This is a genomic window from Gammaproteobacteria bacterium (genome assembly GCA_029881255.1).
GTDB lineage: Bacteria > Pseudomonadota > Gammaproteobacteria > S012-40 > S012-40 > JAOUMY01.
On record JAOUMY010000002.1, the window covers coordinates 1 to 115,343 of the forward strand.

Annotated in this window: 83 protein-coding genes (1 of these 83 running past the window's edge); 46 read left to right on the forward strand and 37 right to left on the reverse strand. The window is 46.5% G+C overall.

Annotated elements, in window-relative coordinates:
* The first annotated feature begins 222 nt into the window (after positions 1-222).
* A complete protein-coding gene (locus tag OEZ43_05350) occupies positions 223-528 on the forward strand; it encodes a hypothetical protein (protein ID MDH5544996.1) in 306 nt (101 codons plus the stop codon).
* A gap of 100 nt (positions 529-628) precedes the next feature.
* On the opposite strand, the gene OEZ43_05355 is transcribed toward OEZ43_05350, so the two are convergent.
* The gene (locus OEZ43_05355) at positions 629-3,874 is read right to left on the reverse strand and encodes a hypothetical protein (protein ID MDH5544997.1); all 3,246 of its coding nucleotides are present in this window, start codon (positions 3,872-3,874) and stop codon (positions 629-631) included.
* 887 nt (positions 3,875-4,761) lie between these two features.
* Here OEZ43_05355 and OEZ43_05360 point away from each other — a divergent pair.
* Positions 4,762-5,085: a hypothetical protein gene (locus tag OEZ43_05360; GenBank protein MDH5544998.1), complete on the forward strand. Its 324-nt coding sequence runs from the start codon at positions 4,762-4,764 to the stop codon at positions 5,083-5,085.
* A 332-nt stretch (positions 5,086-5,417) separates the two neighbouring features.
* On the opposite strand, the gene OEZ43_05365 is transcribed toward OEZ43_05360, so the two are convergent.
* The 3 genes from OEZ43_05365 to OEZ43_05375 all read right to left on the reverse strand — a co-directional run bounded on the left by OEZ43_05365 (position 5,418) and on the right by OEZ43_05375 (position 10,247).
* Positions 5,418-8,576, reverse strand: a complete 3,159-nt coding sequence (locus OEZ43_05365; protein MDH5544999.1) for a VCBS repeat-containing protein — start codon at positions 8,574-8,576, stop codon at positions 5,418-5,420.
* A gap of 428 nt (positions 8,577-9,004) precedes the next feature.
* Positions 9,005-9,604 carry a glutathione S-transferase family protein gene (locus OEZ43_05370; GenBank protein ID MDH5545000.1) on the reverse strand — a complete coding sequence of 200 codons (600 nt, stop codon included), beginning with the start codon at positions 9,602-9,604 and terminating at the stop codon, positions 9,005-9,007.
* Between the two features lie 52 nt (positions 9,605-9,656).
* Positions 9,657-10,247, reverse strand: a complete 591-nt coding sequence (locus OEZ43_05375; GenBank protein ID MDH5545001.1) for an N-acetylmuramoyl-L-alanine amidase — start codon at positions 10,245-10,247, stop codon at positions 9,657-9,659.
* Between the two features lie 166 nt (positions 10,248-10,413).
* Here OEZ43_05375 and OEZ43_05380 point away from each other — a divergent pair, with 166 nt between their 5' ends.
* Together OEZ43_05380 and arr are read left to right on the forward strand one after the other, a co-directional pair.
* Entirely contained in the window at positions 10,414-10,977 is a 564-nt protein-coding gene (locus tag OEZ43_05380) for a hypothetical protein (protein ID MDH5545002.1), read from the forward strand.
* A gap of 60 nt (positions 10,978-11,037) precedes the next feature.
* The gene (gene arr / locus OEZ43_05385; protein ID MDH5545003.1) at positions 11,038-11,781 is read left to right on the forward strand and encodes an NAD(+)--rifampin ADP-ribosyltransferase; all 744 of its coding nucleotides are present in this window, start codon (positions 11,038-11,040) and stop codon (positions 11,779-11,781) included.
* A 183-nt stretch (positions 11,782-11,964) separates the two neighbouring features.
* Here the strand turns inward: arr and OEZ43_05390 are convergent, their stop codons facing one another.
* The 4 genes from OEZ43_05390 to OEZ43_05405 form a co-directional block, all read right to left on the reverse strand.
* Positions 11,965-12,654 (reverse strand): TPM domain-containing protein, encoded by a 690-nt coding sequence (locus tag OEZ43_05390; GenBank protein ID MDH5545004.1) that lies wholly within the window; start codon positions 12,652-12,654, stop codon positions 11,965-11,967.
* Complete coding sequence (locus OEZ43_05395) at positions 12,590-13,450, reverse strand: TPM domain-containing protein (protein MDH5545005.1); 861 nt, start codon at positions 13,448-13,450, stop codon at positions 12,590-12,592. The genes OEZ43_05390 and OEZ43_05395 overlap by 65 nt, the downstream gene beginning before the upstream one ends.
* A 1-nt stretch (position 13,451) precedes the next feature.
* Positions 13,452-14,036 carry a LemA family protein gene (locus OEZ43_05400; GenBank protein ID MDH5545006.1) on the reverse strand — a complete coding sequence of 195 codons (585 nt, stop codon included), beginning with the start codon at positions 14,034-14,036 and terminating at the stop codon, positions 13,452-13,454.
* A 182-nt stretch (positions 14,037-14,218) separates the two neighbouring features.
* Positions 14,219-15,172 (reverse strand): MBL fold metallo-hydrolase, encoded by a 954-nt coding sequence (locus OEZ43_05405; protein MDH5545007.1) that lies wholly within the window; start codon positions 15,170-15,172, stop codon positions 14,219-14,221.
* Between the two features lie 86 nt (positions 15,173-15,258).
* On the opposite strand from OEZ43_05405, the gene OEZ43_05410 reads away from it, so the two are divergent.
* Positions 15,259-15,567, forward strand: a complete 309-nt coding sequence (locus tag OEZ43_05410) for a chromate resistance protein (protein MDH5545008.1) — start codon at positions 15,259-15,261, stop codon at positions 15,565-15,567.
* 679 nt (positions 15,568-16,246) lie between these two features.
* On the opposite strand, the gene OEZ43_05415 is transcribed toward OEZ43_05410, so the two are convergent.
* Positions 16,247-17,101: an rRNA methyltransferase gene (locus tag OEZ43_05415; protein ID MDH5545009.1), complete on the reverse strand. Its 855-nt coding sequence runs from the start codon at positions 17,099-17,101 to the stop codon at positions 16,247-16,249.
* Between the two features lie 72 nt (positions 17,102-17,173).
* Between OEZ43_05415 and OEZ43_05420 the strand changes: the two genes are divergently transcribed.
* Positions 17,174-17,722 (forward strand): hypothetical protein, encoded by a 549-nt coding sequence (locus OEZ43_05420; protein MDH5545010.1) that lies wholly within the window; start codon positions 17,174-17,176, stop codon positions 17,720-17,722.
* A 252-nt stretch (positions 17,723-17,974) separates the two neighbouring features.
* Here the strand turns inward: OEZ43_05420 and OEZ43_05425 are convergent, their stop codons facing one another.
* Positions 17,975-20,416 (reverse strand): FAD-binding oxidoreductase, encoded by a 2,442-nt coding sequence (locus OEZ43_05425; protein ID MDH5545011.1) that lies wholly within the window; start codon positions 20,414-20,416, stop codon positions 17,975-17,977.
* Between the two features lie 75 nt (positions 20,417-20,491).
* Here OEZ43_05425 and OEZ43_05430 point away from each other — a divergent pair, with 75 nt between their 5' ends.
* The 5 genes from OEZ43_05430 (at position 20,492) to OEZ43_05450 (ending at position 28,190) form a co-directional block, all read left to right on the forward strand.
* A complete protein-coding gene (locus OEZ43_05430) occupies positions 20,492-21,460 on the forward strand; it encodes a class I SAM-dependent methyltransferase (GenBank protein MDH5545012.1) in 969 nt (322 codons plus the stop codon).
* A 287-nt stretch (positions 21,461-21,747) separates the two neighbouring features.
* Positions 21,748-21,984, forward strand: a complete 237-nt coding sequence (locus OEZ43_05435) for a hypothetical protein (GenBank protein ID MDH5545013.1) — start codon at positions 21,748-21,750, stop codon at positions 21,982-21,984.
* 260 nt (positions 21,985-22,244) lie between these two features.
* Complete coding sequence (locus OEZ43_05440; GenBank protein MDH5545014.1) at positions 22,245-22,916, forward strand: hypothetical protein; 672 nt, start codon at positions 22,245-22,247, stop codon at positions 22,914-22,916.
* A 588-nt stretch (positions 22,917-23,504) separates the two neighbouring features.
* On the forward strand, positions 23,505-26,348 hold the full coding sequence (locus OEZ43_05445) for an Ig-like domain-containing protein (GenBank protein ID MDH5545015.1): 2,844 nt from the start codon (positions 23,505-23,507) through the stop codon (positions 26,346-26,348).
* Positions 26,349-27,080: 732 nt separating this feature from the next.
* Entirely contained in the window at positions 27,081-28,190 is a 1,110-nt protein-coding gene (locus OEZ43_05450) for a tetratricopeptide repeat protein (protein MDH5545016.1), read from the forward strand.
* A 351-nt stretch (positions 28,191-28,541) separates the two neighbouring features.
* Here the strand turns inward: OEZ43_05450 and OEZ43_05455 are convergent, their stop codons facing one another.
* On the reverse strand, positions 28,542-29,345 hold the full coding sequence (locus OEZ43_05455; protein ID MDH5545017.1) for an alpha/beta hydrolase: 804 nt from the start codon (positions 29,343-29,345) through the stop codon (positions 28,542-28,544).
* Positions 29,346-29,799: 454 nt separating this feature from the next.
* Between OEZ43_05455 and OEZ43_05460 the strand changes: the two genes are divergently transcribed.
* The 5 genes from OEZ43_05460 (at position 29,800) to OEZ43_05480 (ending at position 36,145) form a co-directional block, all read left to right on the forward strand.
* A complete protein-coding gene (locus OEZ43_05460; GenBank protein ID MDH5545018.1) occupies positions 29,800-30,417 on the forward strand; it encodes a hypothetical protein in 618 nt (205 codons plus the stop codon).
* Positions 30,418-30,809: 392 nt separating this feature from the next.
* Positions 30,810-32,399, forward strand: a complete 1,590-nt coding sequence (locus tag OEZ43_05465; GenBank protein MDH5545019.1) for a right-handed parallel beta-helix repeat-containing protein — start codon at positions 30,810-30,812, stop codon at positions 32,397-32,399.
* Positions 32,400-32,453: 54 nt separating this feature from the next.
* Positions 32,454-34,403, forward strand: a complete 1,950-nt coding sequence (locus OEZ43_05470) for a glycosyltransferase family 4 protein (protein ID MDH5545020.1) — start codon at positions 32,454-32,456, stop codon at positions 34,401-34,403.
* Complete coding sequence (locus OEZ43_05475) at positions 34,342-35,511, forward strand: DegT/DnrJ/EryC1/StrS family aminotransferase (protein MDH5545021.1); 1,170 nt, start codon at positions 34,342-34,344, stop codon at positions 35,509-35,511. The genes OEZ43_05470 and OEZ43_05475 overlap by 62 nt, the downstream gene beginning before the upstream one ends.
* The gene (locus tag OEZ43_05480) at positions 35,504-36,145 is read left to right on the forward strand and encodes an acetyltransferase (GenBank protein ID MDH5545022.1); all 642 of its coding nucleotides are present in this window, start codon (positions 35,504-35,506) and stop codon (positions 36,143-36,145) included. The genes OEZ43_05475 and OEZ43_05480 overlap by 8 nt, the downstream gene beginning before the upstream one ends.
* Here OEZ43_05480 and OEZ43_05485 read toward each other — a convergent pair.
* Entirely contained in the window at positions 36,135-36,875 is a 741-nt protein-coding gene (locus OEZ43_05485; GenBank protein MDH5545023.1) for a hypothetical protein, read from the reverse strand. The two genes, OEZ43_05480 and OEZ43_05485, sit on opposite strands and share 11 nt — an antisense overlap.
* A gap of 556 nt (positions 36,876-37,431) precedes the next feature.
* Here OEZ43_05485 and OEZ43_05490 point away from each other — a divergent pair.
* The 3 genes from OEZ43_05490 (at position 37,432) to OEZ43_05500 (ending at position 40,954) form a co-directional block, all read left to right on the forward strand.
* A complete protein-coding gene (locus OEZ43_05490) occupies positions 37,432-37,656 on the forward strand; it encodes a glycosyltransferase family 2 protein (protein MDH5545024.1) in 225 nt (74 codons plus the stop codon).
* A gap of 78 nt (positions 37,657-37,734) precedes the next feature.
* Positions 37,735-38,385 (forward strand): hypothetical protein, encoded by a 651-nt coding sequence (locus OEZ43_05495; GenBank protein ID MDH5545025.1) that lies wholly within the window; start codon positions 37,735-37,737, stop codon positions 38,383-38,385.
* Between the two features lie 595 nt (positions 38,386-38,980).
* Positions 38,981-40,954, forward strand: a complete 1,974-nt coding sequence (locus tag OEZ43_05500) for an acyltransferase (GenBank protein ID MDH5545026.1) — start codon at positions 38,981-38,983, stop codon at positions 40,952-40,954.
* A 311-nt stretch (positions 40,955-41,265) separates the two neighbouring features.
* Here OEZ43_05500 and OEZ43_05505 read toward each other — a convergent pair whose 3' ends face one another.
* Positions 41,266-42,696 (reverse strand): hypothetical protein, encoded by a 1,431-nt coding sequence (locus OEZ43_05505; GenBank protein MDH5545027.1) that lies wholly within the window; start codon positions 42,694-42,696, stop codon positions 41,266-41,268.
* Positions 42,697-43,433: 737 nt separating this feature from the next.
* On the opposite strand from OEZ43_05505, the gene OEZ43_05510 reads away from it, so the two are divergent.
* The 8 genes from OEZ43_05510 to OEZ43_05545 all read left to right on the forward strand — a co-directional run bounded on the left by OEZ43_05510 (position 43,434) and on the right by OEZ43_05545 (position 50,872).
* Positions 43,434-43,895: an acyl-CoA thioesterase gene (locus OEZ43_05510; GenBank protein MDH5545028.1), complete on the forward strand. Its 462-nt coding sequence runs from the start codon at positions 43,434-43,436 to the stop codon at positions 43,893-43,895.
* Positions 43,896-44,103: 208 nt separating this feature from the next.
* Positions 44,104-45,174: a fatty acid desaturase gene (locus tag OEZ43_05515; GenBank protein MDH5545029.1), complete on the forward strand. Its 1,071-nt coding sequence runs from the start codon at positions 44,104-44,106 to the stop codon at positions 45,172-45,174.
* An 18-nt stretch (positions 45,175-45,192) separates the two neighbouring features.
* Complete coding sequence (locus OEZ43_05520; protein ID MDH5545030.1) at positions 45,193-45,945, forward strand: hypothetical protein; 753 nt, start codon at positions 45,193-45,195, stop codon at positions 45,943-45,945.
* A gap of 12 nt (positions 45,946-45,957) precedes the next feature.
* Positions 45,958-47,034, forward strand: a complete 1,077-nt coding sequence (locus OEZ43_05525; protein ID MDH5545031.1) for an acyl-CoA desaturase — start codon at positions 45,958-45,960, stop codon at positions 47,032-47,034.
* Positions 47,028-48,092, forward strand: coding sequence for an alpha/beta hydrolase family protein (locus OEZ43_05530; protein ID MDH5545032.1), 1,065 nt, complete (start codon positions 47,028-47,030; stop codon positions 48,090-48,092). Before OEZ43_05525 ends, OEZ43_05530 begins: the two co-directional genes overlap by 7 nt.
* Before the next feature lie 161 nt (positions 48,093-48,253).
* Entirely contained in the window at positions 48,254-49,414 is a 1,161-nt protein-coding gene (locus tag OEZ43_05535; protein MDH5545033.1) for a hypothetical protein, read from the forward strand.
* Positions 49,407-50,084, forward strand: coding sequence for a hypothetical protein (locus tag OEZ43_05540; protein ID MDH5545034.1), 678 nt, complete (start codon positions 49,407-49,409; stop codon positions 50,082-50,084). The genes OEZ43_05535 and OEZ43_05540 overlap by 8 nt, the downstream gene beginning before the upstream one ends.
* The gene (locus OEZ43_05545; protein ID MDH5545035.1) at positions 50,081-50,872 is read left to right on the forward strand and encodes an SDR family oxidoreductase; all 792 of its coding nucleotides are present in this window, start codon (positions 50,081-50,083) and stop codon (positions 50,870-50,872) included. The genes OEZ43_05540 and OEZ43_05545 overlap by 4 nt, the downstream gene beginning before the upstream one ends.
* A gap of 117 nt (positions 50,873-50,989) precedes the next feature.
* On the opposite strand, the gene OEZ43_05550 is transcribed toward OEZ43_05545, so the two are convergent.
* Entirely contained in the window at positions 50,990-52,699 is a 1,710-nt protein-coding gene (locus tag OEZ43_05550) for a SulP family inorganic anion transporter (protein ID MDH5545036.1), read from the reverse strand.
* Positions 52,700-53,127: 428 nt separating this feature from the next.
* Between OEZ43_05550 and mqo the strand changes: the two genes are divergently transcribed.
* Positions 53,128-54,558 carry a malate dehydrogenase (quinone) gene (mqo, locus tag OEZ43_05555; protein MDH5545037.1) on the forward strand — a complete coding sequence of 477 codons (1,431 nt, stop codon included), beginning with the start codon at positions 53,128-53,130 and terminating at the stop codon, positions 54,556-54,558.
* Positions 54,559-54,587: 29 nt separating this feature from the next.
* Here mqo and OEZ43_05560 read toward each other — a convergent pair whose 3' ends face one another.
* From OEZ43_05560 to rlmM, 4 genes are all read right to left on the reverse strand, one after another.
* Positions 54,588-57,614, reverse strand: coding sequence for a hypothetical protein (locus OEZ43_05560; protein ID MDH5545038.1), 3,027 nt, complete (start codon positions 57,612-57,614; stop codon positions 54,588-54,590).
* Between the two features lie 124 nt (positions 57,615-57,738).
* Complete coding sequence (locus OEZ43_05565) at positions 57,739-58,218, reverse strand: hypothetical protein (GenBank protein ID MDH5545039.1); 480 nt, start codon at positions 58,216-58,218, stop codon at positions 57,739-57,741.
* 157 nt (positions 58,219-58,375) lie between these two features.
* Positions 58,376-58,591 carry a hypothetical protein gene (locus tag OEZ43_05570; GenBank protein MDH5545040.1) on the reverse strand — a complete coding sequence of 72 codons (216 nt, stop codon included), beginning with the start codon at positions 58,589-58,591 and terminating at the stop codon, positions 58,376-58,378.
* 409 nt (positions 58,592-59,000) lie between these two features.
* Positions 59,001-60,068: a 23S rRNA (cytidine(2498)-2'-O)-methyltransferase RlmM gene (gene rlmM / locus OEZ43_05575; GenBank protein ID MDH5545041.1), complete on the reverse strand. Its 1,068-nt coding sequence runs from the start codon at positions 60,066-60,068 to the stop codon at positions 59,001-59,003.
* 455 nt (positions 60,069-60,523) lie between these two features.
* Here rlmM and OEZ43_05580 point away from each other — a divergent pair, with 455 nt between their 5' ends.
* Positions 60,524-61,159 carry a DUF502 domain-containing protein gene (locus tag OEZ43_05580; protein MDH5545042.1) on the forward strand — a complete coding sequence of 212 codons (636 nt, stop codon included), beginning with the start codon at positions 60,524-60,526 and terminating at the stop codon, positions 61,157-61,159.
* 6 nt (positions 61,160-61,165) lie between these two features.
* Here OEZ43_05580 and OEZ43_05585 read toward each other — a convergent pair whose 3' ends face one another.
* Complete coding sequence (locus OEZ43_05585) at positions 61,166-61,909, reverse strand: TerC family protein (protein MDH5545043.1); 744 nt, start codon at positions 61,907-61,909, stop codon at positions 61,166-61,168.
* Between the two features lie 372 nt (positions 61,910-62,281).
* Between OEZ43_05585 and OEZ43_05590 the strand changes: the two genes are divergently transcribed.
* Positions 62,282-62,827 carry a hypothetical protein gene (locus OEZ43_05590; GenBank protein ID MDH5545044.1) on the forward strand — a complete coding sequence of 182 codons (546 nt, stop codon included), beginning with the start codon at positions 62,282-62,284 and terminating at the stop codon, positions 62,825-62,827.
* Between the two features lie 70 nt (positions 62,828-62,897).
* On the opposite strand, the gene OEZ43_05595 is transcribed toward OEZ43_05590, so the two are convergent.
* Positions 62,898-63,536 carry a hypothetical protein gene (locus OEZ43_05595; protein MDH5545045.1) on the reverse strand — a complete coding sequence of 213 codons (639 nt, stop codon included), beginning with the start codon at positions 63,534-63,536 and terminating at the stop codon, positions 62,898-62,900.
* A 15-nt stretch (positions 63,537-63,551) separates the two neighbouring features.
* Positions 63,552-64,301 carry a DUF2974 domain-containing protein gene (locus OEZ43_05600; GenBank protein ID MDH5545046.1) on the reverse strand — a complete coding sequence of 250 codons (750 nt, stop codon included), beginning with the start codon at positions 64,299-64,301 and terminating at the stop codon, positions 63,552-63,554.
* Positions 64,302-65,073: 772 nt separating this feature from the next.
* Here OEZ43_05600 and OEZ43_05605 point away from each other — a divergent pair.
* The gene (locus OEZ43_05605; GenBank protein MDH5545047.1) at positions 65,074-65,958 is read left to right on the forward strand and encodes an FkbM family methyltransferase; all 885 of its coding nucleotides are present in this window, start codon (positions 65,074-65,076) and stop codon (positions 65,956-65,958) included.
* Positions 65,959-66,215: 257 nt separating this feature from the next.
* On the opposite strand, the gene OEZ43_05610 is transcribed toward OEZ43_05605, so the two are convergent.
* Entirely contained in the window at positions 66,216-66,656 is a 441-nt protein-coding gene (locus OEZ43_05610) for a host attachment protein (protein ID MDH5545048.1), read from the reverse strand.
* Positions 66,657-66,846: 190 nt separating this feature from the next.
* Complete coding sequence (locus tag OEZ43_05615; GenBank protein ID MDH5545049.1) at positions 66,847-68,514, reverse strand: hypothetical protein; 1,668 nt, start codon at positions 68,512-68,514, stop codon at positions 66,847-66,849.
* A 663-nt stretch (positions 68,515-69,177) separates the two neighbouring features.
* On the opposite strand from OEZ43_05615, the gene OEZ43_05620 reads away from it, so the two are divergent.
* A complete protein-coding gene (locus OEZ43_05620) occupies positions 69,178-71,469 on the forward strand; it encodes a PAS domain-containing protein (protein MDH5545050.1) in 2,292 nt (763 codons plus the stop codon).
* Between the two features lie 48 nt (positions 71,470-71,517).
* Here the strand turns inward: OEZ43_05620 and OEZ43_05625 are convergent, their stop codons facing one another.
* Both OEZ43_05625 and OEZ43_05630 read right to left on the reverse strand, forming a co-directional pair.
* Positions 71,518-73,044 (reverse strand): ATP-binding protein, encoded by a 1,527-nt coding sequence (locus OEZ43_05625; GenBank protein ID MDH5545051.1) that lies wholly within the window; start codon positions 73,042-73,044, stop codon positions 71,518-71,520.
* The gene (locus tag OEZ43_05630) at positions 73,041-73,871 is read right to left on the reverse strand and encodes a phosphate/phosphite/phosphonate ABC transporter substrate-binding protein (protein MDH5545052.1); all 831 of its coding nucleotides are present in this window, start codon (positions 73,869-73,871) and stop codon (positions 73,041-73,043) included. Before OEZ43_05630 ends, OEZ43_05625 begins: the two co-directional genes overlap by 4 nt.
* A gap of 867 nt (positions 73,872-74,738) precedes the next feature.
* Here OEZ43_05630 and OEZ43_05635 point away from each other — a divergent pair.
* The 4 genes from OEZ43_05635 to OEZ43_05650 all read left to right on the forward strand — a co-directional run bounded on the left by OEZ43_05635 (position 74,739) and on the right by OEZ43_05650 (position 81,237).
* Complete coding sequence (locus OEZ43_05635) at positions 74,739-75,704, forward strand: caspase family protein (GenBank protein ID MDH5545053.1); 966 nt, start codon at positions 74,739-74,741, stop codon at positions 75,702-75,704.
* 4 nt (positions 75,705-75,708) lie between these two features.
* Positions 75,709-76,386, forward strand: coding sequence for a hypothetical protein (locus OEZ43_05640; protein ID MDH5545054.1), 678 nt, complete (start codon positions 75,709-75,711; stop codon positions 76,384-76,386).
* Positions 76,387-76,498: 112 nt separating this feature from the next.
* Entirely contained in the window at positions 76,499-80,632 is a 4,134-nt protein-coding gene (locus OEZ43_05645) for a DUF1566 domain-containing protein (GenBank protein ID MDH5545055.1), read from the forward strand.
* A 26-nt stretch (positions 80,633-80,658) separates the two neighbouring features.
* Positions 80,659-81,237 carry a DUF1566 domain-containing protein gene (locus OEZ43_05650; GenBank protein ID MDH5545056.1) on the forward strand — a complete coding sequence of 193 codons (579 nt, stop codon included), beginning with the start codon at positions 80,659-80,661 and terminating at the stop codon, positions 81,235-81,237.
* A 229-nt stretch (positions 81,238-81,466) separates the two neighbouring features.
* Here OEZ43_05650 and OEZ43_05655 read toward each other — a convergent pair whose 3' ends face one another.
* A complete protein-coding gene (locus tag OEZ43_05655) occupies positions 81,467-82,567 on the reverse strand; it encodes a hypothetical protein (GenBank protein MDH5545057.1) in 1,101 nt (366 codons plus the stop codon).
* A 943-nt stretch (positions 82,568-83,510) separates the two neighbouring features.
* Between OEZ43_05655 and OEZ43_05660 the strand changes: the two genes are divergently transcribed.
* Together OEZ43_05660 and OEZ43_05665 are read left to right on the forward strand one after the other, a co-directional pair.
* On the forward strand, positions 83,511-89,984 hold the full coding sequence (locus tag OEZ43_05660; GenBank protein MDH5545058.1) for a PKD domain-containing protein: 6,474 nt from the start codon (positions 83,511-83,513) through the stop codon (positions 89,982-89,984).
* 143 nt (positions 89,985-90,127) lie between these two features.
* Positions 90,128-91,828: a flagellinolysin gene (locus OEZ43_05665; GenBank protein ID MDH5545059.1), complete on the forward strand. Its 1,701-nt coding sequence runs from the start codon at positions 90,128-90,130 to the stop codon at positions 91,826-91,828.
* A 90-nt stretch (positions 91,829-91,918) separates the two neighbouring features.
* Here OEZ43_05665 and OEZ43_05670 read toward each other — a convergent pair whose 3' ends face one another.
* Positions 91,919-93,247: a DUF3943 domain-containing protein gene (locus OEZ43_05670; GenBank protein ID MDH5545060.1), complete on the reverse strand. Its 1,329-nt coding sequence runs from the start codon at positions 93,245-93,247 to the stop codon at positions 91,919-91,921.
* A 413-nt stretch (positions 93,248-93,660) separates the two neighbouring features.
* On the opposite strand from OEZ43_05670, the gene OEZ43_05675 reads away from it, so the two are divergent.
* Positions 93,661-94,767: a hypothetical protein gene (locus OEZ43_05675; GenBank protein ID MDH5545061.1), complete on the forward strand. Its 1,107-nt coding sequence runs from the start codon at positions 93,661-93,663 to the stop codon at positions 94,765-94,767.
* Between the two features lie 96 nt (positions 94,768-94,863).
* On the opposite strand, the gene OEZ43_05680 is transcribed toward OEZ43_05675, so the two are convergent.
* From OEZ43_05680 to OEZ43_05690, 3 genes are read right to left on the reverse strand one after another with little or no spacing between them, the layout of a single operon-like run.
* Complete coding sequence (locus tag OEZ43_05680; protein ID MDH5545062.1) at positions 94,864-96,783, reverse strand: M48 family metallopeptidase; 1,920 nt, start codon at positions 96,781-96,783, stop codon at positions 94,864-94,866.
* An 18-nt stretch (positions 96,784-96,801) separates the two neighbouring features.
* Positions 96,802-97,398, reverse strand: a complete 597-nt coding sequence (locus OEZ43_05685) for a LemA family protein (protein ID MDH5545063.1) — start codon at positions 97,396-97,398, stop codon at positions 96,802-96,804.
* Positions 97,399-97,421: 23 nt separating this feature from the next.
* Positions 97,422-97,697 carry a hypothetical protein gene (locus OEZ43_05690; GenBank protein MDH5545064.1) on the reverse strand — a complete coding sequence of 92 codons (276 nt, stop codon included), beginning with the start codon at positions 97,695-97,697 and terminating at the stop codon, positions 97,422-97,424.
* Between the two features lie 493 nt (positions 97,698-98,190).
* On the opposite strand from OEZ43_05690, the gene OEZ43_05695 reads away from it, so the two are divergent.
* From OEZ43_05695 to OEZ43_05705, 3 genes are all read left to right on the forward strand, one after another.
* Positions 98,191-98,418, forward strand: a complete 228-nt coding sequence (locus tag OEZ43_05695; protein MDH5545065.1) for a hypothetical protein — start codon at positions 98,191-98,193, stop codon at positions 98,416-98,418.
* Between the two features lie 233 nt (positions 98,419-98,651).
* Positions 98,652-99,038, forward strand: coding sequence for a hypothetical protein (locus OEZ43_05700; GenBank protein MDH5545066.1), 387 nt, complete (start codon positions 98,652-98,654; stop codon positions 99,036-99,038).
* 599 nt (positions 99,039-99,637) lie between these two features.
* Positions 99,638-102,850: a hypothetical protein gene (locus tag OEZ43_05705; protein MDH5545067.1), complete on the forward strand. Its 3,213-nt coding sequence runs from the start codon at positions 99,638-99,640 to the stop codon at positions 102,848-102,850.
* Positions 102,851-102,887: 37 nt separating this feature from the next.
* On the opposite strand, the gene OEZ43_05710 is transcribed toward OEZ43_05705, so the two are convergent.
* From OEZ43_05710 to OEZ43_05735, 6 genes are all read right to left on the reverse strand, one after another.
* A complete protein-coding gene (locus OEZ43_05710; protein ID MDH5545068.1) occupies positions 102,888-103,562 on the reverse strand; it encodes a hypothetical protein in 675 nt (224 codons plus the stop codon).
* 72 nt (positions 103,563-103,634) lie between these two features.
* Entirely contained in the window at positions 103,635-104,120 is a 486-nt protein-coding gene (locus OEZ43_05715; protein MDH5545069.1) for a hypothetical protein, read from the reverse strand.
* Between the two features lie 312 nt (positions 104,121-104,432).
* The gene (locus OEZ43_05720) at positions 104,433-108,692 is read right to left on the reverse strand and encodes a hypothetical protein (GenBank protein ID MDH5545070.1); all 4,260 of its coding nucleotides are present in this window, start codon (positions 108,690-108,692) and stop codon (positions 104,433-104,435) included.
* Positions 108,693-108,873: 181 nt separating this feature from the next.
* Positions 108,874-109,287, reverse strand: a complete 414-nt coding sequence (locus tag OEZ43_05725) for an ATP-binding protein (protein ID MDH5545071.1) — start codon at positions 109,285-109,287, stop codon at positions 108,874-108,876.
* A 14-nt stretch (positions 109,288-109,301) separates the two neighbouring features.
* Positions 109,302-109,655, reverse strand: a complete 354-nt coding sequence (locus tag OEZ43_05730) for an STAS domain-containing protein (protein MDH5545072.1) — start codon at positions 109,653-109,655, stop codon at positions 109,302-109,304.
* A gap of 30 nt (positions 109,656-109,685) precedes the next feature.
* Positions 109,686-110,933 carry a SpoIIE family protein phosphatase gene (locus tag OEZ43_05735; protein MDH5545073.1) on the reverse strand — a complete coding sequence of 416 codons (1,248 nt, stop codon included), beginning with the start codon at positions 110,931-110,933 and terminating at the stop codon, positions 109,686-109,688.
* Between the two features lie 350 nt (positions 110,934-111,283).
* Between OEZ43_05735 and OEZ43_05740 the strand changes: the two genes are divergently transcribed.
* The 4 genes from OEZ43_05740 to OEZ43_05755 are packed head-to-tail and all read left to right on the forward strand — an operon-like array spanning position 111,284 to position 114,615.
* Positions 111,284-112,582 carry a hypothetical protein gene (locus tag OEZ43_05740; protein MDH5545074.1) on the forward strand — a complete coding sequence of 433 codons (1,299 nt, stop codon included), beginning with the start codon at positions 111,284-111,286 and terminating at the stop codon, positions 112,580-112,582.
* Between the two features lie 16 nt (positions 112,583-112,598).
* Positions 112,599-112,985 carry a hypothetical protein gene (locus OEZ43_05745; protein ID MDH5545075.1) on the forward strand — a complete coding sequence of 129 codons (387 nt, stop codon included), beginning with the start codon at positions 112,599-112,601 and terminating at the stop codon, positions 112,983-112,985.
* Positions 112,978-114,084, forward strand: a complete 1,107-nt coding sequence (locus tag OEZ43_05750; protein ID MDH5545076.1) for a hypothetical protein — start codon at positions 112,978-112,980, stop codon at positions 114,082-114,084. The genes OEZ43_05745 and OEZ43_05750 overlap by 8 nt, the downstream gene beginning before the upstream one ends.
* A 24-nt stretch (positions 114,085-114,108) precedes the next feature.
* A complete protein-coding gene (locus OEZ43_05755; protein ID MDH5545077.1) occupies positions 114,109-114,615 on the forward strand; it encodes a hypothetical protein in 507 nt (168 codons plus the stop codon).
* Between the two features lie 130 nt (positions 114,616-114,745).
* On the opposite strand, the gene OEZ43_05760 is transcribed toward OEZ43_05755, so the two are convergent.
* Positions 114,746-115,343, reverse strand: the 3' portion of a protein-coding gene (locus OEZ43_05760) for a chitobiase/beta-hexosaminidase C-terminal domain-containing protein (GenBank protein MDH5545078.1). 2,873 nt of this gene lie beyond the right edge of the window; the window shows 598 of its 3,471 coding nt (coding positions 2,874-3,471); its start codon lies beyond the right edge, outside the window; it ends in the stop codon at positions 114,746-114,748.

Genomic DNA, 115,343 nt, shown 5'->3' on the forward strand with positions numbered 1-115,343 from the left:
GAAAGTGCTGCGAAAGTTTATCAAGTTGACCGACCAAGCCTTTCAATGTCGGACGGCATTCGAACGCAACGACTTCTCCGGTCTGCTTGTTCATCGCCGATCCATGAAACTGTGTGTCATCGACATCGAGCCCAACGTGGATTATAGTGTTTTTCATAGACGCCTCCTTTCATTAATCTATTGATTTCAGTGGTGTAGATTACCACTTTGAGGTATCCATCTGTGATGGTAGCCCTCGTTTCGTTTGAAGGGGGGCGTCTATATCTTCTATTCCTTCGTTTTCTCATTAAACAGGCGAATGTAAGAGTTGATATGACATCTCAACTATTAGATCTGGAACTGAAGAGCAACGCTACTGAATTAAGCAGCCATCACCTGGTTGAGGCGTTCCTTGCCGCACACTATGCCCAAAAGGAACGTATCGAAATCGAATTCAATTATCAAAACATCTATCTCAACTATTTCGATCTTTTTGATCAAATATATGACGAGCCAGATGGACAACCAGAAATTCTCATACAGTTGTAGTTTTCGAACCGGGTTTATTGCTTGTCTGGTTTTGTTTTCAGCCGATTTAAAAAAATGGGAGGCGGTTAGGCCTCCCATATCAAAGCGCTAGCCAATTGTACTACTGTTCGCAGTTGGGATTGCCTACTGCTGTCTCAAACAAGTCGACTCTAGGCAGATCTGACCAAAAGTTTTTATAGGTAATCACAGCATTGGGCATAATTTTCGGGTGTCCGCAAACCGTATACTCTGAACCAGTGAGTTGATTGTAAGTTTCTGGAAAGCCACGTGCTATGTGGCAGGTGCGGCAAGTCGTTCCATATACTTCATCGTATATCTGAGTTTCGAACGCGACATTGCCGCCGGCAAGCCAGTTTGCTGGAACTGCAGGTTGTACCGGGACAGTGCTTGCACCCGGGAACCACTTGTTGATTAAGTCCTCAATCTTGTTTCCAGGGTTAATATCGGCAACTTCCGAGTTCAGTGTATGGAACGCTGAAAACTCAGCCGGGCTCAAGGTTGTCACACCACTGGCGTCCGGAGCGATTCCGTAGTCCCAACTACGATTGTTTGAATAGCGGAACGATGGTAAATCAAATTCACGGAATTTTGCACCGACTACCTGATTGCTTCCATCGAGCACCGAACTGTCGCTACCATGGCATATCATGCACAAGTGCGGGAGTGGTTTAGGACCAAGACCATCAAGGTCGGCAAAACTAATCCGCGTGGATGCACTCACCCCGCCTCCATAGGCATAAAAACTTACAGCATTATTTCCAAGTAAGGAATGATATTCCATTGTCACTGTTGCGCCTTGAGTCGCCGGATTTTGGGAAACAGCATCGTTAGCATTCGCTGGATTTTGATCAGGCAAACCATAGTTGGTGACGTAACACGCATAGTCGGTTGCGTTACCTAAACAATGCATATCACGTCCGAAGCCGAGATCGTTGTGATTCATATAACTTGCCCGTGTTCCGCCTGACCCATCGGCACCGAAACCGTTCTCTGTCCACCAGTCGCCAAGCGTCAACTTGTTATTGCCTGGATCAATTGCCGCATAGTAGTCAGCAGCTGTCTGAACCGGATTTTCTGGTAGGTATTGGCCATATGGACCGGTTAAAAAAGCAGGACGACCGGTGCTGTCGATGTCGCCATAGTAGGGCAAGTCAACGGGGTCGGCTTCCAAAACGATTGGGTCGCCGCACTCGGTGTACGGATAGTCAGGCCATAAATCCACGCCAGTCATTTTAGGGCGCAAGTCAGTTTGAATTATGTCATCAAGGAGAACAACCAGGTTTCCACTTGGTAAGGTCCCACGCAACTCCAGACGTAATGTATTTCCCGCAGGCGGATTAGAATACGGAATGCGATAAAAGGCATGATATTGGTCACCGTCAAGTGCCGTTTCCTTCACTTGCGACGAGGTAGAACCACCTTCGGTGACATAGGCGCGCAATACGAGGTTCGACCAGGAACTCAGTGATGACCCCAGCTCGAGTCGGACACATGTAGCAACATTCGGGTCGTTACCCGCGACGTCCATATTGATTGTGGAGAAGTGCTTAGTGGTACCTTCGTATACGTATTGGGTTCCAGTATATTGTAATTTTGCTTCGCCTTCCTCCAGCCACAAGCCAGTCTTCTCTTCATAACTCCACATTGGGATAGTCGGCTTTGCTTCGGCAAGTTGATCGTTTGAAACGGGCACATCGAGTAATGCTTCCATGCCGTGTTTCAGATTTATTGGATTACCAAAGACATCTCTAAAAGTGGCATATAGCGCGCCGAAACTGACAAGTTCCATATCATCGCCGTTGGCATCAATGGCTCGGTAGTCCCCTGGTAAGGTACGTCGTGCAGGGTTCAAGGTCGCCATCGAGAGTGATATAGGACCTTTTGCGGGTGACTGGTCTGCGTAAACCAGGGATTTTGCAGGTAGTCGAAGACGAGCGGCACGACGCTCGCATTTCCTATCTGGCGTCGCTGTCTTGCCGTCTGGGTTTTTAATTTGCACGTCACCAATACCACAAGGGCCACTACTGCTGACATCTACAACATCAATTGGCAATTCCGGGTCGTGTTGAGTAACTTGCGCTCGAATCAATTCATAGGTATTGCCACGGCTGGATTTGTCCAGCACTCGGGAATAGGTCGCATAGTTAAAGTGATTGATGTTTAGCGAATAACGTTGGTCACGCGGCGATTCAGGTACCTTAAGATCAAACCAACCTTGGCCATCTGTCATCGTTTTTACGCCGGCAACATCTACAATTGCGTCGGCAACCGGTTGACGGGTGACTTCGTCGATCGCAATGCCGGAAAAAAGTACGATCGGTGGTCCTACAGTCAGGTTCAAGCGATCCAGTGCATAGCCACCTTTGCCGTCACTAGCCATCACATAGATCTGGCGCATGCCTCCATCTGACGGAAGCGTCCAATCTTGCGATTTCGAATTCAGATTTGGGACCTTGCCAGATCCATCAATTACTTTCCAGGTGTACGTGAGTGTATCGCCATCCTTATCACTGGCGCTAAAAGATGAATTGACCAGCGTGCCAGGATCAGCACGTACTATACCCTTACCTCCCAAGTCGAAGGCTGCGAAAGCGACAGCACCAGGAACATGATTGTTGAGAGGCAAGTCTGCGTGTGAAACACCAACTGAATATGTCAACCGTGTTGAATAGCGTGTTTTTTCACAGCTCGAACGAAGTCGATATTTGTCGCCAGAGGGTAGTCCGATTGCGAATTCACCGGCGACATTCGCTTTCACGCTTGCACCGCTGACGATCTTATTCGCGGAATCTATGAGTTCAATCGAAGTGGACAAATTGACTCCGAAGAAGGGTTCATGTAACCAGCACGGACGACCTTCCTGCAGTAAGCTGAGACCGTATACATAGTTGCTGGTACTCGGAGCGACTAACACGCGTTGCATGTAAACCGTATTCGCCCCTACGCTAATAGAAGATTTACATCCCTGAGTGAGATTCTTGACTTCCCAACACAGTTGATAGTCACCTTGCTTCGGCGCGGTGAGATCGAATCGTCCATCTAGCTGAGTCAGACCGCTATCGACGGTGACATTACTACTGTTAACTAAATACACCTTGGCCTCGGGCAATCGAATTTCTGTCAGGGTAGATTGCTTGTCACTCCTGTTGTACAGAATAAGCGTGCCATTTACGGGTACGGGAACTGCGATCGGTTTGATTATGAAACTACTCAAGGGGTTGCTTACGACAAGTTTACTTATGCTTGGCGAAATCAGTACTTCCGCTTTTGCAATCGAGACAATGGCAAAAACAACAAGTAGCAGAAAATAAATGGGATGATGAAATATAAATCGTCTTGCAGCCATACGGATTTCTCCTTTATTGAAAAACTCTGAGTGAGTGTAATGGGCTCACAACCAGAATAGGTTGTCAGTGAACATCTGTATTACAAACGAGTAGCTATTTATCAACATCAAGAAATGCTGATGTTTGATAAACTAATGTCGATACTATTTGCGGAAAAAAAGAGGGGTTTGAATTTTTATTTTCAAACAAGATTATAGTTGCTATCAGATAATTATCTGGTTTATGAAAAATCATTTTGTAACTCCTTTTACAAAATAGATATTGGCTATTATTTTTTTAAAGTGCGTATATTGGTAGATAAATAATATTTTTATCTTGTTGACTAAATTCTCATATAGAACTTGTTTGGTAAATAACCCATTGTAGCTATTTTTGATTTATATTTAGTTGTTTTTATGAAAGAATAGAAAGAAAAAATTCTTGTACAATAGCAATTAAAATAGAAAAGTTTTGTGACATTTATAACAAATAATATTATATGAATTTTATGCTAATTCCCAACGTGGAAAATTGGATTCAACGAAAAATGCAGGGGTTTTTCCTACGGATGCCTGGGTTTTAGGTCATGAATCCTGGTTTTCGCGATGCATTTGTGAGTCGCGAAAGCCAGCGATTTTGAAAGATAGATTCGCCACGTTACGTAAAACACGTTTATACTTCTCATCCCTGTATGTCTAAGCGGATTGTCTGTGGTCACTCACAAGGAGAGTTATATGCGAAATGAGTTATCTTGCTGAGCCCGAGTCGAACGACCGTTCCATGACGCCGCTGCAGGCCAGCTCCTGCACCTACCGTATTGCCTTAGAACCCAGAGCTGTTCAGAAGCTCCTCACCTTGCAAACGGTTGAACACAACGCCACCGCCTACCCTTCAACCGGAGACTGACTTGGGGATACAGACAGCGTTTGTCGACGGTCGCTGGTTCGTCACCTCCGTAGATGTTTCATTGGAAGGACGTGTCACTCCCGGTGACGTTATTCGTGCAGTAGGGAATAGCGAAAAGACGCTGGATTTAGGGGCACATAATGCTGTTGATATACCTGATCAGTTGCCATCATTCGCCCAGAACAATCGTTTCTTTGCCGATCAGAAAACGCTACATCAGTTGATCAGTAAAGGCGAAGTTTATCTGCACCTAGATGCAGGGGACTCAGTCCCATTAAAACCCCGTGCGTGCGGATTGACCGATGTGCCGCGCGCTTTTGGTTGACAAGCGTTTTGGGGATTGTCGCCTTCATGATAGGTATCTGCGTATGGGCCTACAGTACGCGACGGGGTTTGGTTTTTTGCTGATTACGTGATGCACAGAGTATCCAAGTAAATAAAATGCGATTGTTGAGGTCAGGGAAAAGCGGTTTTCAACGTTGTGAGGTGACAGCGGACTGGTGATCATGCCACGAATTCACTCAGAAGACGCTATGTTTAGAAAGCAGCGCATAAGGCTGGGATATAGCCAACGCGGCTTCGGGTGATGATGGAAAACATGAAAAATAGCATATTTTCTGTTTCCCTAGGCCGCGTTGGATATTTGCCTACCGGTTTTTAGTGCTGACCACGGAGCCGAGTCTGTTGGCTAGCTACTCTCAGTAAAGGTACAAACAGGAGTAGGAATAAACAGAGATAGGCGTCTATCGCACCAAAACGCGTTTTAGTGTTGTTACCCGCTTCGAGCGTTTGAGAGTTGTCTTCTCCTATGGTTGTTACCGTAAAGGTATCGCTTAGCGAGCCAATATGAACAATAACATCTGTACTGGCGCTGTAGGTATCTTGGCTACGGGCGTATACGACCAGCACATCGCCGTTGCTCAAGGTCGATTCTGCATTTCTTCTAGCGCCACCATTAATACTGAAGTAGCCGTTCTCAATGGTGATTCTTGCGCTACCCTGGAGACCTGACAAGCTTATGCTGTCCGATGCGATTGTTGTGCTAAGCGGGACATTCGACTGGTCTGTAAACGAGAAGCTCGCTGGCGTATCACTGAGCGTCGAGACGGTGTAGTTCATCACCGTGCTACCGATTTTGAGCGTGGCGTTAGTGTTTGTTAGATACGTTGCAGCACTGGTCACCCGAAGTTGTATCGTATCGTTGTTGGAAATCATGCCATCGGTGCTGGTAAACGCGCCGCCATTCAAGCTGTATTCCCCGTTTGTGATTTTTAGTGTCGTACTGACAGCCAGACCAGTAACGGTAGCCACTTCCGTCGTATACACAGTAGAAAGATCCGCTTCCGTTACCGGGGCAAAACTTATCCTGTCAGGATCGTTGTCGATTTTCGTTTGCACATCGAATGTTCCACTGACGCCACCAATGGTCAACGTGGCAACGCTGTTCGAAAGATAGGTGCTAGCCGACGTCAATCGCACGCGAACAGTATCATTGTCTGAGATAGTACCTGTCGCACTGGTAAAGGTGCCACCATTGATACTGTATTCACCATTGTTAATTGAAATCTTGGCTGGCGCGCCGAGCCCACTAACGGTAATGGGGTTTGAACTCAGTACGGTTGATAAGGCAGCGTTACTAACCGAGGTAAAATTGAAAGAATCTGGTACCCAATCGGTATTGTTGTAGAGTAACACGGCATTATTCGACTCGAAGTAAATCAGGTCGGGCCCAAAGGCATTGTCCAAATCGAGCAAGGTAATGCTGTTGTTGGATGGAAACACTGAGGGGTATTGCGTGAATTGCGTAGCTTTGACCAGTCCACTTACACCATCATGATGAAAGATGGCTATTTCGTTATACTGCCCCACAATCACATCATCGCCATGGATGCCATCGATATCGCCCACGTGTAGACTGATGGGATAGCTGGAAAGTAGCTCGTTGGCGCAACTGAACCCGCCGTTGCCGTCGTTTAAACAATAGCTGATCGAATCGGAAGAGGCATTACTGAGAGTAGAGTGTATGGCGACCAGATCAGGGCCATTGGCATTGTCGAGGTCAATACTACTTATACCCTCTGGGACATCCAGGGCATAGATTATTTCTCCTGCGGAAAAGCTACCGTCGCCATTATTTAAAAGCAAGACGACATAGATATCCATGTTAATCAGAATATCCACCAGGCCATCCTGATTGAAATCTTCAAGTACGCTTCGCTTGACAGGGCGACTTAAGGACAAGGAAACCGCTGAAGAAAAAGTTCCATCACCATTATTGTAAAGTATTGCAAGATTGTCGCTTGTGGCGTCGATAGAAACGACGATATCGTTGCCATTCGTGCCATCGATGTCAGCCACCGCAACGTGAACTGGGCTGCCGCCGGGCACCGTATAATCAACTTTCGTTGCGAAGGTGCCATCGCCATTATTAATGAATACCGATACATTTGAATTGGCAATGCTTGGCGTAATCAAATCGACGAAGTTATCTGCATCCAGATCGGCATAGGCGATCGACCCTCCTTCAGTCGCCACCGGATACCCTACTTTTGGTGCGAGGGTACCGTCGCCATTATTTAAAGACACATACAACTGTCCCATCGTTGGACTGGTTACAATCAGATCTTTCCCGTTGGCATTGTCGACGTCTACCGATACGCCACTATATGCACTACCATATGATTCGAGAAACGACGCCGAGTAAAAACGTCCATTCCCCTGGTTTAGCAAAACGGCGACATCTTTAGAGGTTCTGTTCGCAACAGCTATATCCAGACCCGCGCTGCCATCGAGATCATCAATTCTCAGTCCGCTTACGCGATCCCCCACTGGCATTGAGTAGCTTGTGGCAAATGTGCCATCGCCATTGTTTAAGGCGATGTAAATCAAGTGGCTAAATGCGGCGGTAACAGGCAATCCGATCAGATCAGGACCATTCACGCCGTCTATGTCACCTAATGCGATGCGGAGTACTTTCGTCCATGCGTAGTTATTTATGGCTCCGAATGTACCGTCACCATTGTTAAAAAAAATACTGGCTGTGGTACCGCTTTCGCTGCCTACTACTACGTCAAGACCGGTAGCGCCATTGAGGTCTGCCAATGCAATTGACGAAGGGCCTACATTGGTATTCTTGTTTACCGCAGTGGCAAATGTGCCGTCCCCATTGCTCAGAAATATCGAGAAATTATTGGTGGAAAAATTGGCTGTAACCAGATCAGGACCGTTAACGCCGTCAAGATCACCTACGGCAAGGGCGCGGGGACTGGTGCCTGTCGCATAGTTTACTGCGGCTGCGAAAGTACCATCACCATTATTTAGAAGTATCGAGATATTGTTGCTATCCCGATTGACCACGGCTATATCATCACCATTCACGCCATCAAAGTCGCCAACCTGAACAGAAACTGGCGCCGTTGCGACATTGTAGTTAACCGCTGCAGCAAATGTTGCATCTCCATTGTTCATCATTACTGACACATTGTTTGATGCGGAGTTTGCGACAACGATATCGAGATCGCCATTGTTGTCAAAATTACCCTCTGCTACTGCCAGGGGGGTTGTACCCACGCTGTAGTCAATAGGTGCTGAGTATGATCCGTTTCCAGTATTTAACAATACCGTTATTGAGTCTGTGCCGGAGTTTGGCACCACGAGATCCTTGTCACCGTCGCTATCCAGATCGGTAGTCAAGACGTCCTCTGGAACAGAGTTCGTTCCGGTACTGTATAACTCCAGGTGCGTCAGGTTAGCCAGTGCCATTTCACCGCTGCACAAAAGTGCAAACAAGCTGACAGTGGCTATCCATTGCGTCACGAACTTTCTTGTATTGCCGTGCGCGTGGAAAGCGTTATACCTTCCTGACTTTTGACATATGGCGAGTAAAGTTGGCACGATGGTTTTCTCCTTGTGAATGTCTATATAAATGAGCAGTGTTGTTATCGAAATAGCGGGAAATCACGTTCTGTATCGGCGTAGATTAGCGTCATGCGCACCCCAATCTAGGGGGGGGGAGATTTGGAATAGAGGGCGCAGAATGGCGTTATCTACTGAAAAAATGTTTTAAGCGCATTGACGTAGCCGGCGGCCGATATGACATGGAGCATGGCTGCTCCATTTCGAAAAATTGACGTGAGTAGGTTTCAGAATCGGTTCGAGATCCGGGTGAGCATATTCGAGCGCCGCACGTCCGTGCTTACGGTTGATACAGTGTCCCTTTTTTAATTTCAAAGTCTGAACATCCATCACAAGATGTTATTCACATGCTCCCTCATCCGTTCGGACCAGACCTGCAAATGCGGGTAGTCGTTTAACGAGATATCCGCCATGTCCTCGAAGGTTACTACCCACGGATACAAAGCCATGTCGGCGATGGAATACTCATCGGCCAGATACTCACGCCCGGCTAAACGCTGATCCATCAGAACACAGTATTCTTTCAAATACTGTTGATTGCGCTGTAGTGCGCTATCGCTCATCTCGCCAAAGGTATCCAGCATGAGGTGACGAATGGTGCCGATGAGCACGCTGACACTGCCCGCCTCGATGATCAGCCACTTCATGGCCTCGGCGCGACGCGTGAGATCCTTGGGCAGAAATTTACCGCTCTTCTCTGCGAGGTAATAGAGGATGGCCGCAGACTCAAACAGATCGACACCATTTTCATCATCATGAATCGCCGGTACCGTGCCCATGGGGCTAACGGCAAACAGCTCCCGCTTTTCGTCTTTGTGGCTGTGGGGGTCGATCATAATCTCCCGATAGTCCAAACCGGACTCCTTGAGCAGGATGACAATCTTGAGGATGTTGGGGCTGTTGCTGAGGATACGATAGAAATGAATCATGGATTTTCCTTGAGCCAAGTGATTGCGAAACTTCGTAGTAGCCCTACCGATGTCATTGTAGCGAGGTGGATGGCAGAGTAAATACTCGGTTTAGCACCGCATCAAAAGGAAAGGCATCACCCGGGTCCACTTTGCGCCGTTGCTTCGGGTCGCAGCGCATCATGCGCTGGTCCAGGTCCGAGTGGCGCTTGATACCGTCACGGCGGATTTCGCGGCGCTGCACAATTTCCTGCAACAGCATCACCAGTGCATCGATCTGCTTTTCCGGGAACGGGTCCTTGCCGTCCCCCTCGTTGATTAACTCTATGGCGATAGAGCGCCTACTGTAGCTAAAGATGTGATAGGCGATCTGCGATTCGGGAATGCTGCTGCGCAGCGTGCCATCACGGTCGATCATATAGTGGATACCGAGTTTGGGGTGTGCCTCTATTTCACGCATGTTCTGCGTCAGCGTACCTGCTCCTACCCAAATGGGTTTGCCCGTTGCTGCATCGCAAGTCGGACCACCGGTGGAATGGATCACCACCATGTCGATGGGGCCGGTGCGTGGCGGACCGTAGTTGCGGGCGTGCGTGGGAGTAGCGATGAAGAGGACAACGAAAATGATGACAACGGTATTTCTTATTCTTGATTTTTCTGACATAGGTTTAGCTGGCCATTAAACGGGTTCTGATGAGGACTTATATTACATCATCCTCTGGCCTTGCATACTCCCCTACTCGCAGGCCTCGATCACGGGGTAAACCTACGCATGCCCTTTTTTCAAGATCAGGCGTAGAATACGCAAAATTTCCTTGAGTTGATGCTAAATGCCCAGGGTCTCCGTCTATCTCATATTCTTGCTTTTACTGTGCGTATCCGAAGTTGCGTTTTCCGAAGAGGAAAATTCAAAACCGCTGAATGGCTATTTTGTTGCTTATAGCATCGGTTGGGGTACGCCATACGGCATAGGTGCGGAGATCGGTTATCGAAAGAACTACTTTGATCTCAACTTAGGCGCGGGGGTGAATAGAAGTCATTTCAAACTGGGACTGGGCGGACGTTTGTATTCACATCCCAATCGGTGGTTTTCACCCTACCTGGGATTGAATCTCGTCCTGTCGACCAGGGGAACGCTCACGGTATCCTGGGAAGAAGATGTGGATGTGGACTACCATGTTTATGACAATATTGTGGTACACGCTAGAGGAGGTTTTCGTGCATCGTTTGGCAAGCATTGGGAGACGTTCGCAACTGTGGGCTATGGCTATGCGCTCATTCAACCCAGATTTGAATATTTATCGGGCGATCGAATAGACGGGACAGATTTACTTGCACGTATGCTTTCTCCCGGAGGTTACGAGGTTTCGCTACTTTTCCTTCGACGATATTGATGGATTATCATACGAAAGATTCGATACAGTGATCCACTTTGAATACGAGAAACCAAGACTATGGTGTTTAACCCAAACAATGCCGTCGTCAGACTTTGTCTTCAGGGTATGGCGGCAGAAGAAAGCGGTACGCCCGACGTGGCAAGTGAGATCTTTCTGAAAGCCTGGAATGAAGCGAATTATGATTTCGAGAAATTTATTTCGGCTCATTACGTGGCTAAAAGTCAAACACACGCCTCTGAGAAACTGCAATGGCTGGAAACTACCCTGAAGTTTGCGTTGAAGATCAATGACGACTCAGTTAATAGTGCCTTTTGCGCACTATATGCCAACATTGCGAAATGTCATGAGGAATTGGGTAGTCCAGGTAAGGCAAAAGAGTTTCGTGATTTATCGACAACATTTAAATATAAAATCACCGACCAAGGCCCGTTTTATCACGGCACGCGGGCTGATTTAAAAATTGGCGATGAATTATTGCCGGGGAAAAATTCAAACTACGAGCAAGAACTCGTGATGAATCATATTTACTTCACCGCCATTGTCAATGGCGCTGGGCTCGCCGCTGCTCTGGCAAATGGCGATGGCGCAGAACGTATCTATATTGTCGAGCCTATGGGGCCGTTTGAAAACGATCCCAATGTAACGGACAAGAAATTTCCAGGTAATCCAACTCGCTCGTATCGTTCTCAGTCGCCTTTAAAAATAGTGGGGGAAGTGGCGGAGTGGGAAAAACTTACACCGGAGGAATTACAGGGATGGCGTGAAAGATTGGCACGTAGTAGAGGGGGAATTATCAATTAAGGTATCGTCGTCACTTCCTGTACCCTTCTATACGCCTTTCGATCAATTGGAATCAAATTAATTCTCGTAGCGATAAAAGGGAAAGTTGTTGAATTTTCCTGTATACCAAATTCAGAACGCAGAGTGCCTTTATTAGTAGCCTATATTCCCTATTCCTCACCGTTCTGTGCTGACTCGAAAAAATCAGTGCAGCTCGATCAGGTGATTGGGTAATTCGTTCGGGTTGCGCGCCGGTGAGGGAAAGTGTTGTTGCAGCTTTTCACCACACTGTTCGATGGCGCGGATAAAGCCCTTACCATACTCGTCGTTTTTGACGTGTAGGATAAAGTCGTCGACGATGATCTGCCAGGTGTTGCTATCGACGACATCGTTAATGCCCTTGTCGGCGATAATTTCCACATAGTGTTCGGCGGCGGAAACAAAGATCAAAATACCGGTGTGTTCGCGTGTGGTGTGCAGGTTTTGCGTAACGAACAACTCGCGCGCGTAACGTGCGGCGCGTTGGTGTTTGACGCGGCGTGGAATCAGACGCATTTTTATCGCCGGAATACGAAACAGGCCGTTACAGATAAAAAACGTTGCGACCTGCGCGGTGTAGATAACGGAGTAATCGACCCAGGCATTGCTGAGCATGAGCAAGCCCGGAACAAGCAAGGCGATCAATGCCGCCCACATAATCGGAATAAACAGATATTCATCACTGGCTCTGGCGATGACGGTTACCAACTCGCCACTGGTTTTCGACTCGGCCTGTTCAATGGCCGCGCGTATACCTTGTCTGTCTACATCGTTAATCAATACGGACACCTTACCATCCTCCTGAGGCACCGCCGCCACCGAATGAGCCACCACCGCCGGAAAATCCGCCGCCATCACCACTGCCGGAACTTCCTCCACCGAAGCCACCACCGCCACCGGGACGGACCCAACTGCCGCGCTCGGCGATACGGGTAAAGGAAAATACCAGAAAATAAACCAGGCCGTAGATAATCGCTACACCGATATCGGCCTGCGTCGTACCGAAATACACAATAGCTGCCGACGACAACGGCGCCACCACGATATAAGGTAGAAAGGTATTGACGATGGAAGCGATAACCAACACGATGATGGCGAATGTCAGCATCTGGCCGTATACGTCTTCCATCGTCGATGTGTTGTTCAGGGGCAGTGCCTCGGTATTGTCGCCAAGTACATCGACTATCGCACGCGTGCCCTGCACGATGCCATTGCTCATATCACCCGCGCGAAAACGTGGCGTGACGATCTTATCAATAATCTGCTTGGCAAGAATGTCGGTGAGCACGCCTTCCAGACCGTAACCGACCTCGATGCGCATGCGTCTCTCGTTCGGCGCAATGATAAACAGCACACCATTGTTTTTGTCTTTCTGGCCAATACCCCAGTGACGACCGAGTTGATAACCGTAGTCGGCAATGTCATAGCCCTGTAGCGAAGCGAGTGTGACCACCACGACCTGATTGCCGGTCTCTTTCTCGTGATGGGCAAGTAAGACGTCAAGCTGATCACTGACGCTTTCAAGCAGACCGGCCTGGTCGACGACGCGGCCGGTGAGCTTTGGAAAATCCGGCGCGGCAAACGTTGCTGTGCTTAACAGACACAGCAACGTTAGCAAAAGACCAAACCGTGTGCGCTGTCTTGAGATCATTCTAAAACTTCACTTCCGGAACTGCCTGCGCCGCTTCGGAGATGGTGAAATTCTCTTTGGGCTGCATGTCGGAATACATTAACGATGCCCAGATACGACCCGGGAAGGTGCGCAGCTCGGTGTTGTATATCTTGACTGCTTCGATGTAGTCGCGACGCGCCACGGCAATTCGATTTTCCGTGCCTTCGAGCTGCGACTGCAAGGCAATGAAGTTCTGATTCGATTTCAATTCCGGATAGCGTTCAACAACGACCAGCAGGCGTGACAGCGCAGAACTCAGTGCATCCTGATTTGCCTGAAAGGTCTTGAACATATCCGGGTTATTGAGCACGCTCTCGTCGACCTTCATACCCGCCACCTTTGAGCGCGCCTCGACGACGGAGGTGAGCACATCTTTTTCCTGCGCGGCAAAGCCCTTGACCGTGTTGACAAGATTGGGGATCAGATCGGTGCGGCGCTGGTACTGGTTCATCACCTGACTCCAGGCGGCCTTGGCCTGTTCGTCATAGGTCGGAATGTTGTTGATGCCGCAGCCGCTGAGTGTGGCAAGCACTATCAGCAGCAGAAATATCCGTGAATTCGACATTGTTGTCCCTCGCGTAATAGAGTCTTGCATTACTTTACCCTAGACAGCCGTTAATGCAAAAGGATGGCTTTATGTATAGTGGAAGCCGCCTTGTCCTACTTCTATTTTTACTTTTTTAACTAAAGAAACCTCCATTATTAAGTACACATCAAAGCGGCAATGAACTTTACTGTAAAAACTTTCTACATGCCTGCTCTTTCGTAAAATAGGTAGGCAAGATTGGCGTTTCTCCCTGCAAGTTGTTCGAAGTTTACCAAGTGCTTGTAGCCTGATTGATCGAGTGATTTTATAGCATCTTGTAACTCCGTCATCTCATCCACTGCTTTGCTCATATGACTGTCAATCATGGCAAGATAAGAACGAGTTGGAAACTCAAATGCTTCCAGGCTTGCTGGTTGTCCATGACCAGGAATAAAGACGATATCTTGGTATTGTTTGAGTGCATCGTATGCAGCGAGCCAATTTTTTACATCGCTTACGTCGAGTATTGCCAGCAAACGCTCGCTATAAAGAAGGTCACCTGTGTAAACCAACTTGTCATTAGGAATCTCAACGATCAATTGAGCCGGGGTATGGGCGGCACCCATGTGTCGTATATGAATGTCCAGGTTCCCCAGATCTAATGTAATATCATCTTCAATAATACGTGTTGGTTTTTTCGGCAATTTGACGTCACTGGGTTTCTTCTTGAGTATATTTTCAATCGCCATCGCGAATAAATTACCAGAGGCCTCCATACGTGCAACTGAGTTTTTGTGAGCTATCGTCTCTGCTCCCGAAGCTGCAAATACGTCGTTGCCCATATACCTATGCGGTTGCGAGCTGGTATTGATTGCGTAACGTATGGGTAAAGGAGTGATTTTCCTAATGTGCCCAAGCATTTCCTTCGCCATTTCCGGTGTATAACCGGTATCAATTACCGCTACCGCGCTAGAACCAACCACAAACACGAGATTCATGCGATAGCCGTGGTTCTTTTCACTTGGTCCTTCAAGTGGCCCAATCCAGGCGTAGACATGTTGGGACAATTTTTGAGGTGACGGTAAAATGCTGGTGCTTGCGACAACAGAGTTGCCTAGAAGCAAAAGCAAGACGACAGTGACTGGAACAATAAGTACAAATTTGGTGCTAGACATGCCTATCTCCTTGATTATTTACAGTATTTATTCTTTCCAGAAACTATATTATAAATACTACGCAAACGTAACATATATTACGTCATGTGTGGATAGACCGAGTTGCCTGCGCTTGGTTGATTCAACGATTTATTGATAAACAAGCGACATTTATTTGGCTGGATAAACCAGAGGAATGTCCGCAAGATGCGCTCGGATTTGACTTTAACGGGGCGCAATTTACGCATGCAGGAGATAAAGTCAGTTTTGAAGTGCTTATGTTTAATTTTCATCTTGAGAATATTCCTGGCCTAAAGCAAATAGCCGATATTATTCATTTCCTGGATTTTGGGGGCATACCTGTTCCACAGGCCAAAGGACTTGAAACGATACTCCTCGGAGCTCGTGAACAATGAAAGGATGACGACGAGTTGCTCGGGGAAATGGCAAGAGTATTTGACTTGTTACTTAGTGCGTTTGCCAACATCAACTGACACTGGTCCATCCGTGTCATTGTGTAACTGTCCCCTAAACTAAAGGAAACGGCCTGGCGACCTTTTTTGGATTCTTGATCTATATTGTCACACCATTAATCGCTTGATCACCGTCCCCTGCGCAACCGTCATATTCATCTCCGCCACTCGTTTGATCAGCGGCTTGAGAGGCGATAAATGCCATCAATCATTCAGCATTCGGTATGAGTATGCAGCTAGACAACAGTGGCTGCATGGGAAAGAGGTGGGTAATACTCCCTATACCATTTGTGAATTTATGCACAGAAAATTCTATCGTTCAAGTTTACGCTTATTTGCAAATAAGCACCGGGGTGTAATCCCCCATTTTTTCTTCACGAAAATTTATCGCTTGAAAGCACAATCGCGCCCGAACGAACTGGCGGGTAATTTTTCTGTCTGCAAAAATAGAAAACGACTATCCGAATTTGTAATAGGATTTTTACTTATAGCCTCTTTGACTTGCCAGGGGGGATTACTTATCCGCCCGTTGAAGGCGCCGGATATACCGGTGGAAAATTGTCTGCAGCAATCGACGACATGGAAGTGCCAAGGCTGTTGTCCTGAACATCGCCGGTAAAAACTAACGGCGTTTTCCCGTGGACGACAGTTCCATTTGCTGACGACGACACTCGCTCAACACCACGCCAAAGGCCACCGACACATTCAGACTCTCCACATCACCGGAACCGGGAATCGCCAGCACCACATCGGCGTTTTGCGACAGACTCCTGCTCACACCGCTGCCTTCCGCACCCATCACGACCAGCGTACGCTCCGCGAAGCGATGGCGGTATAGCGAATCGCCAGTGGCTGCCGTGGCCACAATCGCAAAGCCCAGATCTCGTAATTGCTGCAGATCCTTATCGCGGTTGGATACGGCGACCAGATCCACATGCTCTGCCCCGCCTTCCGCCACGCGACAGGCCGAAGGCGACATTGCAGGCAGACGACCTCTTTCGCCAACGACGTACCGCACACCAAAATGGGCGCAGGTACGCACGATGGCACCCAGGTTGTGCGGGTTCTCGACTCCATCCAGATAGGCGATCGAAACCGGACCTTTCGTGTTTTTCAATGCATTTTTTAGCTGCACGACGCTAACACTTTCCTTCTCATGCGCCAGCACGCAAACGCCCTGATGGTGAGTCGCCTCGGTAAGCTTCTCCAGATCGAGATCCTCCACCACATGGTATGCCTTACGATTAGCCGCCGCCCATTTCAGCATTGGCCCGAACTGCTTTACACGCTCCTCGGTAATATAAATACGGATGACGTCCGCAGGCCGGCGTTTCCAGATCTCAAGACAGGCGGCAGTACCGTAGTACTTTATCTCGCGCGCGGTGGGGCGCTCGGGGGCCCTGTCATGAGACTTGTTCCGGGCACGAACCTGGGTATAGGGATTCGGGGCTAATTTCTTTTTGGGGCGCTGGTTCACGATACAGGTCTCAGATGACAGATATATGGTGGGCATAATTTACGCGATTTTCGATAGTCGGCGAAAGTGGGTTTGGAAAAAAGTAATCTTGCCGACTGTACTCTTTTTCCCGAGAATGCCTGTGTTGGTTTAACGACTCACATTACGCTGAACGGCGAAATCCCCGAAATTATAATTTGTTATGCCCCCTGTGCAATGAAGCTGGATTTGTCCGCATACGACGGCGCGGGTGGATTTGTCGAAAAGGGGCATATTAGGGCTCTTGATCGCGCGCAGCTTGAAGGCGCGGGAAATTTCGTCTCACTGGAAAACGACTTTCTCGCGAGTTTCCGAGGTAAAGGTGTGGGCGTAGTGTATCTCGATGACCCCATGTCCATCGCCTGGGAACGACATCTAAACGATCTTCTACTCTGTGATGATCAGACATTCCTTGCCGACGAAATGAGTAACGTTGAGTATGCACTGGCGCAACTGGTACGTAGTCTCTGGGGAATACTGGTTTATCAAAATCGTCTTCGGTGGAGACAGGGAAAATCTCATGCCTACCTGGTCCTTCCTCGTCAATTTCATGTCCGACAAGACCAGGCTCGACAAACACGATCTGAAGGCGAAGAAACCTGACTATCTAAAATACTTAGACGCCAACTCCCTCGGCACCGACCTCACCTGGGTTCGCCTGGGTTCGCCTGGGTTCGCCTGGGTTCGCCTGGGTTCGCGAAGTTTACGGCTCATGGAAAAAATGTAAACGTCGATAATCGACGCCTCGCCGAGAGGTAATGTGGACGTCTTAAAAAATCGCGCCAGCGAATACTAGTGGGAGACCGTGGACTGTGCTATCTGGGTAAACCTACGTCAGCAAATCTATCCATACGGTCAATAATCATAAATATGTTCCAGTTTCATTCCTGCCGCTTCTGCTGATTTCAGGGCGCGGGAAAGATTATTGACCTTACAGGCGAAGACCAAGCGCTTTTGGTTCTCCGGAGCAACAACCATAGAGCTGAACAAAAAGTGGGCGTCGGCGAGTTTCTCTTCCCTATCTTTACCTGTAATGAATGAAATGAGTATATCGTCGTTACCCGATATCTCGTGAATTTTTTTAAGATGCGGTAGCAACTTCGGCATAATCTCGGTGAAGTCTCCCCAGCGATTTACCGTTATAGCGAGTCGATGACTACCGAAATCTTTCAGAATTTGAATTCGCTCATCGATGTGGGAAATTTTTTCAGGGTCGGCGGTTACCGAAAGCGTCACAAGGCCATTTGAAGGATCGTAAGCGTTGCGCGCGCCGAAGCCTATGAGTGTGGCGTAAATGGATTTGAATACAAACTCCGTAGTAAATATCAACTTGCGTTCAAATTTACGTATAAAGTTTCGATCAAAAAATGGGGTATCAACCCAAATACGCTTCACCCATGGCAGAAACTGAAAATTGTACCAGGGCTCAATATTGATTAAATCCCCGTATGCCTGATGGGCTTGGCTGATGAGCTTGTCTTCTTGCGTAAGCTCACTTGCGCTCCAAAAGCTAAAAAGTCCTATCGTGTTTTCATAGATACCCTTCAGTAGATATTCAACAGTCGTACTGATACCTATCACATTAAGCATAGTGATGTAGTCCGGATTTTCTGGGTAAACACCTTCAGTTAAATTCACCACACGATCGTATAGTGCCCAATACTCATCAATGCTCGCGAAAAAGGGAAAGTTACTGGGATTATTTCCACTGGCGAGAAACGAGGCATATTCATTCGGGTTAAACACAAGATACCATTCGGGCAGAGAAAGAAATGTTTGCTCCTCTCCTTTCAGGTATTGATCCTGGCTCGCAAGAAATTCTTTCACAGTGCGTTCAGTGCTGGGGTAATACTTTTCCCAGAGCTTATTACGAAATCTATATTGAGGATCGACTTTTTGTTTGATATCAAAATATTTTTGCGCCTCAGGGTAGGCTAGGCGAAACTGGGCTTCACTTGCATGCGGTTGATAAGGTAGATAATAAGCGCCGTTAACAGATATTACCGCATCAATCATTTCTCGCGTCCATTCGGCCACTTTGTCGCGACTGTCCTGATCAGTTTTCTGTTGATAGTAGACCACAAAGGCGAATACTTCATTGCGCGCCCACGCGAGATAGGAACCTGAGTCTTTCTGGGCGTGCCGTATTGATACATTCAAGACCTCGACGTCGTGCTTACTGAACACATCACGCATTTTCGGTACAAATTTTTCGAAGTTCTCGACCGGTACGAAGTACTCCTGTAGAACATAGGTTTTTTCGCTGCGATCACCACTACCGAGTTCGCGAACATCGTAGCTCGCCTCCCAGTTGCGCCAGACTACGCGTTCGGGAATATAGTAGAGTGGATCGAATATATACTGGCGAACCGCTTCTCCGAATGGCATGGCCGCGGTCATATCGATGAGCTTGGGTAGCCAGAAATACTCTCGACCCTCTGGGATTAGTCGTTCTTCACTTGTGACTTCCTTATCAGTGATATTCCAGCTTACATCGCGTACGGTGTCATAATCCGGTGGATAGAGATCACCATTATGAAAAACAACGTTTTGGTCATCGCGAATTTTGTTGAAAAAATGGGTTTTGTATTCAGAAACCGGCATTACAAAAGTTTTGCGCTCTACTGGTGTATTATCTGCCAAGTCTAGTGTAACCTCAGCAATCACGCCGATACCGCCATAGCCGCCGATAGCGGCATAAAACAAGTCCTGATTTTTTTCGACGCTAACGTCGACAACACTACCATCGGCAAGTACCAATTTCAGGCTTCGGACCGATGATATGATCGGACCATGTCCAATATAGCGACCGTGTACGTTGACACTGACTGACCCACCGACGGTGAAGTCTGCATAGGTCTGCATGATTTTCACTGATAGGTTATGTGGATCTATATACTGCTGTAATTTGCGCCAGGTGATACCGGACTGTACTGTGATGTGTTTGTTCTCGGCAGAAAAACTAACAATCTGATTAAACTTGCGCATGTCTAGATGCAGACTGTTTTCAAGAGCAGTCTGACCACCCTGGCTATAGCGACCGCCTCCAATTGAAACGGCACCGTCTGTCGACCTTAGCGCGTCTGCTATTTCGTCTATTGTGGTGGGTTGAATTTCTCGTGCAACATAGACAGGGTTTAACTGGGTGATGTCATTTACAAGGGGTTGGTCGAGCTTTCCGTCGTAGTCAGGATCGCCTGACAGCGTGATGACAGCCCAGGTCACTAACATCAGCGTAAAAGCGACGGCGAGAGCAGCCTTCAGCAAGCGAAAAATTTGACGCTTAAATTTAGACATCCATGGCACCTTTCTTGTATTTACTGATAGCCAACCTTAGAAAAATCACAGAGTCGCAATACCAACGAGGAAAAAATGACGCATATAAACGATCATCGTCGCCAACTGCTCAAAGGTCTTTTGGCCCTGCTTGTTCTGGTGCCACAACGCATACCTCTACTCGCAGCACCTTTGCCCAATGCAAAAACGGCACCCGTCGGGAATTTTCGTTATATTTATCAGAATCCATCTTTGAAGAAGGCATTTCTGGAATTTTACACTAATGTCTTTCATCTGTATCCGGAACACGAATTTCATCGGCTAGTCGAGGAACTGACTCAGCGCCATGAGTCGGATAGAGATATCTACCAAAGCCTGCAACAGTCTCTGAACGACATTAGCCCTTTTTTAGTGGATCTACGCTTTGCCGTTCCAGCATTGAGAAAGCAAAAAGCCGAAATGACTCGCCAGACGCTATACCTTGTTGACTCCACGCGTACCTGGGATGGGTATCTTGAAGTTGGCTCTACTGGTCGCTACATCAGCCAACTACAGGAAAAGTTGCAGATTCACGGAGAGAAATTTTTGCTACATACAGTGGAACCTGGGTACTCCCCGGAGGACATACTCGAACGTGGTCAGTTGAACAAATTGGGCAAATTTGTCGACATGGGCAATTATACTGCTCAATTCACAAACACCATCCCGGCGAATTCACTGGACTTGGTAACCGTCTATATCGGTTTCCATCATTGTCCAGTGGACCAACGAGAGGCATTTATTGGCGGCCTCAGGGACTTGATTCGACCGGGAGGAAAGTTAGTACTGAGGGATCACGACGCACACAACGAGGACTTGCGCAGAGTCGCAGCACTTGCCCATGATACATTTAACGCGGGTACTCGGCAGCCCTGGAAAGCAAATGAAGTCGAGTTACGCAATTTTTATTCACTGGATTATATAATTCACTTTCTGGAAAAGCTGGGGCTGCGCTACGATGGCCGAGTATTCTTTCAAGCAGGCGACCCAACCCGGAATGGGCTCATGTCTTTTACTAGAGTGTGAGGTTAATGCCTGTACTCAAAAGAATTGATATAAATGCCATTCGTGTCCGTTCCTTAAAAACCGTCAGGGGTCGATTCATATACATAGCCAGTGCCGACGCGTCTCACAAACGGCCCTGTACCAGCTGATGAAAATCATGTTAGAAGCTTTTGCGCCCAGGAATAGATGCAAATGGAAGAAGATGACAAGGCGACATAAACGACCGATACGGGCTACTAACTAATAGATGAAAAGTCAGATTTACAAACCGCGTAAAAACACGTCAGGAACATTCAATTAACGACTCCATGACACTAACACTATTTGTTGCGCTCTATTTGGTGGAAATGCTGATATTTTTCTGGACAATACGCTGGAACGGCGCTGAGTGGATGGAGTACCGGTTCAGGGCTGGTATCTTCTTCGGCTATTTCGCAATCGGATGGAATGCTGAACAGATCAAACTATATGCCTGGCTTTGCGGAATTCTCTCTACGATATATTTTGTTGCCGGATTGATAAAGCCAGAATTGCGATTTCTGTAGCATATAGATTGTGTAGTTAGATGGGCGACTATCCAACAGCCTTCAGGCGCATAGTTCTAACTCGATAGCGCGTTATCAATCGCCTGGAAACTCCCCTGTCCACAATCATCCAACAGACCTGTATTAGTGACAGTCTCGAAAATACTGACCGTCAGTAAGTCTTAATTTTGGCTTATAATAATTCAGCCTCTCAAATGGGACTGAACTTCTCTAGAGAATTTGGCTTGGAATTACTCTCAAAAATGACAGGACACTACAATATGTTCAATAAAAAGCAAAAAATAGTTACAAAAACGCTAATGCTTGGCCTCGCACTCCTCACATCATCGTCAGTATTTGCAGATCATAGCAACTCTGCTTTTCCGGGCGTGATCGAACCCTGCGAGCAACTTTGGCTCGTTAACGACCCTAATAACGAATTTAAAGATCCGAACAACGGCGGCGAGTGTATCGATATTCCGGTTAGCTTCAAGAAAGCGAAAATCGTTTTCAATCTGGACAATCTTGTATTTAATCCAGATGGAAGCCCAACGGGTCTGAGACACATGTTCATGTTCGGCAGCATGGTAAAACATCGCATTGCATTAGGTCAGATCGATCCTGAAAATGTTGCTATCGTTGGTGTAATCCACGGTGACGCTCTGCGTGCGAAATGGGCTTTCAAGAATATTCCTGAAGGCAACAATCCTGTGACACCCTGGATCGAGAAGATCCTTCAGCTACGCAAAGATGGTATCAATATTCAAATTGAAGCCTGTGGCGCAGCACTGAAAGGCATGCAGTTAAACGGTGCCAAACTGGCTAACGGTGAACCCATAGATGAGAGAGCGATCTATGCCAGTGAAAACGGTAGAATATACCTGAATCAAGGCGCTATTGGCCGTATTATGCAGCTACAACAAAACGGCTTTTCCTACTTTCAGGAAGACTAGAAAGATACGACGGCAGGCATGAAATAAAACTAAATCAACATTCTTCAAATTTTTCACGTTATGAGGGCTGCTTTAATGGTAGCCCTTTTTTTCGCGTAGAACTAAATTCCTTTGTTCAGGCGTCTTAGCAGTTATAGTCTCGCTGCGAGTATTAGATATACAGAGACTACGCGTTGTCAAAACATTAGGACGACCTTTTCCGTTCTTTAAATTTAGAATAAGGCCTGGTGCTATTGTAAGACGTCTTCACGAAACTCACTTCCTTATATGGGACGGTAATGTTTCACAACTATTGCCGCGATAGAAGTCGTGAATATTCAAGCTTTTCTCGCGTCTGTCTCACAAAGGCGCGATGCCCGAGCAGATTTGTTTGTAATGGTCAGTACTCCCTCTCATTTCCCTATCATCTCCTATCAGACAGTCAAAAAACGGCTGGAGTCAATATGGGGTCTCTGGACCTAGGCGGGAGGAATCTGTTCGAAGGCGGAAGTTGGCACAAAAAGATCGGCTTTGCCCTCTTTTTTTGATATAGTACAACGCGCTTGGCGGGACATATAGATTCAGTTAAAAAATAAAAATGGGCGTACTATGAAAGCATTCAGAATGGCTGCACTTCTTTCTTTCCTTTTTCTATCCACTTTACTTACTTCCTGTGGCTCCGGCGAAAAAGCTGACCAGATAACATCTATCACCATAGAAAAAGAAGATGGCTATCTGGAAATTGGTACGTTCGTAAGCCTCAAATTAGTTGGCAAACATGATAACGGCAGTTCAGCCATAGTGACAGAGGGCATTAAGTGGTCCGTCGATAACGAGGCCATTGCCAGGGTAAATGAAACAGGTGAACTGCTGGGTGTAGATCTGGGTACAGTAAAGGTCACGGCGACACTTGGAGATTTATCTGACAGTATTTCGGTGACCACTAAAATCCCGCAATCTGAATTGAAAATATCTCTGCCCGAGGGCGCCATTGTTGTCGATGGAGGCACTGTAAAATTATTGCCTAAGATGGAGCATGGTCTTACGAGTGCGCCACAGATTGATGGCGAGATTTTCTGGAGTAGTTCAGACCCTACTCTGGCAACGGTCGATACCGCTGGCAATGTGGCCTTGATTGCTCCCGGCAAGGTAACGATTACGGCGAAGTACGAGCATTACCAGGCAAGCATCACCTTCACCATTGGTGTCGGCGTTGAAAGTCTGCAGATGCAGGCCAGCAAAGAGCAGGTACTCGCCGAAGAAGAAATCAGTTTTACGGTTTTTGCGAAGAATAGAGATGGTTCGTCTACAGACGTGACGGATCAGGTACAGTGGTCAGTGTTTGGTAACGGACTTGAGCGTAGACTCGAGAACGTTTTTATAGCCGGTCCTGGCGCAACAACTGTTACCGTAAAGGCAACTTATCTGAATGCCAGCGTCAGTTACGAGGTCAAAATTCAAAACTTATTGCGTCTGTATGTAGCGAATGATTACGACAGCACGATTTCGCTACACTGGCCAAACACCGGCGCGCAAAGCTACAACATCTATTGGGCAGACCAGTCGGGCGTTGATATCTCATCCACAAAAAAATCTGGTCTGACGACAACGCAAAGCTCATTCACCGGATTAGTACCGGGAGAAGACTATTTCTTTCGCATTGCACAGGTACGTGATGGAGTTGAAAGTGAGCTCAGCGAAGAATTAAAGGTTCAACTACGAAAAAATCAGTGGAAAGATTCTATTTTTTTGGAATCACCACGCGAAGGTATGGCAGTAGCAAAGCTCGGATCGTTATTGCATTTAATTGGCGGCGCTGATCATGAGTTTCTTTATGACTGGAATGAAGCTATTGATCTCGATACATGGTCCGCGGGCGAAAAAACGGCCGCACCTTATTTCGGCCGAGGCATGGCGACGTGTAGCGATGACGAAACCGTGTTTACCTTCGGAGGTCTTGTGCTGGACGTAGATAATAAGGTCGTCGCTAGTGCAAATAGTTATTCGTCAGTATCCAATACCTGGACGAGCTACCCCGATATGCAAAAGCCGCGTTTAGGTGCCGTATGTGCGATAAGCGGCAACAATGTTTATGTGTTTGGCGGAATCGACGATCAGGTTAATTTTGTCAACTCCATCGAAGTGTTGAACTTATCCGCCGGAATCTGGCTCAGTGAATTTGAGCCAGCAACTCCGTATGCGGATATGACAACGTCAAGAGTTGAAGCTACAGCCACAGTCTATAACGGAAAGATTTATCTTTTTGGCGGTGTTGAAAATAGCGTCCTGTCCAGCGTAGCGATCTATGATATCGCCACTAACAGTTGGGGATCTGCAACGTCTATCCCAACGCCACGTTCCAACATGACCATGATCCGCTCTGGCAACAAGGTAACCCTGATGGGTGGTTATGATGGCAATGATTCTGCAGTACTGAATTTTACCACTCGAGTAGATCAGTTTGATCTTGAAACCGATACCTGGAAACCTCTGAGCCCTATGCCCTTTGGTCGAGCTGATTTTGGCGCAATTGAACACAAGGGAAATATCTATCTGTTTGGTGGACACTATCAGCAACAGATCATGAGTGAAATTTCCTACTACAATATTGCAGAAAATCGCTGGTTTCCACGCAAAATCAGGCCTCAGTTACTGGCATTTTCCTCAACTGCTGTCATCGGTGACTCAATTTACATGATTGGTGGCGACACAGGCACAAGCGATCAGACCGGTGCTGTAACACGATATGAGACCACTACTGATACCTGGCATTCCGTGGCGCCAATGAACAAGCAACGAATGTTGGCTGGCGCTGCCACGATCGACGAAAAAATTTATGTCGTCGGTGGGTATGATACATTTGGTGAAATCTCTAACGTTGAAGTATTCGATAAGACAACCGGTCTGTGGACCGCGCTTGCGCCTTTACCAACAAAAAGAGGCGCGCTAAGACTAGAGGCAGTTGCTGGAAAGCTCTACGCCATTGGTGGAACCGGAGATCCGAAACGAGTGGATGAATATGATCCGCAAACCGACACCTGGCTTAGAAAAAGTGATTTACCCGGTAGCAGAGCTGGTGCGACCAGTGTAGTCCTTAATAATCGTATTTATCTCATTGGTGGCACCGATCGTGATAGTGAATACAAAACAGTATTTCAATACAACCCCACCACCGATCATTGGTCTTCAGTAGCCTCTACCCGTGAGGAGCGTTATTTGTCTGACAGTATCGTCATCAATGGTCGTATCTATGTTTTTGGTGGAGTTATTGGTCAGCAGGTTCTGGATAGTGTAGAAGTATTTGACCCTTTGAAGAACCAGTGGCAATACGCCGCTGATATGCCGATACCGCGACACGCCGTACTGAGTGAGTTTGTAGGTAACACCGCCTATATTTTCGGTGGCTATACCAGTGAAAATTTACCCCGTCGGTCGATGAACTTGTTTGAGTAGATGGAAATGGCATTGTCATCGGCGTCAATGCTGCCGAATTCGTTTTGATTCGGAGTCTACGTGTAATTTTTTTACTTTGAATTATCTGCCGGACCTGCGGATCGGTACAACTGTCCAACACAAGGGGCGGAACTGGCTTCATATAGTCTCTGTCCTCACCTGTCTTTGCCCAGCAGACAACGCCAACGTCCTGTTCTAGTATCTAGCCTATTTCAGTATAGGCGAAGCAGTCACGCTACAATCCAATTATTTATGAGCCCGAAACATCAGGCGCCAATAACGCGATTATCAACTTGAATTCACCACTGTCGCTCAATTTTCTGAGCACATGCGTCTTTAGTTTTTATATATTGCTTAAACACGAAAATGTGGAATGTAGTTCTTATACTTTCACTTTTGCATGAGCACACAAGCGCGCCTAGCATAGTAAGATATTCTCTCTCTAAGCAAGAGTATGCCTTTATGTAAAGTTTTTCGCATCAATAATAGCGTGGACATCCCCCCTTCATTGAGGTAAAAAGAAACAATTAGAAAAGCGAGATCCTAGGTGGGTGGGAAGGAAAACACAACGAAACGCAAATGGATTGGTGATTTAACAGCGCTTTCTTATGGCAAGCAGTTGCCAATTCGGAAGCACAGTAACAATTATCAACAATAACAACCCATTACTTTTATGCATTCATGTTTTATCACAATTTAAGGCATGGGTTAATTTTCAAAAGGAGTTGTCAAATGAATAGAGGTATCTCATATGTCATGCCGCCCATTATTTTGCTATTAGGCGCATGTTCAACAATAAAAGTATCAACACCGGTTACACATCCTGCCGAAGTTGATATGAGGAATTATAAGAAAGTCGCCATTATGGAAATTGAGGGCAACTATGGTAGCCACTACCGCGACCGAATCAAAGCCAAACTAGCGGCTGAAAATAGTTTTGAAGTACTGGATTGCGCACCAATAGAGCGTGAAGTTAAGACAACAGAAGAAATAACAACTAGCAGTGAAAGGAATCGCAAGCTTAATGACATTGAAAAAGTTGCCGTAATTGCCGGGGTATTAACGGGACAAAACCTAGGTGTCACAACGACTACTCCGGTCGAAGAAAAACGAATTGTAACCAAGACACATATAGTTAAAGAGGAAAATCCTGCCTGCACGAAGGAAAAATTGCTTCGTACTGCGTTAATCACCGGTAAAGTAGCTGGTCAGTTCACAGATAAAGTAGATAGAGAATCAGCAACGTGCACAAGAGACAAAAAGAAATACCCATGTAATAGCTACACGCGCAAATCTTCTATTACTGCATCCGGTAGCATTGATCTCAAAGATGCCGAATCTGGGAAATTGATTCGCTCTAAATCGGTACAGGATATTTGCAAAGACAGTACCTATGCCACTGATCAAGCTCCTGCACAAATTAGTGAAACTACGTTGATTGAGAAGTGTGCAAATCAAAATTCGGTCGCTTTTTCCAAGATTATCACTCCCTGGACGGAGTATGTGCGGGTTGCATATAAAAAAGACGGTGATCTTCCCTCTCTTGAAAAAGGTATCAACCTAATCAAATTGGGAAAATATAACGAAGCAATTGCCACTTTTCAAGACGCTGTAAAAGAAGCAGAGAGTAAAGGTTTAAAAGGTAATGTACGGGCAAAAGCTTATTGGGATCTGGCCCTCGCATATGAATATAGCTGGCAATTTGACGAATCGCTTGCAGCAATAGACCAAGCCTATATTCTCGATAGTGATGATGATTATTTGCGTGAGAAGGCCAATGTCATGCAACTAAAGCAACAACGCGAAAAACTTCTCCAACAAAGCAGTTTTGCTGAAAACTAGTCCCTTCATACAAATGGGGAGCTAGTATGCTCCCCATCACTTGAATTAAGTATTACGTGCTCCATTCAATTTTTTGAACAATGGATTTGACCTGAAAAACACTGGCATTGACGGCAACTGCCACAGTTTACTAAAGATCTTTTCGTTTCCAGGTTTCCTGGTCGACAACGTACTCCCGATTTCTTGATAAACGGAACATGTCTATTAACGCATTCATGATTAAGATCGACAATCACAAGCACCGCTATCACCATTGAAAGTCGAAAATCTTGAGATAAATGTCGTTTGCCACCTATATTTTGATAATTGAAATGGGTGCAAGTGGAAAAAAGTGAATTAAACTTTCTTGTCTTAAAACAGTTTCGCCACTTTTTTCGGATCTTCCAAGAAAGGGAGGTGGCCTAAGTCGGGCAATAGGTGAAGATTCGTGGGACCAAAAAGCGCTTCGAACACGTGAGCAGAATGGACAGGAGTAATTTGGTCCTCTTGCCCCCAGATAATCGTGGTGGGGACAGCCGATTGACTCAGTTTCTTATAAACTTCCAGCCCTGAGCGAATCGGGAAGCTGTTAACCGTATCAAAAACGGCGTCTCGAAATCCCGGGTTTTTCATACTTTTCATCAACAATTCTCTTACCCTTTCCTGAATTTCTTCATTGGGAGAGTATCGAATGGATCGCTTGAGCAGCGACTTAGGGCCCAGAAGAGAAAACAAAACTTTCCCTAAGAGTGGCAGACTCATCAATTTCTCGCGCAACGTAAAGTGCGTATCGGCCCCATCCGGGGCCATTAAAACCACTTTTTGAATCTGGCGCGATTTCTGACGACTAGCAAACTCCGAAACCACCAAAGCCCCCGAAGCCAAACCGCAGAGGATAATGCCTTTTTGATTTTGAATCCCGATCACGTCGGTCAGTTGGTGTATATGAGCTTCGAAGTCACTATGGTGGCGATCAAAAAATGACTCTCCTCTGTTGGGCAAATCATATTGAACGGTCTGATAACCCTCATCTACGAGAACCTCCACCAAAGGATCCCAAACGTCACACGGTAGAGTTGCGCCAGAAACAAAAATAATGGTCGCACGCTCCGGGTCTCCTAATGTTTTGACCATCGTTTTGCCGGAGGAAGTTTCTAAGGTACTTATCGATGGCATCGCATGACTCTCGAAAGTTGAGTTGGATGAATCTACTAATATTCATTATCTACTCATTCCCGGCACTTGCCCATCTAAAGGCAACTATAGAAATTTGCCGGTCGTCAATTATCAATCTTTCACGTCTGGCCAATATAGCTATTCCGCAGTGAGCTCATTCGAGTCTAGCCCGTGATCCCTTTTTGTTTCCGATGCGTTTTCCCTAAAAATTGTTTGAATTATTTTTTTTATCAAAACCGAAGCCGCTATGCTGCCGACTTCGTCCCGTACGATACTGGCACGCGCGTTTTGCCGTCATTTGTAGGAAAAGTACCGATCACATTCAGTTGATCCACACCTGTACTTGTAGTTTAATTTCATGAAACTTTGCCTTTTACGGGTTTGACAGACAATCGTTTGTCGTGATGGCAAAGTGATACAGTACCATTTACTTACAATCGAAAGGGAGTTTCATATGCACGTCAATACGGCATTTTCAGAAGAAGGGCAAAACGTTAACTGCGCGCTCTGTACGGCCGCGGCCTTAACGGATCAGAGCTCTGGAGATGTTAACGCGGAATTGCAGCTTGCCTGTCCACCGACAAGCAGATGGGGGCCTTTTGAAAGTGATCAGGCCTTTGTTGTCTATACCACCCAGGGTCCGGGAAGAACTCGGCGTGTTACACTGCAAGACAATGCAATACAGCCGATTGCTGACCAAATGATCGGGATTGCAACATATGTGGCGCAGAAGTATGGAAATGGTACGCAGGTAAAATTTTTTGGGAATCCTGCCCATCGAAGTCGCGGTAGCGATGTCATCCCTGCTATGCTCCGCCAACCCGACGGAACAAAGTTTGCGGTGTTCACTTCAGATGGCTCATCCCTATATGGCGATGAGGCACATTGGATTTTCGCCCAAAAGCAAAATAACACCATTGAGTACCTCGATTTTCAGACTGACAAGCAGTTAGTGCGTAATGCCAGTCCGTCCCGCGCCAACAACCCTATGCGGCCCGGCGGAAGAGCATACACATCTGCGGACAACACCTACATGATTGCCATCGCATTTGGGACAAATCTTGCGAACTAATCGTCTAGCCCATGGTCAGTTCGCGTTTTCTCTGCATATGTAGGTAGAATCTGCGATCTGCCCCTGGATGTTTTACGAACGAGGCGTCACTGCAATTCTCGAGAAAAACCAAATTGAAGGGCGGCAATATTAATGCGATGGTAAACGGGCTGGGCAAGGAGCCTGTCGCCAAAGAAGCTAAACCACCGGTGTTGACTGAAGAACCAATCGCTTAACTTCAGACATAAAGCAGGGCATATCTTTGTCAAGAGATATGCCCTTTTTTTATTTCAGGACTGTTCAAAAACAGCGCTAGCATCGCTGTCTTTCTAATACACGCTATTTATCGAATTCTCTGCCGAAAAAAACGGCATATATATTGTACTGTTATTTGGTTTAGACAAGGAGGTCGCATGAAATCACCCCGCTCGCTTAGACATGTAGCCATTCGAGGTTTACTGGTAGCCGTTTCGTTTTTCCCCTTACAGGACGTGCTCGCGCTAGACTATTACGTCTCACCAACAGGAACCGCAACGTGGGCCGAGTGCACGGAAATTACCACGCCTTGCAACGGAAAGACCGCTGTCAGCAATGCCATGGCCGGTGATGTTGTCTATTTTAGGGAGGGAATCTATGACCCGGTTACGGACCCTCTTCAAGATTGGGTCGACACTCCCAACCAATTCAAGTACGAGAAGCTACCCTGGAATCCGCAACATTCCGGTACCGCTGAAAACCCGATTGTATTTAAAGCGTATGAAGGCGAGACGCCGGTATTCCTCGATAACATCTGGAGCGGCGCCTTTGGCGTTATCAATCAGGAGTGGATCATCTTCGACGGTTTTACCGGTACTATTGTCGATGACCAGGATCAGGTCATATCTCTTGTAGTCTTTCTAAATGCCGCCAATATCGTCATTCGAAACAGTGATCTTATGGGTGTTAAAAAAGCAACACACCACAACTCGGCCCTGATACGTTTGGACTATTCAGACAACATTCTTATCGAAAATAATAAAATCCATGACCTCAACAGTTACGCCGAAACAGACCCCGAGTTTGTAGAGCTAGCCGTTAATGCGTCCGGCATACTCAATTTCTATTCGAAAAATCTCATCATTCGCAACAACGATATATACAATAATCACTATGGTATTTGGGACAAAGACACGGAGCAAAATAACCAGTACTACAATAATCACATTTGGGGAGGTGACACCGCCTCTACTTATTGCGCAAGCGGTATTCAAATCAATAATCAGATCGACGAATACGGCGCGTCGCAAAACGCCCGCGCCTATCAGAACATTATTCGCGATTGCGCGGTCGGTATTTACGCCTATAATGGCGTTGCCATTAACAACAATATCAAGATCTACAACAACACCATCGTCAATCAGACTGCCAACGGAAACGTAGGAATATTTGTCAGCGAATCTTCGCTAGGTACGAGTGTCTATAACAACATTGTTTTCGGCTACGCACTTCAACTGAGATATTACACCCCGCTAAATGAGCGCGTGAGCCTTTCAGACTACAACCTCTTTTACAACGACACGACGGCAAGTTGGAACATTGACTACGTAACGACTTACAGCTCATTAAGCGAATGGACTGTAGCAACTTCGCTAGACGCAAACTCAATCGTTGCCGATCCCCTATTTACAAACGCCACCGGAAATCAAACTGTTGACTTCAAACTATCGACAAACTCTCCCGCCAAGGGCTCAGGAATGGCGAATGCGAACATCGGGGCATACCTTAGTGAAGAGTTGGTCATCGGAATGAACACAGCGAGTACCGATAGCGCGACTGAATTAACGGATACCCTGCAAAACAATTTAACCACGGAGACAGAAACAACCGTCCCGTCCAAGTGCTCCCTCAGCCTCGTTGGAATAGGGTTGCTTCTGTTTGGGGTGGTCGTTAGTCGGTATAGGCGCCTTGATTTAGAAGTTACTGTATTAAACCATCCAGGCAACATCTACGAGCGGCACAAATAATGCTTCCAGGCATATATTTCAATATCTTGCGTTACAACCAGCGAGTGGCTGACGGTGAATTCACCACAAAAACTAGATATTCCAACTCTGATTGCTCAGGGCCAACTGGATGAGGCAGAAAAATGCTGTCAAACACGCATCAGCAGTGAACAGGTAAGTGCCGAAGACTACTATCATCTCGCCATAATCTCCAGCCACCGACATCAGTTTCCGCTAACTATGGCCCATCTACACAAGGCGGTTGAATTAGCGCCCGACAATTTGATGTATCGGTTTGAATTGAGCAACCTGGTATTTCATCAGGGATCGCCTAAGGGAGCGCTCGCTTTATATCTACAGGCCTTTGCACGTCTGACTCGAACAGCCGATACAAATTTACGCAACATCTTTCTCGAGCTTTTAGAAATCATTTGCACTCGTCCCAACTCGCTTGAGGCCGGATTGGCTCCTCATATTGCAAATTTCGGCGCCTTGTATTCCGCTAATACGAATGAGGGTGAATTGAATTTGATGCTTGGTTTTGTTGCGCAACGACTCATTGGCCTGGATCTGGCAACAATGCCATCTCGCCTGCTCTACCTGGTATTTGAGCTACTCGGTTACTCACAAAAAGGTCGTAAGGAATATCTCGATCCAATCTTTAACACCGTAGCTCTCCCCCTGCTAAAAGCACTTTTGAAGAAGGAGAATTTTCATACCGCGCTTTTTCTCGAATACTTCATTTACATACAGCATGTAAAATCTGTAGAAACCGAACACTGTTTCAAAACCGTGTTCGAACAGTTGGCTCCACTGATGGATGCTGCAGGAAAACGCGTGAGTAGCGATATGCCATTGCCTCAACGGAATGCTGATCAAGAACCACGCATTGCCTTTTTCTTTCATAGCGGATCAATACTCGCGCACACGCAACTGGTGTTGACCACCCTAACGCCCCTCAAGGACATGGCAATCAAGCCATTTATCCCAGAAATCTTTGTCGCAGGAAATTACTGTAAAGATATGGACGAAGCATTTTCCCGTATAGACGTCAAAGTGCACTGGATAGGAAAACAGAACCAATCCGCCTACGACAAACTGCTTATGATAAAAGAAAAACTTCGTGCCGCATCGTTTGATGCACTTGTCTGGGTATCGCTTGGTGTTTACATGCCATTTGCGTTTGCCATGCGTATAGCGCCGGTTCAAATCTGGTGGGCGATGAAATATCACAGCATAAAACTACCATCTATTGACGGCTATATCACCGGCTATAGTATTTCCAAATTCAAGCATATCGATGGTCATATCTGGCGAACATCACGCTACGGTATAAGCGACTGGTACGATTCCGGGCTTGCAGATGAAGCCTCAACCATAGCCAAAAGTTATGGTGAAAATAAAACTATTCTAGGTTCCTTCGGACGCGAAGAAAAACTCGACAGTCCTCCATTCATTGAATCGGTATGCCAGCTTTTGAAAAACAACCCGAATACGGTCTTTCTCTGGACAGGGCGCACTGAACTTCCATCGATCAAACAGCTCCTGACTAAACACGGCGTGGAGAAACAGTCTCATTTTATCGGTTGGGTGAATACCAAAGTCTATGCCCAGGTGATAGACATTTTTGTCGATTCGTTTCCCTTTCCGTGCGGCTACACTGCATTTGAGGCCATGGCAGCAGCAAAACCTGTAGTGTTTTTTGATAGCCGAGAGGCCTATGAAACAGGTATCAACGGCATGATAAAGCCCGTAATCGATGGTGAGATGGGAACACCAGAAGAGCAAGAGGATATCCGCAACATTTTTCAGGGCAGTGACCTCTACCCCCTTGCCAGCAATACGGAACAGTATATTTCACTCACCCAGCGACTGATAGATGACCCTGAATTTCGCAACGCCGTCGGTGAATCCAACAAACGATTTATGGATGCCTATTTATCCGACGCGCCGGGAATGGCTCATGGATACTGGGAACATTTTCTTGAAATTATTGACGAGAAAAGGGAGAAGCAGAATTTTTAAATACCCTTTTCTAAAACCTGAGCTAGCGTATGGTGACGCCCTGGACAAGTATCTAGGGGAGCTGGAAAGGACGCACATCTATACCAACTACGGCCCCTTGAATCAGCGTTTTCAGCAACGCCTACTATCCGAACATTTTCAGGATACGGGTCACTGCGTCACCGTCAACAACGCGACTTCCGGACTGATTGCCGCGATCTCTATGCTGAGGCGCCAGCGGCGCAAGTTCGCTTTAATGCCAAGTTTTACCTTCGCTGCGACTCCTCTGGCCGCGATGTGGGCTGGACTTGAACCGTTCTTTGTCGATGTCAATCCGGACACCTGGAATATGTGTCATCAATCACTGGAAGACGCGATAGCGATACTCGGCGATGATGTTGCCGTCATTGTACCCTACAGTGCAATGGGCAATCCGATTGATGTAGACTACTATGAACAGCACATCGCCAATGGATTGCCTGTTGTTGTCGACGCCGCCTCCAGTTTTGGAACACGCCAAAACGGTAAACAGTTTGGTCACGGATTCACTGGCACCGTCGTCTACAGTTTTCATGCAACGAAGACCTTCGGTATCGGTGAAGGTGGGCTGGTGTATAGCAGTAATGAGGATACCATTGCTCAGATAAAACGCTTTGGCAATTTTGGTTTTAACGATCAGCGGCTCTCCCAGTTTATGGGTATGAATACCAAGCTCTCTGAGTTTCATGCTGCAGTAGGACTTGCAACACTGGATACGTTCGAGCAGACGATACTGAAGAGACGGGAAACTCTGGCACAATATCGAAGTGCTATGGACCATCACCACATGCTTGAACGACAGTGGTGTGTTCCAAAGTCATCGGCCGAATTGTGCTATCAGTTTATCCCCATGTGTGCCCCTCCCGGCGTGGACAATATCGCCATAACACAAAAAATGGCGCAAAATTCGATCGAAATTAAGAACTATTTTTCACCCAGCTGTCACCAACTGCCAACCTTTGAAGAATTCGGCCGAGTGCCCCTGCCCCACACCGAACAGCTTTCCAGACGCGTAATCAGCTTGCCGGTTTGGTCTAACATGCCTCGTCAGGTAGTGGATGAGATTATGGAAACACTCAACAATGCCTAGAAAAATAGTGATATGGGGTTGCGGCGGGCACGGACGGGAAATCAACTATCTATGCGAGTTCATGGGTATAGAGGTGGTCGGCTATCTCGACGAACGCCCTGAGTTTAAGAATCGCATTATTGATGACCGCCCGGTGCTTGGTGATATACGAGATATCGATCATCTTGTCGGCCAGGTAGAAATTCTATGCACTGGCGTAGGGTCGCCCACGCTGAAAAGACACTTTTGTAATAAAACGCTGGCAAGTGGACATTGCATTGCTGACGCTGTGATACATCCAGACGTAAACATTTCCAATCGCAACTCCATCGGAAAAGGATCAGTAATTTGTGCAGGCGTAACTATGACCGTGAACATACACATTGGTGAGCACGTCATCGTTAATCGAAACGCGACACTTGGTCATGACGTGCAAATCGGCGACTATGCTACGGTATCGCCCGGTGTGAATATCAGCGGCAATGTCTCCATTGGCGTAGGGAGTTTTATCGGCACAGGTGCTTCAATACAGGAAAAAATTCGTGTAGGAGATGATTCGGTCGTCGGTGGTGGCGCCTATTTGAGGACTCATGTAGACGACAATTCGCTCTTCGTCGGTGTACCGGCAACATTTCTGCGCAAGGTCATCCCTTAAGTCCACTGTTAATTTTGTATTTTGTCTGAACCGGCCATTCGATATCCTGAACGGTGTGACGCTGTGCGATCAGAATATTACTGGCGTCTATCGGTCCATCAATGAACCGACGCGTCGGCGGCACAGAGATCAATTTTGGATCAACAACAGCATTGATTATCAATTCCTGAAAAACTATGTCAAATCCATTATCGGTATAGAAATCAAAGTAGAATGTTGGGTTCAAATTGTAGAAACCATGATTAAAACAACTGAATGGATTGCAATTCAATATAAAGCCACCTTCACGAACACTTAGCGCTATATTTTTTATCGCCTGGGCGATATTGAAACAGTGCTCAATGGTTCCACCGTCAATAATAATGTCATATTGCTGGTGAAACTTCTGGTCAATTGGATAATTCAAATCAAGAATAATTTCTGCGCCTCTTGCCTGAACAATATCGACGATATCCAGTTGGTACCCGAGTTCCTCCAGAAATGCACGCGTATCCGGGATACCTTCAAGGTGATTGTGCACGTTATGCCAGCGCATAATGGATTCTGATTCTTCATGATAGGGAATCTTTTCTCCTAGATTATTACCAAAAGTTTCACTCAGGAATTCACGGGAAACCAGCATGTCCGGGTAGCCTAGAGAGAGAATCTTCTTGGGTCTGTCCTTGACAGTCGAATCTATCTCACTATTCAACTTGTTAAACAGTTGCAACATAAATCGCGTAAATGCCATTAATCGATTCCTTTATTCGCCTCTTCTGATAGTAGTTAGCTATTGAAAGCAAATACAGAGCCAGCATCAGATGCTGAAAAACGACTGATAATTCCATTTTACTTTGGCGTCTATTATAGTAGATGGAAAGAAATCAACACTGTTCTACCCATTTTTGTGGCAATCTGAAACGCGAGACATGCTATTACTCCTTGACTAAGCGGGCGTTATAGCGAAACAGAAGACTATCTCTACCGAAGAGTATGAATGGTGCACATAGCTTTGTCCCGTGTATTCTACAGCCACTTGAAAGTCCGATTCCTCATATGTTAGAGCCATAGGTTTAAGTTATGTAGTAGAGGTATGAATGAAGTTAAGACGCGGAACCGTTACTTTTTAACTCAGTATCTATGCATTGACACAAACAAATATGCAAGACAACTCACTTTGGTGCAGGAGTTAACATGAAAGCAGCTAAAACAACTATTTCTCTCTTTTCTATTTTTTGATATAAAATGGCATGCTTTCCGCGTTCCAAGGCGGATAATCAATCTTACAACCAATAGAGAATAAACTCATGTCGACTCGCCTACGCAAAGCAATCTATCATCCATTTTCTGGGATTATAAGACGCAAAGTCACGGATCAGCGCAGGCTGGGAAACAAGCTGGTCATGACCCTGTTGGTGAAGGACGAAATAGATATAGTAAAAAGAACTATCGACCATCACTATGCATCCGGCGTAGATTTTATTGTTGCAACTGATAATGAATCTACTGATGGCACCTATGAATTACTTTAGGAATACGAAAAACAAGGACGGCTACATCTTATACTTGAAAAAGACCAGGATTACAGTCAAGCCAAATGGGTAAATCGTATGGGGAGAATTGCTAAGGAACAATATTCTGCGGATCTGATCTTCCATTGTGATGCAGACGAATTCTGGACGGCCAAGTCAGGCAATCTCAAAAACGAGCTATTAAAATATCCTTTGGTCGATTGCCTAAGAATTGATGTTAGAAATGTCCTGTTGGAATTTAACAATTTCGAAGAGCAATTTCCGAAAAATGCGATTTATGTGGTAGAGAACCCTCTAATTCCAAAAGACATTCAGCAGGAGTCACTTGACACCTCTTTTTTTCTTTTTGCTTATCCCACCAAAGTCATATACAAGGTTCCTGAAAAATACAGCGAAGTCACTCAAGGTAATCACAGGCTGGTAAATCGCAAAGAATTTGTGCATCGTGCCTCGCAAGACATTACAATTTACCATTATCCTGTTCGAAACAGAGATCAGTTTCATCAAAAAGTAATAGCCGGCGGATCATCGTTGGAGAGAAACACTAAACTGAGTAAAGACTCCGGTTGGCATTGGCGTCGCTGGTATGAATCGTATAAGAAAGGCAACCTTGATCTAACTTATAAGCAGATGACAATTTCCCCCAGTGACGATCAAATGCTCATTTCAAACGGAATCATTCGAAAAGACAGTACACTTTCCTTGACACTATGTAAGGAAAATGTTTGATCCAAAACGAATCCTGACAAAACCTTCAGCATAAGAACGGCGAACGCTTAATTTATCCGTTATTATTCAATTGCCATGCTGAGATTGTTGCCAAGTCATACTGCCTGTGGTGACTTCTATGGTATTTATGCCAATTTGGACTTTCCCAATTCCTTCAAAGAGAACTAAGCGTATACCTCTCTCCGACATTTTTGTCAGCTATCTCGCCCAATTAGACATCAATTCTAGACACTGTAGTTTTCCAAGAATGAGGACTACAACTCCAGTTCTCTCACCTTACAACGTTTCTATTTACAGATGTAACAGCATTCAATAAAGGCATATCTCCAACACTCATCTAGCCTTCTGAAAAACTTATAAAGGCCAATCCAGCAAAGATGTCGCTCCCGGTAGATTAATGTGGAGCTTACCTCGCCTCCAAGACCCACTTCGCCGACATAAGACTGCCTGCGTTAGACCACCCGCTCAACTGTGGATCAGAGTGGATACGGGCGGTAAAAGCTATTCGAAACTATTATGCGAGAAAACTACGTATTTTGGCTTCATCATTGCAGCAGTGACGATATTTCGACGAAAACATAAGAGGCCGCAACATATGAAATATCGACCGGAGATTGACGGGCTCCGTTCTCTTGCCGTAATTCCTGTAGTCCTGTTTCACGCCGGTCTTGATGTATTTTCCGGAGGCTTTATAGGTGTCGACATCTTTTTCGTTATTAGTGGCTATCTCATCGCCAAAATCATAATTTCTGAGATCGAAAATTCATCGTTCACCTATCTGGGATTTTACGAACGTCGAATCAGACGAATTTTTCCGGCGCTGGCAGTCGTTACCCTAGTTTGCTTACTTGCCACATTTTCATTTGGTCTACCGGAACATGTCATACAAACCTCCAATTCCGGTCTTTTTGCGCTAATAGGCCTGTCAAATTTCTATTTCTGGAGCCAAAGCGGATATTTTTCGCCTGCTTCCGAATATCAAATACTACTTCATACATGGTCTCTCGGAGTCGAGGAACAATTTTATTTACTTCTTCCACCGATTATTTTTCTAATTTACAAGTTTCGTCTACGCCTGATACCGGTAATAGCTGTTGGATTGCCGATTCTGTTTCTCATATCGCTTTGGCTGTCCCAAAACAAGCCCTCTGTCGCTTTCTATTTGCTCCCGGCTCGCGCATGGGAACTGTCAATTGGCGTTGCATTGGCATGCGGCGTAATTCCGAAATCTGGTAGTACAAAATTTAATGAACTCATCGCAATTACCGGACTATTTATGGTAATTTCAAGCGTTTTTCTCATAAATAAACAAATGCAATTTCCCGGGTGGGTGGCGCTATTACCCTGCGTGGGCGCAGCGGCCATAATCTATGCGTCAAACAATACTGGCCTCGCAAGTAGTATTTTGTCACTTCCCCCATTAAGATTTGTTGGACTGATCTCCTATTCGCTTTATCTGTGGCACTGGCCTGTATTTGTGGGGTTGAGGATGTACACAGCAGAACCACATCTCAGTCCATTGATTGCGTCTATTGGAATTACCATTTCTTTCATTCTCGCTGTTTTAACATGGCACTACGTAGAAAAGCCATTTCGTTCAATATCAAGAATGTCCTTCAGACGTGTATTAGTCGGCACCTCAAGCATTGGCGCAGTGTCTATACTCGTTGCTATCATTGGCATTTCCGGCTCAGGACTTCCAAGCCGGCTTTCAGAAAATACTCAACAATTCCTATCAGCGACACAAGATATCGACCCGCTACGAGAACATTGCGAGGGAATACACCCATTATCTCAACATGCCTGTCAATTCGGCGCACCGGAAACGCCTATAGACTTCGTACTTCTAGGAGATAGTCATGCAGGTGCAATTCGGTCAGCGATTGAAAAATGGGCCATATCCTCCGGGCGTGCAGGTACGCTTCTATGGCTACGTGGTTGTCCTATGTTGTTAGGGGCGACGAAGGTTCCGGATTTCCGTTCTGTCGAATGCACTGAATTCAAAAAGGCGGTCTATAAAGCGATCGAGGCAACACCAAGTATTAAAACAGTCTTCATAGCGGGACGATGGGAACAAGCCTATACAGGTATCGCTCCAGAAATTGGCGGCTCATTTCGAACGTATTGGATTGACAACACTCATTCAGAGCACACACCGGATGTGTCGATTAGGGTGTTCGAAAATGCATTGGAAAGAACGTCGCGCACCTTCGAAAAACTGGGGGCTGAGGTCATTTTCGTTGGTGCAGTACCCGAAACAGGTTTTGACGTACCACGAGTTTTGGCCCTTGCCTCTCACAATCAGCATTCTTCCCAAGCTGATATAGTAATACGAGACTCCGAAATTAAATCGACGCTCGATAGCGTATTTCAACGAATAACCGAAACATCAATGAATTCTCACTATATTAGTATCTGGCGAAATTTTTGCGATCCCAATTGCGTTATCACTAGAAATGGTATTCCACTTTATAGCGATGATGATCATCTTACACTTACAGCGGCTAGAGACTTTCTGGGACCAATATTGACCCAGGAAATTGTGCGAAGTGCTCGACGTGTACACTGATGCATTGATTACCTAAATAAATAGTACAAGATCGGCTTTTTACAAAATCTCATCCGCAGCATGCTCTGTCTGTCAATGTCTATACGGAAAACACGAACTCAACTCCCAACAAATCCATCGCTGTCTAGCCGTGTTAAGTTGCGATGGATACTAATAGTCGTAGAGATAATTCTGGGTAGACATTCTAGTCCGAAACAGGTTAGTCCTACTTAAAAAAAACCCGGCGTTAGCCGGGTTTTGATTTACCAGGTTTTGATACACTTGAGATATAGACTCAATTGGAGCCCCTTCCCTATTCTTCTCACATCGCTTTACTGCATCGTCCAGTTCACCGTAGTGCTCTCCACTGACAAATCGGATAAACCAAAGTGAAGGTCAAGCCTGTTTTCTCCTGGCGCTAGCAGTTGATGCATATCAGGACAAACGGCGACGCTATCTTTTTCCTTGTATGGCAGGATGACACAAGCCTGAAGATAATTTGAGACGTCAACGCCGTTCAATTGACCACTAATACTGGTCACAGGCAACAGGCCTTCAACATAAATCGCCGCGTCAAAACGTTGTAGATGATGAATATTTCCATCCGACGGAACAACGCTGATTACGCCTCTTGACACTAACTCAATGGATACAATGTTACTCATGACTGTCCACGACCAGTCCTTACCCGACAAATAAACATTTTTGTCGGTAAAACTATTAAGTAGTATCGGATCTGTGATCATGTAGCTTCCATCGGAAAATAGTTGTTGTCCCTGGTTGACCATGAGGTCTATCGACATAAACCCAATGTCCATAAACGAATTCGTATTCTTAATATTCGTTTCGCTATATATATGAAAATTTGATATGCCATAATTGTTGTCGACAAATGTCATCGCGGTGATTTTATCGGTAATGGCAGACCAATTATTTGCTTTCACCTCAATAGCGCCCTTACCGGCAGGGTGGTCAAACATGGTCATTAAAGGGGGCGTATTCACGTCCTGTACACCGGCTATGTTTGTATCGATGGTATAAAACAGTTCAATAGTGTCGCCAATGGATACATTGTTAGTCACCATCGTCGAGCCACTCTGCCACATATCACTTACCTGCGCGACGACCCTATACACGTATTGTCCTAGCGTCGCTGGCGGTGGTACAGGATCTACACCGGGTATCACTGATGATTGCAGCATATCCAGGCTAAGTTCTATGCTAAACCATTCACCGTTCCTTGAACCCGAAATGAATACACTGCGAATTAAATCAAACTTTTGAATGTCGGGAACTTGTGCCGTAAGCAGCTCACTATCCAACGCCCCACCCACTACACCGTACATATTGACATTTACGCCGTCGATGGTAATGTCACCATTCGTCATAGGAGACCAACTCATGACGTAATAGCTTTCATCGTTGGGAGCCCAGACTTCGTCCTGAATATTGACTTCCAGACCAACGCCATCTAATGCGCTACTGGAAAATTTCATCCCCCCGATATTTACCACCATGCTCTCATCTTCAGAGGCGTGAACATACCGACCTACTCCAATAGTAGGATCGGAGTCTTGAGTGAGCGTGTCGATTTTGTAACTGCCATAGACTTGCTCTCCGAGGGTAATATTGGAAACAACACCGTAGGGATCATAGATATTGACTATCGAACCGCCATACGCCACGTCAACCTTTTCGGCGAAAGCAGATGCAGAAAGTACACTACCTATAATTAAAAAAAAGATGCTTTTTCTGAAAATCATATATGTCAATCCTCATTTTGATACCGCTAAAAATGTATTCCACAAAACCAATCGAGTTAAGAACTTTTACGATGTGTTAAACCGATTGAGCTTGGGCGAGGTAAAATTGCGACAAGTATGCCATCAGAACCAGGCTACTTTTATTGGAAAAGGATGCGCACTTATATCTTGAATTGACTCAGTTCAAGCCATTGAGTATTTTCGTACACCCATCATGCAATTAGCTAAGAAACTATCTCAATTCAAGGATTTTTTCGGGCTTTTTCATCTGCCAGAAACGTCTGAATTTATAACTGACAATCAGTCCAGCCAGAACGGCAAGTATTCTCCGCAAGCCGATAATCCGGCAACAATGACCGGTGACAAATCTCGACAATTCGGATTCTGGTTAAGAATTGTTACAGATTGTTGAATGTTTCCATACCAACTAGTACGTTTGTATTATTACCAATTCCCGGCCGAATTATTTTTATGACGTCTTTGTTTTGTTCACAACGATATCCAGCATTATGTAAACTTTCTGCTCACGCCACATCGTTCCAACGGCTAGAGTAATAGTCGATCGGGGATTCTTGAACAGACTCGTTTCGCATCTGTCCAATTTTCGTTTCACGAAAAATGAAAGTTTTCTCGACCGACTTTGCTAGACAACAGTTTATTGAAAAACTAAAGGTGAGTAGATTATATACGAGAAAGTGATACAATCCCCAGCGAGGAAAAACCGGAAAAGGAATCCCATGAGCCTTATCTTTAGAATGATTTGGTTATTAATCACGGCAAGAAAGAAGCCACGTTTGCCGTATATCAAACCGGAGAACGAGTTAACACTTCGCGTACTCCCCAATGATCTCGATATCAATTTGCACATGAATAATGGTCGCTATCTCACTATCTGCGATCTCTCGCGGGTCGATATGTTTATCCGTTCAGGCCTTGGCAAGACCATGTTCAAACAACACTGGATACCCATCATCACCGAACACACCATGGTCTATAAAAAGGCATTGCGCCCTTTTCAAAAATACACGGTAACCATGGCAGTGACAGGTTGGGATGAACGTAGTTTCGATATGACGCACACCTTTTTAGTCGGCGATAGAGTTATGGCTGAGGGGACGTCCAAAGGCGTCATCTATTCAAAAAAGGAAGGTGTCATTCCGCCGGAACGCGTGATGGAGACGGTAAAACAGTCTCTTTAGTTTAAACTCTGCTACTCAAACGGTGGAACAGCCGCCCTTGTTCAGCACTGAATAGGTCGCTATCTATACGATCACTATATTCCCACGATTGAAATACTCTCGACTATAAGCCCCAATAGTCGCTGTGCAAAACTGCACATACAGCCCCCCCCTCTTCTCGTACGCTATCCCTCAAGAAGACAGTACTCAAAAATAAAGAGGAACCCGTATGTATCAGGCAATTGCGCTCTCCAGCAACTACCAAAACGATGCACTGGCGTCGCACTTTCATACAACTGAGACAACTCCCGACCGCCAAGCCGACCTCACTCGCATGAAGCAAGAAGTCGCCGCCTTCAGGGGTGGAGATACCATGCGCAGCAGCGTCCAACTCGGTCTGACGTCACTAAGCCTTGTGTTTTCGTTCAGCTTAGCCGTCTATTCCGTTGACAACAGCGTAGGCTTGAGTCTGCTGTTTAGCACATTAGCCGCACTGTGCATATTGCGCCTCTTTATGATTCAACATGATTGCGGACATGGCGCATTCTTTCAGTCGAGGCGTGCTAACGATGTCGTTGGACGCATCATAGGCGTAATCACCCTCACCCCATATCAGTGCTGGCGCAGATTCCACGCTATGCACCATGCAGGTACCGGTAATCTGGAAAAGCGCGGTTACGGTGACATCAAAACCTTGACTGTTCGCGAATACCAAGCACTTTCACCGAGAGCGAAACTTCTGTACCGCTTGTTTCGTCACCCGGCGATTTTGTTTGGCGTTCTTCCCTTTGTCTTATTCTTTGTTCGTCAACGTCTAACCTACTACATTCCAAAGAACTGGATCAAGGAGCGAAAAAGCGTCCACTATACCAATGCTGGTATTGCAGTTGTTGCCATCGCAATGTCTTTCATCGTCGGTCTTGAGGCGTTTCTATCAGTCTATGTACCTGCCATGATCATCGCCGCCAGTATTGGCGTATGGCTGTTCTATGTACAACACCAGTTTGAAGACGCCTACTGGGAAAGCCAGACAAAGTGGACTTATAACGAAGCGGCTGTTTACGGCTCGTCCTATTACAAACTTCCACAGTGGGCACAATGGCTATTCGCTCATATTACTGTGCACCATGTACATCATCTCGACTGCACAATACCCAACTATCGATTAAAAGAATGTAACGAACGTGTATCTGGCTTAAAAGACAGTGCACCCGGTATCAGTTTTAGACAGAGCCTGGAGACGATTCGATACAAACTTTGGGATGAGCAGAAAAAACAAATGGTTTCGTTTAACTACTAATTAAAGGGAGATACTCCAATGATTATTTCAGGAGAATTGGCAGAAATTGCGATAGTGGCATCAAAGATTATTGCAGGTTTTGTAATCGGCTATGTTGTCGCATCGTATATTGAGTCTTATATGCATCAGAACGTATCTGACGCGCAAATGAAACGGGTCAAAAAGTGGAAGAAACACCCAAAGCTCTTTTGGTATCTTATCCGAACGCACTACTCGCATCACGTCATACACCATGTCAAGACTTTTAAGAAAGACTACGTTACGCAATTCCGTAACGAAGAAGAAAAACTAGCCTTAGACAAGGAACTCGATACCAAGGGAGCCCACGGTGAAATCATTAAAAAATCGCGCTATGCGGTCAAACTTCACGGAAGCGGCTCACTGGTGTTTGTCGCCCCGCTTTTGCCTGCGATACCGTTGTTTAGTTACACACTTGGCGCATGGAGTTTGTTGGGTGCTGTCGTTGCGCTTTCATTGCCGCCAATATTCAGTAACTACATACACCAATACCTGCATATGCCACACGAAAAGGCGATCAACACTGCACCACCTTTCATCGCCTGGCTGTTGAAGACAGAGTACTTCAAGGCAGTTGCCCGCAATCACTTTATGCATCATCGCTATATGGTGGGCAATTTCAATCTGGTACTTGGCGGAGACATCCTGCGTGGCGTAAACCGCAAGCCTACCGAACAAGACATTCAAAGAATGATAGACATCGGTTTACCTGTTACCGAAAAGCAAATCAACCTGGTTCAACAGGCCGCATAGGGGCAGACAACGATGTACACAGAAACGTTTGATAGCTATAGCGACGCAGTCGATACCACACCACTGCGTCATATCAGAAGTGACAAACAGGCTTTAGAAGTCTATGCAGAGCTAAAACAAGCCTTGCAGAAAACCGATTTCTTTAAACCCGACCCTATGGCCTACGTTTTCCGTGGCGCCTGGGTCACCGGAGGTGCATTAGCCGTCTATTCTCTGTTTCTCAGTCAGGACAACTGGGGGATTAAGCTACTGGCCTGTGTGCTCCTGGGATTCTTGTGTGTGCAGAGTGCCGCTGTCGCTCACGAAGCCGCCCACGGCGCCGTAACCAGAAGTAAAAGCCGGACTCAGAAAATCGGCCTGATGTTTATGAATGTGTTCTTCGGCAGTAGCTTCGCGTTTTGGATGGACAAACACAATCAACATCACAGAAAACCCAATAGCTGTAGCGATCCTGACATAAGAGCCGGATTTTTCAACTTTACGGAAGTGGATGCGAGATACGCAAAAGGCTTGTCACGATTTCTAACCCGCAGGCAACACATACTCATTTGGCCTCTATCAAGTCTAATGGGATTTTCATTCAAGATAGGCAGCATCCGTTACCTGATGAAGTCACCTTCAGGCAATCGACTCGATATCGTCGCGCTAGTGTTACACTATCTTTTGTGGCTAGTACCCGGAGTATTCATGATGGGGCTCGTCGATACATTGATATGCTATTTCCTTATAACCTGGTTCGCTGGCGCCTATCTGGCGTTTATATTCATTACCAATCACATTGGTAACCCAAAATATGAAGATTGTGAAACCGCACTGGGATTTCTTCGCCAGGCGGCAACAGCCAGGAATACCAGCGCAAGCCCAGTTATCACTAGCTTGTGTAATGGCCTAAATAGTCATATTGAGCATCACCTCTTTCCCTATGTTCCCTTCACGCGACTGGCATCCGGACGTGAGATCACTCGTCAAGTCTTGGAAAAATACGGCATACGCTATCACCAGACCAGTGTAATCGGAGCCTTTAAAGAGTGTTATGCATTCAACAAACAAATCGCACAATATGCACGCCAGGAGTCGCTCGCATGCTAACAAAAATAAACAATACGACCTTCCTCGACAGAGGCTATTCATCATTAGGTAGCGTCCTCTATCGCCACAAGCCAAAACTTTTTTCGCGTGGTTGGGGAGACCAAAGCGTATTCGAGTCACTCAATAGTTGGGACGCTTTTAGATCACAAGCCACTCCTATTCATATCGACTGGCAATACACAGGCAAGGCGTACCGCGGATTCTATTGCAGTGAGGGTGACTTCGAGAGTGTGTTCGATCATACGGCTATACCCGATGAATGCAGGCGTGCAAATTTTATGATGCTACTTCCGGAAAAACAATTTCGCGGACCACTTTTTGTACATCTCGCTGCTTCGGGTGATGAGGGTTATAAAAACCGTCTTGACAATATTGCCGTGCCTCTGGCGCAACAGGGTATTGGTTCAATAATATTGGAGAATCCCTTTTTTGGTCGCCGCCGTCCTAAAGATCAATTCAAGGTGCGTTTGCTACACGCGAGTGATCTACTGCTTTTGGGCGCACTCGCGGTACAAGATGTGCGCGCCCTATTGGACTGGTTTCGCCAACGTCACGACGGTCTGCTCGGTGTTACCGGCATTAGCATGGGTGGCCATTTAACCAGTCTGGCCGCCGGTCTTACGCAATATCCGCTGGCTGTTGTACCGTGTCTGGCACCACACTCGGGAACAGCAGTCTTTGTCGACGGACTGACTGCGGACCACATCGATTGGTCGCTATTGGCGAAAGAAACCGGCAGTGTTGAATCGGCCAAACAACGTATGCGAGATGCCCTTACCTTCACTTCGGTAAGCGAGATGGCGACGGCGATGAATGCCCATACCCTTGCGGGCGTATGTGCACGTAACGACGGTTTCGTACCTCTACATTCCAGTCTCGACTGGCAAAAACACCACCCGAATGGCACGTTTACGTGGCTCAACGGCGGACACGTCAGCAATATACTCTTTCGTAAACGCGTCTTTGTGGAGCAAATCGTCACCGCTGCACAGGCGAATAGTCTGGAAGAAAAAACAGATGCTATGGCAGCCTATCAAGCAAACGTAAAAGTTTGGTGATATTCATAAGCGTCGTTTGCAGAATGTGATTGCACTTCGTATCGCTTTTTCCAGCATTCCTTCAGAACGCTTGCGATTGTGAAATTATGCACTGAAGGTTTACACAAACTGCCCCACTATTGGCCTAACTGTTTGCACAATAAATTTTGAGGCTAATCTGTATGAAATCCGAAATATCAATTCAGTCCTATATGCGTGACTTGAACGAGTTTCTTGCGTTTTCACAGGGCGAGTTTTTGTCATTGAAGAATTCCGGAAAGATAGAAGTTACACCACGATGTGTTTCCTGTCTTAGCTCTGCTTTCTTTTCTGATATCCGCAATGGCGTGTGTAACAAATGTAGCGATTCTGAACACAAAAAAGCAAACGTGACAAGCGTGCAACGCGAGTCTGAGTTACTGGCGCTAGACGATCTGCTGCGTTCTGCCATCGGACGTGGACACCATCATTACGACGCCCTGGTAATGTTTAGCGGTGGAAAAGACAGCACTTACCTGCTCCATAAATTGAGAAGTGACTACCCCGGCTTAAGGCTACTCGCCGTAACCATCGACAGTGGCTTTGCCAGCCCGATAGCTATTGAAAATTCGAGACAAGTGGTTGCTCGTATGGACGGTGTAGACTCCATGATCTTTCGCGCCAAAAAGAGTCTTTTTTACAGCGCATTCCGTCACGCTCTAACGCACTTAAAGCCACAGACCTGCTATCTCACCATAGATCTTCTCGACGGCGAACTGACTTTCGACATCGGTCGTAATCTGGCGGCATCTATGCGGATTCCCCTGTTCATCGCTGGAACATCATCGGCACAGATACGTCTATTGCACAACCTGAATCATTTCGAACGTCCTCGAGAGATCATGCTGTCAAAAAGAACTCACACAACTGGCGGCTATGACATAGAAGAACTCAGTCAAGCAGGGGATCTACACTACTGGTGGGACGGAACCCAGTGGCCGGAGCACCAGGTACCAAGAAACATCTTGCCATATCATGCCTGGGACTATGACGAGAGTTTCGTCAAAGAAGAGGTCATACGTCTTGGCTATCTCGAGCCCGGCTATGACAATCCACTGGCGACAAACAATATTCTTATTCCCTTGATGGTTAACCTTGACTACGCCCGCTATGGCTATTGCGGATTTGAACCAGAATTTTCCCTTTTAGTAAGAGAAGGAAAGGCGTCACGAGATTGGTGGTGCAATGTATTCGACGCCGCAGCCTATCTCTCTGAATCTGGGCGACTGTTTCGCGATGCAACCGCATACGCCCTGAGCAAGTTAGACCTTAGTGCTGAACAGGTAGGTCTACGATATGAATAAGGCTAGCAACTCCACTATTCTCGACGTCTGCCCGCTGGTTCGATCCGACCAACTTGATCTGCTGACAGAAATAGGCCTTGATGCCTTTGGAGAGCAAGGTCCGCGGAGATATGGCCTGTCGCGAAAGGACTACTATCAGCGGCTTTTCGGTTTAAATAACAGGATTTTTCGCTTCATTTTGCGCCGCGCGAACGAACCGGTTGTCAAAGAAAATATCGCGGGATTAATCAGTGTTATTCCAACTCGTAAGCCCGTGTATAATGCGTTTCGATATGGTCAGATTAGTCAGTTTGAATTTGACGAGCATCATATCCATTCTGAATTTTGTGCCACGACAATGGATTTGTATCTGCAGACCTTGTATCTTGGAGATGAACGTTTTTCCATGGTACGTCGTATGTTTTTGGCGCTGATGGAATCGATTTCTGAGGCACTATGGCTAAATGAAGGTGCGGGTTCGCAACGCGATATCACGTTATTCGGCGAAGGGGTAAGCCAGGAAGGAAGACGGCTGATGCAATCCTTCAATATGGAAATTGCCGGAACCTCCCGAGAACAGAACCCCGTATTTGCAATACAACATTCAAAAGACCATCCGCTTCAGATTACGACACCACACAGTAAGATTAACGCCAGTTTTCAAAAAGTCATAGGAAGAATAGCTGCGTGAGTTTCGAACAACAAAGAATCTGGATTACAGGCGCTTCGTCTGGCATAGGCGAAGCGTTGGCACGACAACTCGCCGCACAAGGCGCTTCGCTCATACTGTCTGCCAGACGAGATCAAGAGCTCACACGAGTCAAAAATGAATGCCGGAATCCCGAGCGGCATATCGCTGTTTCATTAGACATGAAGCAACCGGACCAAATTGTAGCGCGTGTCGAGGAGATCGAAAGTGAGTTTGGACCTATCGACGTGTTAATCAATTGTGCAGGAGTCAGTCAACGTTCGACCAGTGAGGAAACAACCGCCGAAGTGGAAAGAGAGATAATGGAAATCAACTACTTCGGCACGATTAACATCACAAAAGCCGTACTCAAATTCATGCGCAAACGTGGACATGGCCAAGTTGTCACGGTAAGTAGTGTAAGTGGGAAGATTGGCAGTCCGGGTAGGACCAGCTATTGCGCATCAAAACACGCCATACTTGGGTATATGGATGCACTAAGGGCCGAAGTCAAAAAACACGGAATAGACATTGCGGTCATCATGCCTGGCTATGTACAAAGTAATCTTGCGATCAACGCGCGTCTAGGAGATGGTAGTCAATTCGGAGCTACAGACCGTCTTATCGCAAATGGCATGAACGTAGAACAATTCGCCACACGTATGATCAAGGCCATCAAACAAAAAAGAAAAGAAACCGTCATCGCCAAAGGAATCTCCCTGGCGGGATATTATCTTCATCGCCTGTCACCTAACCTGTATCACAAATTACTGCCTAATTTCACGGGTTGAATCAGGCGAACGTTTATTCGCAATCGTTCCCGACATGTCCATGCGCTACTCGCCTCGGGCATAACAGCATCAAGCGCTGAGAATCAGAAGATCACTTGCGCATGTTGAATTTTTGTATTACCCCGCTTGTCGAGCGATGACAACCTGCAAGGCATCCTGAAGGGCGGATAAGCGCGTATGCTTTAATCTCTCCTCGTTGATTTTTTCCAATACCTGCTGACGCATCAACATGTCACACACCTTCTTTTTACAACCGGCCAAAAACGCCTCACGGCCGCGCTCACGCGCACCATTGAGCATATCGTCAACGGCGCGTACAGAGGTGTAATCAATTTGTGGCACGTCGCTGAGATCGAGTACCAACACGTCGAACTGATCTATCGCGGCAAGTCGTCGCACCATATCCTTGGCGGCACCAAAACTCATCGGCCCTGCTACGCGAAAAAGCAAAATACGACCCTTGGCTTGTTTCAGAATGGCTTTTTCTTCAGCAAGCAAAGGTGACTCCTCGCCGGGATCGGTAATCGCCATAATTGACTCGAGTTGCAGGTCAACCATGGATTTCATAAAAATAAAGGCAGCCATAATCATTCCGACAGCCACCGCCGTGATCAAATCCACAAAAACCGTCATCAGGAAAACGCTCAACATCACCGTTACACCGCTGAGGGGGATATGCCGAATGCGTTTGAGATAATCCCAATCGATGATGTCGTAGCCCACTTTAACCAGAATGCCTGCCAATATGGCATGTGGTATATAACTGGCAACAACGCCAGCCCCAAGCACCACCGTCAATAACACTACCGCATGCAATGCGCCTGACAAAGGTGTACGCCCACCAGCGCGTACATTGACAACAGTACGCATGGTCGCTCCCGCACCGGGTAAACCACCAAACAAACCAGCCATAAAATTTCCGATTCCCTGCCCTAGTAATTCGCGATCAGAGTCGTGATAATTTCTCGTGATGTTATCGGCTACCAAAGAAGTTAACAGTGAATCGATACTGCCAAGGGCTGCGAGCATTAACGCGGACTTGATCATATCTGGCAACAGCGCCAGTTCTATCGTGGGCAATGTCGGCATCGGAAAACCCATCGGAATTTCACCCAGCACCGCTGCGCCACCCAAACGAAAAACGGTAACGCCATCTTCCACACTGCTGACAATCTGCGTACCCGCCCACAACACCAGCGCTATCGTTCCGCCAATCAGTGCAATCAGGGGCGCGGGCAAGATGCGATTTACGCGTTGAGGCAAAAGATAAACAATCAGCAAAGCCAGTGCAGCAAGTATCACGTCTGCCATGATCGGATGCGCCAGATTTTTTGGCAAGGCCATCGCCGATGCGAGTGGGCCAGGTTGCGAGGCGTGCCCCAACAAGGGCCCGAGCTGCAACAGAATGATAATGACGCCAATACCACTCATGAATCCTGATATCACCGAGTGCGGCATCAGATTGATGTATTTCCCGAGTTTCAGAAAACTAAATACAATCTGAAACAATCCTCCTAGCAACACGACACTAAAAGCCAGTGCAGCACCGTGTGCCGGATCGTCGGGAAACATAGCAGTATAGTGAGTAAAGATCGCCGCCATAACAACCGTCATTGGACCCGTCGGCCCGGACACCTGCGCCGGTGTGCCACCGAAAAGTGCGGCGAATATACCGACAAAAACGGCGCCATAGATACCGGCGATCGGACCGGCGCCGGAAGAAACGCCCATGGCAAGAGCCAAGGGCAAGGCGACGACCGCCGCGGTCAAACCACCGTATATGTCTCCACGTATATTATTAAAATGCAATCCGCGAAATATCGTCATATTCAAGAATTATCCTGCCACAATGGCGTCATAAAGACGCAAGCTACGACTACACAATAACGCGTCAGTGGACACAAAAAATTGGCTACGGGAAGCGAGTCGATAAAACGATTTATACCAAACCTTGCGAGCCGCGCACCACTATATCGACCACAAAGCAATGTTCACCTTAGCATTTCCCATGGTGTTCAAACATACCCGACAACCAAATAGCCAACGCTATCGTTTCACTACGACTTCGGTCGATTGCGCAATGGTAATCGCTTTAAAAACCGCTGAACCACCTATATTACAGTCCATTTCCCTTGGTACAAATCGACTCAATTTAAATTTTTTTGGCTCGATATATAATAGCTGGAATACGTTTAAACCGGATGCAATACGTGCCAAAAACCCCACAAAATATTGTACTAATCGGCGCTGGAATCATGAGCGCAACACTGGCCCTGGTGTTAAGAAGGCTTTTACCCGATGCCCGTATCAGTATATTCGAACGCCTGACCGAGGTGGCCGCCGAGAGTAGCGATGCGCAAAATAACGCAGGCACCGGCCATTCCGCATTTTGCGAACTAAACTATACCCCTTACGAAAACGGCAAAATCGATATTAGCAAGGCGCTGCAAATCGCAGAAAGCTTTGAGATTTCAAAGCAGTTTTGGGCGTATCTCGTTGAGCAAGAATTTATTAAAAACCTGCCCGCCTTCATCAACCGTACCCCACATATGAGTTTTGTGGTTGAGGATGGAAACGTTGCGTTTTTGTCTGCTCGCCACCAGGCAATGAGCCAATACGCCATTTTTCGCGATATGCAATTTAGCGACGACAAAGCAAAGATTGCCGAATGGATTCCCCTGATGATGGAGGGGCGCTCCGCTTCTCAACGGGTTGCTGCAACGAAAATGGATATCGGCACGGACGTTAACTTTGGCCTTTTGACCGAAGAAATCATTGCCTGTCTGGACAAGTTAGAGGGTTACGAACTCAACCTTGGTCATGAAGTTAGTGGCTTTGCCAAGAAGAAGGATTCCTGGATTGTTAAAGTCAAAAACACCAAGACTCACAAGACGCGGGAGATTGAGGCCGATTTCGTTTTTATTGGCGCCGGCGGCGGCACATTGCCATTGTTGGAAAAAACAGACATCAAAGAAGCGGTCGGATACGGCGGCTTTCCGATAAGTGGCCAGTTTTTGCGCTGCGATAATCCTGATGTTGTAAAACGACATCAGGCTAAGGTGTATGGAAAAGCGGCCGTGGGTGCCCCTCCGATGTCTGTGCCCCATCTGGACACCCGTGTTTTTGAAGATGGTAAAGCGCTATATTTTGGACCCTATGCCGGCTTCTCTACCAAGTTTTTAAAAAACGGATCTTATTTCGATCTGCCTCTATCGCTAGAGGCCCACAACATTTGGCCCGTAATATCTGCCGGTATTAACAACCTCGATCTGGCCAAATATCTTGTCAATCAGGTCACCCAGACCGACGAGGAACGTTTTGAAGCGCTGCTCGATTTTTATCCTAATGCGAATTCAGATGATTGGAAATTGACCATCGCGGGCCAACGAGTACAGATAATTAAGAAGGACAAAAGCGGCGGAGGTGTGTTGAAGTTTGGCACCGAAATCATTTGTTCAGGGGATCAATCCGTCGTAGCCTTACTAGGGGCATCACCCGGTGCGTCAACCTCGGTTTCCATTGTCCTTGAAATATTGGAACGCGCATTTCCTGATCAGTATCGCTCAGACGAGTGGCAGATCATAATAAAAACCGTGATTCCTTCACACGGCGAATCGTTAATCGACAACGAATCTTTATGCATGAAAACGCGTGATTGGACATCGGAAATATTGGGATTGAAATAGGCGTCTACGCCAGTGGTGATTCGATGCCATCATCTATCGTGTTTTTTCTGAGAAACATCCCGGCCTACGTCCACCAAGGTTTTTAACGATTCAAACAATACGATATAGGAACGAACGACACTTTGTTGTAGCTCAGTCAAGCTGGCATCTCTCTTGTGGGGATAGATCTGTGCCGCTATCTGGTGGAAGATTTCATCGTAGTCTATGGTATTTCGTTCTCGCAGTTGCGCCTGGTAGACGGCTTCTACGGTTTCTCTTTCGATGTGCACAAGTGTTGGAACCTGCTTTAGTCCGGGCAGATTTTCTGCACGTTTTCGTATCCGTCGTACCATTGTTGAGAGCTTTCCAGGATAGCGAAGACAGAAAGACAGCAGGTTGAAATAGGTAACGGGTAAATCGCTTATCACTTCCGGAAAACCTATTGCTGGCCAGTAACACACCGATGTCGTATTTGATGCCGATCTCGCTATAAAATCGTGAGAATTTTTCTCCATCATTTGTGGCGCATCGGGAAAGCCAACGTAGACAATGTGCTGTAGTGGTGATAGCCCAAGTCGATTATATATACGTTCGAGAAACGCGGCGACTTTACGCGATGATGCAAAGTCTTCGTTGAGTTCAAGGATCCACATGCGATCCCTGCACCAGGTCTTCAGTTGTGTCTTCTCAGCAGGCATCAGTGCTTCGCCAAAATCCAGAATTCGGCTTTGCTTAAATCCTTCCATTTCCTTCCTAATAAACGACTTCAAGGCGGCAGTCGTCGCGATGGACGCTTGCGCCAATCTGTCATTGTTCGCACCAACAAAAGAGACATTGCTAGCCTGTGCGACGATGATGACCTGTTCCACGTTGGAACGAAATCGTTCCGCGTCACGTTCTATTTGTCGTATAGCATCGTCAGATAGCTTGAGTATAAAACTTCCATATAAATCGAGATAGGCCTCCTCCATTACCGGAAACATTTCGGAGTGTAAGCTAAGGTCATCGTAAGGATTTCTGAAGGCGATAGCCAATTGTGTAGGGGTATCCTGCCTAACAATTTCTGCGTCTTTCTTTGTAACGATAGATGTTAGCAGACTCAGGACTTCCGGATAGAGAAACATCAAATTTGTTTGCCCTGTATTCCAAATCGGCAGAAAGAGATTGCGTTCAAACAGTTCATCCTCATCCTCGCGACTACGAATGTCTTTCGCGGTAGATGACAACACGCCGCGCAACAATATTGCCGCCCTTTGTTCGGTGTTTGACATCAGCTTGATTTTGTCCAGGCGATTTATCAATGTCGTGATGCGCGCAAGATAGGCGCCTCTAAAGCTTGTCGTAGAGGGCGGCAGCTCACCGTTTTCATCATACACCCACTCCGGATGCACGACTCTGCGATACTCGTCTCGCAAATAATCTTTTATCTCCTTTACAATCTGATCACGCCGGAGTTCCGCATGTACCTCGATAAGCATATCGATCCGTTTTGCCGCGCGACGCGCGATTCTGATGAAATTCGCGTCACGGTGATAAATATGATATTTATTGTCCAACAACACATTGTGTACGCTAAGACTTGGGTTGTGACCCTTAAATCGCAACTCGTGATATGCATCGATCAAGGCCCTGATATAGGCATCTGATTCAGGCAAGCGCGCCAGCAAATATATCAGGTGTTTCAGGTGCAAGGAGATGACTTCTGAATAATTCTTGCCAATGTGATGAGACGTAAATTCACGCCCGCCATCACCCTCAGTATCGTTTTCTTTTCCCTCACCTCGATTGCAGATAACCGCCAACTGTTGTAAAAGAGAATAGAATGCGTCTGCCTGCGCAGCTTGCGACAAAGATTGATCAAGATAAACCGTCAGCTCTGTCTCTTTGAGGTGTTGAAGATTCTGATCGGCAGGGTGCAATAGGCTATAGAACTCAATTGCTGCCCGATATGCCGACATCACAATCTTTCGAGCAGTCCACAACAACTTGGAGAAGCGCAGATACTCCTGTTCGTCAATAAATTTGCAAGCGGTAACGGATGAAAAAGCTGCCTTAGAGGACTGATGCAGAGACGTTGCCGTTTCTAAATAGGTATCCCATGCCTTTATCGTTCCGCTCGGATAGGCAATCCGTTCGAATAACCATGAAGTCCACGGCTCCCCACTGTCCAAACAATGACGAATTTTGTCAATAAAGATTTGGTGCAAGGGAAACTCATTCCATTGCGGCTCGGGTACGACATGCATCGGAATCGAAATCTTATCCTCTGCCTCATCTGGCAATGTTGTTTCAATAATGAGATCGACGGCGTCTTTGTCTATGAAAGTGGGCGCGTGTATTTGAAAGCCGGACAGTTTCAGTTTTTGCTTGCTCATCAGCAATACAATATTTTCCGCAGCATCAATTCCCTCCTCAAGTTTGTTATTGAGCGTTTTCCTGTCTTTATCTTGCAGCTGTTGCCAGAGCACTCGTATATCGATTTTGAGTCCGCAAAACGGTAACAGCATCGGGCGAGGAGATGGAATTTGAGAACTAATCGTCTCACTGGCAATAGGCGTGACATCGACGGCTATTGAAGAATCTGAAACCGCCTCAGGACACTTGGCGAGTCGTAGTAGCTGACAATATGTCTGTATTGCCTTCTCGCCGGAGAGGACCGTAGTTGGCAGATACTTTTCTTTTGTCGCAGAAAAAGTGGTAACAAGAAGGCCGTCGCGTCTTTTTCTGTCAACCCAGGGATTATCGCTAAAGGCGATATACTCAATATAGACGTGTGGTTTAAGACCTGCCGCGAGATAAAGTGTTTCGAGATAGTGTGAAAACGATAATGTATGAGGCGACACAGATTCCAGGCAGACATACCAGCGGATCTGCATCAGTTCTACGTTCTGCACAATCTGATTGGCTAGACACAGATTGTGCGTGCGCAACACAAGTACCTGTTCGCCGCCAACGAAACCGACGTGTGGATCGACTATCCCCATATGAACGAACAGTTTCGCTTTACTCTCAACTTCCGCTAACAGACTACCGGCGAAACCGTTTTGCTCTTTATCGTTTTGATTTTTTGAAAACACTGGACTACTACATTAAAATTAAAAACACCACAAAACCGGTTGAGTAAATACCACTCCGCATAACTGCCGCCTATCAAGGAAAGACCAATACAAGATACTACTCTGTCCTGATACGTTCACTAATTTACCCGAATCGAATCGCCACCCAGTCACCTACATAGTGGGTGGCAAAAATGACGGCAACAGCGATAGTCAAATGTTCACCGACGACGGAAAGAGAGCTTTCTCCACTTTTTCTGGACAAATAGTAACTCAACGCGGCTATGACGGTTAGGCCCCAGGCGACGCTAACCGTGATGGCTTTGTTAAGGTCCAGGAGCAGTATCGGGACAAGAAAGGATAGAGACATGCCCATTTTGGTTAGAAATGTCACGAGTGTAGCGATCCATACTTCGTTCTTACTTGCCGATACTTCACTTTCTTTCGAAATATGTATCCCCAGGGCATCTGACATGGAATCCGCTATCGCGATAGTCAAGATACCTCCGACCACCGCCTGCATAGAATTCGTTCCCGCATGTAGCCCGACGATTAGCCCCAGCGTAGTAATCACGCCAGATGTCAGCCCAAAATTTAGACCGGTACTAATGGCTGCTCTATTCATGGCTCTCCCAATACATAAGCCTTCGAAATACTATCATGGGGTGTTCAGAAAATGACGAATCGCAATAATTTATTCAATGCAAATATCCACCTTTTCGGAAGAGAACAATGTGTTGACGAGGCGAAAGGTGGAGGTGGAATTTGAATTTACAACTAATTCAACTTGTTATGTCATGCAACGCCCGAATGAGACGCCCAGCCGGATTTTCTCGGGTCACTATCGCGATATGAGCGTTGATATAAAACTGGCCGGCCTCAAGTTGCTCTAACTCCTCGGCGGTTAAAACTTCGTTGCTGGGGATCACCCACTCGTTAGTTCCACTACCCGCGGCCAGGGTAACCACCGGCGCCCCCGTCTTCCCCTGGACTCCCACAAGAATCCATCCAGACAGCTTATTGTGCCTATCTATACAATATAAAACCAGAGTTTATCTGACGAGACGAATCAGCAAATTGGCGTCCTTTACACTACTTCATTCGCACAAGTAGGCAATACGCTGAAAACAGGGCTCTCAACACTAAATCCAGACGATCAAAAACAGTATTGGGAGCGTCTATTCTCAGAGATGGAATCAGGCAAAATACAACTGCCCGAAGATCAGGAAAGCAGTAGGCGTTCGCTTCCGGATAGCGAAATTACAGGTGATAGTTGAGCGTAATTTGCCACAGCAGGTGCGCTCAAATTCGCTGCCACCATGCTCAGAATAAAATCCAAAACAATGTCGTTTTCAAAAAATCAAAGATGCATGGTGCAAATGATAGCGTGCAGAACCAGAGAACGGCTTAAACCTTAAGCTCAACAAAGACTGTTACTTCTTCGCGATCGTGATAAAGCTGTTTACACAGCATGCGAAAGGCCACACCGTTTTCGTGTAAGGCATGCTCGATGGTGTCGAGACACAAACGCAACTCCTGATAGCGTTTTTTCATCGGAAGTTTCAGATTGAACACCGTCGCGTGACACCATCTGTTCGTCAACCATTTTGCCACCATGGTCGCTACTTTAATGGGTTGTTCAACGATATCGCATACCATCCAATCGACGGTTTTATCTGGCCGATAACGGAATCCATCTTCGCGTAGGTGGGTTATTAGTCCTGTATCCAATAATTTCTGGTCCATATTGCCATTATCAACAGCGATAATATGCATATTGTATCTGGCAAGTTGCCATGTCCAACCACCCGGTGCTGCGCCAAGATCGATCGCGCTCATGCCTGAGCGCAATTTTTGGTTACGCTCTCTTTCGTCCATGAAGGTTAAAAACGCTTCGTCGAGTTTTAGCGTCGCACGACTCGGCGCGCTTTTCGGTAAACGTAGGCGCGGAATTCCCATCGCCCAGGGGGAACTATTACTAAGCGGGCTATAGCCAATAGCTGCCGCAGCAGTACTCAAAAAGCAAATATGTATGCGCAAGCCATCGCATGCTTGTTGTTGGCGCAGAAAGCCACCTTGTATGAGCGCGCTATTAAACGGTTTTTCAATACTGTTACACAGTGCGGATAAAGCTTTGCCATCGTTGGTGTCGAGATGTTCATATGACACACGACATGCCTGCTCCGGTATTTCTGCCAGTGATTCAAGCAGTGGCGAAATACGATCATTCAGGGGTAAATCGTTGCGCAAATCCAAGGCTACAAACCATTGCCGCGCAAAAGTCAACGCGCGAAAATCAAGTTTCTCGACAAGTTCTTTAGAATGCGGCGCCTCGTAGGGATGAAAGGTGACGTAGCCCGCCTGTTGTTTGGCTTTGCAGTAACCGGCCACGCCGACCTGTACGGCGAGATCCTGTATCTCCGCCGCACATTCATTTTCAAACCCGCTGCGGCAATATAAAAATAGGAATTGCATGGCTACTACCTTTTTATCACCGTTGAATTTGGCTAAACAAGATCTGTTTGAAAGCGCGCATATTGCCATTTCACCCCTAAAGTTTCCACTTTAACTTGAGGCATTGGTGGTTCGCCTCTTTTTCTGTCTCAACCGCGACATTGGGAGCATGCACGCCCGATGAAACAATACGGATAATCGCAGCTAACAGATGCTAACGATCGCAATTGCGTGACTCGGCAGCATTTCTATGTTCTGAAGCGGACCGATCGATATTTTTGTGTTGGCGAGTCAAAACACCATAGTAATCAGCTTCTTCACACCCTTCAAAGGGGCAATGTTTCGCTGATGCTTACCCTCGACCGGCAACATTCATATACCGCAGGTCTCAGTACTTGAAACTGACGAAGAAAACCGTATTTTCGTTTATACTTTGCATTCATTCATTCACTTTTTCTTTCTGAAAGGTTCTTACCATGCGCTTCGTCTGGGGTATTCTGCTAAAGGGTTTGGCGACTATTTTACCTATCACCTTGACCCTGTATCTGATCTACTGGATCAGCACATCAATGGAGACCTTGCTGCATTCGGTGATCACTAACGTGATCCCAAACCACACCTACATCCCCGGTATGGGCGTGGCAACCGGGCTGGTACTATTGTTTTTGATCGGATTGGTGGTCAATGCCTGGTTTGTCAGACATACCATAGACTGGAGTGATCGTCTTCTCGCGCGCATTCCCTTAGTGAAATCCATACACAGCGCGATCAAGGACTTCACCCACTTCTTTTCGTCGTCGGATCAGCGCAGCAAACAACAAAAAGTGGTGCTGGTTACGATTAACAATATTCACCTATTGGGTTTTATGACGAGAGACCAAGTCGATTTTGTGCCTGATTCTACAGAGGAAATTGTTGCCGTGTATCTTCCCATGAGTTACCAGATTGGTGGCTACACGATTTACCTGCCGCGTTCCCAGGTAAAGCCTGTCGACATGACGACAGAAGACGCCATGCGTGAAGTGCTGACGGCTGGATTGTCCAAAGGCAGTTCCAGAAATAAATCCTCACGTACTCCCTCTACAAACACGCCCGAAAAGTCCCACTCCTAAACGGAGTTACTCTTCGTTCATCCGCTTGCGCAGCTGTACGGCTTCTCCCTTCTTGCGCAGGCGGATATTCAGCATCTCGACACCTACCGAGAAGGCCATGGCAAAGTAGATATAACCCTTCGGTATGTGCAAATCGAGACTTTCGGCCACCAGTGCCACGCCAATCATGATCAGGAAACTCAGGGCCAGCATCTTTACCGTTGGATGCGCATCGACAAACTGGCTGATGGGGCCCGAAGCCCACATCATAATCAGAACGGCAATCACGATGGCCGCAACCATAATACTGACCTGGTCTACCAATCCAACGGCTGTAATCACCGAGTCCAGGGAAAAAACGATATCGATAATGGCGATCTGGATAACGATGCTTAGAAATGAAGCCGGCTTGTTGGATACGGACTTCGCTTCCTCTGCACCTTCCAGGCTGTTGTGAATCTCAACCGTACTCTTATAGATCAGGAATAGCCCGCCTAGCAGTAGCACCAGATCCCGGCCTGAGATTTCTTCGCCAAACACCTCAAACCACGGTGCGGTCAGTCGCGCCAGCCATGCCAGCGAAAGCAATAATAGAATACGGGTGCCCATTGCCAGCCCAAGACCGATCACTCTTCCCTTGGCCTGTTGTTCCGGTGGCAGCCGCCCAACCAGGATGGCAAGAAAGATTATGTTATCGATACCGAGAACAATCTCCAGTACGGTCAGGGTCAAAAAGGCAAACCATAGCTGTGGATCCAGAAGGAAATCCATAGACACCTCGTGAAAAGGGAAAGACGGCGAGTGGGCGCTATTCTTACGTCGCTTCGTCTGCAGGTCAAGATGGTAAAAAGAATTATTTTACCTGAACTATCTGCTGTGATTCCAAATAGAAAAACCGTCTGAAAGACGGGCGGCTTCCTGAACCGAACAAAGATTACTGCACCCGGTAAAGCTCTCCAACACGCTCATTGCTGCACCGGCCAGGGGTAGCGACGCATTTTTCGATCAGGCAGGCTTGTCTGCGTTCGGTTTGCATCATCTATTCCGAGCCGAGTTCTACCACCATATTCAAAACTGTGAGGTACTTCACTTCCCTAACAAAGCCAAAAACAATATGGTTGGATCTCAACGGAGGGGGTAGAAATGAAAAAACGTATCACTTTTCTTGATGTTCACGAGGCAATACAGCATCTTTTCCAGAAACAAATTCAGTTTAGTCAGGATTTCATTTATGTCCGCGGCGCCAATAAGCACACTGCCGTGGAAGAAAAAGTCAACGCGTTTCTATCCTATTTACCAGTGGCACACATTCAGGATCCTTCTGACGACGTACCAAGACGTGTACCGGTACATGCGCTAAACAATGGTTACAAGGTCATACAGGAAGGGCATCACGCCGCTGTCGCATTTGCGCTTATGGACAAAAAAGGAATTTATCCCCACGGCATTCCCGTAGATTACAACAATTTCGGTCAAAACAAAGTAAGACACATTTTTATCGAAGAGGATGGCCGCTGGCATATCACCGCACTAGATGGCAAGCAATGGAAACTCTTCGACAAGGAAATTGATAAGCCGCTGCGCTTTGGACGAACAGGTTTACCTTTTGAGGAGTATCGCAAAAGCGTTTCTGCCAATACCGACCTGGGACGGTTTCTTGCCTCATGCCAGGTGAAGGAGACTCACTGATGTCCCAGGTTTTGCTACAAGACCAAACTCAACCATGGCGCGGGAGAATACTGCTTTGTCACATCTGGAATTATTGGGATATGTGAATCCGATATTCCCCTATTGCTTTTGAACGGACTTTATCTCCGTCCTTGTAGGTAGAAAGAAATTTAACGGCTAGCGCTCCTCTAGTTGTATTCAGTATGTCGCAAAAGAAGGGATAGGTATTGATGATATGAACGCCAGGCAACACATCTTTATCGATAGTACTAATGGTTAAACTTTCCATCGCTGTTGAACGACCATCCGTATTCAGCCCTTCAATCAGAATTCTATTGGCACCGAGTTGATTTCGACGAGAGAGATAGCGCTCATCGCTATCGCTCAGTTGCGGCTGAAAGAAAAACAATTGTGAAACTTGTTCGCCCAGAAAATTGGAAAAGCCTTCGCCAGGCGGAAAATCAAAAGCGACGCCCTGGCCAAGATAAATCCCCAAACTACACTCGGCTGGGTTTGATGAATTTTCTGAACGTATCAAAATGCCTATCTCACCTTGCCATTTTCCTACGGCATTAGCGCCACTCAAATTGAATCGCTGGGCAAAGTCCCTGGAATAATAGAACTGGTGCGCGGCCCCCATCGAAGCTGGCGAGACGCCTGCGAGCACCAGATTGACATTCGCCAGCAACAGCAATACAGGCATCAATAGATTTACAAAATACTTTCTCATCAGAGCAACCGCTTTTTATTGAAAATTGGCAAAATTCAGTTCCTGAGCATAGCGCGGGTTTCCTCTCAGTGCGCCAACGACATTATCCATGGAATGTTGACATAGCACAAAGTCGCCAGCTCTTACCAGATTGCGGACGGTGGCATAACCTGGCACCACGGCGCCGACCAGGGCCTCTGTTGTACTCCTGGTGGGAGCGCTGCAACTGAGCGAGATATTGTGAACGATCCCCAAGCGTGGACCGGTTCCCACGCTGACTAAATCATATGAAGCCCTGATATGAAGAATATGATTTTGTGGCGATAAGACCGCTTTACCAACGGCGAGCACCGAAGCGATATTCCCTGGCACCCACGCCGGGAACGTCGTTCGCGCCATGCCGGGCGCGTTGAATGTCACGCACGGAAGTTCGTGACTATAGGCCATAAGCGATGCGAGGCCACCACCCAGGGAATGTCCCGTAAGATAGACTCGGCGACGACGACCATACCGGCTTTTCCAGCTCTTCAAAATATCATTCGCCTGTACCGCCTGGCCAGGATATTGACCAAGAAAAATACCAAAATCCTCTACGCCATCTGCAATATCATCAGTACCTCTAAAGGCAACAACCATATCTCTTCCATTTTGGTGACTGAATACACCGGCGTAAAAGCCCGAACTATCATTGCCGCTATACGCGATACGCGTCCACGGACCTACTGAGATCACGTCGTGTTCATAAATTGCGCTGGACGCAACCGCCAAATCCATAATACTGGGCATAATAGTCTCCTCCATTCTTTTCTACTAAGGCTAATCGCATCATAGCAGTCAAATTTTTGAGCTAAGTGTGAAGTAAATCATAGTAACAGAGCATCAACTATCCGAATGCGATCATCCCAAGAGGAGTTCGTCGCTACGTCGCACCGCAATACAGACACTCTCGATCCGAATACCCGAAAACTCATGCACTCGGAATCGTCGTTCATCCTCCCTAGACACCAAAATGCTCTTTATATCAATAAATCACTTTCAGTCAAATTACCGCGTTGCTATGTGGCTCTGCTATGGTTTGGCTGTTGCATGTGTTTACGCACCGACGCAAATGTATGCGCCTTGGCCTTGTGACAAGCTGAGCATTTGGTATCGGCAGTACACCAATCACACCTAACCAAAGCTGAAGATATAAATCAGGATGAACAAACCGCTTAACATCGACAACCCCCCTCATTGTGAATTATCCTTCAGTTCCTGGGCTCCTTCTTGCTTTATCCGAATGGTTTACGCGGCATTGTTACCTCCTTGTGGTATCCATCCGCGATGGCAACCTTTTTCAATTGAGACTGAGACGCCGATAAATTCACGTCTTTTTCTGATTGATGGTCGTGACAGGATCAGCTGAGTCATGTGTACAGGAAAGATAAATTGATGATCTATTTTGTCGTTTTCATTTAGATGACATGCTCGTAGGACAACGTTATTTGAAGACGCTATACCAGGAATTCTTTTCCATAGTTGTACAAACGCAAATGCTGACAGGGTGGTATTCCAGTTTATGAAATCATTTTTCAAAAAAGCATATTTCCTAACACCGTTTAAAAAGCAGCTCTTTTCGCTACTGAAAATCTTCTGGGTTCCTCCGGCCAACATCCACCAGCACCTGCACTTTCACGGAGATATCAAGGTTACAACGGCCAATGCCAGTTCATTCAAGATTCGCAGTTATGGTTACCAGGTTGAAAACAGAATATTCTGGAACGGTTTATACGGTGACTTCGAGCGACATTCACTTCGTTTATGGACTGAATTGTGCCAGATGTCGGACGTCATATTTGATATTGGCGCCAATACAGGGATTTATGCCCTGCTGGCAAAAGCCGTCAATCCCAGTGCAAAAGTATACGCCTTCGAACCCGTTGAGCGAGTATATGAAAAGCTGATCAAAAATGTAGAACTCAATCGATTCGATATTGCATGCAGCCCAAAAGCTATCTCCAATTACAACGGCGAAGCGGTTATATATGACACCGCGACGGAGCACACTTACTCGGTAACGGTAAATCGAGATACGAATTTGAATCCTGATGACTCTATCGAGGTTAAAATCCAAACAATAACCTTGGATACTTTCATAGAACAAGAAAAGCTGGATAAGATAGATCTACTCAAGATAGACGTCGAGATGCACGAGGTGGAAGCACTACAAGGATTCAGTAAATATCTTCAACGCTTTCAACCGAGTTTTCTTATCGAAATTCTAAACGATGACGTCGCCAATGGCGTTTATGAAATGATTAAAGATTTTGGCTACGAGTTTTATAACATAGATGAAGAAAAAGGCCCTCATCGCGTCGAAAGGCTTTCTAAAAGTGATGTATTCAACTTTTTGATATGCAAACCGGAAATTGCCAATCGCTTGTCTAAACTGTTACATCGTTAGATTGCGGCATGCTGTACAGGATGCCGCTGGTAACAAATCAAACGTAAATCCATTTAGCCGACGCAGAAACTGCCACTTCGCGGTTTGTAGACGTCCTGTTGGAATTGACCTTGCCCAAAACCAATCCGTCCCGTAGCACGAAATTTACTGTCGACTAAAACTTTCTATCTAGACTAGCCACTGTCTTTGCCGCATAGACAGGGACAGGTTTGCAGAGCACCATGCGAATTCTCCCCTCTTGCGCCAGGAAAAAGTCTTCAATGCGTAAGGTATTCCGGTAAATGTTCTCGAATTTCCTCGGGCGTAGAATGCGTCAGCGTTTTATTAAGTTCGAAGACAATTTTTCCACTGGTTTCTTTCGACAATTGCGGGCGCAACTCACCCAGCAATGCCGGCGCTGCAACGATTAGCAGATGCTCCAACTTATTCGCCTTCGTGAGACTGTTCAGATAGCCAGCGACACGACGTGCAAATTCAGACAATTCATGTTTCTTAGGATCGGTTTCCGCCTGAAAAGCATGACCGCCTGACCCGTCCGAACCTTTTACCTTGCCCGGCAAATCACTGGTGATATCGCGGTCGTGCAAGCGACCTTCCGGATGCGCCAAGGTTTCAATTTCTTTCAAAGGAGAACTGGCGGATTCGCTTGAAAATATTCTGGCCCGAGTACTATCAGCAACAACAATCAATGATGTCATACCCTACTCCTTTTACAGCTCAGATATCCTACTAAAATACTTCGAGACTCTGCAGTTTGTTTCTTCTACTGAGCCTCCCATCTACCCACCGGATGAATTTATAACACCCTCAATGTCATTCTATATCACTTCCATATTGCTGGATATAGACATTCAGAATTTCCAACGACCTGTACACCACGCAACCAAGCTAGCTGACGACCGAGTGCACAGTAAGCTGATTGAACGGAATGACCCAGCCATAGTGATTGCAGGCTTCTACTGACAATTTTTGTATGAGTCGCCGGTTCACGAGATAATCTGAAGCGGCTTTACCAGAAAATCTCGCGACAATAATCATATCCAATGACGACGCGCCAGCCTGATCAAAAGTAACATGTAGATCTTGCAGAAACTTCCCCGCGTCTTCAGCTTCCAATCCCCTTTTTAATGATGCACCCAATAAATCCACTATTTTCCCCGTGATTTCCGATTGATGTCGATAATCCAGCCCAAAGGGAATCATGTAGGTAAAGCCGTTCTTACTGAGATTCCGCGGCTGTTTATCAATATAGGCGCTTGTGGAAAACGTCTGGATCGAATCGTACACTTTTACCTGCACCATTTCCGGCGTCTGCGTTATGACTTCGCCAAACACCTCGTCGTCAAACAAAATATAGTCACCTACCTGCGATGGAAACCACGGCTCACCTGCTTCAAATTTCCGTGACTGATAACTCACCAGTTCGCGTACCGGAACTTGCAAACTCCCGCCCTGTAACGCGGGGTTTACCAATGTCGCATAAAACGTCAACGCGTTTACCTGCCACGGAAGCCCGTTATAGTTGATGCGTTCGCCTTCACGCACGGGACCGAAGTTGAGCATGATTTTCATTTCGGTGAGCACTTTGGGCAAATATTTCTGCAGTGCCCACGCAGCACCGGCCACAACAATGAGCAAAATAGTCAGCAGAATCCAGTCGCCGCGAACATAAAAGACTGCCATGCCTGATAACAACACCACCAACCCGGTTAAAGAATAAAACAGGAGATTCACAAAGCGCGCAGCAAATACCTTGCGTGTATGGGCACGTCGCATTACGGCCTGGTGATACAAATTGGCGAGATATTTCAACACTCCGTAAACCACGGCCATTACGACAAGCGCTAAAAATAGGTTCAACACACGTGTGCCAAGTAACTCCTTAAGCGCTGTAGCCGGGTCGCGCTGCGTAGCACCTGCAGGTTTTTGCAATTGTTTAAGTTCAAACTGTGCGACAGACATTCGGTTTTTTAAATCATTGCGCCGATGTACCCATCGTTCCTCTATCCCTTTAAACGCCGTCTTAAGTTGTGGCGTAGGCGCATTCTCTCGATGTACCGAGACGCTTAACACTGCCGCCTCCGCAACATCCAACCGTTCCTGATAGATTTCCAATTCCCGTTTAAGCCGCTCAATCTTGCGCGGCCGTTCTGTAAGCTTGCGCATTTCCACAACGATAGGCTCAAATACCGATTCCAGTTGTTCGCGCCAATCAAACTTCTTTTCCTCTTCCTGTACGCCGAACAGACTCATATCGGCTCCACCAGTCAACAACATTTCGAGTGCAATCTGTAGCGACTGCACATCCTGGGAAATCTGTTCAACTTCCTGAGTGAGTCTTTCCTTCTCGCGCTCAGTCACCGCCTTTCTTAAGGCCGATCGCTTGTTCGCAAGTTGTTTACGGGTATATTTAATCGTGTCGATGAGATTTTCAAAGTGGGACCAACTTTCCTCATTCGCGAGATCTGCCTTTTCCGTAGACTCAGCCGCGAATACAGGATTCGTCAACGTCGAGACACACGCCAACAAAATGACCCAAATAAGGTGTTTTTTCATAAATGACATTGGCTACCGCTAAAATTAATACCGTTTTGAACCTTGGGATATACACGCATATCCCGCTCTACCACAGATATCGCGCTTGTAGAAATGGGCAAAGTAAAATATGCCCGGCGAAGTCCTGCAAATGCAAATAACATACACGAAAGAAACCGGAGACAGACCCCTGTCTCAGAAACCTTTCTACCAGGAAAACGCCACTTCACAGCCATATTCGATACACATACTCCGATTCCTGAAAGCACATGCCCCCTGTAGTTACTCACTATTTCTCACACTGCGGAGTGGCTATACATGCATAGACGCACTTTTCTGACGCCAGGCGATATAGAACTTACTCACAGACGAGTGGGCCACATCGCCCTCTTTGATTGACTTAGCCACTATATCCTGTCGTGCCGAGCGTACCTACTATTGAGAAATAGTATCCCTTTCAAAACTCAGATTCAGACAATTCACACAAACTATGGAGGTAAATCATGGCCAAAATTTTGAATTGTTGTCACCGTAGAATGTCAGCGACGTATGAACAAATAGGCCTAATACATCTTTTAAATTGCGCCTTTTTGCTCAACTAAATAAATACTTTTAATTTTCACAGCGATAGATTAAATTCCTGACGTTCCAATGATGAAAATAACACGTATAGGAAAATAAGCCATGCCCGTTACTAACTTACGGCATATTTTGGATGCTGCGCCGCTTGCGATGTGTATTCTCGATGTCGATAGCAAACTGATTTATTGTAATTCAAGCTTTAGCCGCCTTCTAGGCTACTCTCAGGCCGAACTACTCGAATCGCCCATACAACAACTGCTTGATACCGACGACCAACAAGCCCACCAAGACAGACTGATTTCAATAACACAACAACATGCGGCTACGAATGATGCAGTGGATTTTCGCTTTATTCAAAAAAGCCGTCACACTATCTGGCTTTCTGAAAGCTGCTCAAGCATACAGGAAGACGAAAAAACTCTCATCATTTGCCAATTTCTCGATATTGATCAACGCAAAAAAAATGAGCAGCGCCTAAGCCTGATCGAACAACGCTTCAATTTGAGTCAACGTCACGCGAAATATGGCGTATGGGATTGGAATATTCGAACGAATGATCTCTACTGGTCTAATCAGATAGGCCCACTGCTTGGCATAGGCGATGGCGAAATCGACGCCAATTACGCTGACTTCGTAAACGCGACCCACCCGGATGACCGTGAATATGTAGCCGAAGTAATCCGCGCCGCCATCGAAAATGGCGCGGAGTACAATATCGAGCATCGAGTCGTCTGGGCAGACGGCACCATACGCTGGATATTGGAAACCGGCGACGTGATATTCGACGAAAACGGTGTTCCACTGAATATGATCGGCGTGGCCCGCGACGTCACCGAGCATCATCATGCCAATGTAGCGTTGAAAGAAAGTGCCAAACTTTTGAATAGCGCCCAGGCTATTGCGCATGTAGGTCACTGGAGCTGGGATGTCATAAGCGGAAAATTATTCTGGTCAGATGAAATCTATCGTATTTTCGGATATTCCCCGGGAGAGTTTGAACCGACGTACAAAAAATTTATAGAGACCTTACACCCGGATGACATTGAACGCATCAAAATATCAGAAGAACAAGCTTTTTCCCAAGGTAAACCGCACAGCATAGACCATCGTATTATCCGCAAGGATGGCAGTATAGCCTGGGTGCATGAAGAGGCCATCGCGATAACCGATGAGCGTAACCAACCGATCCGCTTGACCGGAACAGTCCAAGACATTACAGAACGCAAAAAACTCGAACAACAATTGGCGGACAAGATCACTCAGGCAGAAGCTGCCAACTACGCCAAAACGACATTTCTTTCACATATGAGTCATGAGTTGCGCACCCCATTAAATGGCATACTGGGGTTTGCTCAGATTATGGAAACAGAAAAACTGTCAGCCGGATTGGCCGGTTATGTAAAAGAAATTATGAATTCGGGTTGGCATCTATTGGATCTGGTAGACGACCTGCTAGATCTATCGCGTGTTGAAACCGGTGCAATCGATTTGAAGCCGGAACCTGTCAATCTCAAAGATCTCATCAGAGAATGCCAGTCCATGATCTCCCCTATGCTCAAAGAGCGCCAACTGATGTTTAGCGCAAACTTTGAAGACAGCGCGGCTGTCATACTGGCAGATCGTCGACGTTTAAAACAAATTCTCATCAACCTGCTTTCCAATGCCATTAAATATAATCGCCCTAATGGAGAAGTTCAGGTCTTTTGCCAACTGTCTGGTGAACATCTTCGTATCAACATTAGAGATACTGGCCAAGGAATACCAGAACACTTAATGCCACGACTGTTTACACCTTTTGATCGACTCGGTAAAGAAGGCATCGAAGAGTCAGGAACCGGTATCGGCCTGGCGCTGGTCAAGCGTCTTGCTGACGCAATGGGTTGTGAATTAGGTGTTGAAAGTATCGAAGGCGTAGGCAGCACCTTCTGGTTGGAGTTTAACCTCGCCAACGAACTTCCCAACGCGTTATTAGATCAGGATAGCGATGTTCACAAAGCCGATAACAAGCAATTGAACAACACGATCCGTGTACTCTATGTGGAAGACAATCCTGCCAATCTTAGGCTAATCCAGGGCTTTTTATCGAATAGACCAAATTTTGAACTAATGGCTGCCACCACTGCGGTGGCAGGGCTAGATCTTGCCCGCACACAAATACCAGATGTGATTTTGATGGATATCAAACTACCTGATATGAGTGGTTTCGAAGCGCTGGCTCGACTGCGAACCGTACGAGAAACTGCCCATATCCCGGTTATTGCCGTCAGCGCGGTTGCTCATGAACAGGATGTCGCCGCAGGTCTCAGAGCAGGATTTTTTCGCTATATAACCAAGCCGGTCAACCTTGGGCTTTTGGAAAAAACCATTTATTACGCTGTTCGTGGCGAGGGATGATGTCAGTTGTCGATACGTAAATACGCACACATCTATGTTCGAATACTGTTAACGTGTTCCGTCTACGGCGGATTGTGCTACCTCAGAGGCATTAGACAAAGGCAGCCAGATGTGAAAATGAGAACCTTCACCGGGAACACTTTCCACCCATAGGCTCCCTTCAAGTAACTGCACGAAATGACGACTAATCGTTAAACCAAGACCTGTGCCTTCATATTTTCTCGTATAAGAGGTATCTGCCTGGGCAAATTGTTCAAATAAAACTTCTTGCTGTTCTTTTGGTATCCCAATACCGGTGTCGGATATCGTAAAATGTATGCCGCCTTTCCCCTCTCGCATCTCATTTTGCACAGCCAACCGTATCTTTCCGTTCTCAGTAAACTTTGCCGCATTGCCAAGTAAATTAATCAATGTTTGTTTCAACATTGCCTCATCTGTTCGAATTTTTTTCTCTACAATTTCATTAACAATTTCCAACGTATTGGAATGCTTTTCTATCATCGGACGCGTATTGTTGAGTACATCTTCGATCAATACATCGATTTTTAGCAAGCCGAAGTGAACTTTCATTTTTCCCGCTTCAATCTTGGAAAGATCAAGAACGTTATTGACCAAACCCAGCAGGTGCTTACCCGATGAGCGAATCTTATTCAGGTCTGCAACATATTCCGGATTTTTATTAAACGACATTTCATCGAGTAATAGCTCGCTATACCCGATGATGGCGTTTAAGGGGGTGCGCAGTTCATGACTCATATTGGCCATGAACTCACTTTTGGTTTTGCTTGCACGTATGGCCTGATCTCGCGCCTCTGCCAATTCCTCCGTGCGTTCTCTAACACGCTCTTCCAGCAGACTGTGCGCCTTTTTAATATCCGCCTCCCTGGATTGTAGAGCGGCGACAGTGCGTTTGATGCTAAGAATCATCTGATCAAAGGTTTGCCCTAAATGCGCTATTTCGTCATTGCCTTTCAGTTCTGTCTGTACGTCCAAATTGCCTTGTGATACCTCTCGCGCAACATTGCTCAACACCACTAGCTTCCGTGTCATTAGGTAACCCGCCAATATACCTACGATAGCTATCGTCACCATTCCGAAAATAGCAACAAAAAAACCCAATTCGAAGGCTTTCTGTTTACTCTCGTCCAACAGTCTGCTGTTATAGAGGATTGCGATATATCCCAAAGTTCCAGCTACATTTTCCAGCTTTTTTTGTCGCCAATGCTGTTGGGATAGTGACAGGATTTGGGCAGCATCCTCGCCAACATCGGCTACTTCACTACCGACTGTGATAATCCCACGGGTATCATAAATAATCAGCTTATTGATTCGATCATTTGTCGCGGCGCGTTCTGCGTGGGCCTGGAGATCACCATATTCTCCCGTCAATAGCGCTACCCTGGCAATATCCCCTAACAAGTCAATTACCACGGTCTCAGTTTGGGAAATTTGTTTCTCCATTGTACGGCTGGACTGTTCCAGTGTGACGCCCAATACAATCAGGATTAACACTGCTTCAAGGAGAAAAATAACCGCAGCGATTCGGAAATGTAGTGTAAAACGCTCAGGCATCATAGCTTACGCTTAATTGCCCTCACGACATCATACGCTGAGTCATCTATCTTTTTGAACAAAGCCAACCTGAAGCCTTCCATGAATTGCTTTCCTTCCTCAGTTCTTCCCCACTCTAGAATTCGCTTCTGTATCAATTCACGTTTGTCGATTGGAACCGAGGGATTGGCAACAAAAAGGGAATGCGGAACGGCTTTTGTCTTGCCGATTTCGCGTAGCTTAATTTTCATTTTGTCTTGAAAGAAATTAACCGCTGGCATCGCGGTGCTACAGGCGTCTGCCTTTCTAATTTTTAGTTGCTGCAAGCACGAAACGTGAGAAAGAAAATGTTTCACTTGAATATCTTTACCAACTTTCAGTCCCTGGCGTTCTAGTTCATCGAACACAAGATAGCTTACCGCTGCCGACTTGGGTGTCATTGCCAAGACCTTTCCGCGTAGGTCTTTCATACTTTTCATCGGGCTATCATCTGCTACCACGACAACGCCTCGAAGTTGCTTTTCTCTCGCGGCAAGAGGACGATAGCCATGCTTATCGGCCAGATCCACGTAGTCAAACGGCTGTACAAACGCAAACTCAAATTGCTCACTCACCATCGCATCCATAAAACTTTCGTATGACGAACTGGTTTTAAAAATTACCGGATGATTGAGAATTCGTGAGAAATCTTTAGCGACTTGTGAATAAATTTTTTCGATTTCGCGCGGTGGAAGATAGGGAAAAACCGCGAACCGATAGGCCTCTTTTGCTTCCTCGGCCGCCAATGTGACTGTCGATCCAGCAAAAAGTTGGCCTATCAACAGACAGGCAAGAAAGAGATTTTTAGACATGGACCACTTCCGAATTTTCTGACACATTGATCGTCCACACTGTATCGACTGAAAACACGGATATATTTATGGGTAAGCCGCTATTGTTAGCTCAAATAGTTGAGCCTGCTAAGGCACACGATAGGTAGCGACTATAGCACGCTGATGATCTGCTTGTTCCCAGGTTTTGACGCCCGCGCCCACCCAAAAAACGCTTAGACTTCCTTTAACCTTACACGATGTGTGATGAGCAAACAGCGCTTCAGGAACTGCTATGAGTTGCCCCGGATTCTTTCCATTCAAAGTCTAGCGCTAAAAATACGGTTAATATTTAACAACCCCAACCCTTAAAAGTCTCGTGGGTATAAAACCAAATTCAGTCTGGAAAAACCAAAGGATTTGTACAGTTTTATCGCGACCGGTAGTAACCTGTTCAAGGGCCGGAAGGCTTAAACAATTCGTCAACATCCCGGCACACGGTACCGTTTATCTTCGTTGTAAAACACCATTAGCCAAGTGAAAAAAGCCATCAAATTACCGTTTTTGTCGTCTGCTGCTGACAGTTATTTGTGACAATCTGGTTTATAATTCTGTTCCTTGTGGCGGTATGAACACGGCTTTATTGTCGTTGATCATGGCGATAAAAAAGAATATTGTTTCAACATCTGAATTTTGGTATTTGATACTGGCGCTCATCGGGGTGAACAGGTTTATAATCCCTGGTCGTCAAAGATTAACAGCATATAAAATGTTGCTTATCCGTAATTGCTTGTGAATCACTTCACACCTGGTAAGCAAACAGACACTCTAAAATCAAAACAATATTGTAGTAGCCCAAGGTGTTCTACTTGGGGACGCTAGATAGGTAGAGATGAAGGGATTCTTGCAATGAAAAAGATACTTATACTTCTTATTTCTTCATTTGTTTTTAGCGAGTTTACTCTGGCCGACACTCGCGGCCTGACGAGAACCCATGTCACCCCGTTTAACTCTGGAACGTATCGCGCTCTTGTCATCGGCAACAATGAGTACATGGACAAGCAAGGTTTATGGCAAAGCCTTAAGACTGCGAAGCAAGATGCTGTTACTGTTGCAAATATTCTAGAAAAGAATTACGGGTTTTCTGACGTAACACTATTACATGACGCCTCGCGCCGTGACATTATCTTAGAACTCAATAATCTTGCGCGGCGCACCAATCCGGAAGATAGCGTGCTGGTCTACTACGCTGGCCACGGTTACCTGGATGAGGAAACGAATCGTGGTTATTGGATTCCTTCTGACGCTACGGGCGATGACATCACAACTTACATTCGCAACTCGGCCATACGTGACGAGATTCTGCTAATTTCGGAAAAGGCGCAACACACACTGCTGGTTTCAGACTCCTGTTTCAGTGGCGCACTACTCCGTGGTGGTAACCGTGGGGGCGCTAAACACGGCGTCTCCAGCGCAAGTTACTACGAAAAATCGGCGAACAAGAAAAGCGTACAGATTTTCGCCGCCGGAGGCATGGAGTTTGTCGACGACAATTATCGTAGTTCCGGTCATTCCCCATTTACCTATTTTCTCCTGAGCGAACTGGAAAACAATAAGTCGGCTCTGATAACTCTCACCGAACTTTCCACGAATGTGGCTAAGGCTGTTGCAAACAATGTACAGCAGTCACCCGAAATTGGCGTGCTTTACGGTGCCGGTGACGAATTAGGCGAATTTATCTTTGCCAAAGTAACAGTAGAGACCGAAGAAGGCATCGCAGAATATGCGGTTCAGGCCCAGAAACTCTCTGACGAGCGATTCAATAAAAAGGCAAAACGAGCCAGAGAACTCGTTTTACCCAGTTTGAGGTTGTAAATTAATGAAAGAGCGCATTCGTCAACTTACTCTACTGCCGCTTTTGTTGTGGTTGTTTTCAACACAGCAGGCCGCAGCACTGACGTTCGATATCAGAGGCGAATATGAGAACTGGCATTCAGGTTTAGGTGGAACCTCGACAGCCTTTCTAGGCGGCATTAGCGCCAGTCACGGTTTCACGCCTGAGTTTTCGCTTGCCGGCAGCGTAGTGGCAGGAAACTATGAAACGAATTCCACCGCGTCAAGCGATGTAAGTCGTTTTGATGTCGACATCACCACCAGCTACCGCATATATCCGCTTACTTCAGTATTCATCGGCTATCAGCTGATTCAGCTAGACGTTAATATCAAAGACAACATTAGCCGATCGTTTGACGACACAATGCATGCGCTCGGTGCTGGTATTACCAATTACATCATCATGAATAGAGACTGGGTACTCTACGGGGGATTTAGCCTAAGCGGCGTGTTTGCTACCTCCACTTTGGGTAATGGTACAAAAGATAATGGACTCGGGTTTAGCACGGGTGTCAATGGCGGTGTTTTGTATCTCGTTTCTAAAGAGCTCACCTTAGCCGGTGGAATCAAAACGAGACTTAATTCGGTCGACTATCGCGGCGACTCAGGTACATGGTCACACAATATGCAAAGGCTAACCCTGAGTCTCAGTCGCGCGTGGTAGCGTCAAGCGGTTTTGTTACTGACGGATTTCGATAACCTAAACAAGCACAGAAACGTGAAAAATGGCGAAATATAAATATTCAAGGGATGCTTCCCTTTCAGGAAAATCAATCTTGGCAGGAAAGGCATTTAGTTTAAAAAACCTTCTCTTGTTATTTTTCATTTTGTACCTCACCGGCTGTGGCGTTGCCGTTCAAGACCACTTTAGCCAAGCCGCTCCCGACACGCCATACATCGAATTCACGGTTAATGCGAGAAATCAATTCCAAATCAAGTTGCCGAAAGACAGTGGCGCGCAGGAATACTATTTTTATTGGGCTGACAATGAATCCATGGACAATCCAACCAAAATAGTTCTCAGTGGCAATACTGCCGATGTTGACATAAGAGGATTGTTAGGTGATGCCGTAACACCAGGACAAACCGTCTTTTTAGCCATCATAGCGACCTGGGAAGGCAAGGAAAGCGGCCGCTCAAACGTCATTGCATACCAGTTTCAACCTGACAGCCCTAACAATGTGAAAGCCCAGACACTCACAGGCAGAGGCGAAATCCGTTGGGAAAACGCTTCGGGTGAACACGCAAAATACAATGTTTACTGGTCGACTACGCCTGATGTTTCCGTCACAAAGCACGAAGGGGCAGCCAAGAATCTCGAGGGTGATTCGTTCACCCACGATCAGACGCAATATGACGAACAACAAAAAGTGTATTACATCGTCGCCAAAATTGAGGAAGGCGTAGAAAGCCCAACATCCGAGATTGTTGAAATCACAGTGAGCAAAACTGCGAAAGTACCCACACCTCAAAATCTACAGGCCAATGTAAACGGTCAAATTATTGATATCTCCTGGAAGGCCGTAGAAAGCGCAACCGCTTACCGGATTTATCGTGATACCAGCAACGAACTGGACTTCACCAGCGCCCAGGTGTTTGAAGTTAGTAACGCCAACTATGATGACAGCTCAATACTCGCAGGAACCAATTACTATTATTGGGTTGTAGCGCTGAATGAATCGGGCAGCAGTGAGATCTCTGCGCCTGCAGGACCAGCAAGAATAGCCGGCGCAAACACCGGTGGAACAAGTAATCTGCCACCGGAATTTACCATTGACGATGTCTACTTTATCGAGGAAGGCAAAAAAGTCGTCACCAACCTCACCGCCATCGATATAGACTCAAATAATCTGAGTTATGGTGTAAGCGCGGGTTTTGAGGTGTTTGAGGTTAAGGGCGCTCAACTCAGTTTTATCGCTGCCCCCGATTTTGAAAGCAATGTCACTTCCTATCAGGTGACGGTCACTGTTAGGGACCTGGATCATGTAGTTGAAAAAGCCATTACGGTAAATGTGACCAATGTAAATGAGCCGCCCGAATTTACACTCGCCACTTTTTCCTATTCGATTCCGGAAAATACCAAAGCCGTAACCAGCCTGAGTGCGAGTGATGTTGACAGCTCAAGTGTGTTGACGTTTTCCGTGGCAAATGCGGACACAGGTACATTCGAAATAGTCAATGGAAACCAGCTAAGTTTTGTCTCTCCCCCTGACTTTGATGCCGTCGGTGTAACAAATCCATATAAAGTTACGGTTGTTGTTAAAGACAACGGCATGCCGCCGCTTGAAGATCGTCGTGAACTGACAATTACGATCGAAGGCGTCAATGAACCCCCATTTGTCAATAACGAAGATCTTCTCCTGCCGATGTCAGAAGGTAATGTCTACGCCGGTAAAGTCAAAGCTTCCGATCCGGAAGGAAACACGCTGAGATTTGAAAAGATTGGCGGTGCAGATACGACAGCTTTAACGGTTGATCCCGATGATGGCGAAATACGTTTTGTCACGGCGCCGGATTACGATGTCCCGGGGTCTAGTGATGGCGACAACGACTATCATATTGATGTCCGCATCTACGAGGAAGGCAACCCTGGTAACCAGATAACCAAAGCTTTCACGATACGTGTTGGCGCAGTGAATGAAGCACCAGTGTGGAATACCGGTAACACACTTAGCGTAAACGAAAACCGGAATCCACCGCTAGTCGAGATGCTTAGCGCATCAGATGCTGAAGATTCGGTTACCTATACGTTCGCAGGCAGTGGTGGTGATTACAGTTATTTCAATATCAATGGCGCCCAGCTCAGCTTCAATTCTATGCAAGATTATGAAAACCTGATCAGCGTGCGCGGTTCCAGCGTGTTTAACATTACGCTAAATGCCAACGATGGAAACAATCCCGCGGTGTCGTTAGGCGTTACCATTACCGTTAAAGATGTCGATGAAGATCCGATCGTCACGCCGCCGTCAAACACCAGCGTACAAGAACCCAATTTAGGTGTATTCCAAATAGGAGCGACAGACCCTGAGGGGCTTTCCCTCCACTATTCCATCACCCCTAACGGACAAGGTGGAACCGCCAATGCGGATAGCGCATTTTTCAAAATAAACGATTCTGGTGTTTTGTCCTTTATTGGAATTAGCGGCAAAACTGATTATGAAACCATGAGCAGCGCATCGGGATCGAAAGTATTTAGCGTCGAAGTTCAAGTCGCCGACACCGCTTCTGGTGCTGGCGGCTCGGTCAACATAGTAAAACTGCCCTTGCAAATAACCCTCGTCAATCTCCCTGAGATGCCCTACTTTGTTACCGAATCCAACCTGCCAAATCAAAACGAAAACGTATTTCCACGACCTAGTTTTGAGATTGTCGCCTTCGATGGGGACGGTGACGATGTATTTTTAAATTTAAAGTCAACGGGCGATTTTCTTGACTTCACACTCAATGCCGCACCAGGAAAGAACACCTATACATTGGCATACAAAAACACACTCGAACTTGACTATGAATCACCAAACGATGAAGGTGGGGATAACACCTATGAAATTACTATCATCTTAAACGGTGGAGGCGTAACGGGTTTAGAAAAGACCTTTACCTTTAGTGTAAACAACCTTAACGATAACAACCCGGTTTTCGTGACTGGCGCAAATGCTCTGTCGACTCCGGAAAATCAATTACTCAATGCGCCAATCGCTATTCATGACCCAGACGGTAGCCTGACGCCGCTTTCAACCTCCATCATCGGTGGCGCAGATCAAGCAAAATTCAGTCTTGCCGGAAACATTTTGTCTTTTCAAACCGCACCTGACTACGAGTCACCAACTGACTCAGGGCAAAACAATGTTTATGAGGTCACTTTACGCGTACATGATACACAGAGGTCTAGTGATAGAACTTTCAATGTTTCCGTAACCAACCAAGTAAACAGCCTGGGTCAGCCACAAATAAACGTGGTGCCAACTACATTCATTAACAACCAGCAACCAGCCAATCCATTTGAACGCCGATTCTGGATAAAGTGGCCTAACGTTACTAACGCGACTAATTATTTTCTTTACTACGCTGAACAGCCGGGGATAACGCCGGGCAATTATCGGACCCTGACCAATGGCACCAAGCTCGCCTTAGGTAGCGCGACCTTGTTACCTAATGGAGTACGCTCCTTCAAGTCAATTTCCATAGCCGATGGACGCACGTATTATTTTATACTTACTGCGGGTGATGGAAATGAGGAAAGTGCCGCTAGTAGTGAACAGAGCGCAACAACCTATACTCCCTCCCTGGTCTTGAATGATACTGGTATCGAAACATGCGCAACTAGTGATACAGGAGGCCTGGCCTGTAACAATGCAACTGACGGTACCGATTTATTTTCGCCCCAAGATGCGGAAAATGGCCGCGATAAAGCACGGCTAAGCACCCAACTAATTAAAATCGGCACCGGCCAGGCTGCTTTTGATTTTACAAAGATTAGCTCGACTGGAAATACCCTGGGTAATACCGCGAGTTCCTGGTCATGTGTAAAAGATAATGTGACAGGACTTATCTGGGAGGTTAAAACAACATCGGGATTACACAACACTGCTAATACATATACCTGGGACTCCGCTCAAAGTTTTGCCGCTAACGTCAACACGGAAAATTTTTGCGGTGCGTCAAATTGGCGTGTACCTAACCCTGAGGAATTGGCGAGTATAATTAATTACAGTATTGCGCCGCCGGGTCCCAGCATCGATTCTAGCTTTTTTACTAACACACAGAAGCTAGCATATTGGACTTCGGCTCCTGTAGCAGCTACGGTATCGGCGGGTGCAACTACCAGCGCCTGGTCGATTAAATTTAATCTGGGGACTATTGATAAAAGTCCAAAAAATACTCCAATCTATATAAGATTGGTACACGATTAATACAATGACTTCGATGAGATACTGTTATGTTTACTAAAAGAAATTTGATTAACCTAAAACTACACAAAAGCATAAGCACGATTTTCGTGCTGACGGTTTTTGCTTCTAGCACTCAAGCTGAATGTTTTTATGACAACATTCAAGCCACCACGCCGAGTAGTCGCTTCAACATCAACAGTGATGGAACAGTAACCGACAAGAAATCTGGCCTGGTATGGAAACGCTGTAGTGAAGGTCAAACCGTTTCAGCAAATTCATGCAATGGGAATTTAACTAAAATGTCCTGGCAGCAGGCGCTTAATTCAGCCAAATCCAATAATGACAACTCTTTTGCAAATGCAAATAACTGGAGACTACCAAACATCAAGGAACTGCAGTCTATCGTCGAATATGCCTGCCAAAAACCGGCCATTAATTCTGAGATATTCCCGAACGTACCAAATATTACCGATTTCAAGTATTGGTCTTCATCAACTAAAGCAGGAGAATTTACCAACCCAATTTATGCTTGGGCAATGAGAATGGACGATGGATCCGCCTATTTTCAAGATAAGACCCTGGACACCATTTTTCTAGTTAGGCTAGTTCGCGACACAATTCAATGACAGAATTTCTGGGGCGGGGTAACCATATTTAGTAGGACGACTAGCAAGCTAAGCCACTTCAAACGACCACTATTCAGTTTCACGGGATGGATTAAAAAACATTCACTTCACAAAACCAATACGACTTTAGAAAAATCAAATTCATATCAAACGCGGGAAACCATTATGTAAGAAGCGGCTCACTAGAGAGAGTACATAGAGGCACTCCCCCTAGTGCGCTGTCCAACATTTACATAGACATTTTTTTCTTTCTGCTTGTTCCAAGCATATACAACAGACCAGCAGATATTAACGCTAGTGGCGCAGGCGCTGGAACAGTAACAACACTTCCATCGGGGTAGTATACGGAGGTCGTGCCAGTAGTTGTTGTAATTGAGGTGATTGCAAATTGCGATGCATTCAGAAAACCAAATCCATGTAGTGATCCCTTGGTCGCCCACAAAATTGAGCTTCCAGCCGAACCTTCACTAACCCAAAACGAAGAGGCTACCACTTCATCTAGAGGGTTGGTATCGGCTATCACAGTAGGATCACCGGTACCAGTATCTGGATCACCAGTCACGATACGACTATTTGGATCAGCCCCAAAAACAGCTTTTAAACCATCGTAGTCACATGGAATGCCTGCGACAATTTCATCAGCCGATGTACAAACATTTGGTGTGTTCTGGAATTGTATATTGGTAATAAGTTCGTTCGAAACCAAGTCCGCATCAACTAAATCAAATGAAACATCGAACTCCGATACTTCATTGCCAACTGTTACACCATTTGTGAATACCAACCTTGCAATCGGAATGAAACTTCCAGTATCAAACGTAGTACCGTTGAAGCTGGCCATTTGGTAAAGAGCCATACTCTCGCCAGTAAGCGCATTAGTGAACGATGTGACATTCGCCCACTCTTCAGCCGTTAAATAGCCACCGTAGGGATTAATTGTTTGGTCATTACTAGCAAAAGAGTTATTGAAAGCTGTCCAGTCACCGTCTGCAGGGTCTGTGAAGTCAAACTGATGAGTGATGACGCTTAAAGAACTTTGTGTACTACCGATACTTGCCGTACCCCAGGCCATATTAAATACACTATTGATTTCTGAAGCGTCTAGCGGTGAACTTCCTAATACGCTCTGAATTTCATTTATTGCTACAGTTTTATCAACATTGAGATCGTAAGGCGCGATCGGAACACCTCTGTCCGGCACACCCAAAACAGTGCCGTCGAAGTTCAAATTGACGTTAATAATCGATGCATTCGCTTGTGAAGCGGATAGAAAACATACAACAGGCAAGGCCATTAACGCAGCGCGATGTGACGCAATTTTTATATTCATATTACCCCTCAAATACTTATTAAGTTGTTTTAACCTAGCCGATTAAGCAATCCTTAAGCCAATATATTTTCTTTTATAATCATGAAGTTGAAACACTATTCGTTAGTAATGTAAATTACTTCGACAAGTGCATGAAAAACGACTTTTTGTGTGACAAAAAATGATTTTTTGTGTCGCCTTAACACGACGTTATTTTCAGTTGTATTCGAAAAACTTTACACTTAAAAGTTTTCAGTTAAGCCTTGTCTTTCAAGTGACTTATGTTCTTAGAGAAATCGCGATGCAAAGTTGATTAATTATTCACCAGTTAAACTAGTCACTCATGTTGAGCAAGAAAGTCTCTTTTCCACTTGCAAGTACAAATATTGCAGCGGCGTTGTACATCCTAGAAATTGCAGCTACTGCCGTGAATCTTGCTGCTGATAATGACTTCTCAATCTCCACCTTTTAGTGCGTATCTACACCACAACTAGAAAGCAGAATATTTTGCCGTTTAAACGCAAGAATGCTTGAGGTCCACTTCTCTTTTTGTAAGATTGGGGCATTTTCCCGAGGAATTTCGCCTAACCTGTTGCTATCTGAAAACAGAGAAATAGGACAGCCATCTCCATTTTGTTTTTCGCTCAGAAGCTGCGCAAATATCTACGATCCAGTTCATACCAGTGCAGCCCTAGTTTTTACGTTTGACTTTAGGCCGCTACCCTTTTACCCGTAGCCGACAATACTGTTCGGTATTTGCGACATATTTTTTAGTTGTAAACTATTCCGACGTCTACACAATAGGCTTTTCTTTACCCTGTATCAGGTTTCTAACTATAATTGGGCTCCGCGAACGTATACTGCCGGAAGAATTTAAGTACCGATAACCAATGGTTAAATGGTAGAACCGACACGCCATGGCGGCATTGCTAGAAAAATAAGAATTTCTAACACGGATGTTCTAATGAGATTTGTTTTAAACCATTTTTTGCTTCTCACATGCTGTGGAATTGGCACCCTGCTTTTTGCAGATGTTTATGCCCAAGACGAAGCCGAAAAACATCACCCGCAACGATTTCTCATCAAATACAAAAATTCGGTCGATCAACAGCCACACCGTGTCCGGTCACGACATAGGCACATTAAGGACATCAAACCGCTATTCGATCATTCAGATAGACCCGTCCGTAGTCGTTTGTCAAAGTCACCCAAGCATCGCGAACTAGATCGCTGGCACGAACTCAGCATTGCGGACAACGCCAATTGGAACAGAACTTTTGAACAACTTAGTAAAGATCCGGACATAGAATTTGTTGAGCCAGACTTTGTCGTAAATACCGATGCTGTTCCGACAGATCCTTCTTTTGGACAACTGTGGGGCCTGGTGAATACGGGACAAGCAGGTGGCAGTATCGGCAATGATATTGGCGTTGAAAATGCCTGGACTAGTGCAAGCCCGGGTGATGGAGTTGTCGTAGCCGTAGTTGATACGGGTGTGGACTATACTCATAAAGACCTGGCCGACAACATTTGGAAGAATACAAACGAAATTCCCGACAATGGCATTGACGACGATGGCAATGGATATATTGATGATGTACGCGGTTATGACTTTGTAAACAATGACCCCGACCCATTCGATGATAATCAACATGGCACACACGTGGCGGGCACAATTGCAGCCGTCGCTAACAACGATGAGGGTATCGTGGGAGTTGCCTGGTCATCAAAGATTATGGTCGTCAAATCTCTATCTTCCAGTGGCGGAGGACTCACGAGCAACAACATTCGAGCGATTCAATATGCAATCGATAATGGTGCAAACATAATCAACACCAGTTGGGGAAGTAGTGGGTACTCTCAACTACTTTATGATGTCATTTCAGCGGCCAACGACGCCGGGATATCCGTTGTCGCTGCTTCAGGCAATTCTGCGGTAGATACCGAAATCATTCCGCACTATCCTGCATCCTTCAATCTTCCAAACATTATCGGCGTTTCTTCATTCGACCGCTATGGTCGACTTTCCAGTGTTTCCAATTGGGGAAAAAACTCCGTCCATGTCTCGGCGCCAGGGAGTTCTATTTACTCCACTATTCCCGGTAATTTCTACCGCAACCTAAGTGGAACATCGATGGCGACACCTCATGTCGCTGGTGCCGCCGCGTTGATTCTTGCGGACGACTTTACTCGCACCCCTGAACAGATCAAACAATTGCTCATTTCTACTTCTACCTTTACGGAACCGTTAAATGGAAAAACCATAAGTAACGGCAGGATAAATGTTACCAATGCACTAAATTGCCAGGCAGGCGCTCTGCAAATTATTCCAACTAGCCACGCGAATAATTTCAAAATTCCTTCGGACCAACCTCAAATTTTTAAGGCTAAAATATATAGCTGCGACAAGCAGATCAATAACGTGCAGCTAGTGATGCGCGTTAACAATGAGATAGATGTTGGCTTGAACGACGCGGGAATACAGGGTGATGAGTTGGCCGGTGACGGAATCTACTCGGCGACCTGGAATCCACACCTTAATGGTGATGTTACGTTGGTGTTTTCGGCGTCTCATCCTTATTATGCCTCAGCGACAAAGTCATTAAACGGTTCTATTTATGTAAAAACCGAATATCAGATAGACGACACAATCAGCTACAATTGGCAAGATGCTTCCTCAGGGACACCACTGAACCTAAGCAACGATTCCAACACGCTATTTGTATTTGGATTTCCATTCGAATTTTACAACACGATATATGATAGGGTTTATGTAAGCTCAAACGGAATCATGTCCTTCGCTAAATCGACAAGCAGTTATAGCAATACAGCGATTCCTAACAATAACGCCCCCAACAATTTTATCGCGCCATTTTGGACCGACTTGAACCCTGACTTCGGCGGCAACATCTATGTGATGACCTCTGGTGTACAGCCCAATCGAAAGTTCATCGTTAGCTGGGACGACGTTCATGTAAATAATGACCAGATCCCCAATGGGGGAAGTTTTCAAGTCATTCTTGCAGAAGGTAGCAGCCAGATACTGTTCCAGTACAAAGACGTAATATTCAACAGTACTGACGACAATGGCAATAACGCAACGGTTGGGATTGAGAATATTGAAGGCACAAAAGGCGTACAGTATTCCCACAATACGCCATCGATAAACAATAATATGGCGATACAGTTCAAGCCCATCAGACGCCCTACTGCCACTGCTGGAGGACCGTATCAGAGTGAAGTAGATCAAGCCGTCAACTTTACCAGTACGGTGAGTTCGCCTTTGGCCGGCGCGATTTTCACCTATAGTTGGGATTTTGGTGATGGCTCGTCGAGCACGGAACCACATCCGACCCATACCTATAGTCAACGTGGAATTTTCGAAGTCACGCTAGTTGTAAACGATGGCAACGAAGATTCTTTACCCGCGTTAACTTCTGTTGTAGTTGGGTCTAACCTGTCTCCTATCGCGCATGCTGGTGGGCCCTATACCGGATTTGCTCAACAGAATATTGCCTTCGACGGAAGTCAGTCCAGCGATCAAGACGGCGATGCCTTGAGCTACCTCTGGGATTTTGGGGATGGCAGCAACGGATTCGGTATTTTTCCGTCGCACACATATGCTGCCCCTGGAAATTACATTGTTACACTTGTCGTGCATGATGGATTTGATACCTCGGCCCCCGCGACTGCTAGTGTTTCCGTAGAGAATCAAGCACCGGTTGCGGTAATTGACGCGCCCTCGCGCGGTGCAGCCAATATTCCCATTCATTTTAGCGCGAGTTCATCGCACGATCCTGATCTGCAGACGCTAACCTATTCTTGGGATTTCGGCGATGGACAAAGCTTATCACTGGAAAACCCCAGCCATGAATTCAGTAGCACAGGATTATTTACCGTCACACTTACCGTAAGCGACGGCGCATTAACAGACAGCGTACAACACCAAATTGAAATCGTCACAAACACTCAGCCGGTCGCAGATCCAGGTGGCCCTTATCAAGAATATGTCGGCAACTCGATTACCTTTGATGGCTCAGGCTCTTTTGATGCAGACGGAGACGCACTAACTTACGTATGGGGCTTTGGTGATGGCAATAGCGCAAACGGAATCGCGCCTACACATACGTACGCCAACAAAGGCAGTTATAACCTATCACTACTTGTGAATGACGGCCTCAGTGACTCGCAAATAGCGAACACGACAGTAACCGTCCCAAATCGTGCGCCGACAGCTAAAATTACGTCACAGGTTGGTGACAAAATAGATCTTGGCTTGTTCGCTATATTTTCCGGCACTAGCTCTTTCGATCCGGATGGCGACTCGCTAAGTTATTCGTGGAAAGTAAATGGCACTCACGTTTCAACCGCTGCTAATTATTCTCGCGCATTTAGTCAGTACGGCAATTTTTCCATCACATTAACCGTAAGTGACGGAGATGAAGATTCGTTACCCGCAGAAAGAGTTCTTCGCGTTATTACTCCGCCAATTTCCAACGCAGGTGAGTTGCAGGTTTATTCACCAGACGAAACGGCTGAATTAAACGGGGACAATAGTAGCGATATTGATGGCAGAATAAATACCTATGCTTGGCAGCAAACATTTGGGCCAACAGTTGAGGTCATCAACTCAGACGCGAGCCGTGCAAGTTTCGTGGTACCAAGCTCTTCGGTTTTCTGGAAGACGGTTTCCGCTGGAACGAATCATACCTGCGCAATTGACTCGGAACAGGCAATGTGGTGTTGGGGAAGCAATGCTTTCCGGCAGATCAAGCAAAACTCTTCTACTACCGCTACTGCGATTTACCCAAGCCCAGAATCAATTTCAATTGATGGGAACTCGCATTGGAGAGAAGTGTCATCTGGCGGCAGACACACCTGTGCGATTTCAGTCGATGATCGTCTTTTCTGTTGGGGTGATAACTCATTCGGGCAACTTGGCATAGGAAATAACGGCGCCTATCAGGAGGTTGTCACACAAGATAACGTGAAATGGAGAACTGTTAGTGCCGGCGAGTACCACACTTGTGCAATCGATGTGGGAGAGAAACTGTACTGCTGGGGAGATAATTCCGTAGGCAAACTAGGGCTTGGTGATACGCTTCGTAGAGAAACGCCGGAACACGTTGATTCTCCAACAGGTACCGGTTGGAAAAGTGTGGACGCCGCTACATCACATACTTGTGCCCAAGACACACTAAATACTTTGTGGTGCTGGGGAAGCAACAGCTCAGGCCAAATAGGAATCGACGCAACAACAACCGAGCAAACGCAACCTGCGAAAGTTCCAACGCCAAGCCAATCTACATACTGGAAAACGTTCAGTGTGGGAGAATCCCATAGCTGTGCAAAAAGTAGTATTGATGGCAACTTGTACTGCTGGGGAGAAATCTACATAGGGGGTATCGCAACTCCTAATTCCACTTCCAACATATTTACGCCAGCTCAAGTTATCACCGAACACGATTATGTTCAGATATCGAGCGGGAACGGTTTTAACTGCGCACTGGCTACAAGTAAGCAGGTATATTGCTGGGGACGAAATCCCAATGGGGAAAACGGAACGGGTAATTTGCCTTCTACAAGCGCGCCAACAAACCCCATTTTGTTTAATTCGCATATTGCGCTAGTCAGCTCTGGTAAGCATCATTCCTGTGTATTGACCGACCTGGGCTCTATCGCCTGTTGGGGTGAGAATGCCTATAACAAGGTTGCCCCTGACTCTCTTAGCTCGCACAAATCGCCTGTTTTTGCAGCAAGAAATGACAACCTGTTGGGCTTTCAGCTAACGGTTACAGACGACGATGGGCTAACGTCCACAGACAATACCAATATTGTCATTAACCAGCGTCCGATTGCGGTTACGCCTGGCTATGTTTCGTCTAATCAGAATCTCAACATCGTGATCAATGGTTCAGCTTCTTATGACGCTGAACTTTCAGATATCAGCTACGCATGGAGACTGGGTGGAGAGCTTATATCTACTGACCCGGTGCTGACGCACACGTTCGCAGAAGCGGGAGAGTATAGCGTACAGCTCACAGTTAATGACGGATATACAGACTCTTTGGCTTCAAGCACCACGGTGTTCATCAATACCATGCCAACGGCTCAAGATGACAACGTCACTGTACTCGAAGATAAGACACTAGTTATTGATGTGTTGGCAAACGACTCTGATGAATCGTTAGACAGCATAATCATTGGCTTTAGCCAGCCGTCGCATGGCTACCTGACTCTTGAAAGCAATCGGTTCTCGTACACACCTATTGCAAATTACTCAGGGCCAGATAGCTTTGAATATACGGTTACTGACGCAATGGGTCTACAAAGCACCGCAAACGTGCTCATCGATGTAATAGCAGTAAACGATGTTCCAGAAATAAATAATCTGGCTTTACAAACGCAAGAAGACGCACCTGTATCCGGTATTCTAGTCGCCCACGATGTCGATAGTAACGATATAAGCTTTACAATACATTCCCCTCCCCAGAATGGAAAAATAGAGGGTCTAAATACGAATACTGGCGAATTTACTTTTGTTCCTGCAGCAAATTTTTCGGGAACTATAGAGTTCGAAGCACTCGCAAGCGACGGCATAGACAATTCACTACCAGCAAAAGTCAAAATAGATGTGCTCGCAATAAACGATAGCCCTGTTGCCGCGGATGATTATTATGTAACGCTTGAAGGGCAAAATCTGAAAACTGGAAATGTTCTTGGGAACGATACTGATGTTGACGGCGACGTTTTGATGGTGCTGCAGTTAGAACAGCCCCAAAACGGGACGGCGTACTCGAATAACGATGGCACTTTTACCTATACGCCAAATGAAGGATATACAGGAGAAGATAGTTTTAGCTACACGATTTCAGACGGACATCAAGGTCGCGACGATGCTATCGTCCACATTACTGTCAATCCCTACACAGACGAAACACCGATATCACCAGTTGTCTTTAACATCGAAGACTTGCTACTAGATATCGATAAGGAAAAACACGTCTTCCGCATAAAACCGGAAGCCCCTCCAATCAACGACATCACCTTACGCTATTACACTACGGACGGTAGCGCCGAGTTAGATAGCGAATTTGGCGCAATCGAAGGAAGTCTTCATTGGGCTAGCGGAGACGCAACAGAAAGAGAAATACCTATACCACTTCTAAAAAACAAATTTGAACACGACCTGCACTTCAACCTGGTATTTGTCGTTGAATCAGGGTATGCCATTTTCGAGAACGGAAGTCTGGCAGTGATTACGATTCCTAAAAACAATCCCGGCCCAAAACCTAAGAAAAGCGCCATATCGTTTTCACTTCTAATTTTCATACTCTTAATTGGTATTCTTAGAGGAAACCATCAACTACGACATTTCAGAAAAAGCTCTCAAGCCCGCCCTTATAATCCAACCCTCTTGTCACCCGAAAGTGTGTAGATTTGCAAATTTTACTAAAAACCTAACACCAAGGTATTAATCCAAAAGAAGAAAATTCATCTATTTTTCACCGTCTTGCTCAAGATTCGCCAAATTAATGCCGTTACAGTGTGTGATTAAATGGGAAATCGCTGGTTTTTATTATGCCAATGATCATAAACACTAACACGATGGCGCTGAACGCCAATAAGGCGTACAACCGCAACTCTGAGACGCTAAGCACCTCCATGCGTAGGCTTTCGTCTGGCTTGCGTATCAATAGCGCTAAAGACGATGCGGCAGGCCTCGCGATTTCCGAACGATTTACTACGCAGGTGCGCGGACTGACGGTAGCGACACGAAACGTGAATGATGGCATTTCCATGTTGCAAACTGCCGAAGGTGCAATGCAAGAAATCTCCAACATGTTGCAGCGTATGCGTGAACTATCAGTTCAGGCTGCTAACGCAACTAACTCCGTCGGTGATCGCCGCGCTCTACAGCTAGAAGTCTCGCAACTCGTTACTGAAGTTACACGCATTGCCGAAACGACGAATTTCAACGGGGTTAAAATCCTGAATGACTACGCTAAGGTTGGCCCGCAAGGGAAAGAATCCGAAGTCATTGATGCCTTGAAACGTGGCTGGCTTGAAGCCAGCGAAACAGCCTTGAACCGGTATTTCGGTCTAAGCCTCAAGAACGCCACCATGACGGTATCTCTATACAATGACCCTACGGATGCTGCATGGGGACGAGCAGGCGGCGCTCCAGGAAATCTGAGCTATATGCTCAATATGGCCTACCTAAACAATGTAGAAATCGATCTAAAAAATGGTGGTAATGGCCCGTTCTATATGGATCGACTTGCTGCACATGAGTTGGTGCATGCGGCAATGGCGAATGAAGGGATGATCATCGCGGGAGAAAACTGGTTTACCGAGGGAACTGCGGAATTGCTCCCTGGCGGTGATGAACGCGTTGAAAGCGAAGGTGGCATTAGCGCAGTAATGGCGGCCAATGATCTAACCGCCTGGCCCGCTGCCCCAGCAATCGGATCTAGCGGCCAATACGCCAAGGCCTACCTGGCCGTACGCTATATCCATTCCAAGGCGGGAGGATATGACCAGGACAATGTGAACATTTCCGGAATCGGTCGCGTATTCGACCTGATGCGACAGGGAAACACTCTGCTCGACTCCATAAATACGGCAACCGGTGAAAACTACGCCGCCATGGCCGACTTTCATGCCGACTTTAATGCAAACGGCGAAGCCTACCTGTTAGCCAATGGTTACGAGGAAGGCGACGGCGATACGGGAGCTGTCGGTGGTAGAAACGCAGAGAACGGTGATTACTACCGGGATACAAGCGCGGAACACGTGATCTACGACATGAATCACTATCAACAAAATCCCACCGAAGCAGACATCAAATGGGCGGTAGAAGAATCATCAAATTCGAGCGGCTATGCCCAGTACCTGCAATTCCAGGCCGGAGCGAATCCGTATCAGGTCATACAGGCAGGTTTCGTATCTGCAAGTGCAAAGTCTTTGGGTATTGACGATCTCGATCTTGTCGAATATTCAGGCGTCGCAATTGGCGACGTTGATACCGCTCTCGATTTTATCAACGCACAACGGGCGCGCCTGGGTGCACAGATGAGTCGACTCGAAAGTACAATACGTAATAACGAAAACAATATAGAAAACCTTTCCGCATCACGCTCTCGCATACGCGATGCGGACTACGCGGTTGAAATGGCCGATTTCACTCGCAGCCAGATTCTAAGCAATGCCTCAACCGCGATGACGGCACAGGCACAGCAAGTACCTTCTCTAGCCCTGAGTCTACTACAAGGCTTGTAATCGGTTCTTTTAGTCTCCAGTCAACTCTGAAATTCTACCCATATTCTTTCCGCAAATAGTCAATCAAAAAACACAAGCTATTTAGATCAACTACTTTATTACATAATTCAGGAACAAGGTGAATTGCCTTTCTGTCTTTTCTTCCTCTACGTAAAAATAAATGTCGTCATAGCTATCGATATAGCCGTAACGTTTAATAATAGTATTCTTCAGTCCTATGCCCAATCGTGAAAATTGATATTGCAATTTAAACTCGTGACGAGAAATGTCGTCATTGTAGTTATAATATCGCAGTTGAATTTCCTCGAATCGATTGTATTTGTCGATGGAGTCATAGCGATGAAGACTTCCGCGGTATGATAGGCTCCAATCACCTACTTCCAGAATCAGATCTGCGCGAGCTGTCCAGCCAAAAGCGTAATAGTAGCCGAGCGTCGAAGTGACAACGCGTATATCAAAGAGATCGATATAGTTGTCGAGTTGCTCCAATGCCAGGGCATCAATCATGGCGAAGTCGTAGTACGCCCCCAATTGGATTCGATAGTCGAATATGCCAAAACGATTTCGAACGAGACTAGATACGCCGAGCAGATTTACCGCGCCAAACCAATCCTGATTTGCATTGTAGAGCCTGGTTTCGAACTCGATACCGCTAGCCAATCCAACTAAGAGCTGATGACGCCGAGTACGGGTTGATCGTTCTACAACTCCTTTAAATGCAATGTCAGCAACCGTTGCGAAGTCGATACTTCCCGATGTGTTATCGATTCGTGCATTAAGACTCGCGTATGCTACATAATTGCTCGTTTCCCGTTGAGCAATTCGATCCCGCACACTCTCGAATCCAAGAGAAAGCGTTTGAAATATTTCATTGCCGTAGGCTCTCTGTGAATACCCCACTTGAATATCAAAGTTTCCATAAACCGGTGTTTGGTATCGTATATCCCTCGCACTTCCAATCGCAGCGAAAGGGTCGAATAAATAGGACGCCCAAGCCCAATCTTTTTGCCTACGTAAAAGCGGCGCAATCTGGAACATCGCCTCCCCCAAAGAGCTGCCGCCAAACCCGGTCAATATTTGGTCGCCTATGCTGAAAACTTCTCGATATTCGATACCATATTCCCAGACGATGGAACCCAGGTGGCTAAATATCAGGCCATGAAAAAAGTCGAGCTTATTGATTCTTGCCATCTGATGGTAGGACGCACCTGTATACGTGTGCCCCCAATTGAAGTAGCGGTAGTTGGTGTCGTAGGAAAAATCCGTCCAATCCGAGTACTCACCTTGTCCAGACTGATTGAGCTCATGATCCGGTTCGCTGAGATCCAGTCGAATATAGTACAGCCCCGTATACGCCCCAAGTAATCCACCCAAATGCAGACTTGCCTTACCGAGCCTGTCCTGGTACGTATCGGCCACACAAATACTGCCGCTCAATAAGGCGCAGACAAAGGCGATTTGACGTAATGCTTTCGTTTTCAAGAAATTTTGTAAATATATTTGAATTATTTGTTGCTACGGTCTCGTCGAGATCTTCTTATAGCATTTTGATTCTACGATGAACGCATCATAAACATTTCATATGACTAAAGAAAGCATCCCGAGAGAAACCCCAGCCAACCGGATATAAGCCAATGATAGCGTTTCTCCTGCTCGCTATTGTCGGCCAATAACGCACGAAACAATCGATAGTACTAGCGTTTTTCCTATGTAAATCATGGCCTTTTCTTCATTGCATACTTGGACTTAAACTAGAAGCGAAATTCATATCTAACACTATACCGCCTGCGGCCGATGTAGCTTTTATGAGATGTTGATATCAGGGGATCACCATGAAAATCGACGCCAGCAAAGTGATGACGACCTCATCACATCAGTCAGTTCGACGCCATGAATTTACCGAGATAGGCGAAAGAACAAAAACGCTCACTGTGCCAGTTACCAACGTGCGTACGGCACCGAAAAATCAACTGAATCTACTACCAATAAATCCAAGACCAGCAGGCAAAACCTTACCACCGAATCTGCGTTCTCGTCATACCAGAATTGTAGACACTCCAAACGTTCAAACAGATGAGAAACCAGAGCAAATTCGCTCCGCTTCTTTACATAGCCTAAAAACACTGGTCGAGGCCTTTTTCGGTAAACCAATCAAACTCATCAATATCGACGACTTTCAAGGTAGTACGACCGAAGCCATGAACGATGTCATTGAAAGCCAGCGAGGCCTGCCTGGCACTGGCGATCAGATCTCAGGAACGGCGCAACTAAATTCCCGTCGTATACGACAGGAGTCTTTGTTCGAAGAAGAATGCAGTCGCTACAATGTAGCAAGCAGCATTCAAACCTTAGATGGTCGTAAAATTGAAATCGATTTGAGCCTCACCATGAGTCGCGAATTCAAAATGATGCGGCTAACCGAAATCAGCGAAGAGGAAATACGCAAGATTGTTGACCCGTTGGTCATAAATCTGGACGTAAATAGTGTTTCATTGAGTCAGTCGACATTTAATTTTGATTTGGATGCCAACGGTAGCACGGAAAAGCTATCTAGCTTAAAGAAAGGCAGCGGTTTCCTTGTGCTCGATAGAAACGGCGACCGCGTAATCAATGACGGAAGCGAAATGTTTGGCGCGATTAGCGGTGACGGTTTTGCCGAGCTTCGTAAATTCGATGAAGATAGCAATGGCTTTATCGACGAGGGAGATTCCATATTCTCGGAGCTTGAAATCTGGCTAAAAGACGACAGTGGTAACGACACGCTCATTGGACTCGCACAGGCGAATATTGGCGCGATTTCCTTGCATGCATCGGAAACACCGTTTAGCCTCAACGATCAACAAGACAACGCCCAGCTGGGACAAATTCGCAATACCGCTTTCTATCTTACGGAAGACGGTGAGGCCGGTTTTATTCAGCAGGTAGACTTTCTGGTTTAGCTCTCCTGGTCGCAAAATTATTGCACAGGATGACAACCTTACCCGTTTGATGGCTGGCAAATTCACACCGACAGAAATCCTATGGCCTTTTGATGACTATAGCCGACTCGGTAGCGGCGGCAGTGGACAATCAAGACTACTTGCCACGACATGTAACACATCGTTACCCACGGCAGTCACTATATTATCGGCGGCGAGACAGGCGACTGCCGCCCTGAGGATCTTACGCTTGATCAGTGGTTTGGCATCGGCCAGTTGGTTAAGCGCCTTGTCCAGTTCTGCAATCAGCACTTTCTCGCGTGGAAGCATCGTAAGCGCACCTGCGCCTATTTCTGCTTTCGCAGCGTCGAAGGCTGCATGCGCCGCGGCCTGGTCACTGTGTTCCAGATATGACAGCGCCGACAGAAGAAACTCCAGTTCCTTCTTTACTGCGCCTAGATGATTATGCCTATGACTTCTTTTCTTCAAACCAAAGGCATCATCAACCTTTTCTTTCAAAAGACGAAAGGCTATCCATTCATCTATACTGAGTTTGTTATCCGACACGATGATTCGTTTGATATTTTCCTGAAAAACCAGGTATTGCTCCTTGGAGAGCGCACGTATTGCCGGAAAACACAACTCAAAAAGTGGCAGGCGCAGGTCTTTTGGCAGAATGTTAATCTCATCAAAAAGCACTTGAGTCTTCTCAAACACCTGAGTGTCAGCGTATCGTTTTAGTATCACCCACTGATCTTCTCTGGCATTAGGGTCCGCATGCAATAGTAAGGCATAAACTACTGCGCGTGCGCCATACGGATCATATGCCTCACGCTTCAGGCCATCGGGTAGCTTGGCAATAATATCTTGCGCAATGGCCAAATCAGCTTGCGTAGGGTGGCCGATGCGATCTATGGCCTGATACACTTCAGCCAGCGTCACCACCATCGCCAGTTTCTTTTGTTTATTCGCTTCGTTTCGACTACTTTGGAATTCCGGTGCTGAAATTTCGTTTTTCGGCTTTACAAACCGTCCATTCCAATTGGGTTGTATGCGTCGAATCCGATCTTTTAACGGTGGATGAGTAGAAAACAGGAAACCAGAAACACCTTTGGAAAAATAGGCATGGCTGTATTGACTCGCCGCCGGAGACATTAGTAGCGATCCCACGCTACCACCACCAATCTTTTTGAGCGCACCCGCAATACTCGACGGATTGCGCGTATATTGTACAGCAGCCGCATCAGCGAGATATTCCCGTTGTCTACTGATGACGGCTTTTATCCACTTACCAAAAAATACGCCGATATAACCTGCGACAAATAACAACAGGCCGAAGGCAAAAAATATCAACGCCGCATTTCTGCTGTCCTTGCTGCTGCGGAAGCCGCTCACATGACGACTCGCTCGCAACACGTAGTAGCCTATTTCACCCAGCAATACGATTCCGCCTATGATGCCCATCAGACGTATATTCATACGCATGTCGCCATTGAAGATATGACTGAATTCATGCGCGACGACGCCTTGCAACTCATCGCGGGTCAACATAGTGACTGCGCCACGAGTGACCCCTATCACGGCATCATTTGGAGACCAACCGGCGGCAAAGGCGTTTATACTGCTTTCCTCCAGCAGATAGACGCTAGGCACCGGTGTGCCAGAAGCGATCGCCATCTCAGCCACGACATTCAGTATGCGTTTGTGTACAACAGCATTGCTGTTTTGCGGTATTAGTCGGCCACCCAAAGCCTCTGCTATAGATCGACCTCCTCCGCGAAGTTCCATCGTTTTCACTAAACTACCAAGGGCGATAACACCGAGTGTAAAAAGTGATACGACGACTACAAACTGCAAATTGAAAGCAGCCTCAAGCTCAGCAAGCGTGGAAGGAAAAACGTCGGTATTGCTATAGGACAGCAATCCCAACGCAACGATATCAATGATAGCAACAAGCGAAATCACCGAAAGCAGGAAAAGAAAAATCAATACGCCGGTATTGCGTTTCGCGACAGCCTGGGCTTCAAAATAATTCATCGCTTATTACGCCATTGGCTAAAAAGATACCTTAGGCGCTTTTTGAAAGGCGGCGCTATCTTCAAATTGTAGCTGTTGTGCGTCTCGTGAGTGACCAAATGCACCGGCTAGCACGACTTGCGGGAAGGATTGCTTGTAGGTATTGTACTCCATGACTGAATCATTGAATGCCTGTCTTGCAAATGCCACGCGATTCTCCGTGCTGGTCAATTCCTCGGACAGCTGCATCATATTCTGATTGGCTTTCAGGTCGGGATAGGCCTCCATAACTACATTGAGTTTGCCCATTGCCCCAGCAAGGCCGGATTCCGCGGAGGAGAGCTTGCGTATGGCGTCAGGATTTGCAGGATCCTCATGAGCAGCCGTAAGTCCTTCACTCGCGGCATTACGTGCCGCAATAACCGCTTCCAGGGTTTCACGTTCATGTGACATATATCCCTTGGCAGTTTCAATCAGGTTCGGTATCAAATCATAGCGACGTTTTAGTTGTACTTCGATTTGCGCAAACGCATTGGTAATGCGATTTTTTAGTGCCACCAATTGATTGAATATAGCAATCACATAAAGTACCACTGCCCCAATGACAGCCAAGGTGATGATGGTCGACGTTTCCATTATTTTCCCTCTTTTATATTTACTTAATTCAACGATGGCCATAGCGGCGCTGAACATTCCTCAGGATGAGTCTCACACCAATGAGAATCATCTTCTTCCGGCATTTTCTTTTCGCGACTGTCTTCATAGATATAGACAAAAATGGCGAAGAGAATAAGCGACACGATAAGACTTTTTTGCATCGCCTGCATCACATCCTGTTTTTCTCTTTGAGCCTTCCGATAAAAATAGATGCCCGGGATAAGAAGACACGCGGCTATCCCAATCACAGAGACTAATAACATATTGAATTCGTGCACAGATACTCCTCAGACAAACTTTCGCTTGCGCAAATAGCCTAATCAGCCCAGCCTATGATAACAAAAGACGTGTGACAGGGTTGATACTATGACAAGTCTTTCCTGGCAATAACCACCATATAATACGACGTCCATCCGTATGGCCCCCTCCTTGAGTTATGGCCGGACGATACGCCTCTCGTCTATGTGTTTTACAGGATACTTTACCAACATTGAAAAAATTGTAGTAGACACCGCTGAGCGTCTGGCGGTTCATTTTCCGTTCGCGTGAATCAGGTGTTTGGGTATCCCCTGTTGAATGCCCGACCACCATAGCTACGTCAAGCTGCGTGCAATTACAAGCAGCCGCCCCATTGTTTCAATATTGGTTCGAACAGGCTATCCTCGGTAGAACTTGCTAAAACCGGTGATTTCAGAGAGAATCCGGCCAGGATTTACCCTTTTTGCGTTACTATTGGCGACTCTTTGGAGTTGGCCCTCGCAGGACAGAAGCATGAAAGCCGCCTATATCATCTCCACATTGTTGTTTCGTTTCAGTGCCATCGCCACAATTTTGGCGATCGTTTTGGGAATCGTATTTATTCCTATGGCAGTTGATCCTATGCCTGTATTGAAAGTGATTGGACCGGCGGCAATACTCGGCGGGGCATTGACGGTTACTTTTAAACTTGTTGCAAACAAAGCCAAACTGTCAATTCTCGAAAGTATGAAAAACACCTAGCAATTGCCTTTATCGTTTCGTTCTGTATGGGAATTACCCCCAATTCACTCGCCGTATGTGAACTGGTGCAATGAACTTCTTATCGCTATATAGCGATTTCCCCTCCTCCGGGTTTCTTCGAACCCAGCCGAAAAGTTTATGAGATGATTTTTTTCGGTATACCCCTGTTTCTTTATTTCTGTGGTCTATACTTTAAATCGCCTTTTCCAAACATTACCCAAAGGGGGTATCCTATGTTTTGTAAGTCAGCTCTACTCACACTTTGCCTTACCATAGCATTTATCTCTCCTACCTTCGCCGGAGAAACGGAATCAATCAAAACGATGGCCAACATCATGTTGCATCTCAATCACTATCCAAGTGACGCCGAAAAGCAACAGTTATCCAGTATCGCCAATTCCTCAACTGACGAGGGAGTGAAAACTGTCGCCGCGGCGATACTCAACCTGGAACACGCTGCATCGGCTGCCGACAAGCAGCGCCTGCAAATTGTAATCGATGACGACAAGACAAATCAGAACATTCGCACCTTGGCAAGTATTGTGCGGAATCTGAATCACAAACCAAGCAGTGAGGACAAACAACAGCTATCGAGTATGATGAGCTTTGCGGGAAACTAACCAACGATACATTAGTACTTGCGAATGGCCCCGACAGTCCAGTCGGGGCCTAATCAATAGTGATTATGCGTCCTGCTAAACCCTAGAACAATTGCTTTACTATTTTTTTACAAAGTCCTAAGTACAAACAATTTAAACTTACGTCCCTACTTTTAACGCCTCAACATTTGAATTCTCCGTCTCACCTTCATTAGCATCGTAATCCAGCTGAAAGAAATGTATCGATTTTCATGACGAATAAATTCATATTTCAGTAGTTACTCATCGGAGTGTTCTTATTCTGCGGTAAAGTGACGAATAGATACCATGCTTGACAATATGAATTTGCCGTTGATACCGCCTAATGTTGGCTTCCCTCTACTCACAAAGCGGGATATGGCAGTACTTCCCACCGGGCTTTTGCCGAGATCTACTGCTTCGATCGATTATAGTTGCGAGCGACTTTTCCCATGTGGGCACAATTCTGTTTATAATGCCCATTTTTCTACACTTTTTTAAACGCGGTCAAACACGTCAATTAGTATTTGAATATATCATGTTAGTAAACATTGATATCCGATCGCTAATACAAGGACTATTATGAAGCTGACGGGGAAACGGTGACCAAGAAAACAACAGCTCGCCTAGGCAAGTTCATCACTCCGGTAATAAATAGTGAGTACGAACGTATTTCTTTATACGAAAAGCTTGACGACAAACAGTCAAGTAAAGCGATCTGGCTAAGTGGCGCTGCCGGGACAGGCAAAACCTCTGTCGTCAGCAGTTATATACGAAAGCGGAAAAAACCATATCTCTGGTTTCAGATGGACAAATCCGACCAAAGCCTCGCCTCCTTTGTTCGCAGTCTTTCAGCGTGTATCGAAAACAGCTTTTTTTCCAATGGGAAAACACTTCCGAAATTTACTGCCGAATATCATCGCGGCGTAGAAGCTTTTGGGCGCCAGTACGCTAGAGAATTATGCAAGGGACTTTCAAAGCCTGTGCACATCATCTTTGATGACTTCCACATTGTAGGTGAATCGTTTCCGCTAATTGAATTCATAAACGCCTTACTGGAAGAAATCTCTTCTTCAGTCAGACTCATCATAGTGAGCCGACAACCACCGCCGCAAAAAATTGCAGCCAAATCCGTTTATAGCGACCTGGCGCATATTTCAGGTCAGGAGCTGTATTTGAGCCAAGCTGAAGTCAGCGATTTTATTTGCAAGGCGATACCAAACCAGGACATCAGTGAAGAAGTGCTCGACACGATGATGAGTCTGAGCAAAGGCTGGATCGCAGCACTTGTACTCCTGGTGCGGCAACTGCACAGCGGCCATAGCCTTTGCGCCATAGAAAGCCTTCTCGACCAGGAGTTGCTTGCTTTTTTTTCACAACAGGTAATTACAGATCTCACTGAGACTGAGAAATCAACCTTGATGAAACTCTCGTTTCTACCGGGATTCACCCTGGGGAATGCAACTCAGATTTGTGGTGACTCAACGCCAGCAGCGATTATAAATCGACTTATCGGCAATAATTACTTTATTCAAATTAAAGAAGGGAAAATTCGACACCATGTTTTTCATCCGCTCTTTAAAAACTATCTGCGTGACGAGGCGGAAGTATATTTCAACGTTGAAGAAAAGAACGAAATCCGGCGACGAGCCGCCAATATACTGGTAAACGCAGGACAACTAGACGAAGCCATAGGCTACTTTTGCGAACTCAATGCGTGGAACGAGATCGCTAAAATCATCCAGCGCGTTGGCGAGCAATTCATTGCTAATGGACAACACCAACAGCTCGTCGATTGGTGCGACAAAATACCCGCGGACATTTTGTCTGAACTTGCCTGGCCCATGTACTGGTATGGTATTGCCTTGCAGACAAGCAAGCCTCTCCTAGGAAAATCTTATCTAACGAAGGCCTATAGCGTTTTTAAAGAAAAAGGCGATACGGACGGTATGTATCATACCTGGCCGGCCATAATCGAAAACATCACCAGCGTCTGGGATGATTTTCACCCATTAAACTATTGGCTAGACGAATTGGCGGAACTTGAACAAAAAAAGAAGAAGATACCTGGTTTGGAATTAAAGGCAAAAATATTTGGATTCAAAGTTATGGCCCTGGGCTATGCAAGACCTCATGATGAGATACTTCATCAGGCGATCAAAAAGCTTGAACTGCTCTTTCGGCTTATCCCTATCCCCAAATTTCGCGCCTTGCTTGGAGCTCAGCTAATGTGGATCTACTCCTGGCAAGGTGAGAACAATAAAATGGCTGCAATGTCGCATACCTTGCAAGCATGTTTGAACATGGATAGCGTCCCCACTCTTCATAAAATTGTACTAAGTGCATTGATGGCGCAGGTGGATTGGGCGCAAATGAGCCTCGAAACAAAACATATCGATAGATGTAAAACCTTGTCCGATGAGCATGGCGTGCATGTGCTCGACTTTCTTGTCAATTGCCAGGAAGTCTACACCTTTGCAGCCTATAACGAAATCGTGAAAGCCAGGGATGCCTTACGCTCCCTGGAACAGAAAATAAACTATGAACACAAGGGAGAGCTTGGACACTTTCAATATCTGTCTGCATGGTTAAGTTTTCTGGAAGGTGACAATGCGCTGGCTAGCGAGCTTCTGGCTTCGGCAGATGAACTAAACGGGCATTTAGGCTCTCCCTTTGGAAGCGCGCTGGTAAAAACAATAAGAGCACAGATTTACGCCGAACAAGGCCAACATGCGTTGGCAGTTTCTACTATTAACGCCACAGAATCATTGGCTCAGGCTATGCGTAGTCGTGGTTTGCTTTACATGTGTTACCTCACTCGCGCCTGGATTGCTAAAAACGAAGGTGATATGGGGCAATGTCTACTCTATATCGAGAAAAGCTTTTCTCTCGGCAGCGCTATCAATGCCTTTTGTTTCCCACTGTTCAGACGTGATGTCGTGTACGACTTGGTAACCATTGCAATTCAAAACAATATACAAGCCACCTACACCCGGGTACTGATAAAAAGACATCGATTCACGCCATCGGTGGAGACGTCGCATCTATCAGGCTGGCCCTGGCGAATCAAAATACACACCTTGGGCAGGTTTGAGCTCATCGTCAATGACGAGCCCTATTCACCGGGAAGAAAGTCTCAAAAGAGAGTCATGGACTTGTTAAAGAGTTTACTCATTGCCGATGGAAGGCCTCGAACAATAGAGAGTATTTCTCAGTTTCTATGGCCGGACCTGGATGGCGATGCTGCACGTAAGGCTTGCCTAACAGCGCTGTATCGCTTGCGGCAAATTATGGGGGTCGATTCCATTATACAGACCGAAGGGCTAATACACATCAATCGAGATATTGTGTGGGTAGATACCCGTACACTGGAAAAACAGTGTAACAACATTGTACGCACTCAAGAAATATCTCTTCTGCAACTGGATGAAGACACAAAACAACTATTTGAGATATATCAGGGAGACTTTCTCAACGGCGACGAAACTGACGCCAAAATCATTAGTCGACGAGAACATTTGAAAGACACCTATATACGCGCTCTGTTGACCCTGGCGGAAAGATTTTATCAGATTGGACAGTTCGAAAAGGCCTTGTCTATTTATCAACATGGTAGTCGGTCAGGCATTTTTGACGAGCGATTTTACACTGGAAAAATGCGCTGTCTGTACAAACTCGGAAGACCGTCAGAGGCAATTTATACCTACCGCAAATGTAGGGAGATATTTTCACAAACGCTGGGCGTCTCCCCTTCAGACGACATGGAAGCCTTACGACAACGCATACAAAATTCGTCCCGAATTAAAGAAGGTTAACGAATATCCTGGTCTGCCAGGCTTTGGCTTCCCAACTTCACTTGGACACTATCATCGTCAACAGCTGTTTACCATTGTCCTCCGAGAGCTCTACGCTACCAGTGTGTGGCCAAGCCACAACCTGATCCATTTTGGATATTAAACTATCCATTTCACTTTCAGATGTTGCCTGAACTTGAATCTTGCATAAATTCTGTCGACATTCCACGCCTAATAGATCTGCCCCCTGCGCCTGCAATTCGACAAAGCCGCTTACGATTACACTCTCCGCATTATTCCCCCAGTCAGAGCGTCCTGCCTCACCCTCGAAGTCTTTTATGTGGGTTGATACGAAAGTGTCTCTCTCGTACTCTTGAGCATCTTCCGACATATCTGCGCGCTTATCCTGGGCATTGCGCTCTGTTCGTGCTGATTTTTTTCCACTACCTTCGCCGCTGAGTGACACACTCATCAACGCTTTGAATAACTCCGCATTCTCCTGCTCCAGAGACTTCTGAGAGGCAGATATATCATGGAATTCTTTTTCCAATTGACTGAGTCTTTCGGAAATCTCGTGACGCTGTGTCATCTGATGCTGTTGTTCACTCCTAACCAATATCGACTCATTGGTGCCGTTTTTTACAGAAGGCGTACTATTAGAAAAAATCGTCAGGTTTGCTCCCAGGCTCAAGGCAACAGCGCTAGCGATAACCAAAATTGGTCTCTCTATCATTGTAAGTTTTCCTTTGCATATTGGCTGATCTGGATAGACGTCTGTGACGTCTATCCAGATATCCGTGAACCGTTAGTATTCTTCCAAAACGTAATAGTTTCTAATCAAAGAACTGGAGTTGTTATATCGACCTGGTATGTTACATCTAAAAAAATAGTCACCCGTCAATTCTCCATTAATGTAGCCCAAGGTCAGTGTCGTGTTACCTGTTCCTGCGGTAGTCGCATAGGCCTGGCTTACATACGCACCATCCTGGTTACGAGACCAAAGCCAGCAGGCAATATTTCCTGTTGCGTGCATATTTCTCACATTGACAACCGCTTTAACGCGATTTCCTGTTGCGTGGACATCACGAACAATAGGGCAGATAACAGTGACCGAGCTTGTCTGCCGATTTTCAATATTTCCGTTCGTCGCTTTTAGCACTTCGCTAAAATTGCTTGTTGCATCACAAGCTATGCCAGCGTAAGACTTTCTTTCAACGGTGGCGAAGGTATTCACCGAAGCAGCCGATGTCAGAATAAGCAATAAGCTTGTAAAGATTTTTTTTCGATTCATAATTTTCTCCATAGTCGGGGTTTTGCGGTATGTTTGACGATACTTTTTAGGCGACAACGCATTGAAAGCAACCACTTTCAACAACTTAGCCACACGTCCCGATAATGGCAGTTCCGGTATACGGATTGATCACCGATTCGCATATTTCACGGCGATTCCGCTTTGATGACTTATGACTACTTGCCGTAGTAGTCTGATAAAGACTTTGAGTGCGTCATTTTGGAGGAGAACTTCCAGGGGACTCTTTCTTCACTGACACCAAATAAAAAGGGCCGCCCACTTGGGCGGCCCAATCTAGCAATTCCCTCAGAATCACATTTCTTGAGAATATTGTTCTTTTCTTCTGAAAAGTACCGGAGCAAACAGAAGCAATGCCAGCCAGTTAAACGCACCGAAGAAGGAGGACTTTTCCTTCGTAGCAGTAGTTGTTTCTGTTCCGCTGTCTGTGGTGGTATCTCCACTGCCAGTATCATCCGTGGTCGCAGGGTCTTCACTCGCGACAGGAAGATCATCGTCAGTCATTTCCACATTTACCGCGCGCAACATAAATCCCGCATACGCGCTGTCCGTGGATGAAACCGAATGACCGATGGTGCCAGTCAACACGGTATCGACGACTGTATTGTCTGTCACGGTAATGGTGACAGTCTGCGCGGTGTTCCAGTTTGCCGGTGTAAATGTCACTGTTGACGACGAGACATTCAATCTTGAAGACGGCGTCAGTGTGACAGTGACGTCTGCCAGAGGCTCACTCATCAACACCAGTGTATAGGTATCACCCACGCCACCTTCATCGACGAAGGTCGCGTCGTCAGACTCTGTCAAACCTATGCCCAGAATATCGTTGTCAACCAGGCCTACACTGACCGCGTCCACTGCGATCGCATTGTAGTCGCCATCCGTAGAGCTCACTGTATGGCCAATAGTTGCATTATTGGTCACGTCCACGACGCTGTTTTCAAGAGGTGTTACAACCACGCTTTGCGGCGTACTCCAGTTTGCCGTCGTAAAGGTCAATGTGCTTGTAGCTACTGACACACGGGAAGATGGAGACAAGGTCACAATAACATCGGCCGTCGGCTGGGTTGCGAGCTCAATCGTATAACTCAACGATGCACCACCCTCATCGGTAGCAAAACCCGCCGGAATGTTCAGCAGCACTGCCGGTGTATCGTTGTCGTTTACGATTACCGCAACACTGGCGGCAGAGGCAGCGGCATAGGCCGTGTCAGCACTGCTGATCGCATGACTAATGGTGTCGCTGTGAACCATTTCAATCGCGCTGTCATCTACCGCATCTACCGTTACCGTTTGCGCAGTGTTCCAGTTCGTTGAGGTAAACGTCAGACTTGCTGGCGACACAGTGACCTGACCTGTGCTCGTGATGTTGATGACGACATCTGCCGATGGCTGACTGGTCAGCACTACCGTATAGTTATCACCAGAAGCGCCTTCCGTAGCAACCGTATTACTGCCGGAGACCACTACACTCACACCAACCGTATCGTTGTCGCCAATGTTTGCGGTAACGCTGGCAACACCCAGGCCGGAATAGTTTGTGTCGGTACTGGAAGCCACATGTGTGATGGTGTCGGTGTGCGCACCTTCTGCCACGCCATCATCGACAGCAGTAACTGTCAACCCCTGGGCTACGTTCCAGTTGGCCGCAGTAAAAGTCAGACTCGTTGGACTAAGTGTCACTTCACCACCGCTTGAAGGTGTGACGACGACGTTAGCCGATGGCTCTGAAGTCAGCACGACAGAGTAGCTGTCCGTGGCGCCACCCTCTGCCACCGAGGTGCTGGCAGCTGTTTCGGTCACAGTAATACCAGCGCTGTCGTTGTCATTCACCGTCGCTGACACATCGGCAAGCGCGAATCCGTTGTAGAAACTGTCGGTACTCACTACTGTGTGTGTAATTGTGGCCACCGCAGTCGCCTCAACACGCGCATCGTCGTTGGCAGAAACTGTGATGGTCTGTGGCGTACTCCAGTTTGCAGAGGTAAAGGTCACGCTTGCCGGACTGACTCCCAGTTCAGTGCCCCCCGCCAGCGTGATGCTAACGTCCGCCGTCGGCTCAGTCGCCAGTACCAGCGTATAGGTATCAGTAGCACCGCCTTCGCTAACAGTCGTACTGCCACCGCTCTGGCTGACGGTGATGGAAGCCGTATCATTATCGGTAACATTGACGGCTGTTGCACCCAACACATAGCCATTGTAACTACTATCGATACTGCTGATAGCATAGGTCACGGTGTCCATATTAGGCGCTTCATCGATATTGTCATCAACCGCTGACACGGTAACAGTTTGCGCTGTTGACCAGTTAGCGGATGTAAACGTCAATGTTGATGGCGACAAACTGATCTGGCTGCCAACACTCATGCTTACGGAGACATTCGCCGTGGGTTGTGAGCCAAGGACAATACTCAGCGTATCTGTTGCACCACCTTCCACGACCAGCGTCGAGCCGCCGGACTCTGTCCTGCTTACTGAAGCAACATCATTGTCAGTGACGTTTACATCGAGTGATCCAACAGCAGCGGTATTGTAGGCCGCGTCAGTAGAAGCTGCACTGTGGCTGATCGTGCTCACATAAACAGACTCTGCAATGCTGTCATCAACAGCCGTGACCGTAATCGTCTGTGGTGTGTACCAGTTTGCGGCGGTAAATGTCAGCGATGCAGGCGCTACCGACACTTCCGAATCGAATGAAGGCGTAATCGTCACATCGGCGGCGGGCGGTGCTTTCAGCACAAGGGTATAGGTGTCTGTCGCGCCGCCTTCCGTAACATCGGTTGTACCCGTCTGGGCCAACTCAAAACCGGTTAATGCGTAAAGAGTGCCGTTGTTGGAGAATGCGGTAGACGCCATTGGACCGGCAACAATTGACCAGATCTGATCTGCCGTCAGGCTACCATCGGAAATAGAAACATTCACACCGCCATCGGTACTGGTATAGATATCATCACCCTGGGTGAAAAACGCCGTGCCATTATATGAATGTACATCGTATACGTCCCCCGTATAGGTGTTGCTCGAAACCGCTGTCCAGGTGACACCATCACTACTGGTACGCCAGTCATCGCGGGTAACAATATTGAAATTTGTTCCATCCCAGCGCAAGGCATAAAGATTACGCGAGCTATAGGCGGTCTGCGTCGTCCATGTCACACCCGAATCGCTACTGGTAATTATCGTGCCAGTATTTCCGGAAGCTACGATGTCGGTTCCGTTCGAGGCGATAGCGTGAAGCGTTTGGGTTGTGCCCGATGTCTGCGATGCCCATGTCACAGCGTCACTACTGGTGATGACCACACCGAGATCGCCAACGGCGATATACTTTGTACCGTCGTGCGTTACGCCTCGCAAGGCCTGTGCAACACCACTGCTCTGACTGGTCCAGGTGACACCGTCACTACTGGTAGTGATAACGCCGGAGGATCCAACTGCGATCCACAATCCGTTGAGGAATTCGACGCGCTTAAGATCACTGCTAACACCGCTGGTTCGATTGGTCCATGTCGTCAGGTCAGGACTGGTGGCGATACGCCCGGCCTTGCCAACGGCGACGTAGAGTCCAGCGTTGTATTCATGATCGTATAGCGGACTGTTTGAGTTAGCGCGCACCGTCCACGTCACGCCGTCGGTCGAACTTTCCATCACGCCCATATCGCTGCCCACTACGATGGTAGTCCCACTACTCGCAACATAACCTCGGTTGTTTAGAATGGAGCTCGACGATGTCTGGGAAGTCCATGTTGTGGCATCGGTGCTGGTGAGAATCAACGGCCCAGTAGTCCCGTCACCGGTGACGACTAGTCTGCTACCGTCTTCCACGACATCGACAAGATTTGCTGTCACGCCTGAGGTCTTTGTTGCCCACAGTGCCAACTGCGTGGGGGCTGCGGTGAGAATCTTTCCACCATTGCCGACAATGACAAACAAGCTATTTGTCGCATCGTATATAACTTTGTTCAGACTGGTCGTGACGCCTGATGTGCGTGAGGTCCATGTTGTCAGATCGGTTGATGTGAGGATTTGCCCGGCCGAACCAACTGCTACGTATGTTGTGCCGTCGAAGGCGATAGACATCAGCCAGGTCACTCCCGTATTCGAAGCAGTCCAGGTAACGGCGTCCGTCGATAACAGTATGTTGCTGGAATCCTGCAAGGTCGCTATGAACTGCGTGCCATCATAATAAAGATCTGTCGGTTTATTCGGCATCAGATATGTACTGCTCCAGCTTGCGCCGTCGGTACTGGTGTACACAGCGCTATAACCGGCCATGACAAACTTCGAGCCATCTGACGCGAACTGAGGCAAGGTGAGGGGACTGATATTTCTCAGCGAGGCGTCGTTCCATGTCGAGCCGTCACTGCTATACACGATGTGTCCGGCGGCACCGCCGGCGACAAACACCCCGAGTGTGGCGTCGTAGGCGACGCTAGTGATAGCCTCTCTGGGTAACTCCACAGGTCTGCGTTCCCAGTTTGCGGCGCTTACAAACTCACTACTGAGCAGCGCACCGCAAAGCACAGCAAGCGCTGTAAATCTTTTCCTTGTGTTCATTGAATTCCACCTCACATCGATAATTAATGGCTGAATTTGCCTTCCTCAGCATTAATGTCGCTGCACAGGTATTATCCCGTAGCCCCATACGGGGGGTTACCCCCCCGTATGTGGGGTATTAGAGGCGTATTTCAAAAGGAAAGTCTGTACAGGTAAAACTTGCAATTGTGAACTAACGGAATTAATCGAGCGATTTGTGGAAACAGGTATTATTCCAACCGGATTCAAGTCGTGTGTAGGTGATACTGGAAACGAGACGTCGTATCAGGGTCAGCCCCAGCCCGCCTTCAGCGGAACCGGAGACCGACATTTCTTTTTCTGCAGTCGTGGTCGAACTGATGTCAAATGCTACTCCACTGTCTTGAATACAGATATGTACATCTCGTGGATCAAATGAAATCGAGATTTTAACCTCCCCGAATTCACCCGTATAACCATGCGTAATGATATTGGTCAACCACTCATCAACGACGAGTACCAGACTGGCAGTCAGTTCCTCATCGAGACCATGCGCCAGCAGCGTATCATTGACGTACTGGCGCATATCATGAAGATCGTCCAGACCTATCTGTCTTTCCAGGCTGGTAGATAACATTTTCTGTCTTATGCCTAGAATGAATCCAGTGCTTCATCCAGATTTGTGTATACCTGAAAGAACTGATCAAAGCCCAAGGTCTTTAAAATTCGCGCCACGGCGTCCGAAGGATTGAGTAACTTAACTGCGCCACCCTCGCCTTTGACGGCATTTGAAATGCTGTGAAATGCGCGTAGACCGGCACTTCCCATATAGCTCACACCTGACAGGTCTACCAGGAAATTACTGGCGCCATCTGCAACCAGTTCATTTGCCCGGCTCTCAAGCTCTTTATAGTTGCTGCCATCGAGCTCGCCCTTTAGATGTAAAACAGTAACGTGTTCGCTGCCCTTTTGCTCAAGAACCGTAATATGTAAAGCAGAACTCATAATCACTCCCAAACGTATATGTGAATTGTCTTATCCATTTTGCCGACGACCGACCGCAAGTATGGTGATGTCGTCATATTGATTCGAACTGCCGACAAATCCATTGAGAGCAGAGATAAGCTCAGACACCATGACTTTCGAGTCTGTGCCTGATTGGTGGACTATATCAAAAACCCTGTCCTCCCCAAATAGTTCGCTCTGGTTATTGCGAGCCTCGGTCAGGCCGTCACTAAAGCCTATCAACATGTCCCCCTTGGCAAGCGTCCCTTTTGCCGTAGCATATTTGGCTTGTTCAAAAAGGCCTACCACCGGACCGGTTGTTTCCAGACGCTCGCAAGCACCATTTGTTCTACGAACAATTGGCGCCTCATGTCCTGCATTGATATACGTAAACTCACCCTTTTGGGGATCAATCAAAGCGAAGAACATCGACGCGAACATGCTATCCCGCCCATGCGTCGTTGCCACATAATGATTCACCAGCTGAACGCTGTACACCAGAATCTCTTCATCACTGGGTTTATTGCTTGCATCGGGGCCGACGACGTCGAATGAAAGAGCACTGGATCGCAACAGACTTCTAAAAAGTGTCATGAAAAGCGCTGCACCCACTCCCTTGTCACAAACATCGCCAACGACAACGCCAAACTTGTCGACGGATGTGATCTTGAAATAGTCATAGAAATCACCAGCAACTTCTCGTGCCGCCTGGAAATGGGCTTCAATCTCCCAGCCATCGACGTTCAGCTTTTCCGCAGGTAAAAATCCCCGCTGTATGCGTCGACCGATATCCAGCTCATGCTGGAGGAGCTTCACCTTGACCGCCCGACTGACCGCTTCGCTGACAAACTGTGCTTCGTGATTACACAGCCCCTGTATGATTGAGCGCGCGGCATCAGGCTGATCCTTGATGGCGGCATACAGGGAGTCCTGATGAACGCTGTAGAGTACGCTATCCTTATTGGCCGTAATAGACGCCGTCCGCTGTTGTGGAGAAAGCGCCGCAATCTCACCGAACATTGCCCCTTTATCCAGGCGCGCGATATCGACGTTGCCGTCATGGACTCTGACCTCACCTTCGACCAGGAAAAACATGGTGTCTCCCTGTTCACCTTTCTCCACGATTCGGCTACCGGCAGGGACGTTTCTGGTCTCAACCGCCTCGGCCAGACGCGTGAGCAGCGTGTCTGAGGCATATTGCAGGAAGTGTGTGCGTCGAAGATTGGCGATTTTGTCGTCTATTCTGCTGAGCTGCGGTTCTTCTATTATCTGGTCCATCTTGACTCCATCGTTCCGGGATGACATTTGGGACCATACTCTAGAGCAGTGTCTTTATCGCAGGCTTATGTCGAGCGAGCTATCTTATCATAAGGAATACCGGCCATCCCCCGACAAAAACTGTCCATAAACAGACTGTATGGTCTGTTGAGCTAGTCGAGGGTGACAAACCGAATTTCGCCTCCACACTAAAGCTCAGTTTTAACGATTGCTTGAGTGCAAAAATTTCAATTAAGAAAATCTAATTGCCCTCCCCCCCACTCAGGGGTGCGCTCAGAAATCTGTTTGCCGACATGTAGTCATTGAGAAGTCAGCAACTATTTTATCCGAACATATAGGGAACCTTTCCAATGATTAGATCTTTGAGTTTCGTAGCGATGCTATTGTCCGCGGCCACAGTGAGTGCCGCACCTCCACTTCCTGACGTCAAGGAAGCGCTGAAAATTATCAAATCCAAAAACTACCACATCTTTTCCGCCAAGCAGTTCAAGGTAAAGCCCGAACAATTAAAGGTGGAACTGGTGAAGCCACAGGGTGCCCAAAATGGCGTTCAGCTGGAACATTCCAAAGTTGGCAAATTGTTGACCGGCTGGCCCAAAGACCAGGCCATTATCACCTACAAATTCATCAGCCCGAAAGACAAAACAGGTCAATGGTTTGAGCAACCAATTGGCGTGCGATATATGCGCACATCCTGCCCGACAGTTGTCGAGTGCCAGTTGCTGGACGAGTGGTATGTCGCCGAGGTTTTCCAGTACTCGGTCAATATCCGTGGCGCAACGAGCATGGGCAACGACAGCCAGGCTGCGTATATGAGGGAGGCGCTGGAGGCCTATCGCAACGCAAAAAGCCAACCCTGGGCGGATTTAAAAAATGTGATTCGCTTCTATCCAGAGACGCTGGAATATGACGCCAAGTCGCTTAACATGAGCATGAAAGAACGTCGCTTTACGGTGGCTATGGAAGCGGATCTTGCTCGCTTCGAATCCGATGATTTTGTGTTCAAGACGATTGAAAAAACCACTATCGAAATGACTATCAATGTAGAGAAAGACAACAGTGGAAGCGAAAAGGCCACATTCAATATGGTCAAGTTCTATCCCAAGGAAAAAGGGCGTCCTGCTGGCGATGAAATGTATGAAACTTTTGAAACTGCGGGATATGAAAAACTGGCCAACGGGACTGTCAAGCGCGACTTTCCAGTCGCATCCTCCAAGGCTTTCGGTCAATTCGCAAACAACGTATTTTCCGACCTAAAGTCATTCTATGAGGGTGGCGATGGCGCGCATGACAAACTATCTGCCTACTTTGATCCAGCCGCGCTTAGTCGACTAAGCGACGCGAAAAACAAGGCTCACGACCTCAAGGTAGAACTGGAGGTCAACGGTGATATCCAGACCAAATTCAGTAAGTACAGCGCTCTCAAAGGAAATGATAGCGACATATTCTTCGTCTTCGGTCTCCTGCACAAAACTCGTGACAAGAAAAAGATGGTGGAACTGGGTTACTGGAAAACATCCGACCCTGTTATACAGATCGGAAAAACGGGAAGCTATCAGGAAAGACTTGGTCTGCACGCCCTTTTAAAAGACGGCAAGTGGGTAGTGAGCAAAATCAGCACTAGCACTGCACCACCTTACCTGCGCTAGTTTTCAAGGGGGTATCATGGAACTGTCAAAAAATGAAACCCTGGTTGGCAAGTGGGGGGTGAATTTTGTCCCCCCGCAGGCCAGCGGTATCTGGATCGTCAAACTGTTCATTACCGACAAACGCATTTTAATGAAAGTCGAACATGATCTGTCTATCGGTGCGGCTGTGGGCACCTATGTACTCACTGGCATGGATTCCGGCGAAAACGGTAGCATTTATGAATTAGACGTAGCCGATATCCTTTCTGTTGAGCAAACCGAAAACTTTTTCATGAAGGGCTTTAATCTGTTAATGCGCAGCGGTGAAGTATATACATTCAAGCGTGGCTTGCTCGGCGTAAACAGGATCATTAAGGCAATCGAAAGCGTAAGTCGTCGTGGAGGTCAAATAGACCGTGAATAGAGGCGGAATTTATGTCGTCTTAATGACGGCATTTTTCTTTATTCTTCAAATGAGTTTTGAGATTTACTTCATTGGTAATGAAGAGTTTGAACGTACCAACAACTCCGAGTACAAGGTGGGAATCCAACAACTATTTGTCGGGCTTCTGATATTCATTTTTTCTTCCAGATGGATGTGGAAAACGTGGGACACCGACGATGGGAGCGGCATATTTGCATTCATCGTGATCCCGATGTTTCTTTATACTCCACTGGTTTCGATTCCCGGCATTACCCGCATGTGGCGTAGCTACGACGCTGACCCACTCTATTATAAAGTCTGGATCTCCTGGGGTCTGGTGATATTGCTTCTAGCCATTTTGTTTTCCCTGGAGTGGTTTGCCCTCAGGGTAAAGAATGTATTGAACGGGAACGCATTCAGGGATACGCCTCTGCGATCGTCGCATACGAGCCTGCATCAGATATTGGAAAGGAAGAAGAACAAGAACGACCAGGGACAAAAGCAACTTGAAAAGTTGGGAGAAGAAGTAGACGGAGAGCTCCCAGACGATTTTAATCTCTATGACGGGAAACAAAGCCAACCTTCCGGCCACTTTGATATCGCCCTTTATCATTGTCAAAAGTGCGGATGCGATCTCATACTTCGCTGTCACTCATGCAATAACAATTTTGGATTTTATACCGACGGTCACGGCCTATTCTACTGTTCCCACTGTAAAAACGAACTGAAGTATGCCTGTAACAACTTCGACAGGAACCATACTCTGTCTCTGAAAAAACTTCTTGTTATCCCATCATCGTCGTATCTCAAGAGACTCCATGACTATCTTGTCGAAGTGCGCGAGGAAATTGAGAGTCATGGCGACCAGGGATACAAATCGGCATTGCTGAATCAGGGTGAGCTCTATAAAAGCCTGTCATGGATACTGATGGTAATGCATTATCCGTCCGACAATCTCAAATATTTCTACAGCATGGGAAGTTTCTGGCAAGAGTTGCTCAAAGATACAAAGCAGACGCTACGAGTAATGTTCTATCTCGGTGCACCAGTTGTACTGTATCTGTACGTACTTTATATGCTCACGTTTCCTGAAATATAGAAAATCCTATAGGAGTCTAACGCTATGAAAAAAATCTCACCCTCCCACGAACAGATTAGAGAAGCCAATATTGAACCTAACCAGCAGGCCATGGGAAAAATGCATCCATGGTTTGTCTACGGATGTATAGTTGTCGTCGTGTTTTTCGCCGCCTATTCTTTTTACCGATATAACGTACTCGGTGAGGATATCGGGCTGGCCATGACAAGAGGGTTCAGAGAGGCGTTTTTACTTTTTACCCTGAACGCACTGTTTCTCGCGTCGACGATGGTCTTTGCGCTGATACTATTTGCCTTTTTCATCTACACTTCAATCGGGTTTTACTCAGAAGTTGAGACCGATATAGTGATGATTCTGACACTGACCGCAGTGCAGTTCGCTGCGGTATTTGGATGGAAGTATCTCATGCTCTGGTACTTTGATTTCCAGCAATGGACGATCTTCTTCGTCAAAACCACCATCGCGCTGGCGTTCTTGCTGTTTAGCTATGACATTATTATGAACGAGCTTTCATCGTCTCCGATGTACTAGGGAATTTCTTGTTTTGAATTAGATGTCCAGAAAAACAGTCATATCAGAATCAATATTCGATGACGTAAGCCAAAACAATTTTTCGCACACTAAAGAGGCCGTCCCTTCAAAGGGACGGCCGATGTTTAGATCACTGACCATACACGACTTGCTTATCTGCAGGAATGTTCACAAAGCTATTCCTTGCCAGCAAGTCAACACCATAAGTGTTGGCGCCATTATACACCCAAATCCCCATGTCGCCGCTGTTCACAATATCGTTATCGCTGATATTGGCGCCGGAGTTTGAGCCATACAAGGTTATCGCCGCAGCCTTCTGACCAACCGTACTGCCGGCAAATTCAATGACGCTATTACTGATTCTGTTATCGATAGAATCTGTAAATACGAACTGTATGCCACCCCATGCGCCGGGACTTTGGTTCTTGCTGGTAAACACAATCGGGGTATCGGTTTCGCCCACGGCAGAAAACGTACCGTCGCTGTCTACATTGATATACACATTGCTATCAGCAACCATAGTGACGCCAGGTGAGACGCTTAGTGCGGCACGGATGTTCAGCGTATTACTGTAGTGATAATCCACGCCTATCGCCTGCCAAACACTATCCTGTACAAGCTGGTTGTTCGTTATCTCAACTTTGTCGAAGGTATTTCCGGTAAATGACGAACTGTCATTCAGCACATGCACAGAGGAAATCTCAATGCGACCGCTGGCACCTTCGTTT

Bases quoted from the DNA above. Each gene is read 5' to 3' on its own strand.
- OEZ43_05725 (MDH5545071.1), bottom strand. From the start codon at position 109,287: ATGTTATCTACCAGCCTGGAAAGACAGATAGGTCTGGACGATCTTCAT.
- OEZ43_05520 (MDH5545030.1), top strand. From the start codon at position 45,193: ATGATTATTTCAGGAGAATTGGCAGAAATTGCGATAGTGGCATCAAAG.
- OEZ43_05595 (MDH5545045.1), bottom strand. From the start codon at position 63,536: ATGAGAAAGTATTTTGTAAATCTATTGATGCCTGTATTGCTGTTGCTG.
- OEZ43_05510 (MDH5545028.1), top strand. From the start codon at position 43,434: ATGAGCCTTATCTTTAGAATGATTTGGTTATTAATCACGGCAAGAAAG.
- OEZ43_05630 (MDH5545052.1), bottom strand. From the start codon at position 73,871: ATGTCTAAAAATCTCTTTCTTGCCTGTCTGTTGATAGGCCAACTTTTT.
- OEZ43_05515 (MDH5545029.1), top strand. From the start codon at position 44,104: ATGTATCAGGCAATTGCGCTCTCCAGCAACTACCAAAACGATGCACTG.
- OEZ43_05455 (MDH5545017.1), bottom strand. From the start codon at position 29,345: ATGCCATCGATAAGTACCTTAGAAACTTCCTCCGGCAAAACGATGGTC.
- OEZ43_05650 (MDH5545056.1), top strand. From the start codon at position 80,659: ATGTTTACTAAAAGAAATTTGATTAACCTAAAACTACACAAAAGCATA.
- mqo (MDH5545037.1), top strand. From the start codon at position 53,128: ATGAGCGCAACACTGGCCCTGGTGTTAAGAAGGCTTTTACCCGATGCC.
- OEZ43_05450 (MDH5545016.1), top strand. From the start codon at position 27,081: ATGAATAGAGGTATCTCATATGTCATGCCGCCCATTATTTTGCTATTA.
- OEZ43_05715 (MDH5545069.1), bottom strand. From the start codon at position 104,120: ATGAATCGAAAAAAAATCTTTACAAGCTTATTGCTTATTCTGACATCG.
- OEZ43_05675 (MDH5545061.1), top strand. From the start codon at position 93,661: ATGAAAATCGACGCCAGCAAAGTGATGACGACCTCATCACATCAGTCA.
- OEZ43_05465 (MDH5545019.1), top strand. From the start codon at position 30,810: ATGAAATCACCCCGCTCGCTTAGACATGTAGCCATTCGAGGTTTACTG.
- OEZ43_05485 (MDH5545023.1), bottom strand. From the start codon at position 36,875: ATGGCATTTACGCGATTTATGTTGCAACTGTTTAACAAGTTGAATAGT.
- OEZ43_05535 (MDH5545033.1), top strand. From the start codon at position 48,254: ATGAAATCCGAAATATCAATTCAGTCCTATATGCGTGACTTGAACGAG.
- OEZ43_05740 (MDH5545074.1), top strand. From the start codon at position 111,284: ATGATTAGATCTTTGAGTTTCGTAGCGATGCTATTGTCCGCGGCCACA.
- OEZ43_05585 (MDH5545043.1), bottom strand. From the start codon at position 61,909: ATGGATTTCCTTCTGGATCCACAGCTATGGTTTGCCTTTTTGACCCTG.
- OEZ43_05695 (MDH5545065.1), top strand. From the start codon at position 98,191: ATGAAAGCCGCCTATATCATCTCCACATTGTTGTTTCGTTTCAGTGCC.
- OEZ43_05495 (MDH5545025.1), top strand. From the start codon at position 37,735: ATGGGGAGAATTGCTAAGGAACAATATTCTGCGGATCTGATCTTCCAT.
- OEZ43_05620 (MDH5545050.1), top strand. From the start codon at position 69,178: ATGCCCGTTACTAACTTACGGCATATTTTGGATGCTGCGCCGCTTGCG.
- OEZ43_05640 (MDH5545054.1), top strand. From the start codon at position 75,709: ATGAAAGAGCGCATTCGTCAACTTACTCTACTGCCGCTTTTGTTGTGG.
- OEZ43_05425 (MDH5545011.1), bottom strand. From the start codon at position 20,416: ATGTCTAAATTTAAGCGTCAAATTTTTCGCTTGCTGAAGGCTGCTCTC.
- OEZ43_05475 (MDH5545021.1), top strand. From the start codon at position 34,342: ATGGATACTGGGAACATTTTCTTGAAATTATTGACGAGAAAAGGGAGA.
- OEZ43_05730 (MDH5545072.1), bottom strand. From the start codon at position 109,655: ATGAGTTCTGCTTTACATATTACGGTTCTTGAGCAAAAGGGCAGCGAA.
- OEZ43_05525 (MDH5545031.1), top strand. From the start codon at position 45,958: ATGTACACAGAAACGTTTGATAGCTATAGCGACGCAGTCGATACCACA.
- OEZ43_05500 (MDH5545026.1), top strand. From the start codon at position 38,981: ATGAAATATCGACCGGAGATTGACGGGCTCCGTTCTCTTGCCGTAATT.
- OEZ43_05755 (MDH5545077.1), top strand. From the start codon at position 114,109: ATGAAAAAAATCTCACCCTCCCACGAACAGATTAGAGAAGCCAATATT.
- arr (MDH5545003.1), top strand. From the start codon at position 11,038: ATGGTGTTTAACCCAAACAATGCCGTCGTCAGACTTTGTCTTCAGGGT.
- OEZ43_05625 (MDH5545051.1), bottom strand. From the start codon at position 73,044: ATGATGCCTGAGCGTTTTACACTACATTTCCGAATCGCTGCGGTTATT.
- OEZ43_05745 (MDH5545075.1), top strand. From the start codon at position 112,599: ATGGAACTGTCAAAAAATGAAACCCTGGTTGGCAAGTGGGGGGTGAAT.
- OEZ43_05460 (MDH5545018.1), top strand. From the start codon at position 29,800: ATGCACGTCAATACGGCATTTTCAGAAGAAGGGCAAAACGTTAACTGC.
- OEZ43_05665 (MDH5545059.1), top strand. From the start codon at position 90,128: ATGCCAATGATCATAAACACTAACACGATGGCGCTGAACGCCAATAAG.
- OEZ43_05655 (MDH5545057.1), bottom strand. From the start codon at position 82,567: ATGAATATAAAAATTGCGTCACATCGCGCTGCGTTAATGGCCTTGCCT.
- OEZ43_05590 (MDH5545044.1), top strand. From the start codon at position 62,282: ATGAAAAAACGTATCACTTTTCTTGATGTTCACGAGGCAATACAGCAT.
- OEZ43_05440 (MDH5545014.1), top strand. From the start codon at position 22,245: ATGTTCAATAAAAAGCAAAAAATAGTTACAAAAACGCTAATGCTTGGC.
- OEZ43_05660 (MDH5545058.1), top strand. From the start codon at position 83,511: ATGAGATTTGTTTTAAACCATTTTTTGCTTCTCACATGCTGTGGAATT.
- OEZ43_05540 (MDH5545034.1), top strand. From the start codon at position 49,407: ATGAATAAGGCTAGCAACTCCACTATTCTCGACGTCTGCCCGCTGGTT.
- OEZ43_05565 (MDH5545039.1), bottom strand. From the start codon at position 58,218: ATGAATAGAGCAGCCATTAGTACCGGTCTAAATTTTGGGCTGACATCT.
- OEZ43_05720 (MDH5545070.1), bottom strand. From the start codon at position 108,692: ATGAACACAAGGAAAAGATTTACAGCGCTTGCTGTGCTTTGCGGTGCG.
- OEZ43_05580 (MDH5545042.1), top strand. From the start codon at position 60,524: ATGCGCTTCGTCTGGGGTATTCTGCTAAAGGGTTTGGCGACTATTTTA.
- rlmM (MDH5545041.1), bottom strand. From the start codon at position 60,068: ATGCAATTCCTATTTTTATATTGCCGCAGCGGGTTTGAAAATGAATGT.
- OEZ43_05355 (MDH5544997.1), bottom strand. From the start codon at position 3,874: ATGGCTGCAAGACGATTTATATTTCATCATCCCATTTATTTTCTGCTA.
- OEZ43_05505 (MDH5545027.1), bottom strand. From the start codon at position 42,696: ATGATTTTCAGAAAAAGCATCTTTTTTTTAATTATAGGTAGTGTACTT.
- OEZ43_05635 (MDH5545053.1), top strand. From the start codon at position 74,739: ATGAAAAAGATACTTATACTTCTTATTTCTTCATTTGTTTTTAGCGAG.
- OEZ43_05735 (MDH5545073.1), bottom strand. From the start codon at position 110,933: ATGGACCAGATAATAGAAGAACCGCAGCTCAGCAGAATAGACGACAAA.
- OEZ43_05680 (MDH5545062.1), bottom strand. From the start codon at position 96,783: ATGAATTATTTTGAAGCCCAGGCTGTCGCGAAACGCAATACCGGCGTA.
- OEZ43_05400 (MDH5545006.1), bottom strand. From the start codon at position 14,036: ATGTCGAATTCACGGATATTTCTGCTGCTGATAGTGCTTGCCACACTC.
- OEZ43_05405 (MDH5545007.1), bottom strand. From the start codon at position 15,172: ATGTCTAGCACCAAATTTGTACTTATTGTTCCAGTCACTGTCGTCTTG.
- OEZ43_05530 (MDH5545032.1), top strand. From the start codon at position 47,028: ATGCTAACAAAAATAAACAATACGACCTTCCTCGACAGAGGCTATTCA.
- OEZ43_05375 (MDH5545001.1), bottom strand. From the start codon at position 10,247: ATGTCAGAAAAATCAAGAATAAGAAATACCGTTGTCATCATTTTCGTT.
- OEZ43_05615 (MDH5545049.1), bottom strand. From the start codon at position 68,514: ATGAAAAAACACCTTATTTGGGTCATTTTGTTGGCGTGTGTCTCGACG.
- OEZ43_05380 (MDH5545002.1), top strand. From the start codon at position 10,414: ATGCCCAGGGTCTCCGTCTATCTCATATTCTTGCTTTTACTGTGCGTA.
- OEZ43_05445 (MDH5545015.1), top strand. From the start codon at position 23,505: ATGAAAGCATTCAGAATGGCTGCACTTCTTTCTTTCCTTTTTCTATCC.
- OEZ43_05700 (MDH5545066.1), top strand. From the start codon at position 98,652: ATGTTTTGTAAGTCAGCTCTACTCACACTTTGCCTTACCATAGCATTT.
- OEZ43_05710 (MDH5545068.1), bottom strand. From the start codon at position 103,562: ATGATAGAGAGACCAATTTTGGTTATCGCTAGCGCTGTTGCCTTGAGC.
- OEZ43_05390 (MDH5545004.1), bottom strand. From the start codon at position 12,654: ATGGCGGCGGATTTTCCGGCGGTGGTGGCTCATTCGGTGGCGGCGGTG.
- OEZ43_05480 (MDH5545022.1), top strand. From the start codon at position 35,504: ATGCCTAGAAAAATAGTGATATGGGGTTGCGGCGGGCACGGACGGGAA.
- OEZ43_05430 (MDH5545012.1), top strand. From the start codon at position 20,492: ATGACGCATATAAACGATCATCGTCGCCAACTGCTCAAAGGTCTTTTG.
- OEZ43_05490 (MDH5545024.1), top strand. From the start codon at position 37,432: ATGTCGACTCGCCTACGCAAAGCAATCTATCATCCATTTTCTGGGATT.
- OEZ43_05370 (MDH5545000.1), bottom strand. From the start codon at position 9,604: ATGATTCATTTCTATCGTATCCTCAGCAACAGCCCCAACATCCTCAAG.
- OEZ43_05395 (MDH5545005.1), bottom strand. From the start codon at position 13,450: ATGATCTCAAGACAGCGCACACGGTTTGGTCTTTTGCTAACGTTGCTG.
- OEZ43_05605 (MDH5545047.1), top strand. From the start codon at position 65,074: ATGAAATCATTTTTCAAAAAAGCATATTTCCTAACACCGTTTAAAAAG.
- OEZ43_05685 (MDH5545063.1), bottom strand. From the start codon at position 97,398: ATGGAAACGTCGACCATCATCACCTTGGCTGTCATTGGGGCAGTGGTA.
- OEZ43_05550 (MDH5545036.1), bottom strand. From the start codon at position 52,699: ATGACGATATTTCGCGGATTGCATTTTAATAATATACGTGGAGACATA.
- OEZ43_05435 (MDH5545013.1), top strand. From the start codon at position 21,748: ATGACACTAACACTATTTGTTGCGCTCTATTTGGTGGAAATGCTGATA.
- OEZ43_05610 (MDH5545048.1), bottom strand. From the start codon at position 66,656: ATGACATCATTGATTGTTGTTGCTGATAGTACTCGGGCCAGAATATTT.
- OEZ43_05600 (MDH5545046.1), bottom strand. From the start codon at position 64,301: ATGCCCAGTATTATGGATTTGGCGGTTGCGTCCAGCGCAATTTATGAA.